83 protein-coding genes and 3 pseudogenes (2 of these 86 running past the window's edge) are annotated in these 94,345 nt (G+C 71.9%); 28 read left to right on the top strand and 58 right to left on the bottom strand.

All coding sequences use genetic code 11. The annotated features are described in order from the left end of the window. Nucleotides 1–242, bottom strand: a pseudogene (locus E6G06_08070) (ribonuclease HII); it reaches 431 nt to the left of the window's first position. A gap of 99 nt (nucleotides 243–341) precedes the next feature. Further along, the gene (gene selD / locus E6G06_08065) at nucleotides 342–1,403 is read right to left on the bottom strand and encodes a selenide, water dikinase SelD (GenBank protein TML92082.1); all 1,062 of its coding nucleotides are present in this window, start codon (nucleotides 1,401–1,403) and stop codon (nucleotides 342–344) included. Between selD and E6G06_08060 the strand changes: the two genes are divergently transcribed. Next, on the top strand, nucleotides 1,396–1,605 hold the full coding sequence (locus E6G06_08060; GenBank protein ID TML92081.1) for a hypothetical protein: 210 nt from the start codon (nucleotides 1,396–1,398) through the stop codon (nucleotides 1,603–1,605). The genes selD and E6G06_08060 overlap by 8 nt on opposite strands. Before the next feature lie 37 nt (nucleotides 1,606–1,642). Here the strand turns inward: E6G06_08060 and E6G06_08055 are convergent, their stop codons facing one another. Next, complete coding sequence (locus tag E6G06_08055) at nucleotides 1,643–1,939, bottom strand: GYD domain-containing protein (protein ID TML92080.1); 297 nt, start codon at nucleotides 1,937–1,939, stop codon at nucleotides 1,643–1,645. Between the two features lie 24 nt (nucleotides 1,940–1,963). After that, a complete protein-coding gene (locus E6G06_08050; GenBank protein ID TML92079.1) occupies nucleotides 1,964–2,290 on the bottom strand; it encodes an RpiB/LacA/LacB family sugar-phosphate isomerase in 327 nt (108 codons plus the stop codon). A 68-nt stretch (nucleotides 2,291–2,358) separates the two neighbouring features. Here E6G06_08050 and E6G06_08045 point away from each other — a divergent pair, with 68 nt between their 5' ends. The 4 genes and pseudogenes from E6G06_08045 (at nucleotide 2,359) to E6G06_08030 (ending at nucleotide 7,297) form a co-directional block, all read left to right on the top strand. Next, complete coding sequence (locus tag E6G06_08045; GenBank protein TML92078.1) at nucleotides 2,359–3,663, top strand: alpha-glucosidase/alpha-galactosidase; 1,305 nt, start codon at nucleotides 2,359–2,361, stop codon at nucleotides 3,661–3,663. A 27-nt stretch (nucleotides 3,664–3,690) separates the two neighbouring features. Then, nucleotides 3,691–4,173 (top strand): annotated as a pseudogene (locus E6G06_08040) (ATP-binding protein). A gap of 25 nt (nucleotides 4,174–4,198) precedes the next feature. Next, a complete protein-coding gene (locus E6G06_08035) occupies nucleotides 4,199–4,576 on the top strand; it encodes a response regulator (protein TML92077.1) in 378 nt (125 codons plus the stop codon). Between the two features lie 48 nt (nucleotides 4,577–4,624). Continuing rightward, nucleotides 4,625–7,297, top strand: a complete 2,673-nt coding sequence (locus E6G06_08030) for an alpha-mannosidase (GenBank protein ID TML92076.1) — start codon at nucleotides 4,625–4,627, stop codon at nucleotides 7,295–7,297. Between the two features lie 20 nt (nucleotides 7,298–7,317). Here E6G06_08030 and E6G06_08025 read toward each other — a convergent pair whose 3' ends face one another. Further along, on the bottom strand, nucleotides 7,318–8,397 hold the full coding sequence (locus tag E6G06_08025; GenBank protein TML92075.1) for an adenylate/guanylate cyclase domain-containing protein: 1,080 nt from the start codon (nucleotides 8,395–8,397) through the stop codon (nucleotides 7,318–7,320). Between the two features lie 48 nt (nucleotides 8,398–8,445). Next, the gene (locus E6G06_08020) at nucleotides 8,446–10,803 is read right to left on the bottom strand and encodes a hypothetical protein (GenBank protein ID TML92074.1); all 2,358 of its coding nucleotides are present in this window, start codon (nucleotides 10,801–10,803) and stop codon (nucleotides 8,446–8,448) included. Between the two features lie 44 nt (nucleotides 10,804–10,847). Here E6G06_08020 and E6G06_08015 point away from each other — a divergent pair, with 44 nt between their 5' ends. The 4 genes from E6G06_08015 to E6G06_08000 are packed head-to-tail and all read left to right on the top strand — an operon-like array spanning nucleotide 10,848 to nucleotide 13,361. Next, entirely contained in the window at nucleotides 10,848–11,702 is an 855-nt protein-coding gene (locus E6G06_08015; GenBank protein ID TML92073.1) for a metallophosphoesterase, read from the top strand. Then, a complete protein-coding gene (locus E6G06_08010) occupies nucleotides 11,699–12,013 on the top strand; it encodes a hypothetical protein (GenBank protein ID TML92072.1) in 315 nt (104 codons plus the stop codon). Before E6G06_08015 ends, E6G06_08010 begins: the two co-directional genes overlap by 4 nt. Then, a complete protein-coding gene (gene cofC, locus E6G06_08005; protein TML92071.1) occupies nucleotides 12,010–12,621 on the top strand; it encodes a 2-phospho-L-lactate guanylyltransferase in 612 nt (203 codons plus the stop codon). The genes E6G06_08010 and cofC overlap by 4 nt, the downstream gene beginning before the upstream one ends. An 8-nt stretch (nucleotides 12,622–12,629) precedes the next feature. After that, nucleotides 12,630–13,361, top strand: a complete 732-nt coding sequence (locus E6G06_08000; GenBank protein TML92097.1) for a PIG-L family deacetylase — start codon at nucleotides 12,630–12,632, stop codon at nucleotides 13,359–13,361. A gap of 75 nt (nucleotides 13,362–13,436) precedes the next feature. On the opposite strand, the gene E6G06_07995 is transcribed toward E6G06_08000, so the two are convergent. After that, nucleotides 13,437–13,772 carry a hypothetical protein gene (locus tag E6G06_07995; GenBank protein ID TML92070.1) on the bottom strand — a complete coding sequence of 112 codons (336 nt, stop codon included), beginning with the start codon at nucleotides 13,770–13,772 and terminating at the stop codon, nucleotides 13,437–13,439. A gap of 20 nt (nucleotides 13,773–13,792) precedes the next feature. Further along, nucleotides 13,793–14,167, bottom strand: coding sequence for an HU family DNA-binding protein (locus tag E6G06_07990; protein ID TML92069.1), 375 nt, complete (start codon nucleotides 14,165–14,167; stop codon nucleotides 13,793–13,795). Nucleotides 14,168–14,303: 136 nt separating this feature from the next. Here E6G06_07990 and E6G06_07985 point away from each other — a divergent pair, with 136 nt between their 5' ends. Genes E6G06_07985 through E6G06_07975 form a run of 3 tightly spaced genes read left to right on the top strand, consistent with a single transcriptional unit; the run spans nucleotide 14,304 to nucleotide 16,474 of the window. Beyond that, complete coding sequence (locus E6G06_07985) at nucleotides 14,304–15,842, top strand: long-chain fatty acid--CoA ligase (protein ID TML92068.1); 1,539 nt, start codon at nucleotides 14,304–14,306, stop codon at nucleotides 15,840–15,842. Nucleotides 15,843–15,845: 3 nt separating this feature from the next. After that, nucleotides 15,846–16,064: a hypothetical protein gene (locus E6G06_07980; protein ID TML92067.1), complete on the top strand. Its 219-nt coding sequence runs from the start codon at nucleotides 15,846–15,848 to the stop codon at nucleotides 16,062–16,064. Beyond that, nucleotides 16,061–16,474, top strand: coding sequence for a hypothetical protein (locus E6G06_07975; protein ID TML92066.1), 414 nt, complete (start codon nucleotides 16,061–16,063; stop codon nucleotides 16,472–16,474). The genes E6G06_07980 and E6G06_07975 overlap by 4 nt, the downstream gene beginning before the upstream one ends. On the opposite strand, the gene E6G06_07970 is transcribed toward E6G06_07975, so the two are convergent. Genes E6G06_07970 through E6G06_07950 form a run of 5 tightly spaced genes read right to left on the bottom strand, consistent with a single transcriptional unit; the run spans nucleotide 16,459 to nucleotide 23,279 of the window. Beyond that, nucleotides 16,459–17,232: an HAD-IIA family hydrolase gene (locus E6G06_07970; GenBank protein TML92065.1), complete on the bottom strand. Its 774-nt coding sequence runs from the start codon at nucleotides 17,230–17,232 to the stop codon at nucleotides 16,459–16,461. The two genes, E6G06_07975 and E6G06_07970, sit on opposite strands and share 16 nt — an antisense overlap. Beyond that, entirely contained in the window at nucleotides 17,229–17,939 is a 711-nt protein-coding gene (locus E6G06_07965) for a DNA alkylation repair protein (protein TML92064.1), read from the bottom strand. Before E6G06_07965 ends, E6G06_07970 begins: the two co-directional genes overlap by 4 nt. Nucleotides 17,940–17,976: 37 nt before the next feature. Continuing rightward, entirely contained in the window at nucleotides 17,977–20,253 is a 2,277-nt protein-coding gene (locus E6G06_07960) for an SMC family ATPase (protein ID TML92063.1), read from the bottom strand. Nucleotide 20,254: 1 nt separating this feature from the next. After that, nucleotides 20,255–21,838, bottom strand: a complete 1,584-nt coding sequence (locus E6G06_07955; GenBank protein ID TML92062.1) for a hypothetical protein — start codon at nucleotides 21,836–21,838, stop codon at nucleotides 20,255–20,257. After that, nucleotides 21,375–23,279: an ATP-binding protein gene (locus E6G06_07950; GenBank protein ID TML92061.1), complete on the bottom strand. Its 1,905-nt coding sequence runs from the start codon at nucleotides 23,277–23,279 to the stop codon at nucleotides 21,375–21,377. The genes E6G06_07955 and E6G06_07950 overlap by 464 nt, the downstream gene beginning before the upstream one ends. 850 nt (nucleotides 23,280–24,129) lie before the next feature. Between E6G06_07950 and E6G06_07945 the strand changes: the two genes are divergently transcribed. Continuing rightward, nucleotides 24,130–25,182 (top strand): radical SAM protein, encoded by a 1,053-nt coding sequence (locus E6G06_07945; protein ID TML92060.1) that lies wholly within the window; start codon nucleotides 24,130–24,132, stop codon nucleotides 25,180–25,182. A gap of 12 nt (nucleotides 25,183–25,194) precedes the next feature. Here the strand turns inward: E6G06_07945 and E6G06_07940 are convergent, their stop codons facing one another. Then, nucleotides 25,195–25,977, bottom strand: coding sequence for a glucosamine-6-phosphate deaminase (locus E6G06_07940; GenBank protein TML92059.1), 783 nt, complete (start codon nucleotides 25,975–25,977; stop codon nucleotides 25,195–25,197). Here E6G06_07940 and E6G06_07935 point away from each other — a divergent pair. Both E6G06_07935 and E6G06_07930 read left to right on the top strand, forming a co-directional pair. Continuing rightward, nucleotides 25,846–26,697, top strand: coding sequence for a ThuA domain-containing protein (locus E6G06_07935; protein TML92058.1), 852 nt, complete (start codon nucleotides 25,846–25,848; stop codon nucleotides 26,695–26,697). The two genes, E6G06_07940 and E6G06_07935, sit on opposite strands and share 132 nt — an antisense overlap. Continuing rightward, nucleotides 26,594–27,718: a hypothetical protein gene (locus tag E6G06_07930; GenBank protein TML92057.1), complete on the top strand. Its 1,125-nt coding sequence runs from the start codon at nucleotides 26,594–26,596 to the stop codon at nucleotides 27,716–27,718. Before E6G06_07935 ends, E6G06_07930 begins: the two co-directional genes overlap by 104 nt. 17 nt (nucleotides 27,719–27,735) lie before the next feature. On the opposite strand, the gene E6G06_07925 is transcribed toward E6G06_07930, so the two are convergent. Then, complete coding sequence (locus tag E6G06_07925) at nucleotides 27,736–28,506, bottom strand: crotonase/enoyl-CoA hydratase family protein (protein ID TML92056.1); 771 nt, start codon at nucleotides 28,504–28,506, stop codon at nucleotides 27,736–27,738. Nucleotides 28,507–28,621: 115 nt separating this feature from the next. Between E6G06_07925 and E6G06_07920 the strand changes: the two genes are divergently transcribed. Continuing rightward, entirely contained in the window at nucleotides 28,622–29,929 is a 1,308-nt protein-coding gene (locus tag E6G06_07920) for an NAD(P)/FAD-dependent oxidoreductase (GenBank protein ID TML92055.1), read from the top strand. Here the strand turns inward: E6G06_07920 and E6G06_07915 are convergent. The 3 genes from E6G06_07915 to E6G06_07905 all read right to left on the bottom strand — a co-directional run bounded on the left by E6G06_07915 (nucleotide 29,924) and on the right by E6G06_07905 (nucleotide 33,070). Next, the gene (locus E6G06_07915) at nucleotides 29,924–30,226 is read right to left on the bottom strand and encodes a WhiB family transcriptional regulator (GenBank protein ID TML92054.1); all 303 of its coding nucleotides are present in this window, start codon (nucleotides 30,224–30,226) and stop codon (nucleotides 29,924–29,926) included. The two genes, E6G06_07920 and E6G06_07915, sit on opposite strands and share 6 nt — an antisense overlap. Nucleotides 30,227–30,698: 472 nt before the next feature. Beyond that, nucleotides 30,699–32,198 carry an ATP-grasp domain-containing protein gene (locus E6G06_07910; GenBank protein ID TML92053.1) on the bottom strand — a complete coding sequence of 500 codons (1,500 nt, stop codon included), beginning with the start codon at nucleotides 32,196–32,198 and terminating at the stop codon, nucleotides 30,699–30,701. After that, nucleotides 32,195–33,070, bottom strand: a complete 876-nt coding sequence (locus tag E6G06_07905) for a hypothetical protein (protein ID TML92052.1) — start codon at nucleotides 33,068–33,070, stop codon at nucleotides 32,195–32,197. Before E6G06_07905 ends, E6G06_07910 begins: the two co-directional genes overlap by 4 nt. 106 nt (nucleotides 33,071–33,176) lie before the next feature. Here E6G06_07905 and E6G06_07900 point away from each other — a divergent pair, with 106 nt between their 5' ends. After that, nucleotides 33,177–33,632 (top strand): hypothetical protein, encoded by a 456-nt coding sequence (locus E6G06_07900; GenBank protein ID TML92051.1) that lies wholly within the window; start codon nucleotides 33,177–33,179, stop codon nucleotides 33,630–33,632. Nucleotides 33,633–33,649: 17 nt separating this feature from the next. Here E6G06_07900 and E6G06_07895 read toward each other — a convergent pair whose 3' ends face one another. From E6G06_07895 to E6G06_07870, 6 genes are all read right to left on the bottom strand, one after another. Continuing rightward, nucleotides 33,650–35,269, bottom strand: a complete 1,620-nt coding sequence (locus tag E6G06_07895) for an acyl--CoA ligase (protein TML92050.1) — start codon at nucleotides 35,267–35,269, stop codon at nucleotides 33,650–33,652. After that, complete coding sequence (locus E6G06_07890) at nucleotides 35,266–36,447, bottom strand: acyl dehydratase (protein ID TML92049.1); 1,182 nt, start codon at nucleotides 36,445–36,447, stop codon at nucleotides 35,266–35,268. Before E6G06_07890 ends, E6G06_07895 begins: the two co-directional genes overlap by 4 nt. Before the next feature lie 83 nt (nucleotides 36,448–36,530). Continuing rightward, entirely contained in the window at nucleotides 36,531–36,938 is a 408-nt protein-coding gene (locus E6G06_07885) for a hypothetical protein (protein ID TML92048.1), read from the bottom strand. A 48-nt stretch (nucleotides 36,939–36,986) separates the two neighbouring features. Beyond that, the gene (locus E6G06_07880; protein TML92047.1) at nucleotides 36,987–38,069 is read right to left on the bottom strand and encodes a zinc-binding dehydrogenase; all 1,083 of its coding nucleotides are present in this window, start codon (nucleotides 38,067–38,069) and stop codon (nucleotides 36,987–36,989) included. Between the two features lie 32 nt (nucleotides 38,070–38,101). Then, a complete protein-coding gene (locus E6G06_07875) occupies nucleotides 38,102–38,509 on the bottom strand; it encodes a metal-binding protein (protein ID TML92046.1) in 408 nt (135 codons plus the stop codon). 55 nt (nucleotides 38,510–38,564) lie between these two features. Beyond that, nucleotides 38,565–40,796: an EAL domain-containing protein gene (locus E6G06_07870; protein ID TML92045.1), complete on the bottom strand. Its 2,232-nt coding sequence runs from the start codon at nucleotides 40,794–40,796 to the stop codon at nucleotides 38,565–38,567. A gap of 77 nt (nucleotides 40,797–40,873) precedes the next feature. On the opposite strand from E6G06_07870, the gene E6G06_07865 reads away from it, so the two are divergent. Both E6G06_07865 and E6G06_07860 read left to right on the top strand, forming a co-directional pair. Beyond that, nucleotides 40,874–42,394: a GGDEF domain-containing protein gene (locus tag E6G06_07865; GenBank protein ID TML92044.1), complete on the top strand. Its 1,521-nt coding sequence runs from the start codon at nucleotides 40,874–40,876 to the stop codon at nucleotides 42,392–42,394. Between the two features lie 53 nt (nucleotides 42,395–42,447). Beyond that, nucleotides 42,448–42,918, top strand: coding sequence for a hypothetical protein (locus E6G06_07860; protein TML92043.1), 471 nt, complete (start codon nucleotides 42,448–42,450; stop codon nucleotides 42,916–42,918). A 261-nt stretch (nucleotides 42,919–43,179) separates the two neighbouring features. Here E6G06_07860 and E6G06_07855 read toward each other — a convergent pair whose 3' ends face one another. From E6G06_07855 to E6G06_07835, 5 genes are all read right to left on the bottom strand, one after another. Next, complete coding sequence (locus E6G06_07855; protein ID TML92042.1) at nucleotides 43,180–43,896, bottom strand: ABC transporter ATP-binding protein; 717 nt, start codon at nucleotides 43,894–43,896, stop codon at nucleotides 43,180–43,182. Nucleotides 43,897–43,978: 82 nt separating this feature from the next. Next, entirely contained in the window at nucleotides 43,979–44,800 is an 822-nt protein-coding gene (locus E6G06_07850) for an ABC transporter ATP-binding protein (protein ID TML92041.1), read from the bottom strand. After that, complete coding sequence (locus E6G06_07845) at nucleotides 44,787–45,887, bottom strand: branched-chain amino acid ABC transporter permease (protein TML92040.1); 1,101 nt, start codon at nucleotides 45,885–45,887, stop codon at nucleotides 44,787–44,789. Before E6G06_07845 ends, E6G06_07850 begins: the two co-directional genes overlap by 14 nt. Beyond that, a complete protein-coding gene (locus E6G06_07840; GenBank protein ID TML92039.1) occupies nucleotides 45,887–46,780 on the bottom strand; it encodes a branched-chain amino acid ABC transporter permease in 894 nt (297 codons plus the stop codon). Before E6G06_07840 ends, E6G06_07845 begins: the two co-directional genes overlap by 1 nt. Before the next feature lie 4 nt (nucleotides 46,781–46,784). Next, on the bottom strand, nucleotides 46,785–48,401 hold the full coding sequence (locus E6G06_07835; GenBank protein TML92038.1) for a hypothetical protein: 1,617 nt from the start codon (nucleotides 48,399–48,401) through the stop codon (nucleotides 46,785–46,787). A 63-nt stretch (nucleotides 48,402–48,464) separates the two neighbouring features. Between E6G06_07835 and E6G06_07830 the strand changes: the two genes are divergently transcribed. After that, the gene (locus E6G06_07830) at nucleotides 48,465–51,848 is read left to right on the top strand and encodes a zinc-ribbon domain-containing protein (protein TML92037.1); all 3,384 of its coding nucleotides are present in this window, start codon (nucleotides 48,465–48,467) and stop codon (nucleotides 51,846–51,848) included. Continuing rightward, complete coding sequence (locus E6G06_07825; protein ID TML92096.1) at nucleotides 51,808–52,290, top strand: inorganic diphosphatase; 483 nt, start codon at nucleotides 51,808–51,810, stop codon at nucleotides 52,288–52,290. Before E6G06_07830 ends, E6G06_07825 begins: the two co-directional genes overlap by 41 nt. Here E6G06_07825 and E6G06_07820 read toward each other — a convergent pair. The 3 genes from E6G06_07820 to E6G06_07810 are packed head-to-tail and all read right to left on the bottom strand — an operon-like array spanning nucleotide 52,274 to nucleotide 54,606. Further along, nucleotides 52,274–53,074 carry a maleylpyruvate isomerase family mycothiol-dependent enzyme gene (locus tag E6G06_07820; GenBank protein ID TML92036.1) on the bottom strand — a complete coding sequence of 267 codons (801 nt, stop codon included), beginning with the start codon at nucleotides 53,072–53,074 and terminating at the stop codon, nucleotides 52,274–52,276. The genes E6G06_07825 and E6G06_07820 overlap by 17 nt on opposite strands. Nucleotides 53,075–53,101: 27 nt before the next feature. Next, a complete protein-coding gene (locus E6G06_07815; GenBank protein TML92035.1) occupies nucleotides 53,102–54,007 on the bottom strand; it encodes an alpha/beta fold hydrolase in 906 nt (301 codons plus the stop codon). Further along, on the bottom strand, nucleotides 54,004–54,606 hold the full coding sequence (locus tag E6G06_07810) for a TetR/AcrR family transcriptional regulator (protein ID TML92034.1): 603 nt from the start codon (nucleotides 54,604–54,606) through the stop codon (nucleotides 54,004–54,006). The genes E6G06_07815 and E6G06_07810 overlap by 4 nt, the downstream gene beginning before the upstream one ends. Before the next feature lie 80 nt (nucleotides 54,607–54,686). Between E6G06_07810 and E6G06_07805 the strand changes: the two genes are divergently transcribed. Continuing rightward, nucleotides 54,687–56,048, top strand: coding sequence for an NAD(P)/FAD-dependent oxidoreductase (locus tag E6G06_07805; protein ID TML92033.1), 1,362 nt, complete (start codon nucleotides 54,687–54,689; stop codon nucleotides 56,046–56,048). A gap of 87 nt (nucleotides 56,049–56,135) precedes the next feature. Here the strand turns inward: E6G06_07805 and E6G06_07800 are convergent, their stop codons facing one another. After that, the gene (locus tag E6G06_07800; protein ID TML92032.1) at nucleotides 56,136–57,095 is read right to left on the bottom strand and encodes a phytanoyl-CoA dioxygenase family protein; all 960 of its coding nucleotides are present in this window, start codon (nucleotides 57,093–57,095) and stop codon (nucleotides 56,136–56,138) included. After that, nucleotides 56,963–59,434 carry a beta-glucosidase gene (locus E6G06_07795; GenBank protein ID TML92031.1) on the bottom strand — a complete coding sequence of 824 codons (2,472 nt, stop codon included), beginning with the start codon at nucleotides 59,432–59,434 and terminating at the stop codon, nucleotides 56,963–56,965. Before E6G06_07795 ends, E6G06_07800 begins: the two co-directional genes overlap by 133 nt. On the opposite strand from E6G06_07795, the gene E6G06_07790 reads away from it, so the two are divergent. Next, nucleotides 59,283–60,398 (top strand): ketol-acid reductoisomerase, encoded by a 1,116-nt coding sequence (locus E6G06_07790; protein ID TML92030.1) that lies wholly within the window; start codon nucleotides 59,283–59,285, stop codon nucleotides 60,396–60,398. The two genes, E6G06_07795 and E6G06_07790, sit on opposite strands and share 152 nt — an antisense overlap. A gap of 7 nt (nucleotides 60,399–60,405) precedes the next feature. Here E6G06_07790 and E6G06_07785 read toward each other — a convergent pair whose 3' ends face one another. From E6G06_07785 to E6G06_07755, 7 genes are all read right to left on the bottom strand, one after another. After that, on the bottom strand, nucleotides 60,406–62,079 hold the full coding sequence (locus E6G06_07785; GenBank protein TML92029.1) for an amino acid ABC transporter substrate-binding protein: 1,674 nt from the start codon (nucleotides 62,077–62,079) through the stop codon (nucleotides 60,406–60,408). Nucleotides 62,080–62,105: 26 nt separating this feature from the next. Continuing rightward, nucleotides 62,106–65,354, bottom strand: a complete 3,249-nt coding sequence (locus tag E6G06_07780) for an MFS transporter (GenBank protein ID TML92028.1) — start codon at nucleotides 65,352–65,354, stop codon at nucleotides 62,106–62,108. Further along, nucleotides 65,117–67,234 (bottom strand): hypothetical protein, encoded by a 2,118-nt coding sequence (locus E6G06_07775; protein TML92027.1) that lies wholly within the window; start codon nucleotides 67,232–67,234, stop codon nucleotides 65,117–65,119. Before E6G06_07775 ends, E6G06_07780 begins: the two co-directional genes overlap by 238 nt. A gap of 182 nt (nucleotides 67,235–67,416) precedes the next feature. Continuing rightward, complete coding sequence (locus E6G06_07770; protein ID TML92026.1) at nucleotides 67,417–67,890, bottom strand: hypothetical protein; 474 nt, start codon at nucleotides 67,888–67,890, stop codon at nucleotides 67,417–67,419. Between the two features lie 7 nt (nucleotides 67,891–67,897). Next, nucleotides 67,898–69,463 (bottom strand): GGDEF domain-containing protein, encoded by a 1,566-nt coding sequence (locus E6G06_07765; GenBank protein ID TML92025.1) that lies wholly within the window; start codon nucleotides 69,461–69,463, stop codon nucleotides 67,898–67,900. A gap of 33 nt (nucleotides 69,464–69,496) precedes the next feature. After that, a complete protein-coding gene (locus E6G06_07760; protein TML92024.1) occupies nucleotides 69,497–71,218 on the bottom strand; it encodes a hypothetical protein in 1,722 nt (573 codons plus the stop codon). 138 nt (nucleotides 71,219–71,356) lie between these two features. Further along, nucleotides 71,357–72,202, bottom strand: coding sequence for an enoyl-CoA hydratase/isomerase family protein (locus E6G06_07755; protein TML92023.1), 846 nt, complete (start codon nucleotides 72,200–72,202; stop codon nucleotides 71,357–71,359). 105 nt (nucleotides 72,203–72,307) lie between these two features. Here E6G06_07755 and E6G06_07750 point away from each other — a divergent pair, with 105 nt between their 5' ends. The 4 genes from E6G06_07750 (at nucleotide 72,308) to E6G06_07735 (ending at nucleotide 76,063) form a co-directional block, all read left to right on the top strand. Further along, entirely contained in the window at nucleotides 72,308–73,867 is a 1,560-nt protein-coding gene (locus E6G06_07750) for a gamma-glutamyltranspeptidase (GenBank protein TML92022.1), read from the top strand. 151 nt (nucleotides 73,868–74,018) lie between these two features. After that, nucleotides 74,019–74,969 carry a VWA domain-containing protein gene (locus E6G06_07745; GenBank protein TML92021.1) on the top strand — a complete coding sequence of 317 codons (951 nt, stop codon included), beginning with the start codon at nucleotides 74,019–74,021 and terminating at the stop codon, nucleotides 74,967–74,969. A gap of 135 nt (nucleotides 74,970–75,104) precedes the next feature. Continuing rightward, the gene (locus tag E6G06_07740) at nucleotides 75,105–75,755 is read left to right on the top strand and encodes an AzlC family ABC transporter permease (GenBank protein ID TML92095.1); all 651 of its coding nucleotides are present in this window, start codon (nucleotides 75,105–75,107) and stop codon (nucleotides 75,753–75,755) included. Between the two features lie 47 nt (nucleotides 75,756–75,802). Further along, entirely contained in the window at nucleotides 75,803–76,063 is a 261-nt protein-coding gene (locus E6G06_07735; GenBank protein ID TML92094.1) for an AzlD domain-containing protein, read from the top strand. A 40-nt stretch (nucleotides 76,064–76,103) separates the two neighbouring features. Here E6G06_07735 and E6G06_07730 read toward each other — a convergent pair whose 3' ends face one another. From E6G06_07730 to E6G06_07715, 4 genes are all read right to left on the bottom strand, one after another. Then, on the bottom strand, nucleotides 76,104–77,297 hold the full coding sequence (locus E6G06_07730) for an acyl-CoA dehydrogenase (GenBank protein ID TML92020.1): 1,194 nt from the start codon (nucleotides 77,295–77,297) through the stop codon (nucleotides 76,104–76,106). Between the two features lie 76 nt (nucleotides 77,298–77,373). Beyond that, a complete protein-coding gene (locus E6G06_07725; GenBank protein ID TML92019.1) occupies nucleotides 77,374–80,640 on the bottom strand; it encodes a hypothetical protein in 3,267 nt (1,088 codons plus the stop codon). A 23-nt stretch (nucleotides 80,641–80,663) separates the two neighbouring features. Then, the gene (locus tag E6G06_07720; protein TML92018.1) at nucleotides 80,664–80,921 is read right to left on the bottom strand and encodes a DUF4242 domain-containing protein; all 258 of its coding nucleotides are present in this window, start codon (nucleotides 80,919–80,921) and stop codon (nucleotides 80,664–80,666) included. Nucleotides 80,922–80,930: 9 nt separating this feature from the next. Next, a complete protein-coding gene (locus E6G06_07715; GenBank protein ID TML92017.1) occupies nucleotides 80,931–81,620 on the bottom strand; it encodes a Crp/Fnr family transcriptional regulator in 690 nt (229 codons plus the stop codon). Between the two features lie 192 nt (nucleotides 81,621–81,812). On the opposite strand from E6G06_07715, the gene E6G06_07710 reads away from it, so the two are divergent. Continuing rightward, nucleotides 81,813–83,525: a hypothetical protein gene (locus E6G06_07710; GenBank protein ID TML92016.1), complete on the top strand. Its 1,713-nt coding sequence runs from the start codon at nucleotides 81,813–81,815 to the stop codon at nucleotides 83,523–83,525. On the opposite strand, the gene E6G06_07705 is transcribed toward E6G06_07710, so the two are convergent. From E6G06_07705 to E6G06_07645, 13 genes and pseudogenes are all read right to left on the bottom strand, one after another. Next, the gene (locus E6G06_07705; GenBank protein TML92015.1) at nucleotides 83,497–83,961 is read right to left on the bottom strand and encodes a RidA family protein; all 465 of its coding nucleotides are present in this window, start codon (nucleotides 83,959–83,961) and stop codon (nucleotides 83,497–83,499) included. The genes E6G06_07710 and E6G06_07705 overlap by 29 nt on opposite strands. Further along, the gene (locus tag E6G06_07700; protein TML92014.1) at nucleotides 83,958–85,007 is read right to left on the bottom strand and encodes an ATP-dependent DNA ligase; all 1,050 of its coding nucleotides are present in this window, start codon (nucleotides 85,005–85,007) and stop codon (nucleotides 83,958–83,960) included. The genes E6G06_07705 and E6G06_07700 overlap by 4 nt, the downstream gene beginning before the upstream one ends. Then, nucleotides 85,004–85,912: a TIGR01777 family protein gene (locus E6G06_07695; protein TML92013.1), complete on the bottom strand. Its 909-nt coding sequence runs from the start codon at nucleotides 85,910–85,912 to the stop codon at nucleotides 85,004–85,006. The genes E6G06_07700 and E6G06_07695 overlap by 4 nt, the downstream gene beginning before the upstream one ends. Before the next feature lie 9 nt (nucleotides 85,913–85,921). Next, on the bottom strand, nucleotides 85,922–86,782 hold the full coding sequence (locus tag E6G06_07690) for a hypothetical protein (protein ID TML92012.1): 861 nt from the start codon (nucleotides 86,780–86,782) through the stop codon (nucleotides 85,922–85,924). Continuing rightward, nucleotides 86,779–87,942, bottom strand: coding sequence for a DegT/DnrJ/EryC1/StrS family aminotransferase (locus E6G06_07685; GenBank protein TML92011.1), 1,164 nt, complete (start codon nucleotides 87,940–87,942; stop codon nucleotides 86,779–86,781). The genes E6G06_07690 and E6G06_07685 overlap by 4 nt, the downstream gene beginning before the upstream one ends. Further along, nucleotides 87,939–88,952, bottom strand: a complete 1,014-nt coding sequence (locus E6G06_07680) for an undecaprenyl/decaprenyl-phosphate alpha-N-acetylglucosaminyl 1-phosphate transferase (protein ID TML92010.1) — start codon at nucleotides 88,950–88,952, stop codon at nucleotides 87,939–87,941. The genes E6G06_07685 and E6G06_07680 overlap by 4 nt, the downstream gene beginning before the upstream one ends. Further along, complete coding sequence (locus tag E6G06_07675; protein ID TML92009.1) at nucleotides 88,880–89,458, bottom strand: GNAT family N-acetyltransferase; 579 nt, start codon at nucleotides 89,456–89,458, stop codon at nucleotides 88,880–88,882. The genes E6G06_07680 and E6G06_07675 overlap by 73 nt, the downstream gene beginning before the upstream one ends. Further along, complete coding sequence (locus E6G06_07670) at nucleotides 89,455–90,579, bottom strand: glycosyltransferase family 4 protein (protein TML92093.1); 1,125 nt, start codon at nucleotides 90,577–90,579, stop codon at nucleotides 89,455–89,457. The genes E6G06_07675 and E6G06_07670 overlap by 4 nt, the downstream gene beginning before the upstream one ends. 36 nt (nucleotides 90,580–90,615) lie before the next feature. Further along, complete coding sequence (locus tag E6G06_07665) at nucleotides 90,616–91,434, bottom strand: polysaccharide deacetylase family protein (protein ID TML92008.1); 819 nt, start codon at nucleotides 91,432–91,434, stop codon at nucleotides 90,616–90,618. Nucleotides 91,435–91,472: 38 nt separating this feature from the next. After that, nucleotides 91,473–91,937: a hypothetical protein gene (locus E6G06_07660; GenBank protein ID TML92007.1), complete on the bottom strand. Its 465-nt coding sequence runs from the start codon at nucleotides 91,935–91,937 to the stop codon at nucleotides 91,473–91,475. A gap of 131 nt (nucleotides 91,938–92,068) precedes the next feature. Then, a complete protein-coding gene (locus E6G06_07655) occupies nucleotides 92,069–93,142 on the bottom strand; it encodes a glycosyltransferase family 4 protein (GenBank protein TML92006.1) in 1,074 nt (357 codons plus the stop codon). 117 nt (nucleotides 93,143–93,259) lie between these two features. Then, entirely contained in the window at nucleotides 93,260–94,126 is an 867-nt protein-coding gene (locus tag E6G06_07650) for a hypothetical protein (protein TML92005.1), read from the bottom strand. Continuing rightward, nucleotides 94,123–94,345 (bottom strand): annotated as a pseudogene (locus tag E6G06_07645) (hypothetical protein) (it continues 563 nt past the right edge of the window). Before E6G06_07645 ends, E6G06_07650 begins: the two are co-directional and overlap by 4 nt.

Genomic DNA, 94,345 nt, shown 5'->3' with positions numbered 1-94,345 from the left:
TCGAACAGGCGCTCGCGCTCCGCCTCGTCGAGCATCTTGGAGTCGCGCACGCGGTAGACGCGTCGGTCGCAGGGCAGCACCGCGGCCCCCACGCTGATCGGCCCCGCCCAGGCCCCCCGGCCCACCTCGTCGATGCCGGCGACGATGTCATGGCCGTCGGCCCACAGGGCACGCTCGTTCGTCAGGCTCGGTACCGTCCGCCGGGCGGGGGGCCGGGAGCGCGACCCCGGGGGCTGGCCCATCGTCCGACCATAACGCCGCCGCCGTCGCCGGCGGCAGCAATCCTCTGCAACTCGTCGCGCCCGACCACCGTGACGGTGGTCGGGCGCGACAAGAAGCACTCAGGCCAGGTGCACCGAGGCGGGACCGTCGACCACCTCGCCGACAGGAACGAACCCGGCCTCGACCAGCCGGGGATCGCGCGCCGCGGCCGGGGTCAGCGCGGCGAGCAGGCCGCCCGACGTCTGGGGGTCGAAGGCGAGCGCCTCCAGGGCGGCGGGCGCGCTCGAGACCACGTGACCGTCGAGGTGGGTGCGGTTGCGCGGGTCGCCGCCCGTGCGCACACCGGCCTCGGCCGCGGCCAGGGCGCCGGCGTACAGGGGCAGCGCCCCGGTGTCGACACGGAGCGTGGCTCCGGAGCGCTCTGCCATCTCCCACGCGTGGCCCAGGAGCCCGAAGCCGGTGACGTCGGTGACCGCGTGCGGGGCCTCGGCGAGACCGGAGAGCGCCTCGGCCGCGTGGCGGTTGAGCGTGCGCATGCGCGCGATGGCCGCGGTCTTGTCGTCGTCGCCACCCCCCGCGAGCAGGATGCCGGTGCCGATGGGCTTGGACAGCACGAGGGTGTCTCCGGCGCGGGCGCCGGCCTTGGTCCAGACCCGGTCGGGGTGCACCAGGCCCTGCACGGCCAGGCCGAAGATCGGCTCCTCCGAGCGGATGGTGTGGCCCCCCGCCACCACGCCTCCGGCCTCCGCGACCACTGCGGCGGCGGCGCTGAGGATGGCCCCCACCACCTCGACCGGTAGGCGCTCCGGGAAGGCCGAGATGTTCAGCGCGAGCACCACCCGTCCGCCCATGGCGAAGACGTCGCTGCACGCATTGGCCGCGGCGATGGCGCCGAAGTCCGACGGGTCGTCGACCAGCGGGGGGAAGAAGTCGGTCGTCGACACCATCGCGGTGTCGGCGCTCAAGCGGTAGACCGCGGCGTCGTCGAACGGTGCCAGGCCGACCAGGAGCGCGTGGTCGGCCGACCCCGCGAGCGCCTTGACGAGTCCGTCGAGCGGGGATGCGCCCCACTTCGCGGCGCACCCGCCACACGTCGTCCATTCGGTGAGCTTGATGTTCACGCGAGCAGTATCCCGCGCTTGATCGGTGATGCTCGTGCGCTCACAATGAGCCGTGATCATCGGAGAGGCCTTGGATCCGGGCACCAAAGTCGAGGTTCGGAGCCGGTTCGACCAGTCGTGGGCGAGGGGTTTCGAGGTGGCCGACCACACGGAGTACGGCTACCGGATCAAGCGGCTGTCCGACGGAATCGTGCTCCCCACCGAGTTCAGCGACGACGACGTGCGCCAGGAGAAGCACCGCCGGAACCTCTGGTGGTACTGAGTCTCTGGCGGTACTGAGTCTCCGGCGGTACTGAGCCCTACTGCTTCGCGTTGCCGACCGCGGCGATGAAGTCGTCGATCGAGAGCGCCGGCATCGTGCGCGTCTTGAGCGTGCCGCGCGCTCCCAGCTCGACCGCGAGCCGGGCCATCACCTTCTCGTCGGGCGCCTCGATGATGTTGAGGAAGTCGTAGTCGCCCAAAAGGGCGTATTGCGCGACGACCTTCACACCCATGGCCTCGACCTCGGCCGTGACCGCCCGGATCCGGTCGGGGTTGTCGCGCAGCGTGGCGGCACCGTCGGGCCCCAGCGTGGAGAGCATGATGAACGTCGGCATGGGCGTCGACGCTAATCGACCGCGCTAACCGACGCGAGCGATCGTTTGCGCCTCGCCCTCGTCGGGGTCGGTGGTGAGGAAGGCGTCGAGCACCTCGGCCGCGTCGGTGCACAGCGCGGCGCGCACGCCGGCGACCTTGTTGGCCGCGATCGACACGCCGGTGCCCGTCCAGCAGCACACCACCCCGCGCTCTGCGTCGCCGCCGCTCACGGCCTCGCCCACCCGGCGACCCACGTCGGGCCAGGGCTCGTCCTCGAGCCGCAGCACGACCTCGTGGCCCGTCCGTTCGAGCGTCGCCACCATCTCGTCGGTGACCGCGGTGCGCTCGTCGGTGCCGAAGGCGATGCGCATGACGCCCAGTATCCCCGACCCCGCGCAGAACGTCTCCCCGGCGGCATCTTGCGCGGGAAGATCGGGGGGTGGGAGCCAAGATCACCTTCATCGGGGCCGGCAGCACCGTGTTCGCCAAGAACCTGCTGGTCGACATCCTCGGCTACCAGGAGCTGGCGTCGTCCACGATCACGCTGTTCGACATCGACGAGGCGCGGCTGGGCACCTCGGAGCTGGTCGCCCGGCGGGTGGCGGACGCCCTGGGCGTGAGCGCGACCGTCACCATCGAGGCCACGACCGACCGGCGCAAGGCGCTCGACGGCACGGACTACGCGCTGAACATGATCCAGGTCGGGGGCTACGAGCCGTGCACGGTGACGGACTTCGAGGTGCCGAAACGCTTCGGCCTGCGGCAGACCATCGGCGACACGTTGGGCATCGGCGGGATCATGCGGGGACTGCGCACCATCCCGGTCCTCCTGTCGATGTGCCGCGACATGGAGGAGCTGTGCCCCGACGTCACCTTCCTCAACTACGTGAACCCCATGGCCATGAACTGCTGGGCCATCGCCCGCGCCAGCCGCATCCGCACGGTGGGGCTGTGCCACAGCGTTCAGCTCACGGCCTGGCAGCTGGCCCAGGACATCGGCGTGCCCTACCGCGACATCACCTACCTCGCCGCAGGCATCAACCACATGGCGTTCTACCTCCGGTTCGAGCGCGACGGCGAGGACCTCTATCCGCTCTTGCGCCGGGTGGTCGACGAGGCGCGGGTGCCGGCCGGCAACCGCGTGCGCTACGAGATGCTGCGGCGGTTGGGCTACTTCGTCACCGAGTCGAGCGAGCACTTCGCCGAGTACGTGCCGTGGTTCATCAAGCGCGACCGGCCCGACCTCGTCACCCGCTTCGACGTGCCGCTCGACGAGTACCCACGTCGGTGCGAGGCGCAGATCGCCATGTGGGACGACCTGCGCCGGCAGCTGGAGAGCGATGCCCGCGTCGACGTCACCCGCAGCGCCGAGTACGGAGCGAGGATCATCCACAGCATGGAGACCTATCGGCCCCGCGTCGTGTACGGCAACGTGCCCAACCACGGGCTCATCGACAACCTGCCCGAGGGTTGCATCGTCGAGGTGCCGTGCCTCGTCGACCGCAACGGTTGCCAACCGACGCGCATCGGCGCGCTGCCACCGCAACTTGCCGCGCTGATCCAGACGAACGTCAACGTGCAGGCGCTCACGGTGGAAGCCGCGCTGTCCGGCCGCCGGGAGCACGTGTACCACGCGGCCATGCTCGACCCCCACACCGCGGCCGAGCTCGATCTCGATCAGGTCTGGGCCCTGGTCGACGACCTCTTGCACGCGCACGCAGGCTGGGTGCCGACGCTGAGCTGATCGGCGAAGAAGATCGGTCCAGCCGTGATGCCTGCGTGCCGATCACACCGTGAGCAGCGGGTGTCGTTCCACTCGCGAGCGGCAGCACGACTCCTCATGGAGGATCCAATGCTGGAGCTGACGAACACCATCAACGCCATGGTCGACCAGCTCAACGGGTTCATCTCCGAGGTGACACGGGTTGCCCGCGTCGAGCACGTCATGACGAACTTCTCCGCCGCGCTCAGGTTCACGCCGAACGGCGGCGACGTCACGGTCGCCGTCCGCGGCGGCGACGACCACGACACGGTCGACGTCAGCGTGGCGGACACCCGCATGGGCATCCACCCGACCGACATCGACAGCATCTTCGGTCGCTTCTACCGGACGAGGATCGCAGTCGACACCGCCATCAAGGGCAGCGGGCTCGGCCTCGCGATCGCGAAGCGGATGATCGAGGCGCAGAACGGCAAGATCCGGGTGACGAGCCGGCTGGGACACGGTTCGACGTTCACGGTGACGTTGCGGTCGCGAATCGCGAGCTCCAGGCCGTCTGATGGGCGACAACGGTTCCCAGACGGTTCTGGTCGCCGACGACGACCCCGATCTCGTCGCGCTGGTGGCGCGCCGGCTGGTCAGGGCCGGTTACGAGGTGATCACCGCGTCCGACGGAGAGCAGGCGCTCCAGCTCGTCGAGCAGTTCCTGCCGGAGCTGGCGGTATTGGACGTGATGATGCCCAAGCTCACCGGCATCGACGTGGTCGGGCGGCTCCGGGCCCACGCCGCGACGCGCGACGTTCGCATCATCCTCATCAGCGCCGGCTTCTCGGACAACGTCGCCAGTCGGGGCCCGCCGGGCGCCGACGACTCCATCAAGAAGCCGTTCGGCGTGCTCGAGATACCTGATCGGGTGCAGGCCGTCCTCGCCCGCTGACCTCGGGGCACGACCTCGAGGCGCGGCTCGCAACCTACGCTCGTGTGCATGGCTCAGAAGCCCCGCCGACGGGTCGCGATCGTCCCTCACACCCACTGGGACCGCGAGTGGTACCAGCCGTACCAGACGTTCCGCCTGCGCCTCGTCGACCTGCTCGACGAGTTCCTGCCCCGCCTCGATCGCGATCCGGCCTATGCCCGCTTCATGCTCGACGGGCAGATGGCCGTGGTCGACGACTACCTCGAGGTGCGACCCGAGGCCGAGCCCGTGCTCCGGCGCCTGGCCGGGAGCGGACGGCTGTCGATGGGACCGTGGTACATCCTCATGGACGAGTTCCTCGTCTCGGGCGAGACGATCGTGCGCGACCTGCAGCTCGGCCTCGAGCGAGCCGCGGCCTTCGGGGGGGCCATGCCCGTGGGCTACCTGCCCGACATGTTCGGCCACGTCGCCCAGATGCCCCAGCTGCTGCGCCAGGCGGGTCTGGAGCACGCGGTGGTGTGGCGGGGCGTGCCCGCGGCCGTCGACCGCACGGGCTTCTGGTGGACCGCTCCCGACGGCTCCACGGTTCGCGCCGAGTACCTCTGGGTGGGCTACGGCAACGGCGCCGCGGTCCCCGACGACGCCAAGGCCCTCGTCGCCCGGATACGCGCCCACGTCGACGAGCTCGGCGACGCCCTTCCCGCGGGCGCCCCGCTCCTCTGGATGAACGGCACCGACCACCAGGTGCCCCAGCCGTGGCTGGGCCGGGTGGTGGCCGAGGTCAACGAGATCCAGGACGACTACAAGCTCGTCGTGACGTCGCTCGCCGAGTACCTGCCGACGGCCCCGGTCGAGGGCCTGCCCGAGTGGACGGGCGAGCTGCGCTCGGGCGCGCGGGCCAACCTGTTGATGGGTGTGGCGTCCAACCGCGTCGACGTGAAGCAGGCCGCGGCGCGCGCCGAGCTCGCCCTCGAGCGCCGGGCCGAACCGCTCTCGGCGCTGTTCCTGCCGGCCGAGCAGTGGCCGGGGCGACTCCTCGATCTGGCCTGGCGTGAGGTCATCCGCAACGCGGCCCACGACTCCATCTGCGCGTGCTCGGTCGACGAGGTGGGCGCCGCGGTGCTGCACCGGTTCGCCGAGGCCACCCAGATCGCGACGGGCCTGGCCCGCCGGGCCGTCCGCGCCCTCGGTCGGTCGATGACCGATCCCGGCACCGTCGTCGTGAACGCCTCCGCACGCACGCGCGGCGGCCTGGTCGAGCTCGTGCTCCCCGCCGCCGCGCCGGCGGATGACACGCCGTCCGGTGCTTCGCCGTCGGGCTACACGCCGCTGCAGGTGCTCGCCCGAGGCGTGCCCGCGACCGAGACCCGGACGATGGCGGCACGCGCGTTCAACCCCTTCATCGGCGACCTGGTGAACCGGGCCGCACTCGACCGCACCACCGTCACGCGCGTCGAGTGGGGCGACGACGACACGGTGGTGCTGCGCGTGGGTGCCGGGGGGATCGGACGCGACACCGGCTCCCGGCTGGCCGAGCTCTTCGCACGCGCTGGAGCGATGCACGACGAACCGCTTCGGGTCGAGGTGCGGCACGAGGGCTGGCGGCGCGTGCTGGCTCGGGTCGACGACGTGCCCGGCCTCGGGTGGGCGACCTGGACGGGCGAGGCCCGAGCGCTCGACCCGGTGCGCGCCGAGCAGGCCACGGGCACGCTCGACAACGGGCTCGTGCGCATCGAGGTCGACCCGACCGACGGCACCTTCTCCATCGACGGTGTGGCCGGGTTGGGCCGTCTCGTCGACGACGGTGACGCAGGCGACACGTACAACTACTCCCCGCCCCCGGTCGACGCGGTGGTCGACTCGCCGTCGGCGGTGCGCATCGACGTCGAGGAGACCGGTCCCCTCCGGGCCCGTGTGCTCGTGACGCGGACGTTCACCTGGCCCGAGCGGGTGGAGGGCGGCTCGCGACAGGGAGAACGCGTGGTCGACGTCGCCACGCGCCTCGAGCTGCGGGCGGGTGAGCGTCTCCTGCGCGTCGAGACCAGCTTCGACAACCCATCGCGCGACCACCGACTCCGCGCCTGGTTCCCGCTGCCCACGCCGACCGACAGGTCGCGCGCCGAATGCGCGTTCGCCGTCGTCGAGCGGGGCCTCGAGGCCGAGGGCGGTGCGCACGAGCGACCGCTGCCCACGTTTCCCTCGCGCCGCTTCGTGCAGGCCGGTGGGCTCACGGTCGTGCACGAGGGCCTCCTCGAGTACGAGCTCGTGCAGGGTGGTCGCGCCCTCGCCGTCACCCTGCTGCGCGCCACCGGGGTCATCTCCGGCAACGGCGACATGGCCTACCGGCCCTGGCCGGCCGGTCCTCCCATGCCCGCCGGCGCGGCTCAGCTGATCGGGCCGGTACGCGTCCGCTACTGCTTGTACGTGGGCGACGCCGAGCCCTACGCGCTGGTCGACGACGCCTTCCTGCCCCTCGAGGTCGTGCAGGCGCCGGGCGGCGGCGACCGGCCCGGCCGCGGCGCGGCGCTCACCGTCGACGGTGCCGAGGTGTCGGCCGTCGTGCGCCGGGCGGGGGCGCTCGAGGTGCGCGTGTTCAACCCGAGCGCGGAAGCCACCACAGTCGACCTCGGCGGCCGCTCGGGCTGGCTCATGGACCTGCGCGGCCGTCCCCTCCAGCCCTTCGACGGTCGCTTCGCGCTGCGGCCGTGGGGCATCGCGACCGCCCGCATCACCGAATCCTGAATCGCGGATCCGAGTCGTGCTCAGTGCCCCCGGCGAGCCCGCATGCGCTCCACCACTGCGTCGGGGAACCGCCTCGCGGGCTGGTCGGGGCGACGCACGACCCAGAGCGGGGTGAGGCCGATGTCCTTGAGGCGGCGAGGGCGGGCGGCCCTCAGCACGAAGCGCTCGTCGTCGGCGAGGCGCGTCTGGATCTCCGCGCAGACGACCACCGACCCCGCGTAGGCGATGTTCACGATCCGGCTGGCCAGGTTGACGGTGGGCCCGAAGTAGTCGCCTTCGAGCCCGAGCACTGGGCCGTGGGCCAGCCCCACCCGCACGTCGGACACGGTTTCGTCCTCTCCGTAGGCCTCCGCGAGGAGGAGACCGGTCTCGACTGCGGCCGCGGGCTCCTCGTTGACGAACATGACCTCGTCGCCGATCATCTTGACGATGCGCCCGCCGTGGCCCGCGACGGCGTCGTAGGCCAGGGCCTCGAAACGCCCGACCACCTGGGCGAGCTCGCGCTCCTCGAGCTGCTGGCTCAGCGCGGTGAAGCCCACCATGTCGGCGAAGCCCACCGCGAGCGAGAGACCCGCGTCGCCCAACTGCCGCGTCATCACCACGCGCTGCGCGGCCGCCGCCAGGTGACGCCTCCACTGGTAGACGAGGAGACCCTCGATCGCAGGCAGCAACGCGGCCGATCGGGTCACGACCGCCGCGCTGATCTCCTCGTCGGTTCGCCCGTCGATCAGGCCCAGCGCCTCGAGCCGCTCCCGCACGGCGGCCACCTCCGCTTCCGCGACGCGGCTCATCGCCTGGCCCACAACGCGTGTGATCTGCAGGGCGACCTCCGGATCGACCATGTCGTCGTCCAGGAAGCGGTTGAACGACGTCAGCACCGCGACGTCGGTGTCGGTGAAGATGGCGTCGTCGTCAGGTGGGTCCGGGAAGCCCATCGCCCGCCAGAACCGCCGCGCCTCGTCGGGATCGATCCCCGCCCGGCGGGCGAGCTCGGCGCGCGTGTAGCGGTTCTCCCCGGGGACGAGCAACCGATCGACGGCATCGAGGATCGCCCGTTCGTCGCTCACCGGTTCACCGTCCTCGTTCCTCGGCCGGTGCACCGATCTGCCACATGGGAGCTGCGCTCCTCGCTGCGCTGCGGTGCTCGCTCATGACAATCGCTGTGCCTCGCGGCGCGGCCGGGGCGGGTCGAGTGGTTCCTCGCCCGTCCGCGCCGACGACGACCACGCGGGGTCGAGCCCCGGCGCGCAAATCCGCACCGGGCCGCCCGGCCCCTCGGCGTGCGGCGTGAGCTCCCACAGGAGCACCGGACGTTCGCCGTGCCAGCGCACGGCGAAGGACATGACGCCGTGGTGGGTCGGGGCGTCGTGCACCTCGATGCTCTGCCCGAGCCACGTTTCCGGGAGCATCGAGCAGAGGGCGAGGCCCGCGCCACCGTTGGTCGTCGCCACCTCGCGCACGAGCATGGTGCGCACGAACGAGAGGAGCTCGGCCGCGGCCCAGCCGTGGTGGCCGTCGCCCATGCACCCCCCGCCGAGCTGCGGGTGGATGGCCTCCGGCCAGGTCCAGGTGGGTGTGGCCGCGCCCAGCAGCCAGGCGAGGCGGTCGAGGGCGCGCCTGTCGCCGCCCCGCAGCTCGACCAGGGCCAGCTGCATCGTGAGGTAGGTGCCGAGCCCGGTGTGGCTGATGCCCTGGAAGAACGCGTCGCCGTGACAGAACCGGGTGCGGACGGTCTCCGCCGTCGCGACGATCCGCGGGTCGTCGACCGCGAACAGCTCGAGGGGGTGGCACGCCACCAGCGAGCCGATGATCGCGGGGTCGATGCGCCGGCGGGGGCCGGCCGGCATCGCCTGGGTGCCCAGGCGCGTGGCCGTCAGCCCGAGCGACGCATCGAGATCGGCGGCCATGCGTGCCGCCCACTGGCGCGCCTGGTCCCCGCCGAGCTCGTCTCCGGCTGCCGAAAGCAGGGCGGCACCGTCGCGGAGGCCGGCCAGCGCCCAGAAGTCGTCCCAGTAGAAGTAGTCGAACGGCCCGAGGTGCTCGGCGGAGATGCTGGCCGGGAGCAGGCCGCGCAGCTCGGGGTCGCGCCGGCGCCGGCGGGCGTGGCGCTTGCGCTCGATCCACCGCACGCCGCGGGCGACCGCAGGCGCGGTGAGCTCGAGGACGGCCCGGTCGCGCGTCAGCCGCCAGTGCTCCCCGAGCGTCCACAGCGCGGCCCCGTTGGCGTCCCACTCCTGGCGCTGGCTGAAGAAGAAGCCGTCGACGTGCTGGCGCCCCGGGTAGGAGGCCAGCACCTCGCTCACCTCGCGGTGGAAGCCGAAGTGGTCGAGGGCGGACAGGAGATAGGCGGCGTCACGGAACCAGAAGCGGTGGTAGGTGGCGGGTCCCGGAGTGATGCTGTCGCCGTCGTGGAGGAGGAGCAGGTAGCGCCGGTTGGCCTCGACCGCCTCGCTCAGCCGGGCGTCGGGCAGCTCGAGGCGCATTCCCCGACGCGTCTGGGCCTCCCAGCCGGTCGCGACCGCGGCCGCGGGCGGCAGCGTCTCGGGCAGCTCGGGGAGGCGCTCGACTCGGCGCCGCGCCAATCCCCGGCGGCGGGTGCGGCGAACGGGCACGATCGGCAACGCCACCCGCAGGGTGGCGCGATGGGCGACCGGAAAGAGGAAGGCCGCCTGGGCCAGGCCCGCCTCGCACTTCAGGCGCTTCGGGAACGCGGTGCCGGCCCGGCCGTCGATCACCGTGACGGCGGAGTCGCCGCCGTGGAAGGTCGAGGCGGCCAGGCGAGCAGGCGCCTTCGGGAACAACAGCGCGGGCCGGCCGTCGACCGTGACGGTGCGGTCCACCAGCCCGATGCGCTCCACCACCGCCAGGCCTTCGGGGTTGTACGGCCGCACCGCGAGGGCGGCGACGAACGGTAGAGGTGAGCGGTTCTCGATCTCGACCACCACCAGCTCGCCACCCTCGCCCCCCGCCTGGATGGCGTACGCCCGATGCACCGCATCACCGCTGGGCACGCGCATCGCCGTCTCGACGACCGGCGCGGCACCGACCAGCCGTTGACGGACCGCGATCTCACGCGACGGGAGATGCCAACGGTCGTCGGCTCCGATCCACCAGTCGAGCGACCAGCCGTCGAACCAGGGCGTCACCAGCCCGCGCGGGTCGACGATCGGCTCCCACGGCGAGCCCACGTTGCCGACCATCGTCCAATTGCGCTGGGTGAGGTTCACCAGGAACGGAAGGTGACCGCGCGGCACGAACGCGGGCGCGGCGGGATCGAGCTGGCGGTGCAGCCAGTACGGCCAGACCCAGTCGACGCCGAGCTGCGCAGCCGACCGCGTCCGCAGCGCACGCAGCAACGTGCGCGCGCCGACCGGCAACAGCTCACCCGGGAGCTGGACCTCGAAGTTCTCCCCCAGCCGTTGGAAGGTGGAGAGGTAGTTGACGATGTCGTCGGTGATGCGCAACCGGCCCATGACCCGCCGCAGCGCCCAGGCGCGCAAGCCCACGCGGCGAGCCTAGTGGTGGGAGCCTCCCGTAGACTGCCTGGTCAGTGGCCCGCGAGGCGTTCGTCATCGCCCAGCTCTCCGACCTGCACTGCGGCTCGCCCTCGTTCGACGCCGAGCTGCTGTCGGCGGGCGTGAAGGAGGTGATCGCGCTCGACCCCGACCTGGTCGTGGTGGGCGGCGACCTCACCGCCGAGGGTTACGCGCACGAGTTCCGCGACGCGCAGCGCCACCTCGAGCCCCTGTTCGAGGCGGGGCTCAACACGCTCGTCGTCCCGGGCAACCACGACTCGATGAACGTGGGCTACCTGCACTTCGCGGACACCTTCGGTGTCGGCGACACCGGCAAGGGTGATCGCGTCACCCGCGTGAACTTCACCGGTCACGGACGCGAGCGTCCGATGAGGGTCTCGGTGGTGGCCATCGACTCGTCGAAGCCCGACCTGGCCGAGGGCGAGGTGGGCCGCGAGCGCTACCCGTGGATCCGCGAGCAGTTCGCGGTCGACGCCGACGTTCGTGTCTTCGTGCTCCACCATCATCTCGTGGCGGTGCCGGGCACGGGCCGCGAGCGCAACACGGTGTGGGATGCAGGCGACGTGCTCGCGCTGCTCGCCGAGCTGCGCGTCGACATCGCGCTCTCCGGGCACAAGCACGTGCCCCACGTCTGGCTGCTCGACCACGTCCTCCTCGTCAACTCGGGCACGGTGTCGTCGCACCGCCTCCGCGGCTACACCCGGCCGTCCTACAACGTGATCGAGGTGACCGACACGACCGTGCGGGTGACGCTGAAGTACCCGGGCGCGGGCGAGCGGCTGGCGGGCGAGCTCGACCGGGGGCGGATGTCGCTCTTCACGAGCCCCGCACTGGCGGGCATGTTCTCGAAGAGCTCCTGGCGAGCGTGATGGCGACCCAGGTCGTCCGCCACTTCTCCAGCGCGGTCGATCCTTCCGACGTCGACCGCGTTCGGCGGCTCTTCCTCGAAGACGTGCGACCCGCGTTCGCCGGCCTCCCGGGGTGCCTCGGCATCGAGCTCCTCATCAACGTCACGAGCAACGCGGGCGGCCTCGTCGACGGGATGGCGATGTCGCGCTGGGAGTCGCGTGAGGCCATGGACGACGCACTCGCCTCGCGCGGGGTGCAGGAGGCGCTCGTCCGCATCACCCAGTTCCTGCGCCAGGAGCCCGTGACGCGCACCTTCGAGGTGACGGCATGAGCGAGCACCGCAGCGCAGCGAGGAGCGCAGCGGCGCGCATCGGCTCGGTCGCCGTGCTCGTGCCGGTGAAGGCGTTCGCCCAGGCGAAGGTGCGGCTGGCGCCGGCGCTGGCCCCCGACGCACGTGCTGCGCTGGCCCGCGCCATGGCCGAGCACGTGTTGGCGGCGTGCGCGCCGCTGCCCACCGCAGTGGTGTGCGACGACGCCGACGTGGCCGACTGGGCGCGCGCCCACGGTGCCCGCGTGGTGTGGGAGCCCGGACGCGGGCTCAACCGGGCGGTGCAGGAGGGAGTGGCCCAACTGCACGACGCGGGCGCCCGCCGCGTCATCGTGGCCCACGGCGACCTGCCCCTCGCAGGGGCGGTCGACTGGGTTGCCCGGTTCGCCGGTGTGACGCTCGTGCCCGACCGCTTCGACGACGGCACGAACGTCGTGTGCGTGCCGACCGACGCCGGTTTCCGCTTCACGTACGGGCCGGGGTCGTTCCGCCGTCACGGGGCGCAGGCCCGCCGCCTCGGTCTGGGGCTGCGTGTCGTGCGCGAGCCGTTGCTCGGCTACGACGTCGACTGGCCCGCCGACCTCCTCCCGGTCGAGGCGACGTCGAGTTGAGCCTCGACATCCGACGACCGGCGCGCGCGCTGGCCGTCGGCGCCCATCCCGACGACGTCGAGTTCGGATGCGGCGGCACGCTGGCCAAGTGGGCCGGTGACGGGACGACGATCATGCACGTCGTCTGCACCGACGGGTCGAAGGGCTCGTGGGACCCCGACGAGCCCGTTGCCGAGCTCGTCGCCACCCGCCAGGACGAGCAGCGCGCCGCGGCGCGCGCGCTCGGTGGCTCAGGCGACGACGTCGTGTTCCTCGGCTACACGGACGGTGAGCTGCAGGCGGGCATCGACGAGCGACGCGAGCTGGTGCGTTGGATCCGCCGTCTGCAACCCGACGTGGTGCTGGGTCACGACCCATGGCGGCGTTACCGCCTGCACCCCGACCACCGCCAGGCCGGCTTCCTCGTGACCGACGCCATCGTGGCGGCGCGCGACCCCCACTTCTTCCCCGACCTCGGTCCCGCGCCGCACCGGCCGAGCGCGCTGCTGCTGTGGGAGGCAGACGAGCCCAACCACACCGAGGACATCACCGCGTCGCTCGAGCGCAAGCTGCGCGCGCTCCTTGCCCATCGCAGCCAGTTCCGCTCGACCCATCACATCGACGACCCCGCGGACGAGGCGCAGGTGGAGCGGTTCAGAGCGCGTGTCGCGGCACGGGCCGCGGAGCACGCTGTCGATGCGCACAGGGCCGATGCGCGCGTCGAGCTGGGCGAGCGCTTCCGCATCATCACCGAGCTCTAGCGGCGCCCTGACGGCACGAACGCGAACGAGGGGCCCGTCGGGCCCCTCGTTCGCTTGTGACTTTGTACCCGCGGGTTACCGCTTCTTGGCTGCGGTCCTCCGCTTGCGGGTTTTGCGGGCCGGCGCCTTCTTCGCCGTGGACTTCTTGGCCGTCTTGCGCGCCGGTGACTTCCGGGCGGTCGACTTCCGCTTCGTCGCCGACGCCTTGCGGGCCGGGCTCTTGCGCTTCTTGGTGGCCTTGCGAGCCGTCTTGCGTGCCGGTGACTTCCGCTTGGTCGCCTTCTTGGCTGTCTTCCGTGCGGTCGTCTTCCGTGCAGTGGTCTTCCGGGCCGCCGTCTTCTTGGCAGGGGACTTCCTCTTGGTCGTCCGCTTCGCTGCCTTCCTAGCCGTCGATGCCTTCTTCAGTACCATGCGGATCTCCCGCCCTTTCGTCAGCGCTTTCTGGGGGACTTGCTGGTCTTCTTCGCCGACGCCCTCTTGGGCGCCGACTTCTTGGTGGCCTTCTTGGCCGCGCCCTTGGTGGCCGCGCCCTTCGAGTTGAGTGCGGTCTTCAGCGTCGAGCTGGCCGTGAACTTCATGGCCTTCGAAGCCTTGATCGCCACCGGTTGACCGGTGCGCGGGTTGCGACCCGTGCGCGCCGCCCGTTGCGACATGGAGAAGGAGCCGAACCCGGGCCACGCTACCTTGTCACCACGCTTCACCGAAGTGGTGATCGTGGTGAAGAAGGCGTCGAGCACCCCTTCGGCCTTGTTCTTCTCCACCCCGACCGCACCGGCAACCCGGTCGATCAGTTCGGCTTTGTTCACCAACACCTCCTGGCGTGTCGTGAAGTACGCGCATTATCCGACAGGAATGCAGCGCAAGAGTCAAGCACTTCCCGTTGTTCTACAACGGATTCGGCGTCAACATGCGGATGCAACCCCACTTTGCAAGGATGATCACATGGCACGGAACAACGGAATCGGCTACTGGTTGACGCGGCGCGCGGAGCTCTCGCCGGCGCGCACGGCGCTCGTCTTCGAGGGTCGATCATGGACATATCGCTCGCTCAACGAGCAGGTCGACCGGTGCGCGACGGCGCTGTCGGACCTCGGTGTGTGCCACGGCGATCGTGTCGCGGTGCTCACGATCAACGTCCCGGAGTTCCTCGAAGTGCTCTTCGCCTGCGGCAAGCTGGGCGCGGTCTTCGTGCCCTTGAACTTCCGCCTGGCCGGTCCCGAGCTCACCTTCATCGTCGACGACGCGGGGGTGCACACGATGGTGGTGGGTGCGGAGTTCATCGAGCTGGTCGATTCTGTGCGCGCCGACCTGAGCGTGCGCCATTTCCTGGCGCTGCAGGCGTCAGAGGGCGGCGACTGGCTCGTGTACGACGACGTGGTCTCCGGCGCAGCCGCGCTGGCGATCGACAACGAGGTGAACACCGACGAGGTGGCCATCATCATGTACACCTCGGGCACGACGGGGCGGCCCAAGGGCGCCATGCTCACCCACGGCAACATCCTGTGGAACAACATCAACGCCGCGCTGGCCTTCGACACGCTCGAGGACGACATCACCCTCGTGTGCGCCCCCCTCTTCCACATCGGTGGGCTCAACGTGACCACGCTCATCACGCTGCTCAAGGGGGGCACCGTGGTGCTCCTGCGGGCGTTCGATCCTGTGAAGGTGCTCGACCTCATCGAGGAGCACCACATCACGTCGATGTTCGGTGTCCCCGCCATGTTCCTCTTCATGAGCCAGGTGCCGGGCTTCGCAGATCGCGACCTGTCGTCGGTGCGCTCGTTCATCTGCGGGGGCGCCCCGGTGCCTGAGCCCCTCATCCGCCTCTACCAGGAACGCGGCATACCGTTCGTGCAGGGCTACGGCCTCACCGAGACCGCGCCGTTCGCGACCCTGCTGCCCAAGCAGGACTCGCTGCGCAAGGTCGGCTCCGCCGGCCTGCCACCGATGTTCACCGAGGTGCGGGTGGTCGACGACCGGATGGAGGATGTGAAGCCGGGCGAGATCGGCGAGGTCGTCGTCAAGGGCCCCAACGTGATGAAGGGCTACTGGAACCGGTTCGACGCCACCGCGGAGGCGATCACCCACGGCGGCTGGTTCCACTCGGGCGACCTCGGCGTCCTCGACGAGGAGGGTTACCTGTTCCTGAAGGACCGCATGAAGGACATGATCATCTCCGGTGGCGAGAACATCTACCCGGCCGAGGTCGAGTCGGTGCTGATCGACCACCCCTCGGTCTCCGATGTCGCGTTGATCGGCATGCCCGACGCGAAGTGGGGTGAGACGGTGGTCGCGGTCGTGGTCCGGGCGGAGGGCGTCGACCTCTCGCCGCAGGACGTGATCGACTTCGCCAACGGGCGCATGGCCCGCTACAAGCTCCCGCGCCGGGTGGTTTTCACCGATCTGCTGCCCCGCAACCCGGCGGGCAAGGTGCTCAAGCGCGAGCTGCGCGACCAGTTCGCGACGCCGGCCGAGGGCTGATCGGTGCTCGCCGACGGCACGTACGACGCGATCGTCGTCGATGCCGCCGATAGCGAGGGCACAGCGGTGCGCCTCGAGCTCACGATCGTCGCCGGCCCCCACAAGGGCGACGTGGTGGCCGTGCGCGCCGAGCACCTGACGATGACGGCGGTCGAGACGCTCGGCCTGCCCGCCCGGCTCGTTGTCATCGACCAGCGACCCGAGGTGGTGCTCGAACCGTGAGCCGCCGCGTCATCGTGCCTGCGCTGGTGACCGTGCTCGTTGTCGCAACCGCGGCATGTAGCCAGAAGAACACGAACGTCGTGCCGCCGTCCCCCGGTGTACCGGCGCGCACGACGCAGATCGCAGGCATCTACCGCACCGTCCACGGCTCGAGCCTGCAACTGCGCGACAGCGGCGACTTCTTCCTCCTGGCCGGCGCGGGGCCGGTCGGCGGCCGTTTCGAGTTGCGCGACGGCACGTTCACGGTGCGCGGCGGGAGCTGTGGGGCCCAGCCGGGCCGCTACACCGTGCGCGTCAGCGGCACGCCCGCGCCCAACAAGGCGCGGCTCGAGTTCACGGTCGTCGACGACACGTGCGCCGGCCGCCGCGCGCCCCTCACCGAGCAGCGCTGGGTCTACGTCGAAAGCTGACGCACGAGCGTCGCCAGGTCGTCGGCCACGAACGCGGGCGCCGGTGTCACCGGCAGGTCGGCCGCGGTGGTGACGCCAGTGAGCACCAGGGCGAACGGAAGCTGGAGCCGGGCAGCCATGAGGCCGTCGGTCGACACGCGGTCACCCACGAGGACGCCGCGCCCGGCTCCGTCCGACTGCGCCTCGTCGTGCGCGACGCGCTCGCGCACGAGCGCGGCCATCGGCGCGTACGGCTTGCCCGCGATCTCGGGCACCACGCCGGCGGCCGTGGCCACCGCGGCCAGGATCGACCCGCCTCCCGGCAGGAGACCGTCGGGCGTCGGGTAGGTCGCATCGTCGTTGGTGCCGATGAGCCGGGCGCCCGCGTGCACCGCGCGAAAGGCAGCCGTGAGCCGGCTGTAGTCGAAGTCGGTGTGCCAGCCCACCACGACCGCGTCGGCCCTGCCGTCGCGCACCGTCGCCACGCCGCGCGCCCGGAGCGCCTCGTCGACACCGGGGCCCGCGCACACGAGCGCGGTCGTGCCCGGTTCGAGCAGCCGGGCCGCGGACTGGGCGGAGGTGAGCACGTCGCGTGCGTCCGCGGAGATGCCCAGACCCTCCAGCTTGGCCACGTAGTCGCCGAGGGTCGCGGATGAGTTGTTGGTGAGGAAGACGACGCGTGCGCCCGCGGCGCGCAGTTGCCGGATCGCGTCGACCGCGCCGGGGATGGGCTCCGCGCCCAGCCAGACCACGCCGTCGAGGTCGAGGATCCAGGTCATGCCCCGACGCGACCCCGGCGGCGCAGCCACTTGAGCGCCTCGGTGCGCGACAACCCGGAGAGCTCGTCATGGTGCTCCCGCACGAACCGCTCGACGGCCTCGGCGTCGGTCTTCGAGTACTCGCGCAGGGCCCAGCCGATGGCCTTGCGGATGAAGAACTCGGGGTCCGCGGCACGCCTCAGGCAGTACCCGAACAGCACGTCGGGTTCGGTGCGCACCTTGGAGTGGTTCTGATGCAGGATCGCGGTGCGGGCCAACCAGAAGTCGTACGCATCGATCCACCGGTCGGTCGTCGCGCGCAGCTCGGGATGGGCGGCGACCAACGGTCCGACGACGCTCTGCGCGAGCTCGTCGACGGTGTCCCACCACGACTTCGTGGTGATCAGGCGCTCGGCGGTGTCGACGAACCCGGCCGAGCACCGGCCCACGTGCTTGCGCAGGTACCCGCACGCGGCGTACTGGTACTCGCGCTCGGCCCGCTTCCAGCAGGCGAGGGCGAACGCGACCAGGTCGCGTTCGCCGGGCGCCGGCAAGCCGGCCACGGCCTCGCGTTGAATGGCGACGCGTGCGGGCGTGGGGATGCCGACGAACGGGAACCGGTCGCGCATGTAGGCGGACATCGACCGGGCGCGCTCGTCGTCGCGGCTCGACTCGAACGCGGCGCTGAGCCGGGCGAGCAGCGTCGACGTCAGTGCTGAGGTGGGCATGCATGCAGTACCGTACGATGCCCGGCGACAGCCCGCGTCAGCCGCCGACCACCCGCGCGGTGGCGCGTCGGGGTGCCGTCTCCACCACCTCGATGGCGTTCGGCAGCTCCTCTTTCATGTCGGCGTCGTGGGTGACGACCAGCACCTGACGGAAGCGACCGCGCAGGCGTTCGAGGGCCATGAGCATGCGCGCCTTGCGATCGGGGTCGAGCGAGCCGAACACCTCGTCGAGCACGAGCAGGCCCACGGCGCCGCCCGACTGGAACCGCACGTGCTCACTGATGGCGACGCGCAGGGCCAGGTTGGCCAGATCGGTCTCGGAGCCGGAGAAGCGGTCCATGCCGTAGTCGATGCCGCGGTCGACGATGCGGATCTCGTAGGTCTCGGGGTCGACCTGCAGGTCGTCGTACTCGTGGTCGGTGAGCTCGGCGAACAGCTCGCCCGCCTGCGCGGACAGCCGGGGGCCGACCGCGCCGACCACCGTGTTGCGGAACGTGCCCATGAGCTCGGCCGTGCGGCCGAGATGACGAGCCTCCTCCCCCACCTCGGCGATGCGCTCGTGCTGGGCGCGCCCGTCGGAGAGCCGTTCGGCCGCGGCCTGTGCCTGCGCACGTGCCTGCGCGGCCTGCAGCTGCGCGCCCTGGGCACGGGACGACGCCGCCTCGACGGCGGCGGCCGCCTCGGTGCGCGCCGCGCGCGCGGCAGAGAGATCGTCAGGCTTGAACGCGAGCGCTCGCACCTTCTCACGCAGCGCCTCGAGGCGTCCGACCGCGCCGGCCAAACGGTCGCGCTCGGTCTCGAGCTCGTTCCGGGCGATCGATCGTCGCTCGAGCCGCCCTTCGAGGCGCCGGCACTCCTCCGCCGACCGGCGCCGGCGCGCGACCTCGGCCGCCAGCCCATCCGCCTCGCCGTCGCGGAGCGGCGGGTCGAGCTGCGCGAGCGCCTCGGCCCGCACCGCCTCGGCCTCGCCGTGCCGGTCGCGCACCTTCTCCCACGCGGCGCGCGCCTGCTGCGCGGCCTTCAGCTCGGTCGCCAGCGCGCGGACGCGCCCGTCGGCCGCCTCGGCCAACTCGGCCAGAGCGACGCGCTCGGACTGCAGCGCGCGCGCCCGCTCGTCGGCCTGGGCCACCTCCGCGGCGCGGTGCGCCTGCACCTGCTCGAAGGCGTCGCCCAACGCCTGGCCGCACAGGGGGCAGTCGGCCTCGCCCGACAGCTCGTGCGACCGGTCGACCGCCTCGCGCGCCCGGCTGGCGTCTGCCACCGCCGCGGACAGGCGGCCGCCCACGTCGGCGAGCGCGTCGCGCGCCGCGGCGGCCGCGGCGCGGGCGGCTTCGTGCCCGGCGTCGTCGGGGAGCGGCGGCTCGTCGCCGACCGCGAGCTCGGCCAGCTTCCGCTCCGCCTCGGACAGCGCCTCGACCAGCCGCAGGCGGATCTCGGCGGCGGGCAGGCCGGCGGCGTCGGGCTCGAGCTCGCGCAGGCGGGCCTCGCCGGCGTCGAGCGCGGCCAGCTCCTCTTCGAGCGCGGCCACCCGCTGGGCGGCGCGATCGTGCTCGGCGCGCACGCCCTTGCCCTCGGTGGTGACGTTCTCGTACTCGCGACCCACACCTTCGAGCTCGTCGAAGCGCTTCTGCGCCGCCTCGAGCTGCTTCCGGACGTCGACGAGCGCGTTCTCGAGCGGCGCGACGGCGGCTTCGGCGGTGAGCGCCTGTTGCTCGGCACCCGCGGCGGCGGCCTCCAGGCCGGTCAGGTCGGGGAGCAGGTCGCGTGTGCGCGTGAACTGCTCCTGGGTGAGGCGGGCCTCCCTGCGCACGAGGTCACGCGCGGCGTCGAGCGGGGTGATGCCCAGCAGCTGGAGCACGAGCTTCTTGCGCTCGTTGGGCGCCTGCAGGCTGAACGCGGTCAGCTGCTTCTGCTCGGCGAACACCGACGCCCGAAAAGCGGCGTCGTCCATACCGAGGATGGAGTGCACGTACGTACGGGTGTCGGTGATGCCCTCGGCCACCTGGAGGCGGTCGGCGTGGGCCTCCGCCTTCACCGTGCTGTTGACCCCGGTGATCGTGCGGCGCACGAGATAGAGGTGGCCCTCGTGCTCGAACTCGACCTCGGTGACGCACTCGGCGTTGACGCCCGACGTGCGCACGTCGCGCTTGTCGGTGCGCGATCGGCCGAAGAGCGTCCAGAGCACCGACTCGATGAGATACGACTTGCCCGTGCCGTTGGCGCCGTAGATGCCCACCAGGCCCGGCGGGAGCGGCAGGTCGAGCTCGTCCTCGTAGACGCGGTAGTTGCGCAGATAGAGACGCGTCAGCTGCATGTCAGCCCGTCGACTCCTCGACCGCGCGGGCCAGGTAGTCGCGGCCCAGGCCGGTGACGCGCTCACGATCGAAGCCGGTGAGGTCCTGCTCGCCGATGTAGCGCTCCCATTGGGCCGGCATCGACGCCAGCTCGGGCAGCTCGGTCATGTGCTGCACGTTGACGAAGCTCGGCTCGACCTTCAGGTGCAGGGCCGCCGCGCCCGCCTCGCGCACCGCCTCGAGGTCGAGCAGGCGGTAGGCGCCGGGATCGACCCCGTCGATGAACAGGCGCGCCACCGCGCCGGCCTCGACCGTTGCCACCCGCTCCATGACCTGCGCCTGCACCTCGGCCGGCGACAGGCCGAGCGCGTAGACCGACTCGAGCGTGACGAGCGGGCGCCGGCCCGCGATCGGCACGTGACGGCACTCGCCGGTGTCGGTGTCGAGCACGACGATGCCCTTGGGCGCCTCGGGGTTGTCGGCGAAGGTGAACGTGTCGGTCGACCCCGCGTACCAGATGCCCTTGGTGACCTCGACGTGGAAGTGGTAGTGGCCGAGGAGCACGAGGTCGGAGCGCAGCAGCGCGTCGTCGACCTCGATCTCGTTGATGTCGGCGTGCGCGGGCTCGACCGACTTGATGCGGGGATGGGTGAGGAGCAGGTTGGTGCGGTCGAGGCTGCGGGCGCGGTCGGCCTCGTCGAGCGCGTCGACCGTCGCCTCGACGGTGAGCATCTGCGGCACCGCGTGGACGACGAGCCCGGGTAGCTCGAAGCGCTCGTACCGCAGCCGGTGGGCGAAGTGCATCTCGGGGAACGTGTCGGACAGCGCCGAGTAGGGCGAGCCGGTGCCGGGGAGGCGCGGCGTGTCGTGGTTGCCGCTGATCACGACGACGGGCGCGCCGAGTTCGCGGATGCGCGTGAGCGCGCGCTGGACGATGCGGAACGACCGGTACGTCGGCCGCGGGTGGTCGAAGATGTCGCCCAGCCACACGACGACGTCGGGTGCCTCGGCCAGGGCGACGTCGACCGCGTCGGTGAACGCCTGCTCGAAGTCGACCTCACGCTGGTTCAACCCCTCGGCCGTGGTGACCGGCAGGTACGACCGCCCGAGATGCGCGTCGCCGATGGCCGCGACCCTCATGTCAGTCGACCAGGGCGGCGACGTTGGGCGCGGCGACCTGGCGCGGCGCGGGCGGAGCATCGGTGGCGCGCACGAGGTCGTCGTAGAGGTACACCTTGGCGGGCACCGCGAACGGCGCGTGGAGGTTGACGACGAGGCACTCGCCGGGCATGAGGGTCTGGATCTCGGGACCCAGCGCGCTGATGTCCTGCTTGGAGGAGCCGCGCAGGATGTTGCGATCCTTCTCGTCGGCCAGGCCGAGCACGAAGAACGTGTTGAACTGGCTGAGCAGCTCGTCGTCGAGCAGCTTGGGCTGTTGGGTGATGGCGCAGAGCCCCACCTTGAACTTGCGGCCCTCGCGCGCCACCCGCGGGAAGAGGTTGTACTCGCGGTCCTTGCCCGCCGACAGCACCCGCTGCGCCTCCTCGAGCACGACGGCCACGACGGGCATGCGCTCGTGCGCGTCGGGGTCGTTGAGGTACGCATCGGACCAGTGGTCGATCACCTTGCGCGTGAGGAACGAGGCGACGAGCACCTCCTCGGTGGAGCCGAGCCCGCTGACGTCGACGAGCACGACCTTGCCCTCGAGCAGGTCGGCCACGACCGCGGCGCCCACCGACACGTTGGGGTCGGCCGCGATGCAGTCGAGGCCCACGATGCGCCGGGCGCGACGGTGCAGCACCTGCAGGGTGTTGAGCGCGACGCGGTTGCTCAGCTCGACGTCGCGGAAGCCGGGCAGGTCGTCGACCTGGGAGAAGTCGAGCAGCCAGCTCAACCCTCCGGTGCCCGAGTAGTGGCGCTCGAGCTCGAACAGCGCCTCTTCCTGGGGGCGGCTCCACTCGTAGGCGGTGCGGAGGTCGTCGACCGTCAGCTCGGCCAGGCTCACGCGCAGGGTCGACGTGTTGGCCAGGCGCCGCGCCGCGTAAGTGCGCAGCCGGGTGGCCGCCCACGGGTGGCGCGCCAGCGCGGTGCGGTACTCGCCGTGGGGGTCGACGAGCAGCAGGCCGTAACGGCCCTGGGCGCGCATGGCCCCTGCCGCCAGCACCTGCATCAGGTTGGACTTGCCCATGCCCGTGGTGGCGAAGATGCCGACGTGGGTCGCCAGCGACGCGCCGGGGATGCCCACCTCGAAGTCGACCTCGGTCTCGCCGCTGCGCAGCCGGCCCACCGGCAGGTCGCCCATGCGCGTGCGCAGGAACTCGAAGTCGGACGCCTCGGGCGCGATGACGCGCGAGAACTGCGTCGGCAGGCTCTTCGGCTTGCGGAACTCGGTGCCGTCGGGCGTGAGGTAGCCGAGGCACCGACAGCTCGCCACCCGGTACGTGCGGCGCTCCTGCTCGTAGAGGGGGTGGGCGCCGCTGTCGCCGCGCGCGTCGTCGGCGAGGAGCGTGCCCGCCACCCGCTCGGCCCAGCCCGGCTCGCGATGCTCGGTGCCGTAGGTGACGTCGACGATGCGGAACAGGTAGCGCCGGCTCGTCGCGTCGTCGACCGCGACGAGCAGCTCGCCGAGGAACAGGTCTTCGTCGGGCGCGGCCCGGAACGCGCCCTCGAGCACGTTCTTGCCGAACAGCCGCCCGCGGCTGGTCGTGGTCATCGCCGCGCTCGCGCAGTGGCAGTAGGTCGCTCGTCGGCGGCTCGCGCGATATTTCTGGGTCGCTCGCTCACGCTCGCTCCATGAGGTCGTGGCGGTCGGCGAAGGCGCGCTCCCGCACCTCGAGGGGGACACCCGCGCGGTCGAAGAGGTCGTCGAGCTGCAGTCGTACCTCGTGGCGCAGCCAGCCGGGGCACGCGGCCAGACGGTCGGCCACGGTGAGCGGATAGGGGTAGCCGGGGAAGGCGGCGTCGTCGGACAGCGCGGCGAGCGCACCGAGCGCGGCCTCGGGGTCCGCGTCGGCCGGCAGGTCGACGCGGAACGCGAAGCGGGCATCGGGGTCGAGCCGGGCCACGACGACCTGCAGGCCCGCGCCCGACTCGGCGCGCACGTCGGCGCGTGTGCGCGCGACCGCCGCCCACCAGAGCGCCCGCGGCCCGAACCGGGTGGCCGCCTCGACCTCGAGCTGCCCCAGCAACGGCGCACCGCCGCGCGCCAGCGAGGAGCGCTTCGTGACGGCCGCGAGCAGCACGCGCTTCGCCGACGCCTCCGTGAGCAGGTCCGCGAGATAGGTCGACGGGATGCGCCAGTCGGGCTGGAGGTCGCCGTCGACGAGGACGAGGGCACCGGGCTCGGCGTCGAGCAGGCAGCGCTCGACCGCCTCCCACTCCCACCCGTCGCGCAGGAGGTTGACGTCGATCGAGGCGTCGGGCGGCACCGCGACGCCGAGCCCGGCCGCGGCCGCGCGACCCTCGCCGCCGCCGAGCAACGCGGCGCGGAGCTCACCTTCGTCCTCGAGGACGCAGCGACCGTCGCGGAAGCGCACCCGCGCGGCCCGGGTGACCAGCAGCTGCAGGCACCGGGCGTCGGCGACCAGCGCCTGCCCCCCGTCGACCGCCCACACGTCGGCCGGCGGCGCGGTGCGCGTGAGGGGCCGCAGCTCGACGACGGCCTCGTACTCCAGCCCTCCCGGCCCGTCGGCGCGATCGTCGACCGGGCCGCCCGACGCGGTGAGCAGCAGGGCCAGCCGGGTGGCGGCGGCCTCGAGGCTCGACCTCGCCGGGCTCGGTCTCGTGGCGCCCGCGCTGGCCGGGGTTGTCGTGAGGGTCGTGCTCATCTTCCTTAGGTTCCCAGAGGGGTGTGACAGTTGCCCGGATCGAACGTACGTTCGCTACACTAGTCGGCCATGCGCTGGCGTTCCGTCGAGGAGGACCACCCGTGCGGCGAGTCCGCCGGCCACCAGGGCGCGCGACAGGTCGTGCTGTTCGACGACGTGGTCGAGCGCCACGTCGGGCGGGGCGAGTTCCGCGGCATGGAGTTCCTGCACGTCAACGCCCGCCGCATCATCAACGAGGTGCCCAAGGGCACGCCCGTCCCGTTCCGCTACACGATCAACGCGTACCGGGGATGCAGCCACGCCTGCTCGTACTGCTTCGCCCGTCCGACGCACGAGTACCTCGACATGAACTCCGGAAGCGACTTCGAGCGGCGCATCGTCGTCAAGGTGAACGCGGTCGAGAGGGTGCGGGCCGAGCTGGTGCCGGCGCGCTGGGCCGGTCACCACATCGCCATGGGCACGAACACCGACCCCTATCAGCGGTGCGAGGGGAAGTACCGGCTCACGCGCGGCATCGTCGAGGCGCTGGCCCAGGCGCGCAACCCGTTCTCGATCCTCACCAAGTCGACGCTCATCCTGCGCGACATCGACGTCCTCGCGGAGGCGGCGACGCACGCCGACGTGCGCGCCGACCTCTCGATCGGCACGCTCGACGAGCACGCCTGGCGCACCACCGAGTCGGGCACGCCGCACCCGCTTCGTCGGGTCGAAGCGGTCGCGCGGCTCAACCAGGCCGGCATCCCCTGCGGGGTGCTCGTGGCGCCCGTGCTCCCCGGCATCTCCGACGCGCCGGAGCAGGTGGAGGCGGTGGTGAGGGCGTGCATCGACGCCGGCGCGGTGTCGGTCGCGGCGATGCTGTTGCACCTGCGGCCCGGCGTGCGCGAGCACTGGTTCGACTGGTTGCACCGCGAGCGGCCCGACCTGGTCGACGAGCACGAGCGCCTCTACACGCGCGCCTACGCGCCGAACGCCCGACAGCGGGCGCTCAGCGACCTCGTCGGTGGGCTGTTGCGGCGTCACGGCCGCGGGCCGACCTCGATGCCGCGGTCGCGCTACACGCGCGTGGCGACACCCGCCCCGCCACCGCCGCCCGCGGCACGACAGCTCCCCCTCGACCTCTGACCCGCATCGGGGTCAGCCCGGCGCGATCGCCTCGCGATCCGCCAGGCGCGACGCCGAGTCACGGTCGAGGTAGAGCCGGGCGTGGGAGCAGGTGCGCAGCACCGATGCGGGGCACGACGTCGACACCGGCCCTTCCAGCGCGGCCCGAACCGGAGCCGCCTTGCGCGCCTCGGGCACGTTGGCGATCACGCGGCGGGCGCGCAAGAACGCGGGGATGGTCACCGTGATGGCGTGGGTCGGCACCGCGTCGATCGACGCGAAGTGGCCCTCGTTCACCTGCTGGGCGCGACACGCGGCGTCGAGCTCCACCACCTTCACGTCGCGCCGGTCGTCGAAGTCGGCGACGGGTGGGTCGTTGAAGGCGAGGTGCCCGTTCTCGCCGATGCCGAGGCAGCAGAGGTCGAGCGGGTGCTCGCCGAGCAGGCGGGCGTAGCGCTCGCACTCGGCCTCGGGATCGCCTGTCCCCCGCAGGTAGTGCACCGTGCGCGGATGGACGCGATCGCCGATGCGCTCGCGGATGTAGCGCGCGAAGCCGGCCGGGTGGTCGGGCCCGACGCCGACGTACTCGTCCATGTGGAAGACGACGACCTTCGACCAGTCGACGTCACGCGTCACCAGCTCGTCGAGGAACCCGAGCTGGGAGTTGCCGGTGGCGAACATGGCGTGCGCCGCACCTCGCCCGACCACCGCGGCCTGCAGCACGGCGGTGGCGTCTGCTGCTGCGGCGACGGCGAGCTCGTGCGCGGACGGGAAGACCCGCACCCACAACCGGTCGACCCGGCGGTCGCTGATCACCGCGTCGGCTTAGCATGTCGGGCCGTGGCCGCGCCGACGCTGCTCTACGTCACCCAGTGCGCCCCGTACCGCGACGGCTTGGCCGGCGTGCACGGCGTGCTCGACCAGTCCGCCATCGCGCTGCACGAGATCGCGGACGCGACCGGCCTGGCCGACCGGCGGGTGGGCGACGTCACCGAGCTGACCGTCGACGAGCTGGCCGCGGCGCGCGTGGTGGCGTTGTTCACCATCGGCGAGACACCCTGGAGCCCCGACCAGCGCGCGACGCTCCTCTCCAACGTGCGCGCCGGGCACACCGCGATCGTCGCGATCCATGCCGCGACCGATTCCTGCTACGGCTGGAGCGACTACGGGCGGCTGGTGGGTGCGCGCTTCGACGGCCATCCGTGGACCCAGGAGATCGACCTCGAGGTGACCGGGCGCGACCATCCCGCGACCCGCCACCTCGGCGCCACCTGGCGGGTGCGGGACGAGGTGTACCAGTTCCGCGATCTCCGGCCCGACGCGCAGGTGCTGCTGCGCGTGCCCGTCGAGCAGCTCGACCTCGACGCGCCCGGCGCCCGACGACCCGACTTCGGCTTTCCCCTCTCGTGGTGCTTCACCGAACAGGGCGGGCGTGTGTTCTCGACGACGCTGGGGCACTTCGCCGCGGCGTGGGAGAGCCCGACCTATCTGCAGCACGTGGCGGGCGGACTGGCCTGGGCGTGCGGTGCCGACTAGCAGGAACTTCTCCCCCTGGCGCCACTTCCTCCACGAGCTCGCGGGCGTGCAGCCCGACGACCCCGTCCCCCTCGACGACGTCGCCGAGCTGCGCGCCTGGAAGGAGCGCTTCCCGACCCGGCTCGAGGCGTTGCTCGGGCCGCTCCCGTCGGCTGTGCCGCCCGAGGTCGAGGTCGTCTCCAGCGAGGACTGCGGTCGGTACCGGCGCGACAAGATCGTCTTCGACGTCGAGCACCACCTGAGCAGCCCCGCCTGGCTGCTCGTGCCCCACGACCGCGAGACACCGGGGGCCGCCGTGCTCGCCCAGCACGAGCACGGCCTCGGGCGGGGCAAGGACGAGGTGTGCGCCGTCGACGGTGGCGACGATGGCTTGCGCGAACACATCCGCACGCACCGCAGCGACTACGGCCACCAGCTCGCGGAGCGGGGCTACGTCGTCCTGGCGACCGACCTGCGCACGTTCGGCGAGCGCGCGGATTGGAACCCGCCCCACCTCTACGCGTGCGATCTCACCCACGTGCACGCGGCGATGCTCGGACGCAACCTGCTCGCGCTCGACCTCTGGGACCTCGCCCGCGCGCTCGACGTGCTCTGCGCCCATCCGCTCGTCGATCCGGCGCGGGTCGGCATGGTGGGCCTGTCCGTGGGCGGCACCGTCACTTTGTTCCTCGCCGCGTGGGACACGCGCGTCAAGGCCGCGGTGGTGAGCGGCTACTTCAGCTCGTGGGCGTCCAGCGCGGCGGTCGCGTGGAACATGTGTGGCTCACAGGTCCTCCACGGCATGCTCGGCCGGCTCGAGCACGTCGACCTGGCCGCAGCCATCGCGCCGCGACCGCTGCTCGTCGAGAGCGGCACGCGCGACGACCTCTTCCCGATCGACGTCGCTCGCGCGGAGATGGCGAAGCTGGCGCGCGTCTACGACCGGCTCGACGCAGCCGCGCACCTCGAGCACGACGTGTTCGACGACGGCCACCGTTGGAACGGCGAACGCGCGTACCCCTTCCTCGACCACTGGCTCTGAGTCAGAGCTGGGTTGCGTCAGAACTGCCCGTGACGCCCTTCGCCGGCGACGAATCGCGTCGCGCCCTCCAACGTCTCGCCCGAGCGGATGACCGCGAGACCCCGTCGCGTCTCGTTACCCAGGGCCTCGTCGCCGTCGAGCGCCCACTGCTCGTACGCCGACATGCGGTCGGAGCGCATGCACAGCTGGGGAAAGGCCGCGAGGCGGTGGGCGAGCGCGAGGGCTTCGTCGATCGCGTGCCCGGGGTCGGTGAGACGGTTGGCCAGGCCCATCGAGAGCGCCTCGTCGCCCGACACGCCCCGTCCGGTGAGGATGAGGTCGAGCGCGTGGCTCTGGCCGATCAGCCGCGGCAATCGCACGGTGCCCCCGTCGCAGAGCGGCACGCCCCAGCGCCGGCAGTAGACACCGAACACGGCGTCGCGCGCGGCCAGCCGCAGGTCACACCACAGGGCGAGCTCGAGGCCGCCGGCGACGGCATGGCCCTCCACCGCGGCCAGCACCGGCTTCGAGAGCAGCAGACGCGTCGGCCCCATCGGGCCGTCGCCGTGCGGCTCGACGCGGTTGCCCCGGCCCGCGCCCACGGCCTTCAGGTCGGCGCCCGCGCAGAAGGTGCCACCGGCGCCGGTGAGGATCGCGACAGCCCGGTCTCGATCCTCGTCGAAGGTGCGAAAGGCGTCGGCCAACGCCGCGGCGGTGGGCCCGTCGACGGCGTTGCGCACCTCGGGCCGGTCGATGGTCACGATCGCAACCGGCCCGTCGACCTCGGTGCGCACCGTCGGACCGCTCACGGGCCCTTCCGGTCCAGGCCGAGGATCGTCGCGTCGTCGCGCAGGTCGCTGTCCATCACGCGCGCTCGACGTTATCGGCGTTGTCCGCGCCGAATCTTGTGAATAGCCTCACAAGATGACGTCCACCGCCCCGCGCGTGGTGATCGTGGGCGCAGGGTTCGGCGGCCTGAGCGCGGCGCGTGCGCTCGCGGGCCGCGACGTCGACGTGGTGGTCGTCGACCAGCGCAACCACCACACCTTCCAACCTCTCCTCTACCAGGTCGCCACCGCCGGCCTCGACGCCGAGAGCATCGCCCACCCGGTACGGGCCATCTTCCACGGCCGGCCCAACGTGCACGCGCGGCTGGGCACCGTGTGCGGAGCCGACTGGTCGCGGCGCGAGCTGCTCACCGCGGAGGGCGACACCGTGCCCTTCGACCGGCTCGTGCTGGCGCCCGGTGCGGTGTCGAGCTCGTTCAACGTGCCGGGCGTAGACGAGCACGCGTTCCCGCTGAAGTCGATCACCGACGCCGTCGCCATCCGCGCGCACATCCTGAAGCAGTTCGAGGCCGCCGACGTCGACCCGCAGGTCCAACAGGTCGGGCGGCTGACCTTCGTCATCGTCGGCGGCGGTCCCACGGGCGTCGAGATGGCCGGCGCGCTCGTGGAGCTGTTCCGGATGGTGCTGGCCAAGGACTTTCCCCGCGTCGACCTCGGCGGGGCACGGGTCGTGCTGGTCGAGGCGCTCGACCGGCTCCTCACCGCCATGCATCCCTCGCTCGGCGAGCACGCGCGACGCACGCTCGAGGCGCGGGGCGTCGAGGTGCTCCTCGGGCGCATGGTCGAGGAGGTGGACGCCGAAGCGGTCCGTCTCGACGGCGGGACGGTGATCCCGACGCGCACCCTGGTGTGGGCGGCGGGTGTGCGGCCGCACCCGCTCGTCGCCGCCCTCGGGCTGCCCGTCGACTCGACCGGCCGGGCGCGCGTCGGTCCCGACCTGCGCGTCGAGGGCCGACCCGACGTGTTCGTCATCGGCGACGCCGCGGGAGCACACGACCGGAGGGGTCGCCCCTACCCGCAGCTCGCTCCCGTCGCGATGCAGCAGGGCCGCCACGTCGCCCGCGAGATCACCCGCAGCCTGCATGGGCGCCGGCCCCGCCGGTTCCGCTATTTCGACAAGGGCACCATGGCGACGATCGGGCGGAACGCCGCCGTCGCCGAGCTGCCGCTGGGACTGCGCTTCCGGGGCTTCGTCGCCTGGCTGATGTGGCTCGGCCTGCACCTCGTGTACCTCATCGGCTTCCGCAACCGCACGAGCGTGCTGCTCAGCTGGGCGTGGAACTACCTCACCTATGACCGCGGCTCCCGCTTGATCGTCGAGCCCCTGTCTCCGGAGGCACCGCCGGCCCGCCCGGGACCCTCCCGGGCGGGGCCGCCCCTATGAGGCGATCTGCGTGTCGGGGAGCGGGTGCTTCCGCGGCCGGCCCCTCGGACGCTTGTGCGCCAGCACCTTCCCGTTGAGGAACAGCTGGCCACCCCAGACGCCGAAGGGCTCGCGCCGGGCGAGCGCCCCTTCGAAGCACTCCACCCGTACCGCGCACTCGCCACAGATCCTCTTGGCGCGGGCGATGTCGTCGAGCTGCTCGGAGAAGAACAGGGCCACGAGCGACCCGGTGCCGTCGTTGCACGAGGCCTCGGCCCAGAACTGCTCCCGGTTGTCGTCCTGCCATGCGGCGAACATCGCCTTCTCCTGGTCTTCGTCGGGTTCCTGCTCTGATTCGGGGATACAAAAAGGCCGCCGGATGATCCGGCGGCCATGGGGCCCTTCAGAGGAGGGACCGGGGACACTTACCCGGTTGAACCTCCTGGGACCCTCGGCCGCCCGATCGTGTGGTCGTTGATGAGCGATCGGGTGGACTTGCTGCCCGGGGTGGCGGTCATGTGCATGAAGTTCGCCTGCGAGTCGCTCGCATGCACGGCCGGGACAGCGGTGAACGGCCGCGCGGCAACGCCAGTGCCCTCCGGGGGCAGTTCGGCGTACCACGGGCAACCCAACACTGATTCCTCCACTGTCTCTCTGGTGAAGCGGTCTCTCTGGTGAAGCTGTCTCTCTGGTGAGGCGGTTTCGAGCGGTGCTGCTCCCGACCCCACGCGTCGGGCGGTCAATCGCACCACGCCGGCCCGTCGGTCGTCAACCTCTTTTCTCGGCGGCTTCAGCCGTCGCCTGAAGCCGGAGGTGATCGGGGCGGCGCGGCGGGCTCTGAACCCTCCGGGGGCAGCTGCTCGACGGCCGCGTGCAGCCGGCGGTCGATCGCCTCCGCCTCCTCGGGTGTGCGCCCGATGCACACCGCGCCCATCTTCCCGTAGCGGGGCAGGGCGCCCAGCAGATGGAGCGTCACACCCGTGCCGGTGGCGGCGTCGAACCCCAGGCCGAGCCGCTCCACGGCGTCGATCACCTCGGCCGGGCGCCGGCCCACGAGCGCAGGTGACCTCAGGTTGTCGGTGGCGACGTACGCCCGCCGCGAGCCACCGACCATGAGCTCGCCTGCCTCCTCGTCGTACGTGCCCCCGGTGACCAGGCGCGCCATCCAGAAGGGGTGGGTCGTTCCACCGAGGCGCAGGTTGATCTCGCTCAGGTACGCGATGTGGGCGTCGCCGTCGGGCACGACGACGAAGTCGATGCCGAACGACCCGATGACGCCTTCAGCCGCCAGCACGTCGGCCACCCGCCGCGCCGCAACCGTGACCGCGGGCCGGTACGCGTCCCGGGCGGGGAAGCGGCAGCCCAGGTAGACCTGCGAGTCGCGACCGCCCAGTACCTGGTCGTGCGTCGAGAGGACCTCCGCCCTGCCGCCGGGCGCAATGCGGAGCTGCGCGCTGGGTGACGTCGCCCCGGGATGGCGCACGAGCTCTTCCACGATCGCTCCCTCGGCCGCGATCTTGGCGCCGAACGAGGGCCACGACTCGCCCTCGGCGCAGAAGTAGGTCGGTGACGCGTCGAGCGGCGACGTCAGGTCGGCGACGTCGATGATCGCGTTGCCCTGACCCGAGAAGCCGTTGTTCAGCTTGACCACGACGGCGCGCGCCTCGGGTTGCCGCTCGATCAGCTCGGTGACCGCGCGCTCCACCTCGTCGACCGAGCCGAGCCCTTCGGCGCCGTCGAGCACCGCGACCCCGGCGCGACGCGCCACCCGGCGCGAGCCCGTCTTCGACCCCAGCACGAACTGCTCCGGGGACGCGCCGAACACCGGCAGTCCCAGCGCGTCGCTCACCCGGCGTTCGAGCGGCGTGACGTTGAACGGCAGCACGCAGGCCGACGACGCGTCGCCCGCGCGGGCACGGATCTCGTCGAGCACGTCGGGTCGGGCCAGCAGCTTCTCGCTCAAGGCGCGCGGCTCGGGGTCGCCGACCGACACGAGGTGGAGCCGCCGCCGCGCGTCGTCCGGGTCGGGGAGATGACGGAGGAAGTACTCGGTCACCGCGCCGTCGACCGGCACCGCCGTGACGAACACGATGCGCAGCTCGGGGCGGCGCAACAGGAGCACGGTGAAGAGCATCCGCTCCTCGTAGTGCTCGATCCCGGTGATCTTGCGCAGCTCGACGCTCGGGAACGTGGTGGAAGGGATGACGACGAGCGTGCCCTGCTCGAGGGCGGTCAACGGGTGTCCGGCCAGACGCGTCGCGAGCGCGTGCTGCCGCTCGTCCCACGTCACGGGGCGCGGGTCGGTTCAGACGCCTCGGGATGCTCGACGTTGTCGATCGTCGCGAACTCCCGGCGTAGCTGCGCGAGCGCGTCCTCGTCGTCGGGATAGGTGAGCGCGACGACGCGCAGCCCGCCGGCGTCGAGCGCGATGCCCCGCCCACCGAGGAACTCGGCCATCCGATCCGCCAGACGCGCAGCAAACACGCGCGCGCCCTCGGGGCCGGTCTCGGGGAGGATCGCGGCCAGACGGTGGTGCGCGTTGCCGCGACCGTGCGCCATCCGGTCGACCTCCCGCACGCTTCCGCCCAGCAGGCGGCCCAGCTCGCGGAGGAGCCGGACGTACGCTCGCCGCGGAAGGCGCTCGAGCGACGCGTCGGGGATGTCCACCACGACGACCGCGAAGATCGACTGGTAGCGGCGAGCTCGGGCCATCTCGAAGTCGGTTCCGAGGATGAAGGCGCGGGCGTTGAACAGCCCGGTGAGATCGTCGATCTGGTCGTAGAGGTCGAGCTTCGTCAGCGACGCACGCAGGTAGGCGTTGGCCCATCCCCCCAGCGCGCCGAAGACGAAGTACCCGATGGCGCGGGCCACGATCAGCCCGGTGAAGCGACTCGCGCCCACCGCATCGATCGCGGAGGCGCGCATCGCGATGTACGCGACGCTGGCGACGGCTGCGGCCGCCAAGCCCCCCGCGAGGTCCCAGCGCAGGAGCGCGAGGAACACGGGTACGAAGAGAAGGACGGCGACCACCTCGACCGCCTCCACCCGCCGGGCGAACATCACGAGCGCGAGCACGCCGAGGACACCGACGCCGACCGCCACGAGCAGTCGGCGGGCCTGGGTGTAGCTCATGCCCCGCAGGGGACTTCTCGTGGGGTCCACGGGCCCCTCATGGTAAGACAGCGGCCCGCGCGCCCCGGCGATGTCGGCGGTGGCGGGCGGAGGTGGGATCGTTGACCCGACCACCGCGTCTGCCGACACTGAGGCAGTGCCGACCGTCCTCCGTTCGCGACTGGCCCTGCTGGGGTTGTTCGGGATCTTCCTCATCCCCGTCGGCCTTTCTTCGCTCGACGGGCTCACCCACGTCATCACCTGCCGCGCAGGCACGCGCGCGCCGTTCACCCTCGAGGTACCCGCGCGGGGCGCTCCCCTCGTGACCAGCGCGGCGACGCTGACACCCGAGGAGGCGAACGGCCAGTGCGGTGGGCTCGTGCTCGACATGGCCGTGGGCGCCGACCGCCCGGGTCATGTGCGCGTCACCCTGCCCATCACCAACAACACCCGCTACACCTGGCGGGGCTCGGTGAGGCTGGTGGTGCGGGGCACGTCGGTGCCCGTGAGCATCGGTGAGATCGAGCCGGGCCGGACGAGGGCCGAGAGCGTCTCGGTGAAGATCGGGCCCGGCAGCCACGCGGTCAGGGGCACGCTGCTCATCGGACCCTGAGGGGCTGCACGCGTCGGTCAGCGCTCGTCGAGCAACCGCGACGCGAGCGCCCGCAGCTCATCGGTGCGGATCTTCGCATTGCCGGTGCGGGTGAGGTCCGACTCGTCCACGAGCACCACCCGCCGCGGGATCTTGTAGGACGCGATGCGCCCGCGCAGGAACGCACGCACGTCCTCCTCGTCGACGGTGTGGCCGTGATGGGCCACCGCGCACACCACGACGATCTCGCCGAGCGTCGGGTGCGGCAGGCCCACCGCCAGCGCCGCGGTCAGGCCCGGGTGCCTCAGCAACGTCTCCTCGATCTCGACCGGTGACACGTTGGCGCCGCCCGTCTTGATGAGGTCGCTCGTGCGGCCCGTCCAGTGCAGTCGGTCGCGCTCGTCGACGAAGCCCGCGTCGCCCGTGTGGAAGAAGCCGTCCTCGTCGAAGCACGCTTCGGGGAGCACCTTGACGTAGCCCTTCATCAACGTCGGGCCCTTCACCGCGATCTCGCCGCTCTGCCCGGCTTCCAACGCGTCGCCCGTCGTCGGGTCGAGGATGCGCAGCGCGTTGCCGGGCAGGACCGCGCCGTGGTTGTCGGCCCGCTCGCCGGCGGGCGCGTCCGCGGGCAAGGCGCAAACGATCGTCGCCGTCTCGGTGGCGCCGTACGCGGCGCGCGGACTCCACGCGTCGTCGACGTGCACGGTCTTGTGGCGACCGAAGCTGGTGAACGCCTCGACGTGCCTCAGCGCCGACAGGTCGCGCGTCTCCCAGTCGGGATGGTCCTCGAGCTGCGCGAGCTGGTGGGGCCACGCGTGCGGCGACGTCACCCGTTCGGACTCGAGCAGTCGAAGGGCCTCACCCGGCTCGAAGGTCTCCTGCAGCACGAGACAACCGCCACCCGCGAGGGTGGCGCCCATGACCATGTTGAAGCCTGCGGACCAGAAGAAGGGGAACGCGCTCCACGTGCGCACGTCGGGCTCGAGGCGCAGGAGCCGCGCGAAGCGCCACGCCTGCAACGTCGGCGCGCGGTGCGCGTGGAGCACTCCCTTCGGACGAGCCGTGGTGCCCGACGTGTACACGACGAGCGCGTCGTCGGCGGGCGCGACCTCCGCCGCGGCGGCGTCGAGCCGCGCGTCCCTCACGTCGTCGCCCGCAGCGAGGAGCTCGTCCCACTCGTCGCCGAGGCAGACCACGCGACGGAGGAACGGGAGCTCCGGCCCTCCCGCGGGCGCCAGCCGCTCGAGGTAGTCGTGCGTCAGCAGCCGGCGCTGCACGAGCAGGAGCGCGGCGTCGGAGTGCCGGAGGACGTAGGCGAGCTCGGGCGCCTCGTACCACGTGTTGAGCGGGACGAGCACCGCCCCGGCGAGGGCCACGCCGTAGGCCGTCGCCACCCACTCGGGCCGGTTGCCCATCAGCAGCGCGACGCGCGTGCCCTTCCCCACCCCGGCCGCCAGCAGCGCCTTTGCGATCCGCGTCGCGTCGTCGGCCAGGCCCGCGTAGCTCCAACGCAGGACGGGGCCGGCGATCCCGTCGGGATGGAAGGCGATCGCCTCGCGGTCGGCGTGGCGGGTGGCCACCTCGCGCAGGAAGCCGCCGAGGGTGAGCGAGCCGATGCCCGGCTCGCTCGACAGCGGCGGCCCCCGGAAGGTGGTCACGCCGCGAGCTGGATCTCCACCTTGCCCTTGGCCATCACCGACCCGTCCTGGTTCGTCATCACCAGGTCGACCTCCACCAGGCCGGCGCCGACGGTGGCGTCGAAGCGCTTGGCCGCGACGACGCCGTCGACGAACGTCACGTCGCCCTCGAACGGCGGGAAGCGGTACTGGATGTCGGAGTGGCGGACGAACCCGAGGTCGCCCGCCCAGTGGCCCGCGTAGTCGAGCGCCCACGCGCCCATGGAGGCGCCGTAGCCGTAGGCGCGTGGGAGGCCGATGAGCTCGGCGTGCTCCTCGTCGGTGTGGCCGCGCGACGGTCCCTTGTAGAGACCGTCGGCCAGGCTCGGGTCTTCCTGGGCGGCCTCGAGGTTGCGCGACATCTCGGGCAACCAGCCCGCGTCCTCGATGTGGTCGGGGCCCTCGTGCCGGCTCGAGCCCCACGCGGCGAAGATGAACGCCCGCCACTCGGTCGTGAACGTGGCGATCGTGTGGGGCCCGATCGGACGGGTCACCATCGCGTCGCCGACCGAGACGTCATCGAAGCGGCGACCGCGCTCTCCGGCCCGAGCGCGGATCCACGTCGATCGTTGACGGTCGATCTCGGCCAGCCGTTCGGGGGTCCACGTCGGGCGGGGCGCGGCCTGGTGGAAGAACCCGCGCCGCCTGGCCTCCTCGGCCAGGTAGCGCACCGCGGTGCTGCGCTGCTTGGCCACGAGCTCCCCCCGCACGTTGGTGTGCACGGTGTCGCCCCGGCTGAACATGGTCGGCCCCGCGAACTTGGTGTCGGCGATCTTGTAGTCGACGAACCACCGCCGCTGGCGCAGGTGGTCGCCGGGGTACACCCGGACGCCGCTGAACCACCACTCGTCGCCGCCGAAGATCATGTGCGTGCCGGGGATCGTGCCCACGATGGCGGGCGTGGCGCCGTGGCCGACGTCGCAGCACACCAGGAAGGACTGCGGCGCGACCAGTCGCCCGACCGGGCTGCGGGCCGCGTGCTCCTCGTCGTAGTGCAGCGGGTTGGGGTACTGCATCCCCTGCACCCAGCGGCGGATGTCGGTGGCCGACACCGGCTCCTTGAGCTGGCCCCCGCCGAGCTCCCGCCCGATCTGGCGGTCGACATCGGTGGTGTCGAGCGTGACGCGCTCGCCGGCCTGGGCCCCATCGACCTGAGTCATGCCTCACCCCGTCTCTGCTCGTGCCCCTGACTCGTGCCCCTGACGTCGGTGTCCCTGACGTCGGTGTCAGGAGCGTACCGCCACTAGATGAGGCCGAGCTCGGCGCGGACCTCGCGGTAGAGGTTCACGAGGCGTCCCGCGTCGGAGCCCGCGATCAGCGTGTGCACCCGCACGTTGTCGGTCGCCGCGCTGGCCCGCAGCATCTGGCGCACGAACGCCTCGTCGCGTCGGAGGTCGTCGAGCTTCGCCCGCTGACCCTCCACCAGGAAGAAGCCGCTCACGTCGCCGAGCTGGCCGTCGGCGAAGAAGAAGGGCTGGAACTCGGCGATGACGCCGTCGGTGAGCAGCTGGCCGAGGTACCGGGACAGCTCCAGGAAGGTCTCGACGGCCAGCGCCTCGCGACCGGTCTGCACCGCGCCGAACGAGATCATCACCGCGCCGTCGATGTGGGTGTGGGGCTCGACGATGGTCGGCTCGAGGTCTTCGCTCACGGTTGCGTCGTACCACGGACCGCGCCGGGCGTGCACCCCCCCGGTGGTTCACGGTACGACCACGGCGTGGACCGGGCGCGGCTCGTCGCGCTCTCCCGCGAGGGTCTGCAACAGGGCTTCGACCCCCTCGAGCCCCGTCACCCGCCGGGGCAGGTCGACGAACGGATAGCGCCCCGAGGCGAGCAGGTCGAGGGCGGCGCGGTACGCCGTCGTGTCGACGCCCAGCACGCCGAGGATGCGCAGCTCCTTGTACACGATGAGATCCGGCCAGAAGCCGGGCGCCTCCGCCGAGCCGCGCGTGCCCGCCACCACGACGGTGCCGCCCGGTCGGGCCAGCGCCAGCGCCTGGGCCAGCGCGGCGGGCGCCTTGGCGGTGACGTCGACGACGACGTCGGCGAGGCCGCCGGTGGCGTCCTTCAGCGCGGCGACGGGATCGTCGACCGCGCTGTCGACAGTGAGGTCCGCGCCGAACGCGTGCCCGATCTCGAGCCGCTCGCGGTCGCGCGGGCCATGCCCGGTGAGCAGCACGAAGCCGGCGCGGGCCTCGCGTGCGGCCGCGACTACGGACAGGCCGCGTATCCCCGGCCCGAGCACGGCAACGACGTCGCCCTCGGACGTGCCGGGCACGGTGACGCCCCACCGGATGCCCGCGCCCAGCGGGTTGAACGCGGTGGCGACGACGGGGTCGAGCGACGCCGGCACGCGCAGCACCCGGGAGTCCGGCGCGAGGTACTGGTGGTCCGCGTATCCGCCCCACAGGCCGGGTGGCTTGTCGACCGGGATGAAGCCGTACATGTCGCCGATGCCGTGCCGGCGGCAGTGCCGGTACTCCCCCGCGACACATGGCGCGCACGCACCGCACGACTGGAAGACCTCGACCGCGACGCGGTCGCCCACCGCGACGTCCCACCGCGCCGCCGCGGCCGCGCCGAGCGCCTCGACGACCCCGACCACCTCGTGGCCGGGCACGAACGCGAAGCCACCGCGCAGGACGCCGGAGTACTGCTCGTGATCGGTGCCGCAGAGACCGCAGGCTTCGACGCGCAGGAGCCCGTCGTCTTCGCCGACCGCGGGGCGGGGCAGGTCGTGCGCCCGCAGCCACCTCGGCTCCTCCAGCACGAGCGCCCTCACGGTCTCCCCGCCCCCGGCTCCGGAGGGACGGATCAGGCCGTCACCTCGATGCTGCCCTTCATGAAGTTGTGGATCTGGCAGTGGTACTTGACCGTCGCGGCCTTGGTGGGGAGCGTGATCTTGCCCGACGTGCCGTTGGCGACCTCACCGGAGTCGAAGCTCTTGTCGTCGGCCGTCACGGTGTGGGTCGTGGTGTCGTCGTTCTTGATCGTGATCGTGGCCCCCGCCGGTGCCTTGAGCGGGTCGGGGGAGAACTTGAAGTCCTTGATCGTGATCACCGTGCCCGACGTGGCGCCGCCCGAGGTGGTCTTCCCCCCGGTGCCGGCACTGGTCTTCTTGTCGCTGCCGCAGGCGGTGGAGCCGAGCGCGACGGCTGCGACCGCGAGCACGGCGAGGGAGCGGGCGATTCGGGGATGACGGCGCGGGGGTTCGTTGGTCATGCGCCCATCTTCGCCCGTCAGGGGTGCGACCGCCCGTCGGCTCGACCGTGCGCCGTCAGCGGCTGGCGATGGCCTCGATGCCGCCTTCGGCGAGCCGGTGCTGGTCCCACAGCCAGTCCATGAGCTCAGCGCTCGCCACGGGCGGCCCGAGGTAGTAGCCCTGACCGATGTCACAGCCGAGGGCGCGCAGCTGCTCGCACACGACCTTGCTCTCGATGCCTTCCGCGACCACGCGGAGGCCGAGGCTGTGGGCGAGCTCGATCGTCGACCGCACGATGATCGCGTCGTCGGCGTTGGCTGCCATCGTGGTGACGAACGACTTGTCGATCTTGATCTCCGAGACGAGCAGACGGCGCAGGTGCGCCAATGACGAGTAGCCGGTACCGAAATCGTCGATCGCGATGCGGACCCCGAGCGCGCTGAGCCGCCGCACGACGTCTGCCGCGCGAAGCGGGTCGGCGAGCAGCGCGCTCTCGGTGATCTCGAGGTCGAGCGAGGCCGGTGCGATCTCGGCCTCGGCGAGCAAGAGGCGCACGTCGTCGGGCAGCGACACGTCGACCAGGTTGCGCGTCGACAGGTTGACCGCAACGCCCATGTCGAACCCCGCCTCGCGCCAGCGCCGGCACTCGCCGAGGGCGGCGGCCAGGACGTAGCGACTGAGCGCGTCGATCAGCCCGGTCTGCTCCGCCACCGGCACGAACTTGTCCGGAAGAACGAGGCCGTGGCGCGGATGCTGCCAGCGCACGAGCGCCTCGGCCCCGATGACCCGGCCGGTGGCGAGCTCGACCTTGGGCTGGTAGTGCACGATCAGCTCGCGACCGTCGAGCGCCCGCCGCAGCTCGCCGGCCATCGCCGTGCGGCCGACGCTCGACTGGTCGCGGTTCATGTCGTAGAGCTCACAGCCGCTGTGCGTCGTCTTCGCCACGTACATGGCGACGTCGGCCCGCGCCAGGAGGTCGTCGAGGTCGTCGTCATTGTCGGAGACGAAGACGACGCCGATGCTCGCGTCGACGCACAGGGTCATGCCCTCGACGGCGACCGGCCGGCGCAACTCGTCGAGAACCCGAGCCGCGAACGCCAGCACCCCGGCCTCGTCCTCCACCTCCCACAACACCGCGAACTCGTCGCCACCCAGCCGCGCCACGACATCGCGTTCCCCGAGCATCCCGCTGACCCGCGCGCCGATCTCGCGCAGGAGCTTGTCGCCGTTGTGGTGCCCGAAGGTGTCGTTCACCTCGCGGAAGCGGTCGACGTCGAGGAGCAGCAGCGCCCACTGCGCGTCGCGCGCTCGTCCCCAGGCGATCGACTGCCGCAGCCGTTCGGCGAGCGACGCCCGGTTGGGAAGCCCGGTGAGCATGTCGTGCAGCGCCTGGTGGCGCCGGTCGGTCACGTCGTGGAGGTTGACGACGATGCCTCCCACCGCGGGCTCGTCGAGCAGGTTGACGAGGCTCGCCTCCATCCAGCGCCAGCTGCCGTCGTGATGCTGGACGCGCAGCTCCGTCCGCACCTGACGGCCCGGGTGCTCGATCGCCTCGAGCATCACTTCGCGCGTGGTGTCGAGGTCGTCCGGGTGGATCATCTCCACGTGGTCCGGGCCGAGGTAGGACTCGGCCGGCGCCCCGAGGATGCGCTCGATCGCGGGGCTGACGTAGACGAACGAACGGTCGCGGTCGAGCACGATGATGATGTCGGAGGCGTTCTGGACGAGCGCGCTCATGCGCCGCTCGCTGCGCACCACGGTCTGGCGCGCGTGCTCCTTCTCCTCCGTGGCCCGTCCGAACATCCGCACGGCGAACGCCAACCCGAGCGCGCCGAGGGACGCCAGCCCGTGCACCCGCGGGGCGGCGATGAACGATGGCGCGATGTTGGCGGCGATGGCGAGCTGCCCCAGGGCGATGCCGGTGAGCGCGCACACGAGAACGATCCGCCAGGCGCGGGCGCCGACGTCGCCGACGACGTCGTGCACGAGGAACATGTAGCCGACCGCCAGCACCGGCCCCCAGCCGGTCGCGTACATCACGATCGTGATGAGCGCCGTCTCGGACGCGATGCGGATCAGGGCGCGGGCGTAGGAGGCGCGGGCGCGACACCAGACGGCCACGAACTTGGTGAAGAGGTTCCCGCCGCCGAACAGCACGACCAGCTGGAGCGGCGACAGCGGGTTGACCAGGTCCCACCGGCCGAGGCACCAGAAGGCGGCCGCGGTGATTATGGCGGCCACGTACCCGGCCCGCGCCCTCGGACCCGTCACCACGTCCCAGCGGCTCGTCGTGGGTGCCAGCACCATCCACCGCGTATCGGCGCCCTTCGGCCCGCGGTGTAGGGGCGCTCCAGTCCTGACGCCGTACGTCCGATGTCTTCACAATGGACTGGGCGACAGGAGGGGAGGCGAGGCCATCGAGCACAGGGGCCCGTCAGGCCGCCTGGCTCTTCGTCGCCGCGGGCACCCTGACGAGCATCCTGAGCTACGTGCCATCGCAGGCGACAGTGAGCCGGGCCGTCGCCACCACGCTCGGGCTGGCGGCGGTGCTCACGGGGATCGTCGTGTGGGTCCTCCCCTGGCCGAGATGGCATCCACGGGCCACGCTCGTCCTCCTCCCCGTCGCCTTCGCCCTCATCGTCATCGGGAACCGCTTCGGCACGACGTCGCCGTACACCTACGGCGTCTACTACGTCGTGGTGTTCTGCTGGGTCGGCCTCGCCCATCCGCGGTGGACCTCGTTGCGCATGGCACCGCTCGCCGGGATCGCGTATCTGATGCCGGCCCTCCTCGCACGGCACCACAACCCCGAAGCGGTGCTCTCCGTGCTGTCGACCATCCCCGTGTGCCTCCTCGTGGGCGAGACCGTGGCCTGGGCCATGTCGGAGCTGGCCGAGGCGCGCGAGGTGTCCGAGCACCGTGCCCACCTTCTCAGCGCGGTCGCAAGAGCGGCAGGCTCGATCAGCGCGCTCGACTCCGATGCCGTGCTCGCAGGTGTCGTGGACACGCTCGTCGGGCTCGGCTTCGAGGCAGCCAACCTGTGCGTCTTCGACGACGCGACCGACACCTACACCGTGGCCCAGCCCCGCGGCCTGCCCGAGAGCTACCTCACCGGCCCGCAGCCCGCCTCGCGCGGCATGCCCTCGCTCGTCCGCCAGCGCCGGAGCCTGGTGACCCTCGAGAACTACAGCGAGCACCCGCTCGCGGTGCCCGATCTCGTCGCCCTCGGGATCCGTACCGCGGTCGCCGCGCCGGTGTGGGTGCAGGGACGGCTGGCCGCCGCGCTCGTGGCCGGCAGCACCCGGGTCATCCCCGCACGGTCCGAGGACATGGAGGCGTTCGAGCTGCTGGCCGGCCAGGCGGGGCGGGCGCTCGAGAACGCGCAACGCTACGAGGAGGAGCGCCGCGCCCGCGAGGTGCTGACCGAGGTGTCGATGCGTGACGAGCTGACCGGGGTGGGCAACCGGCGCCACGCGGTCGGTCTGCTCGACTCCCTCCAGGCCGGTGATGCGGTCGTGCTCATCGACCTCGACAACTTCAAGGACGTCAATGACACCGACGGCCACGCCGCGGGCGACGCCGTGCTCGTCGCCCTCGCCCACCACCTTCGTTCCTGCGTCCGCGACGCCGACCTCATCGCCCGCTACGGCGGTGAGGAGTTCGTGGTGGTGCTGCGCGAGGCGGGCACCCACGCCCTGCACACGACCGAACGGCTCCTCGAGGAGTGGCGTCGCGGCCGGCCTCGTACGACCTACAGCGCGGGCGTCGCCGTGCACGGGCCGGAGACCAAACCCTCGCTCACGCTCGCGCGGGCGGATGCCGCGCTCTACGCGGCCAAGCGCATGGGACGCGACCGCGTCGCCGAGTTCGGGTTCGACGAAGAGGCCCTGGCCGCCGGCGCCTGAGCCCGAGTCACCGTCGGAGGATCGCGCCGGCCCGCATTGCTACGATCCCCGTCATGCGCCGCACATGGGGGAACCTCGGTGGGCAGCTGGGCCTGGGCTGCATCGCCGTCGGCATCCTGATCATCGGCCTCGCGTGGAACGGCGCCGCCGGCGTCGACTTCGTGCAGGGCCAGGTTCCGTACCTGCTCTCGGGTGGCTTCCTCGGGCTCGCGCTGGTCGTCTTCGGCGCCGCTCTGGTCGTCGTGCAGAGCAACCGACGCGACCGCAGCGTGCTCGAGGCCCAGCTCCGCGAGCTCAACACGGCCATCGCGCGCCTCGCCAACGCGGTCGGCAGCTCGGCGGCAGCCACCAACGGCAACCCCGGGGCGAACCCCGACCGCGTGGTGATCGGCTCGTCGTCCTACCACCGTCCCGACTGCCCGCTGGTCGCCGACAAGGGCCTGCCCTCCACCACGCTCGAGGCCGCCCGCTCCGAGGGCCTCACCCCCTGCCGGGTCTGCCAACCCGCCCCCGTCACCGCCTGACCCACCCTTTCCTCATCGTCACCGGGATCGGGTTCCGTTCGGGGGCTCCGGTCCCGCCCGCGGGAGGAACGACGGGCGGATGGCGTTCCGTACCGACCGCAGGGAGGGACGGCGGACGGGTGGCCCGTAGGGAGGGCCCCGGATGGGAGGGGCCCCCGAAGGGGGAGGGGCCCCCGAAGGGGGAGGGGCCCATTCGGGACGGACCCTGAGGGACAGGCCCCGCCCGTCGTTCCGGGTACCGTCCCGAGCGCCGTCCCGCGCCTACGACGCCGCGCCGAGATACGTCTTGCGCAGCTCGTCGCCCTTCCGCAGCTCGTCACCCGAGCCCGAGTAGACGATCGCCCCCTTCTCCATCACGAGCGCGGAGTCGGCATGGCGCAGCACGCCGACGTTCTGCTCCACGATGATCACGGTGACACCGTCGTCGTTGATGCGGTCGACGATCTCGAACACCGTCTTCGCGAGCTTGGGCGAGAGCCCCAGCGACGCCTCGTCGATGAGGATGAGCTTGGGCAGGCTCATCAGGCCCCGCCCGATCGCGAGCATCTGCTGCTGGCCGCCCGACAGCGTGCCCGCGAGCTGGTCGCGCCGCTCGGCGAGGATCGGGAAGTAGTCGTACACGCGCTCCTCCGCCGTCTTCAGCTCGGCGCGGCGTGAGCGCGACGTCCATGAGCCGAGGCGCAGGTTCTGGGCCAGCGTGAGCGCGGGGAACACCCGTCGACCTTCCGGCACGAGCGAGATGCCGCGCTGGACGAGGCCGGCGGGATCCTGGCCGTCGATACGCTCGCCGTCGAAGGTGATCGTGCCCCCCGTGGGCTTCAGCAGACCCGCGATGCTCGCGACCGTGGTGGTCTTGCCCGCGCCGTTCAGCCCGAGCAGCACCGTCGTCTGGCCCGCCTGCACGTCGAAGTCGATGCCCTGCAACACCGGGATCGACCCGTACCCGACACGCAGCGACCGAACTTCGAGATAGCTCATCGGTTCACCGTGCCTCGTACCTCGGCCGGTGCACCGACCTGCCACATGGGAGCTGCGCTCCTCGCTGCGCTGCGGTGCTCGCTCACTGGTTGACCCCCTCGCGGCCGGTCTCGAGGCGCTCGGCCTCGGCCTCCGCCTCCGGCGCCTCCTCACCGAGGTAGGCGGCCACCACCTCGGGGTGGCGCTGCACCTCCTCGGGGCGGCCCTCGGTGAGCAGCTGGCCGAAGTTGAGGACGTAGACGTAGTCGCACACGCGGACGACCAGCGGAACGTGGTGCTCGATCATGCAGATCGACAGCTCGAAGTCGTGCCGCAGCTCGAGCAGCTCGTCGCCCAACTGATGCGCCTCCTGCGGCCCCATGCCCGACGACGGCTCGTCGAGGAGCAGGAGGTCGGGGTCGGTCGCGAGCGCGGTCGCGATCTCGACCTTCTTGAGCGTGCCGTACGAGAGGCCCTGCACCGGGGTGTCGCGCAGGTGGCCGAGCGAGAGGATCTCGAGGATGGCATCGGAGCGGCGGCGCAGCGTGTGCTCGCTCGCGATGCTGGCCGGGCTGCCCAGCATGCCCGACACCGCGCCGTAGGGCACGTTGCTGTGCTGCGCGGTCAACATGTTCTCGAGCACCGTCGCCTCCTTGCGGAGCCCGACGTTCTGGAAGGTACGGCCCATGCCGAGCGCGCTGCGCGTGTGGGGTGGCAGCTCCGAGACGTCGTGGTCCTGGAACTCCACGCGTCCCGATTGCGGCCGGTAGAAACCGGTGATGCAGTTGAAGATCGTCGTCTTGCCCGCGCCGTTCGGGCCGATGAGCCCGACGATCTCGAACTCGCCGACGCGCAGGCTGACATCCTGCAGCGCCTGGAGGCCGCCGAAGCGGATCGAGACCCCGGTGGTCTCAAGGACGGACATCGACGCCCTCCGCTCCCCCGCCCTCGCCACCACCGCGCCGGAAGGGCTCGCCCTTCAACCACCTCCCGATGGGCGCGGTCACCGTCCCCAGGCCGTCGGGCTGGAAGATGAGCGTGAGGACGGCCAGCACGCCCGTGAACGCCTGGATGAAGAGCCCGGCGCGCTCCTGGATGTAGGTGACCCCGAGGTTCTTGGCGAGCTCGGGCAGCCAGTCGCCTGCCAGCACGAACAGCAGGGCGAAGACCACGATGCCCCCGCGCCGGCGCAGGCCGCCGACGATCGCGACGATGAGGTAGGGCAGGGCGATCTGGGCGAAGGTGAAGTCCGCGGCCACCACGTTGAGGCGCCGCGACCCGAACAGGGCGCCGGCGACTCCCGCGTAGAACCCGGCGACCGCGAAGGCGAGCAGCGTGTAGGCGCGCACGTTGACGCCGTAGTTGGCGGCGACCTGCGGGCTCTCGCGCAGCGCCTGCATGGCGCGGCCCGCCTTGGTGGCGACGAGCCGCCAGTCGATCAACAGGATGACCGCGAGCACGATGGCGCAGAGACCGAGATAGGCGCGGTCGGTGGTGAAGCCACCGGGGCGGGGCGCGTCCTGCCCCGCGCCCCCACCCGTGAAGCTCTCGAGCCGGAAGATCGAGTTCTCGCCCACGAACCCCCACACGAGCGTGACCAGCGCGAAGTAGAGGCCGCGCACCCGCAGCGCCACCAGTCCCAGCAGGACGGCCTGTGCGATCCCGACGACCGCGCCTGCCGCCAGCCCCGCGTAGAAGCTCTGGTGGGACTGGCTGATCACGTACGCCGACGTGAAGGCTCCGATGCCGATGAACGCCTGGTGGCCCAGCGAGATCTGGCCCGAGTAACCCACGAGCACGTTGAGGCTGAGCGCGCCGATGCCGACGATGACGCCGGTGGCCAGCACGTCACTGTGGGCAGGCTCGAAGTGAAGGACGTAGTAGAGGCTGACGGCGCCGACGACCACGACGAAGGCGGCGCGACCGAGCCATCCGAGCGCGGTCGGCGCGACGCGCGGGTGCTCTTCCGGGAAGACGTCTCCGGCGATCGCGGGCTCGAGGTCGATCGCCACTAGGCCTCCTTGCCCAGCAGGCCGGTCGGCCGGACGAGCAGGACCGCGAGCAGCATCACCAGGGTGGCCACGCTGTTGGCTCCGGGCAGCGTCTTGGAGCTGATGTTGATCTGGGCGAACGCCTGCACCAGGCCGACGAGCAGGCCACCGACGAACGCGCCCGGCACCGACGTCATGCCGCCCACGACCGCGGCGGTGAAGGCGGCGATGAGGACGGTGGTCGTGCCGTAGCCGGCCTGGAACTGTGACGTCACCGGCGCCAGCAGCACACCGGCGACCGCCCCGAGCAACCCGGCCAGGCCCCAGGTGAGGAGGGTGATGCGATTGAGGCGGATGCCGACCAACCGGCTCGCGGTCGGCTCCTGGCTCGTCGCCAGCACGGCCAGGCCCAGGTCGGTGCGCCCGAAGAACCAGGCCAGCCCCACGCCGGCGGCCGCGAGCGTGCAGACGATGATCAACTGCTGCCAGCTCATGTAGACGTCGGCGACCGGCACCTTGAAGCCGAGTCCGCCGACGATCGGCCGGGCGCCAAAGAACTTCGCGCCTCCGATGATGATCTCCACCGGGATGAGGAGACTCGCCAGGGCCGCGGTGGCGACGAGGATGGTGACGCGGGGTCGGTTGGCGAGGGGCCGGATCACCAGGCGCTCCGTGACGAGCCCGGCCATGAGCCCGAACAGCAGGCCGAGGGCGATGGCGAGCGGGTACGGAAGCTTGAGCACCTTGTCGCCGACGTAGGTGCCGAAGGCGCCCAGCGTGACGAACTCACCGGCGACGAAGTTGAACACCCGGCTGCTCTTGTAGATGAGCACCAGCCCGATAGCCACCAGCCCGATGGCCGCGCCGTTGCTGATCCCGAGCACGAGCGGTTGAGCGACCGAGAACGCGAGCATCGGGTCAGAACGACGTCTTGAACGAGGACTCGGTGACGTACTCGGGGGGCTTCTTGGTGCAGTCCGCCTTCAGCACCTGCACCCCCGTCCCGCCGAAGTGCGACTTCGAGTAGTCGACGTCGGGGTACGCCTTGGTCGAGAACGTCTTGCCGTTGACCGCGTTCACGAAGTGCTGGCGGGTGAGGTCGCGGCCCGCGGCCTGCAGCATCGCCCCGAGCAGCTTCTCGGCCCCCCAGAGGCCCCATGCGATGTCGTCTCCCCTGCCTCCGTTCACCTTGGCCCAGGTCTGTTGGTACGCAGGATCGACGGTGTCGGCGTCCGCGATGCCGGTAAAGGGCGAGAAGAAGCTCGCGCCGCCGGGGATGGCGTTCCCGCCGCACAGCGCGGCGGCGACGATGTTGAGGCCGATGGTGACGCCGACACCCGCCCATCGCACGGTGCAGTTCTGCGAGCGCACCGCGGCCGCGAACTGGAGGAAGAGCACCGGCGCCATGAGCGGGTAGACGACCTCCGGCTTCGTGCCGCCGCAGAGCTTGACCGCCGCGCTCTGCAGCTCGGCTCCGGCCGCGTCCTTGGGAATGGTGACGTCCTGGACGAGATCGAGCTTCTGCGTCTTGACCCCCGCGAGGAAGCCGGTGTGCGCGTCCACGAAGTTGTCGGTGTCGGCGCGCACCATCGCCACCTTGGTGCCGTGGACGACGTTCTTGATGTACTGCGCCAGCAGCACGCCCTGCTGCTGGTAGGTCATCGACAGCGCGAAGTACGAACGGAGCTTGTCGAGGCCGGCCTGACCCACGCCCTCCGCCAGGTAGGGCACGCCGACGCCGTTCGCGTACTTGGCGCATGCCGCGATCTGGTCGGCGCCCCCGCCCCCGACGAGGAGGAACACCTTGTCCTGCTCGACCATCTTCTTGCACGCTTCGACGGCCGAGCTCGGGTTGTACTTGTCGTCCTCGAAGAACACCTTGACCGTGCGTCCGTTGATCTGCCCGACGGACTGGAAGTAGAGGTCCTTGCCCTGCTCGAAGCTGGGGGCGTTGGCGCCGGCGCCGGTGAGCGGCGCGTGCACGCCGATGCGGATCTCGGTGTCGGTGACGCCGTCGGTGTCGCCGGGTCCCTTCGGCACTGTCTCGACCGACGTGTTGCCCGCGGTCGTCGCCGGCCCCGCCGCCGCGCCGCCGGACGGCGCGCCGCCGGCGGTCGCGACGTGCACACCGTCCTTCTGGCCGCACGCGGCCGCGACGAGAAGGGTGAGGACGACGAGGGTGGAGATGCGGCGGCTCACGAGTTGTCCTCCGGGGGCGAGTTGGGATCGGACCGGCGTTCGAGGGCTTTCAGCACGCTGCCCTGGCGTGGCGGCTGAGGATCGCCCTGGGCTCCGAGCGCGACCGCCCCGGCCACGATGAGGGCCACCACCCCGGCAGCCGTGAACCAGAAGGCGGGGGGCGGTGCGCGGTGGTGGGTCGTCGCGACGGCGCGGCTCGACGACGTCGCGGCCGGGCCGACCGCGGCGGAGGCAGGGCCGGCGAGAACGGCGATGGGAACGACGAGGAGCACCCAGAGCAGAGACAACAACACGCTCGCACGCCGGAGCTTTTGACCGATCGTCGTCGCCCCCCACCTCTCGTCATGGGTCAGCCGTCGGGGTCAGCCAGCCGAGCGACAATAGCAAGGGCGCGCCCCGGTGACCCAGGTCACGGGAGCCGAGGGCGATCGCATGGGCGAGAATGGGCGCATGCCGTCGTGCCCCTCGTGCGGAGCCGAGAACCTCGACACATCGCGCTTCTGCGGCGCGTGCGGGATCCCGCTCCTCGCCGTCTCGTGCGCGTCGTGCGGAGCCGCCAACCCCGCCGAGCACCGGTTCTGCGGGCAGTGCGGCGCGGCTCTCTCGGCGGCTGCGGCACCCGCGGCCGAGCCCGCTCGCCCCGCAGCCGACGAGCGCAAGCTCGCCACGGTGCTGTTCGCCGACGTCGTCGGCTTCACGTCGCGGAGCGAGCGCAGCGATCCCGAGGCGGTGGCGCGCACGGTCGACGCCGCCTTCCGGCGCATGGCCGAGGAGGTCGACGAGCACGGCGGCCTCGTCGACAAGTACACAGGCGACTCGCTCATGGCCGTCTTCGGCGTGCCGCAGGCGCACGAGGACGACGCGGAGCGCGCCGTCACCGCCGCGTTGAGCATGCGTCAGCTCGGGGGCGACCTCGCCGTCTCCATCGGCGTGAACAGCGGTCCGGTGATGGTCACCTCGGTCGGCCGCGACGGTGACCTCACGGTGATCGGCGACACCGTCAACGTCGCCGCCCGGCTCGAGAAGGCGGCCGCGCCCGGTGAGGTGCTGGTCGGACGGCTCACCGCCGAGCTCACCGGCGACCGCGTCGTGTACCGCGAGCGGCAGCCCGTGGTGCTGAAGGGCAAGCGTGATCCCGTCGAGGTGCGGGAAGCGACGTCGGTGCGCGTCTCGGGCGCGAGCGCGGCGAGGCCCGACCGTCCGCCGCTCGTCGGGCGCGACGACGAGCTGGCGTTCCTCCGCGCCCAGTGGCGCAACACCGTTCGCAACGGCCGCGCGTCGATCGTGCTCCTCTGCGGCGAAGCAGGCGTCGGCACCACCCGGCTCGTCGACGAGCTGGCCGAGGAGGTGGCCGACACGGCGATGGTGGTCCGGGCCGTGTACCCCGCCTACGGCAGGCTCGGCGGCTTGCGGGTGGCGGCCGAGATCGTCCGCCAGCTCGGCCCGATGGGCGACACCGAGGTCGACTCCCGCGTCCGTTCGATCGCGGGCGAGCTGCACCCGTCGTTGCGCGGCATCGACCCCGCGGCCTTCCAGAAGGAGCAGGCGTGGGCGTTCCGCCGCCTCGTGGAGGCCAAGGCGGCCGACCGGCCGCTGCTCGTCGTGATCGACGACATCCACCGGTCGGGCGACAAGGTGCTCGACCTGCTCGGCGAGATGTTCAAGCGCGGCATCGAGGTGCCGGTGCTGCTCGTGCTCGTGGGCCGGCCCGAGCCCAACGAATGGCTCGCGCGCTTCCCCGCCGCGACCACGGTGCGCCTCGGTCCCATCGCGCCATCCGATGCCATCGCCCTCGCCGACGCGCTCCTGCCCGACGCACCGCTCGATCGCGAGGCGGCGGCGTCGTTGGCGCGCCAGGCCGGAGGCAACCCGCTCGCCGTGCGCGAGCTCGTGCGCATGGTGAGCGACCAGGGCGGGCTGGTGAAGCGGGGGGAGGAGTACGGCCTCGTCGGCGGGCTCACCCTCCCACCGACGCTGCACGCGATCGTGGCCGCGCGTCTCGACGCGCTACCGACCACCCAGAAGATCGCACTGCAACAGGTCGCCGTGCTCGGCGACGCGGTGGGCGAGCAGGAGATGGCGGCGCTCTTCGAAGGCGACGCGTCCGAGGCGTTGCACGGCCTCGTCACCGCCGGTCTCGTACATCGGTCCCAACGCGACGGGCGCACCTGCTACGAGGTCGCCGACCCGCTCCTGCAGGAAGTCGCGTACGAGACCCTCCCCCGCCACGTGCGCGGCGAGAGCCACCGCCGCGCCGCCACCGTCTCGTCCGCGCCGATCGACCGCGCCCGGCACCTCGAGCGGGCCGCGGCGTATCTGCCCGATGACGACGCGCTGCGCGTCGAGGCCGCCGACGCGGCGGCCGCCGCCGGGCTCCAGCTGATCGACGCCTTCCGCCTCAACGACGGCGTGCAGCTCGTCCAACGGGCGATCGAGTTGGGGTACCGCGAGCCGCGCCACCTGCTGCGCCTGGCCCGCACCCTCAACGAGCAACAGCGCGTCGAGGAGCTGTGGGAGGTGCTCGAGCTCGTCCCCGACGACGCCGCCGATCCCCGGCTGGTGGCGGAGAAGATCCACATGGGCGCAGTCGCGTTGACCTTCCGCGACCCGGCGGCCGGGCTCCCGGGCCTGGAGGAGGCGGCTCGCCGGTGGTCGGCGCTGGGTGAGACCGCCAAGTACGGCTGGGCCCTCGCGAACCGCGGCGTCGCGCTCTTCTTCATGGGCCGCAACCACGAGTCGGACGCCTCGCTCCGCGAGAGCCTCGAGGTGTTCCGCGAGGCCGGTGAGCGGGACGGCCAGATGGCGGCCTACCGATTCCTCGCGCTCGTCTGCCCCGATGACCCGCACGCGCACGAATGGGTCACCGAGTCGTTGCAGCGCGCCGAGGAGGTGGGCGACCGCACCGCCCAGGTCAACTCGTACAACACACTGTCGTGGCACCACTTCATGCGGTCGCGGCTCGGAGGACCGGACGACACGGCCGAGCTGCGCTACTACCTCGACCGGCTGGTCGAGACCGCGCGCGACCTCGGCATGCACGAGCTCGAGACCCACGGGCTCGGGATGGGCGCCAACCTGGCTCGCCTCCAGGGCCGCGCCGACGACGCCTGCCGGCTCGCGACGGCGGCCCACTCGCTCACGGTCACCGAGCCTCCCTCGGCCGCGCTCGTGCAAGTGGCTGCGTTCTCGTCCGCACGCGCCCGCGGCGAACCCGGCGACGCGCCCGAGGTCGACGAACGATCCGTCGACCCGGTCTCGCAGATCTGCGCGTACCTGATCGGCGAGGAGCTCATCTTCGAGGGCCGGGAGGACGGCATCTCCCGGGCCATGCAGGCGGTCGAGCGCCGGGCCAGCCAGAGCGCGCTCGAGGGCCTGATCGGCGGGTTCGGCACCGCCCTCGCGCTGATCGTCCTGGGTCGCCACGCGGAGGCGCGGGCGAGCGCGCAGTGGGTCGTCTCCGCGGCCACGACACTGCACGCGCCGCTCGCGGAAGCCGCCGGCCGGGCCCTGCTGGCCGAGGTGGCGTTCGTCGTCGACGGCGACCGCGACGAAGCCGTGCGCCTGCTGGAGACCGCGCCCGCGGTGTCGGGCGGCCTCGCACACGTGCTCGTGCTCCGCGCGCGCGCCCGGCTCGGCAACGAGGCCGCCGCCCGCGCGCTGCAGGAAGCGGTCGCGTGCCGAGCCGGGGCTGAACGCCGTGAGCGAGCACCGAGGCGAAGCCGAGAGCACCGACTGGGATGTCGTGGTGGTGGAGATCCCCGCCGGGAGCCGCAACAAGTATGAGGCCGACCACGAGACCGGCGAGATCTTCCTCGACCGCCGACTCTTCACCGCCACCCGCTACCCCACCGACTACGGCTACTTCCCCAACACCCTGGCCGACGACGGCGACCCGCTCGACGCGCTCGTGCTGCTGACGGAGCCAACGTTCCCGGGGTGTCGCATCCGGGCCCGGGCCATCGGTGTGTTCTGGATGGAGGACGAGAAGGGCGACGACGCCAAGATCGTCTGCGTACCGGTGAACGACCCGACCTTCGGGTCGCTCGCGTCGATCGACGGGCTCGATCCCGCGTTGCGGTTCGAGATCGAGCACTTCTTCGCGATCTACAAGGACCTCGAGCCGGGCGGTCGCTCGGTGACGCGAGGTTGGGGTGGCGTCGACGACGCCCGGCGTGCGATCGCCGAGGCCCGCCGTCAGTTCGGCGAGGTCAGACCATCACCGTGAGGTTGTCGACGATGGCCCGGCCCAGCAACTGGTCACCGATGATCTCGATGTGCTCGTCGAGCCCCGCGTCGGACGCGTCCACGCGGCCGTTGACGAGCGCGGCGAACGTGGCGACGTCGGTCCGCACGGTGACGTCGGGATCGGGCGGGACCGTGTCCGTGCGGCGCGCCCGCCGGTCGACCACCTCGATCGCGATCGGGTCGTGGCCCGCGATCTCGACGACGACGCGGGCGCCGTCGGGCGCGCCGGCCCGCTTGCCGACCAGATAGGGCAGGAAGCCGGTGAAGTGGGCGAGCGACTGGTCGACGACGGGCCCCTCGAGGTGGCCGGGACGTCGGAGCGCGGTGCGGATGTCCTGCTCGTGCGTCCACGTGTCCATCACCCGCAGCGTGAGCATGTCGGCCACCGTGCCCGGCCCGGCCGGGGTGTCGACCGGTCGGGCCATGTCGTCGTCGGTGAGTGACCGCAGTTGGGCGAGGCGGGCGGTTGTCACCTCGCGGAACTCGGCGAGCACCTGCTCGCCCGTCCACCGCCGGCGGTAGTCGACACCGACCTCGTTCGACCGCCCGATGGCGTTGCGGGTGTGGCCGAGGTCGGGCGGCGTGTGGTCGGGCCCCGGTCGACCGAGGGCGCGCGACTCGTAATCGACGAGGTGCGAGAGGTTGTCCTGCACGCTCCACCCGGGAAGCGCGGTCGGTCGCTTCCACTGCTCCTCGGACAGCGACGCGCAGAGCGCTTCGATCGACGTCCACGTGCGTCCCAGGTTCTCCACGGAGTCGTGCACGGCCGCACCGTAGCGGTTGCCCTCGGGTCAGGCCGTGACGAAGTCGACGACGACGCGGGCGAGCTCCTCGCCCTTGTCCTCCTGCAGGAAGTGGCCGGCGCCCTCGATGACGGTGTGGCGCTGGCCCGCGGCTCCCGGCACCGCGCCGCGCAGCACGCGGTCGAAGCCGGCGGTGACGGGATCCCTGTCGGAGAACGCGGTGAGCAGCGGCTTCTCCCACGCGGTGAGCGCGGTCCACGCCTCGCGGTTGGCCTGCGCCGCGGGGTCGTCGGGCGAGGTCGGCACGAGCATCGGAAAGCGGCGCGCACCCGCGGTGAACGAGTCGTCGGGGAAGGGCGCGTCGTACGCCGCGACCACCTCTGGCGTCAGTTTGGTCGTGCAGCCCCCCTTCACGATGCCGCCGACGTGGAACACCGGTGTCTCCTGCGAGTACCGCTGCCACGCGAGAAAGGCATCGCTCATCTTCTGGTCGCCCGTGGGCAGCCCGGTGTTCGCGGCGACCACCCGCGCGAAGCGATCGGGGTTCTCGGCCACCAGTCGCAGCCCGATGAGGCCGCCCCAGTCCTGCCCGACGAGGGTGAGGTCGCGCAGGTCGAGCTGGTCGAACAGGGCCGCGCGCATCCACTCGACGTGCCGGGCATAGGTGTAGTCGTCCTGCGCGTCGGGCTTGTCGGAGCGACCGAAGCCGACGAGGTCGGGGGCGACGGCGCGGAGGCCCGCGTCGACGAGCAGCGGGATCATCTTGCGGTAGAGGTAGCACCACGACGGCTCGCCGTGCATGAGCAGGACGGCGGGAGCGTCGGGCCGGCCCTCGTCGAGGTGGTGGACGCGGAGGCGCCCGCCTTCACCATCGTCGACCTCCACGTAGTGCGGGGCGAAGGGAAAATCGGGCAGCGCGGCGAAGCGCGCGTCGGGTGTGCGGAGTGCGTTCACGATTGCTCCTCGAGCAGGGCGGTGAGCATGCGCGTCAGCACCCGACGGGCCGCGCTGACAGAAAGACCTTGACGCCGGCGGAGCGCCTCCCACGCGGTCCACGACGCGGACACCTCGAGCGCCGCGAGCAGGTCGTGACCCTCGCGGGCGACCTCGGGCGCGAACGTCGCGGCCAGCTGGCGGCGCAACGTCGCCCGTCCCTCCTCGAGCCACGCGCGGATCACGGGCGAGTCGTGCTCGACGAGCAGGGCCGCGCGCCGCGCGGGCGCGATGCGCTCGAACAGCGTCGACCGCTGGGCCACGACCTGCGCGACCCGCTCGCCGACCGGCAGCTCGGGCGCGACCGGCTGCACGAGGTGCCAGTGGCGCTGCGCCTGCAGTCGGGCCGCCGCCGCCAGCACCGACTCGACGTCGTCGAAGTAGTGGAAGACGGATCGCAGGGCCACGCCGGCGCGTTCGGCGACGCGCTTCGCGGTGGGCCGCGGGTCGCCCTCCTCGATGAGGGCGAGCATGGCCTCGACCACGGCGTGCCGGTTCCGCGCGCCGCGCAGGACCCGCCCGTCCTGGGTCGACCGGGTCGGGAGCGTCGAGGTGGCCACGCGGGGCAGCCTAAGGTAGTTGCCTTCTCAGTGCAACTAGTTTCGCGGGCACGCACCGGCTCCCAGTAGGTTCCGCGGTCATGAGCGAGCGCGCGGACGTCGTCGTCATAGGCATGGGGCCGGGGGGCGAGTCGGTGGCGGGGCGACTCGCCGAGGCCGGGCTCGACGTGGTCGGCGTCGACTCGGGGCTCGTGGGTGGCGAGTGCCCCTACTGGGGGTGCATCCCCTCCAAGATGATGATCCGGGCCGCCAACCTGGTGGCCGAGACCCGCCGCGTGCCCGGCATGGCCGGGACATCGACGGTGCAACCTTCGTGGGAACCCGTGGCCCGCCGCATCCGAGACGAGGCCACCGACGACTGGGACGACCGGGTCGCAGTCGAGCGCTTCGAGGGCAAGGGTGGCCGCTTCCTGCGCGGTGCCGGGCGGGTCGTGGGGCCGGGGCGGGTCGAGGTCGGCGACGTCGTCGTGGAGGCCGGCCGCGCGATCGTCCTCGCCACCGGGACGGACGCGTCCATCCCACCGGTCGACGGTCTACGCGACGTGCCCTACTGGACGAACCACGAGGCCATCGAGGTCGCGGAGCTGCCGGCGTCGATCGTGGTGCTCGGCGGCGGCGCCGTCGGCGTCGAGCTCGGGCAGGTCTTCAACCGCTTCGGCGTCGAGGTCACCGTCGTCGAGGCGCTCGACCGTCTGCTCGCCGGCGAGGAGCCGGAGGCCGGCGCGCTGATCGCCGAGATGCTCGAACGCGAGGGCGTGTCGGTGCGCACGTCGGCCAAGGTGACGCGTGTGCGCGAGGACGGCGCCACGATCGCGGTCGAGCTGGAAGGGGGGTCGCGCGCCGCGGGCGAGCGTCTGCTGGTGGCCACGGGACGCACGGCCGACGTACGCGCACTCGGCGTCGACAGCATCGGTGTGGACCCCGCGGCCCGCTGGCTCCCGGTCGACGACCACCTGCGCGTCGCACCCGGCGTGTGGGCGGTGGGCGACATCACCGGAAAGGGCGCGTTCACCCACGTGGCCATGTACCAGGCCGGCATCGTGGTCGACGACGTCCTGGGCCGCGACGTCGCGCCGGCGGACTACAAGGCGCTGCCCCGCGTCACCTTCACCGATCCCGAGGTGGGCGCGGTCGGCCTCAGTGAGGCCCAGGCGCGCGAGCGTGGTCTCGACGTGCGTGTCGGCGTGGCCAAGGTGCCGTCGACGGCCCGGGGCTGGATCCACAAGGCCGGCAACGAGGGCTTCATCAAGCTGGTCGAGGACGCGCGCCGCGGCGTGCTCGTCGGGGCCACGTCGGCCGGGCCGGCAGGGGGCGATGTGCTCGGCCTGCTCGCGCTGGCCGTGCACGCGGAGGTGCCGACCGCGCACCTGCGCCGCATGATCTTCGCCTACCCCACCTTCCACCGGGGCGTGGAGGACGCGCTGCGCCACATGGCCCATTGAGCCGCGGCGCGGGCCGCCCTTCGTTCTTGTCGCGCTCAACCACCACCACGGTGGTTGAGCGCGACAAGAACGGGATCGGGGCGGGGCTCAGACGGGCGCGCCGTTGCGCAGCACCGGGAACTGGCGCTCGGGGACGTCGGCGGTCACCTCGCCCGTCGGCGGACCGGCCGTGGGGTCGCCCTGCTGCAGCCGTGCGCCCGGCGGCGCGTACTGCACGATGTACGCCTTGCGCACCGCGTCGGTCGTGTTCGGCCCCGTCAGGTGCGGGGTGAGCGACGAGAACACGACGATGCTCCCCGCGGTGACCGGCGCCGCCACCCGGTGAGAGGGCTCAGAGAAGCACTCGTAGCCGAGGGGCTCGATGTAGGTGTGCTTCAAGGTGCCGTAGCGGTGCAGACCGGGAGCGACCCACGGGCAGCCGTTCTGCTCGGTCGCGTCGGTGAGCGCGACCCAGCACGTGAGGTACTGCTGCGGCACGACGAACGTGTAGCCGTTGTCCTGGTGCCAGGGGAAGCGCCGGGGCTTCTCGGGCTTCTTGTAGACGCCCTGGTCCCAGTAGAGGTTGGCGTCGGGCCCGATGATGTCGGCGCACAGCGCGGTGAACACGGGATGACCGACGAAGCGCCGCAGCCGCTCGGAGCGCACCACCGCGTGCGTGCTGAAGGTGATCGCCCCCGCCTCCGCGATCATCATGCGCTCGTCGGCCTGGGAGCGGAGGAACTGCTCCACCCGGGCCTCGATCGCGTCGAGCTCGCTCACCACCTCCGCGCTCTCGTCGGCGGAGAACGCCGCCTCCAGCACGACGTACCCCTCGGTGTCGAACTGCGTGGCCTGCGCGGGCGTGAGCACCTGCTTGGGACCGTGGCTGAACGCCCACTCGAACTCGGTGTTCCACGGGTGCCGTTCCAGCGCGGTCACGACGGCGCGGCGCGGGTGCAGGTGGCGCGCGCCCGGATGTCCGCGGACGAGGCCCCGACGAGGAGCTCGAACTCGCCCGGCTCGACCCGCCAACCGCCGGACGTCCCATCCCCCGACGGCGGGTCCCAGAACGCGAACGCGCGATCGTCGAGCGTGAACCGGACCCGCTCGGTGCGGCCCGGCTCGATCACCACCTTGGCGAAGCCCTTCAGCTCCTTCTCCGGACGGCGAACGCTCGCCTCGACGTCACGCACGTACAGCTGCACCACCTCGGCTCCCGCCCGCTCGCCGGTGTTGGTGACGTCCACCGCGATCTCATCACCCTCGACTGTGAGCTCGCCGTAGGCGAACGTCGTGTAGGACAGCCCGTGACCGAACGCGAACCGGGGCTCGATCCGCCGCGCGTCGTAGAACCGGTAGCCGACGAAGATGCCTTCGCCGTACATCACGTGCCCGGCCTCGCCCGGGTCGTTGAGGAACGCGGGGGTGTCCTCCAGCCGCTTCGGGAAGGTGAGCGGCAGGCGGCCCGAGGGGTTGACGTCGCCGAACAGCACGTCGGCGAGCGCGTCGCCGCCCTCCTGGCCCGGGTACCAGAGCTGCACGACCGCAAGCACCCGGTCGGCCCAGTCCATGGCGACCGGCGCGCCGGCGTTGACGACGACCACCGTGCGCGGGTTGACCGCGGCCACCCGGTCGACCAGCTGCGCCTGGCCGCCCGGCAGCGACAGGTCGGCGCAGTCGCGACCCTCCGTCTCCCACTCGTCGTCGAGCCCGACGACGACAACGGTCACGTCCGCTGCGGCCGCCGCGGCCACGGCCCGCTCGAGCATGTCGTCGGGCCACGGCGGCGCGACGCGCACCTCGGCGCCATGGAAGCCTCCGGCCGAGAGGCCGAGCTCCAGACGCAGCTCGTGCGGGCGGTCCTCGACCAGGGGATGCGTGGCGGTCACCGAGTAGGCGTCGGACCCGTCGACCACCAGCCGGTCGTCGACGAAGAGGCGGGCCCGCCCGTCGCCGCGAACCTTGAACGTGTGCTCCCCCAACCGGTCCGGCACGTACGCGGCGGTGATGCGTGCCGCCCACGCGGCTCCCGCGAGCGCCGGGTGGGGCGGCTCGGTCCAACGGAACGCGGAGCGCCGGTGCTCGGTGGCGTGGACCGGCGCGCCCGAGCAGTCGGGGCCCGCGAAGTACTCGATCGTCCACACGGTGCGGGTGTCGAGCAGCGGCACCGCGCGGCTGGTGACACACCCGGGCTCGTGGTCGACCACCACGCCCTCGGGCACGCGACCGCGGAGCCCGTCGAGGGGCGTCACCGCATGCGCGGGAAAGACGCCCGCGCTGCCACCCCCCTGCATGCGCGCCACGGCGGCGTTGGGGCCGACGACGGCGATGCGCCTGAGCGCGCTCGCGTCGATCGGCAACACGTCGCGCTCGTTGCGGAGGAGGACGATGGCGGCGGCCGCGGCGCGACGGATGACGGCGCGTCGTGCGGGCCCGGCGTCGAACGTCTCCGCCACCGGTTCGGCCCGGTCGAGAGCGCCGGCCCGCTCGAGCAGGGCGAGCAGGCGCCGCACCTTGTCGTCGAGCGTCTTCTCCGCCACCTCGCCGGCGCGCACGGCTTCGAGCAGCTGCTCGCCCATGTGGACGGGCGGCCCTGGCATCTCGAGATCGAGACCGGCGTTGGCCGCGGCGACCGTGCTGCGCGTGCCGAACCAGTCCGACACCACCGCGCCGTCCCAACCCCACTCGTCGCGCAGGATCGTCGTGAGCAGCTGGGGGTGCTCGGCGCAGTAGGTGCCGTTGAGCCGGTTGTACGCGGCCATGAGCATCCAACTGCCGGCCTCGGTCGTCGCCGCCTCGAACGGAGGAAGGTAGATCTCGCGGAGCGCCCGCTCGGGCACGTCGGAGCTGATCGTCATGCGCTCGAACTCCGAGTCGTTGCACACGAAGTGCTTGACCGCCGTGCCCACGCCCCGGCTCTGGACGCCGCCGATAAACGCCACCGCGATGCGCGCGGCCAGGTACGGGTCCTCGGCGTAGCACTCGAACGTGCGCCCCGCGAGGGGTGTTCGGTGGATGTTGACGGTTGGCGCCAGCAGCACGTGGGCGCCTTTGCTGCGTGTCTCGTCGCCCAGCTCGACGCCGACGTCGCGCACGAGGTCGGTGTCCCACGTCGCGGCCAGCGCCGTGCCACACGGGAAGCACGCCGAGCTCGGCCCACCCGTCCACTCCTCGCCGCGCGCCCCGTTGGGCCCGTCGGTCACCTTCAAGGCGGGGATCCCCACACGAGGCACCGCCGGTGTGTGCCAGAAGTCGATGCCGGCGACGAGGCTCACCTTCTCCTCCAGCGACAGCTGCCCGAGGAGCTGCTCGACGCGATCGCCCACCGCAGGCACCCTAACCCGGCGTCCCGATAGCGTCTCGGTCGACGGGCACGACGAGGAGAGAGGCGCGGCAGTGACCACCATCTGGTACGAGCGGGACGCGGATCCGGGCGCGCTCGAAGGCGCGCGCACGGCGGTCGTGGGCTACGGCAACCAGGGTCGGTCGTGGGCCCTGAACCTGCGCGACTCGGGGCTCGACGTGCAGGTCTGCGTGCGCGCCGACGCCACGCGCGACGCGGCCCGGGCCGACGGCTTCGAGACGAGCGAAGTCGCGGAAGCGAACGCGGCCGACGTGATCTGCCTGCTCGTGCCCGACGACGTGATCCCGATGCTCGACGTGAAGCCGAAGCCGGACTCGCTCGTGGTCGTCGCCAGCGGCTACACGCTCGCCTTCGACCGCATCGACCCGCCGGGCGACGCGGTCATGGTCGCGCCCCGCATGCTCGGGCCCGAAGTGCGCCGCTGCTACGAGGAGGGCATCGGCTTCATCACCGCGATCGGCGTGCACCGCGATGCCACGGGAAACGCGCAGCGCGGCGCGCTCGCCGTCGCCCACGCCATCGGCGGCCTGCGCCAGGGCGCCATCGAGCTCAGCCCGCGCCACGAGGCGATCCTCGACCTCGCCACCGAGCAGGCGCTCGCGCCCGCGCTGAGCCACGTCAACCGCGCCTACGTGCAGGTGATGCTCGAGCACGGTGTGCCGCTCGAGGCGATCGTCACCGAGCTGATCCTCTCGGGCGAGTTCGAGCGCACCTACCGGCTCGTCCGGCTCGAGGGCGCCGCGGTCCAGATGGAGCACCACTCGCCCACCAGCCAGTACGGCCAGCTGTCGCGCGCGGGCCGCTTCGACGGCTTCGACGTGGCGGCCACGATGCGCACGATCGTGGACGGCATCGCCGACGGGCGCTTCGCCGACGAATGGGAGGCCGAGCGCGACGCGGGCTACCCGCGGTTGCACGAGTTGAAGGCAGCTGCATGCTCACCAGAGATCATCGGGTTCGAGCGCGACCTGCGCGCCAAGCTGGGCGAGCTCGTTCCGCGAACGTGAGGTCGCGTCACCTCCTCGGGCTCGGCGGCGGGTAGTCCGGGGGACGCTCGGCTGCGGGGATGTCGGGGTAGAGCGCGACCGCGCCCGCCCGGTCGAACATCTTGGGCGCCGCCCTCGGGAACTGGCCGAGCAGGTAGCGCTTCCCGCCGTCGACGTACTGGTACAAGCCTTTGCCCGGCTTGCGGATCTCGTCGGGGCCCTCGGCCTGCGGGTCCCACCACAGCAACGTGAAGTCGTCGACGCCGTTGTAATCGACCTTCGGCCAGATGCCGTGGCGACCCCACGACACGGACACCTGGGTGATCGCGTGCTGCGTGGGACGCCCCGCGAAGAGGCCGTCACGGAACGTCTGGAGCGCGGCATAGAACACCGCGGGCTGGAACCACAACACTAAGTACGTGTCCTTCGCGGCCGGCGGCTTGCCGTGGTACCACTCGTGCAGCTTCCAGATCTGGCCGCCGTTCTCGTCGCGGACCCGCGCCGCGCCCGCGGTGATGCCGAAGGCGTGCGCCCACTGGCGCTGGTCGTAGGTGCGCCCGAAGGCGGCGACGTCGGTGAGGATCGAGCCGTTGATCACCCATTCGGGGAAGTACTCCTGGCGGGTCGCCTCCTCGGTGAACGTGCGGGGGGCGATGGGATCGCCCGTGAAGAACACCGTCGTCACGCCGGCCGCCTTGAGCCGGCCGATCATCGCCGCCCCCTGCTCCTGCAGCCGGGCCGGGTCGATCGTGTACGGGATCTGCTCGGCCAGCTGCACGCCCTTGGCGGCCAGCGTGTCCTTGAACAGACCGGCCAGCCTGGCGGACTCCGCACCGGACTCGGCGTAGACCGCGCCGAACTTTCGGTCGCGCGCCTGGAACGCACGGTCACCGGCAAACACCGCCTTGCGCCCCGCCAGCTGCTTCTCGACGAACTCGGAGAGGATGAGCGCGACCTGCTCGCCGCTCGGGATCACGCTGATCGCGTATGGATCGCGCTGCTCCCACCAGTCGTTGAACGCGCCCCCCGTGCAGCTCAGGCAGATGACCTTGTTGGCGGCCAGCTCGTCGGCCCACGCCGAGGTGCCGGCGGGCCCGCCCCACACGATGAACGGCCTCTTCGCGATCGCTCGCTGGGCGTCGGCCCGCGCCGCCACCTCGTCGACGATGGTGCCCGTGCCCTGGACGAACTCGATCTGGACCTTGCGCCCGTAGGTCTGATAGAGGCTGCCGAAGATCGCGTCGTAGCCGAGGTAGGTCTCCTTGACCTGCTCGGTCGTGTCGTTGTTCTTGATGGCGGCGGTGATGAAGTCGATGATCGGGTCGTGTTCCTCGCCGAGGTACACGACCACCTTGATCGTGTCCTTGGTGACTCCCTGCGCGGTGGCACCGCCGTTGTCCTTCACGTTGGCGTAGCACTCGGGCCGGAAGAAGTACGGCATCGCGATGCGACCGGTCGATTTGTCGCACCACTTCGAGAACTCGACGTCGAGCCCCTTCTTCTTGGCCTGCGAGAAGCTGATGGCACCGGTCGGTGCGTTCCCTTCGCCGCCTGCGACCGTCTGCTTCTTGTTGTCGCCGCCACTCGTGAGCAGCACGACCGCCCCCACCACGGCCGCGATCACGACGATGGCGACGAGGGGCCCGTAGCGCCGGAGCTGGCGGCTCCTTCCTCCGTCGGGCCGATCAGTGCTGGGCTCCATCGCAGTTCCTTTCTCTGTTGATCACGTCACGTGCGCAGTCCCGATCGGGCGATGACCTGCTCGGCCCGGCCGAGGTACGAGGCGATGACACCGGGGTCGTGCAGCACGTCGTCCGGTGCGCCCGCGGCGATGACCCCACCCTGGTCCATCGCCACGATCCGCTCGGAGACGAACGACACAAGGGCCATGTCGTGCTCGATCACGAGCAGGCTCGCGCCCAGGCTCTCGCGCACGCGCAGCAGCAACGGCCCGAGCGCCTCGGTCTCGCGCTGCGCGATGCCGCTCGACGGCTCGTCGAGCAGGACCACGACCGGGCGCTGCGCGAGGATGCGGGCCAGGTCCACGATGCGACGCGTCCCCGTCGACAGCTCGTGGACGAACTTGGTGCGGAACGCCTCCAGCCCCAGCAGGTCGATGAGCTCGTCGACCCTCGCGCGCACCTTCTCCTCCGCATCGAACACACCCGGCAGGTGGAGGGCGGCGGACACGGGGTTGCGCACCTCGATCCAGCGCTCGAGCGAGACGGCGATCGCCTCTTCCACGGTGAGGGCGGGGAAGAGCCGCGCGTCCTGGAACGAGCGCCCGAGGCCGCGGCGGGCACGGGCGTCGGGGGTGAGCGAGCTCACGTCGACGCCACCGAGTTCCACCGCGCCGGAGTCGCACGAGGTGAAGCCGCAGAGCACGTCGAAGAGAGTCGTCTTCCCCGCGCCGTTGGGCCCGATCACGCCGACCACCTCGCCCGGCGCGATCGCGAGCGACACGCCGTTGACGGCGCGGATGCCGCCGAAGCTGCGGGTGACATCGACCGCCACCAGCGCGGCCGTCGTGTCGAGCTTGGCGCCCTCCGTCGTCGTCCGAACCGCGCGAACCGGGGCCGCCGCTGTGCTCATTGGCCGCCCTCCCGGGGCGGCTGTGCTCATTGGCCGCCCTCCCGGGGCGGCTGTGCTCATTGGCCGCCCTCCCGGGGCGGCTGTGCTCGCGCCTTCCAGGAAGACCGAGCGGAGGACGTCGGGCCGGTCGAGCAGCTCCTCGGTCGGCCCGTGGAAGCGGATCTCACCCTTCTCCATGAAGTAGGCGGTCTCCGCGAGCGTGAGCGCCAGGTTCACCGACTGCTCGACGAGGATGACCGTGGTGCCCTGGTCGCGCATGGCGCGGACGATCGGCAGCAGCTGCTCGACGACCACCGGGGCCAGCCCGAGCGACAGCTCGTCGATCATCAGCAGGCGGGGGCGGGACAGGAACGCCATGCCGAGCGCGAGCATCTGCTGCTGGCCGCCCGAGAGATCGGCTGCGGAATCGGTGAGGCGCTGACCCAGCACCGGGAACAAGGCCAGCACCCGTTCGACGCCCTCGCCTACCGCGTCACGATCATGTCGGTGCAACCAACCGGCGACGCGCAGGTTCTCGGCGACGCTCAGCGAGGGGAAGACACCGCCGCCTCCGGGCACCTGCACCACACCGCGCCCGGCGATCTCATTGGCCGGCGCGTGGGTCATCTCGCGCCCGTCGAAGATGACCGCGCCGTGATCGGCCTCGACCACTCCGGAGATGGCCTTCAGCAACGTCGACTTGCCCGCCCCGTTCGTGCCGAGGAGCGCGACGATCTCGCCCTCGTCCACCTCGAAGTCCACACCGAAGAGCACCTGCACCCCGTCGTAGGCGACGTCGAGGCCGCGCACGAGCAGGAGCTTCGCCCGCCCGCGCCGCCGTTCATAGGCCACCTCCGAGCGTGCCGCGGCGGTCGCCCAGACCTGCTTGATGTCCCGCCCGATCACGTTGCCCGCGCTCGAGATGATGAGCGCACCGATGAGGAAGACCGGCGTCATCAGCAGCATGCCCTGGCGCACGCCCCACTTGTCGCCGATGGCGCCGATGATCGGCAGGATGGCCAGGCCGGGGATCACCCACAACGACGCCACGGAGAACCCGACCGACCGGGCGCGCGGGGGGATGGCGAGCGAGAGGGCAGCCAGGATCCCCGGGCCGAGCACCGCCAGGCTGGCGGTGATGACGGCGTTGGCGATCACCGCGACGACGATGTTGGGCGCGAGGGCGAAGAGCACCGCGAAGGCGGAGGTCACCGCACCCACCACCGCGAGGAAACGCAGCACCAGTCCGGGATCGCGGGCCATCAGACGGGTGCCCACCCTGGCCCCGATGACGAGGCCGACGAGCTGCACGGGCTCGACGCCGGCGGCGATGAAGCCCCGGTGCACCTCGTCGAGCTTGAACACCTCGTCGTAGAGGACCGACGCGAGGGAGACGAAACCGATGAGCGACGCGGCGAGAAACGGCAGCGAGTACCAGATGCGCCGGAGGCTCTCGATCTTCCAGACGATGCGCCAGGCCTCCGCGAACGAAGGCGGCTCCTCCTCGGTCATGATGGCCTCGGCCGAGGCCCCCATGGCCCGGCGCTCCTGGGCCCCACGCACCGGCTCGCGCAGGCGGAACGCGAGGACGACGAAGACGAACGTCGGCACCGCGAACACGAAGAACGGCGTCCGCCACCCGAAGAAGTGCGCGAGGACGCCCGCCGTCAACGGCCCGATGAAGCTGCCCACCGCGTTGGCGGCGCGGTGCAACGAGTAGACGCGCGTCCTGACATCGACCGCGTAGTAGTCGGCGATGAGCGAGTTGTGGGTGGGGTCGACGACGGCCTTGCCGATGCCCGAGCCGGAACGCACGAGCGCGAGCATCACCACCGTCGTCGCCATGCCCGTCAAGAGGGAGAACAGCCCCCACGCGGTCGCGCCGACGATCGCGATGCGCACCCGGTTGCTGCGATCCGCGTACCAGGCGATCGGCACCTGGAGCGCGAGTGCGCCCAGGCTCACCACCGCGATGAGCGTGAGGGCGCCCTGCAGACCGAGGTGGAACGCGTCGCGGATCTCGGGCAGCAGGATGCCGAAAGCCGTGCGGTCGAGCTCGTCCACCGCGTTGAGCCCGAACAGCACGACGATGGCGTAGACGGGGCCGTTGCCGGTGAGCGTCCGCAACCACCCACCCGGGTGGCGCACCGCAGTCAGGAAGGGCGCCGTCACGGCGCGGTCCCGGCGGGCACAGGCGCCCGTGGCCGCGGCTCCACGGGCTCGGGCGGCGGCGCGGTGTCGGCCAGCAGGCTGGGGACGATGATGTGGCGTCGTCGGGCGACCGACCGCAGCCAGAGGTCGCGCAACTCGTACAACAGCCCGCCGAGCCCGCTCGGGAGCACCAGCAGCACGAGCACGACGCCGCCACCCGACACCAGCAGCTGCCAGGTCGTGGGGAGGAACCACTGCGACGACCGGAGGAACGCGGCGCCCAGCAGCGCGCCGGGCACCGAGGCGATCCCGCCGATCACCACCATGGTGAACACCGAGAAGTTCTCACCTGCGAAGTACGGCCCCTCGCCGAACGCCTGCTGGTGGAGCACGAAGATGCAGCCCGCGTAGCTCGCGATCGCGCCCGAGATGGCGAAGGCGGTGAGCTTGGCGCGCACGGCGTTGACGCCCACGGCCATCGTGGTGCGCTCGTTCTCGCGCAGGGCGATGAGCACCCGACCCGTGCGGCTGTGCCGTACGCCGCGTAAGGCGGCGATCGCGAGCAGGAGCCCGACCAGGGCCACGTAGTAGATGCCCGTGGGCGAGTCGATGTGGATGCGTCCGAGCAGGGGCCGTCGCTCGACGCGGTTCGTCGGGATCCAAGCGAAGAAGCGGCGATTGAGGAGGTACGACGTGGTGGCCAGGGAGAAGGCGAAAGTGGTCACGGCGAGGTAGAGGCCGCGCACGCGCAGCGCGGGCAGCCCGACCACCACCGCGGCGGCGGCGCCCGCGGCGGCGGCCGCGACGAGCGCGATCGTCAGATCGAGGTGCCAGTCGCCGACCAGCTTCGCCCCGACGACGGCGCCGATGGCGAAGAACGCGACCTGGCCGATCGACACCTGGCCCGCCCAGCCCGTGAGCACGACGAGAGACAGACCCAGGATCCCGTAGATGAGGACCGCGGACGCCTTCAGCGACTTGTCCGGCGGCAAGAGGTGGGGCAACCCGACCGCCGCGCTGAGGATCGTCAGCCCGACGAGCAGGCGGACCACGCGCACCTCCCGCACACCCGACAGCTCGCGCGGGATCGGCCGGACCTCCTCTGCCGCCTGCCAGGTCGACGTCTCGGAGTCCTCCGCGCGTGACGAGCTCCGCCGTCGCGCGAGCAGGGCGACGACGATCACCACTGCGAGGATGGGGTCGATGAGGAGTGGGCTCGACGCGTTCCACGCCACGCCGGTCTCGAGCACACCGAGCGCGACGGCGCTGCTGCCGATCGCGCCCAGGTTGGTCAGGCGCCCGAGCATGAGCGCGGCCAGCGAGCGCAGCAGGATGCCCAGGCTGAGGGCGCTGGTCACCGGGAGCCCGAGGATGCCGGCGCGCAGGAACAGGGCGATGAAGGCCAGCAGTCCGGCGAGCGACCAGACGACCGTCTGCAGGCGCTTCACGGGCACCCCGAGCAGGCTGGCGCGGTCGACGTTGTCGGCGCCGGCGCGAATGGCGATCCCGACCGCGGAGTAGCGGAGGAACAGCGCCAGCGCGACCATCGCCAGCGGCACCACGACCACGGCCAGGAGGTCGTTGCCGTTGAAGATGATGGGCGAGACCTCGAAGCGCAGGTCGAACGGCGGCGCGATGCGCGGCGCGAGCAGGCGTTCGCCGCCCCACGCCCGCGGCAGCAGGATCGCGGTGAGCGCGAGCAGCTGGGTCAACCCGATCGTGACGACGGTGAGGATCAAGCGCGGCGCCCGGAAGAAGCGACGGATGACCGCGAGCTCGACGAGCGCGCCGAGCACGACCGAGGCGGCCAGCCCGGCGGCAAGGGCGAGGAAGTAGTTGACGCCCGATGCGGTGATCAACATGTAGACGATCACGGCCGGCGGCCCGCCGAGGTCGGCCTGCGCGAAGTTCAGGATGCGGTTCGACCGGTAGATCAGCGCCATGCCGAGCGCGACCAGAGCGGTCAGGCCTCCGATGATCACCCCCCGCAGGAAGACGCCCGCCGGCATGGGGAACAGCACCAGCTGCACGACGAGGACACCGGCGGCGGGCCCAACCGTCGGTGCCAGCCGCCGGGCCCGCGCCACCGCGTCGATCTCGACACGACGGTGACGCGCCGGCGGGGCTTGCATCATCCGCCCCGTGCCGGTCCCGCTGACACCCAACCCACCTCCCGCTCGTGGTGGGGGAATCTGTAGCAGACGGCCCGGAGTCGTGCTCCGCCTCTCACGGTCCTCTTAGAGGCCGATCCCCGGCCAACTCGTCGCGCTCGACCACCGTCACGGTGGTTCAGCGCGACAAGAAGCGACCGGGGCGACTACGCGGACGCGCGCGCGATCCCGGCCTTGGAGAGCACGGACGGGGGGACACCGGCCTCACGCCAGGTCGCGTACGCGATGCCCTTGCGCTCGCTGTAGCCACGGGCCGCCTTGACGAACTCGCGCTCCGCGGCGGCGAGGTCGACCTTGCCGTTGCGCCGTGCGAGTGCCGCGCGCAGATCCGACCGCTTCTGCAGGAGCAACAGCCGGTCGAGCCCCCGCGCTTGTCGCAACCGGGTCTCCGCCTGCTTGAGCTGCGTCTGCATGGACTGGGTCGTCCGTTGACGCCCGGGCCGCGGCCGCTCCGCTTCGAGCGCCTCCAGATAGCGGCTCACCGCTCGACTGTCGTCTCGACCTCGGGCCAGGGCCTGCTTGTGGGCGCGGGTCATGCCGGTGCGCTTGCGTGCCGGTTGCTTCTTCTTCGTGACCCTGGTCTTGGTGGCCTTCTTCGTGCTCGTCTTCTTCGGAGGCATCGGAGCACTATCGCGACTCGTGGCTGAATTCGCCAGTCGCGCTGTCCACGTCCTCGAGCGCGTACTCGCACACGCGATCGCGGCCCGTGCGCTTGGCAGCATAGAGGGCGGCGTCGGCATGGCCGAGCGTGGCCGCCGCGGACTGCTCCGCTCGATGCACCGAGACGCCCATGCTGATGGTCACCCCGGGCTGGCGTGCCCGCCAGCCCTCGACCAGTCGCTCGGCCGTCTCGAGGGCCCGATCGGGGATCTGGCGCAGCAGGACGAGGAACTCCTCGCCGCCGTAGCGCGCCGCGCTGTCCTCGTAGCGGAGGTGCTCGCGCAGGTAGTCGCCCATCGTCACGAGCACCGCGTCGCCCGCGGCATGCCCGTCACGATCGTTGACCGCCTTGAAGTGGTCGAGGTCGAGCAGTCCCACTGCGTCACCCGGCAACAGGCTCTCCAGCATCGCCGCAGCATGACGACGGTTGCCGATACCGGTCAGCTCGTCGCGCAAGGTGGCCGCGGCCAGGGCCTGGCTGGTGCGGCGCTCGTGCTCATGGGTCTGCGCGTTCGCCAGCGCCCGTCCGGCTTGGGCAGCCAGCAGCTCCACGCTCTCCACGGTGTCGCCCCCCAGCGCCATGGGCTGGAACGCGGCGGCGATGAGCACCGCGGGGATCGTGTCGTCCATGCGCACGGGCGTGAGCACGGCAGCGCGTACACCGGCCTCGACGATGGCGGGGATGGCGAGCGTGTGGGCGGGATAGTCCTCGACGATGATCGTGCGCCCGTCGGCGCGACAGCGCGGGGCGAGGCCCTCGGTGGTGGGCAGGGCGCGGAGCGCGAGCGTGTCGGGCAGGCCGCGCAGGTGCCCGACGCGATAGGTGGCCGCCTCGTCGTCGAAGAAGCAGAACGCGGCGGCGTCGAGGCCCAGGTCGAGCACCGAGTCCACCACCGCCCCCAGCACCTGCTCGCGCTGGAGGCTGGCTATTGCGCCACCGGCGCGGGCCACCGTGGCCAGCAGGTCGGCCCGGTGCTGCGACTCGGCCTGGGCGAGCTCGAGGGCCCGGTTGGCGAGGTCCAGCGCGGTCAACGTCTGGCGCAGGCGCCGGGCCATCCACGCCACCGCCTCACCGACGAAGACGCACACGGGCAGGGCGAAGACCGCGGAGCTGAGCGCCTCTGCGCTGGGATCGGCGACGACAAGCGGCATCAGATAGGCGGCGCCGGCCAGCGGCAGGAACTTCAGCGACGTGCGCGGCGGATGGGACGCACCCAGCCAGGCGAAGGTGACGAAGAAGAACACCGGGTAGCGGTAGCCCTCGTTTCCCGCGCAGAAGTTGTGCAGGGCGATGAGGCTGAACGCGACGGGCACGAGCCACAGGGTGGCGGCCTGCGACCAACGGTCCCAGGGCATCTCCCAGATGAGGGCTCCCGTCGCCACCGCGATCAGGGCCAGTGCGACCAACGCGGGGCGGTTCGCCGACGGTGGCGCAGGCATGATGGGCGCGGTCATCCCCACCAGCGCGCCGCACGAGACGAAGAGCGCTCCCGCCAGGCGTCCCGCGATCCGCGGGCTGATCGATCCGTCCATCAGAGGTGTTGTCGGCTCGACCGGCGATGATCTTCACCCCGTGCCTGTCGCCTCGGGCAGCGCCGGCCCGACGCCCGGGAGCAGGTCCCTCGGGACCTCGCTTGGCCGAAAGGCGACAACGGCACAACGGCAATGACCCGAACGAGACACCCGCGCGTTCAGCCTCACCGCCCGGTTGACGTCGTTCTGGTCGATGCCCCTCACACCGGCGACGAACAGGCCCAGAAGCGGTGAATCGACATATGACGCGACATCGACGCGCCCGGCTCTGCGCAGTTGAGCCCCGAGCCTGCGCTGCAGGTTCGTCAGGTTCGCCTCTTCGCTCGGCGACAGCGGCGTGGTGCGTGCGAGCACGCTCGCGCCGGGCCGCGCGGTGATGAAGCTCACGAAGCGTCCGGATTGGGTGACATACCAAACCTGCGAGACCCCGCGAGTCGTCGAGACGCGGTGCGTTCCGAAGATGTGACCGGCCGGCTCGTCCACCCGTACCGGCACCCCTCGGCGGTCGAGCTCGTTGACGAGGGCGTACTCGACCCCGCTCGTGCTCTCCGGATCTCGCAGGAGAACGGGGCGCCCGGGAAGACCGGCCCGTTCCAGCTGATGAACCAGACTCTGAACGTCGCGCTCGAACGGGCCGAACGCCCGCTTCTCGCCGACGACCTCCACGGTGAGCGTCAGCGATCGCACGATCAGCAGAGCCAAGAGCGCAAACCCGCAGACCCTCGTCACCACGAGGTATCGGGAGAGGCCGAGCCATCGGGCGAGCGCCCAACCCGTCGCCGCGAAGGTGAACGGCGGAAGGATCCGTCGCCACAGGAAGAGCCACGGCTTGAGCTCCGGGGCCTGTGCGATCGCAATCACTCCGGTGATCAGCAGGAGCCCGATCAGGACGATCACTCGTCGATCGGCACGAGAACGGCTTCGGTGAGTCGCCACGAGCCCGAGCGCGACAACCAGCGCGGGGACGAGCAGCCAGGTGAGCGGGGCCGGGTACACCGCCGAGTTGAACGGGTTGGCGTGCTCGTGGCCACCGAGCCAGGGCGGCGGTATGCGGAACTCCGCAGCCAGGAGCCCGGCACCCACGCGCAGACCCGCCGTCGGTTCACTCGCACTGAAGAAGTAGCGGGCCATACGGGTGAGGTTCCCGGGTGACCCGGTGAACTGCTCGATCGCCGTCGGAACCCACAGCACGGTTGCGAATGCGACGCTGTGTTTGACGGCCCGGCTCCACTCCTGCCGGACTCGCCGACCGCCTCGAGTCGTTCTCACGCGCACCAGTGCTGCCCACACCGCGGAGACGACGACGAGCGGAAAGTACCCGAAGTGGGTTTGCACGAGGAACGTCCCGACGATGGTTGCCGGGACGAGCGCACGAACCTCCCCGTCCGCGACGGACCAGATCTCTAGCAGGTAGAGGGTGAAGAAAGGAAAGGCGACGTCGGGGTTCCAGGCACTCAGGAACACCCCGTGCTTCGCGTAGCTGAGGCTCATGGCCGTGAGCACCACCAGGGCGAGAGGGAGTCCTCCACGCCGCAGGGCGAGGCGAGCGCTGGCGACGATGGCGACGCCTTGCAGGATGGCCCCACCGACGAGCGTGGCCCACGGAGCCTGCCCGGCCAATCCGGAGGGGATGGCGAGGAGCCAGAGCAGGAGCGGGCCCGGGTGGTTCCATCCCCGGCTGTACGCCCCGACGAGAGGAATGTGCGACGACCACACGTCTCGCACCCGCAAGTCGATCGGGGCGATGTCCGACACCGGCGTGTAAGAGCGTCCCGTCCTCGTCACCAGCACAACGAGCACCGGAAGAACGGCAATGATCGTCAGCCCGAGTGCGGCCCATCCCCGCCAGTTACGGCGAGAGCGCGCGCTCTCCGGTCCGGCCGGAGGCACCGCCTAGCGGATGCGCGGTCGGGCCCGGTCGCCGGCCGCGAAGGCCTGCTGCCCCGCGTACAGCGAGGCAGGGTCGCTGCCGAGCCTGATGATCACCTTGCCCATGTCGAGCGCCTGGGCCCTCGAGAGCTCCCGGGCCGCCCACAGCGAGCGGACCGTGCCCTGCACCGCCACCGGTGGGGCCGAGGCGATCGTCTGGCCCAACCACGCCGCAGCCTCGTGGAGCTCGGCGAGCGGCACGACCTCGGTGACGAAGCCGATCTGGTGCGCGCGTTGCGCGGACATGCGCTCGTTCGCGCCCAGTAGCGCGATCCGCATGATCTCGTGGAACGGCATCTTCTGCAGCATGTGCATCGACTCGAAGCACGCCGTCATCCCGAACGTCGTGTGCGGGTCGAAGAAGGTCGCATGCTCGGCGGCGACCACGATGTCGACCTCGCCGAGGATGTAGAACGCGCCTCCGCACGCCATCCCGTTGATCGCGGCGACCACGGGCTTCCACAGGTCGTTGGTCTTCGGCCCGATGTTCTCGCCCGGGTCGTCGAAGTGCCAAGGGGTCGACGACGCACCTCCGACACCGGTCGCGCCGGCGGCGGCCGCCCGAACGTCGTCGAGGGTCTCCCAATGGCCCATCGTCTCTGATCGGTCGATGCCCGAGCAGAACGCGCGATCTCCGGCACCGGTGAGCACCACGCAACGCACGTCGTCGTTCCGGCGCAAGCCCCGCCAGAGGGTCTTGAGCTCCTGTTGCATCTGCACGTTGAACGCGTTGTGCACCTCGGGTCGGTTGAGCGTGACCCAGGCCACGCCGTCGGTCTCGTCGTAGAGCAGCGTCTCGAGCTCGGGCATGCGCCGGATCCTACCGACCCGGCCTGCAGCGCCTACATGGCTCCGCAGGTGACCCGCGGCGAACGCTCCGGACGGAACGCGGGGCACGAACCGTACGATGCGTGCGTGGACGTCACCCGCTACGCGCCCTCCGGCATGGTGTGCACCGTCGACCATCTCGCCAGCGGCGCCGGCGTGGCGATGCTGCGCGCCGGCGGCAGCGCGGCCGACGCGGCCGTCGCGGCCAGCGCCGTGCTGGCGGTGACGACGCAGCACATGTGCGGCATGGGCGGCGACCTCTTCGCGATCGTGCACCACGAACGCGGCGCGCCCGCGGTCCTCAACGCCTCCGGGCGCGCCGGCTCGGGGGCCGACCCGCAACGCATGCGAGCCGAGGGCCTCACGGCCATGCCGATGACCGGCGACATCCGCAGCGTGCCGGTCCCCGGCTGTGTCGACGGCTGGCTCGCCCTGCACGAGCGGTTCGGGCGGCTCCCGTTGGCCGACGTGCTCCACCCCGCGCAGCGCTACGCGTCCGAGGGCTTCGCCGCCGCGCCCATCCACGCCTGGGCGACGACCGCGGTGCTCGAGCTGCCCGGCGCCGACGACTACCGCAAGCCGGGTCCGGTTCGGGCCGGAACGGTCATCCGCCGGCCCGGGGTGGCGCGGGCGCTGGCGGCCGTGGTGACCGGCGGGCGCGACGGCTTCTACGGCGGCGAGTTCGGCGCGGGCCTCCTCGCGCTCGGTGGAGGCGAGTACGTCCCCGACGACCTGGCGGCGACGAGCGCCGAATGGGTCGAGCCGCTGGGCATCGACGCGTGGGGCCACCGGGTGTGGACCGCCCCCCCGAACTCGCAGGGTTACCTCACGCTCGCGGCCGCGGGCATCCTGCAGGGACTCGACCTGCCGACCGATCCTGCGGACCCGGCGTGGGCCCACCTGCTGGTGGAGGCCGCCCGACAGGCGGGCCACGACCGCCTGCGCGTGCTCTTCGACGGAGCGGACGGCCGGGCTCTCCTCGCGCCGGAGCGTCTGGCCGCGCGCCGCGCCTCGATCGATCCCGATCGGGCGGCGGTCATGACCGACCCTCCCGAGCGGGCAGGGGGGACGATCTTCCTCGCCGCCGTCGACCGCGAACGCATGGGGGTGTCGCTCATCCAGTCGAACGCGTCGGGATGGGGCGCGCACATCGTCGAGCCCGCGACCCGCATCTTCCTCCAGGACCGGGGCATCGGGTTCACGCTCGAGCCCGGTCATCCCGCGGAGTACGGCCCCCGCCGGCGCCCGCCCCACACGCTCTCGCCAGCGCTCGTCACCACCGCGGACGGCAAGCTCCGAATGGTGCTCGGGACGATGGGCGGCGACAGCCAACCTCAGATCCTGCTGCAGCTGCTGGCGCGCATGCTCCATGGGGGTGAGACCCCGGGGGCCGCGATCGCCGCGCCCCGGTGGGTGCTCGGGAACGTCGGCGGCGGAGACTTCGGCACGTGGCGCTCCGGCGGCGCGGTGGAGGTCCAGCTCGAAGCGGGCACGCCGCCGGCATGGCGCACGGGCCTGGAGCGACGGGGCCACCCGACGGGATCGCCGTTCCACGTCGGCCACGCCCACGCGATCGCGGTCGATGCGGACCACCTCGCCGGCGCGTCCGACCCGCGAGCGCTGGCGGAGGCGGCCGCCGGGCTCTGATGTCCGCCCCCGGCTGATGACGGGTCGACGGGGATCGGCCCACAGTGCACTCTCAGGGTCTTCCCAGGTCGCCCGGGTGTACTGCTGACGTGTCGAACGTGGCCGTGCAGTCGGTGACGGCGCCGTCGGTGAGCGCGTCGCCGGTGACCGCGTGAGCTTCAACGCCCCGGGCCGGCTCTGGCTGCTGGTGGGGGTGGTGGCACTGATGAGCGCGTACCTCCTCATGCAGCGCCGGCGGCGGCACTACGCGGTGCGCTTCACCAACGTCGCCGTCCTCGCGGCCGTCGCCCCTCGACACCCCGGTTGGCGCCGGCACCTGCCTGCGACGGCGATGATCCTCGCCGTCGCGACCATGGTTTTCGGGTTCGCGCAACCCACGCGGCGGACGAATGTCACGCGCGACAGCGCCACCGTCATGCTGGCGATCGACGTCTCCGACTCGATGAGGGCCACCGACGTCAAGCCCGACCGCATCACGGTCGCGCGGAACGCGGCCAAGGAGTTCGTCCAGAAGCTTCCCCGCCAGTTCAAGCTCGGCCTCATCTCGTTCGCGGCGGCCGCCGAGGTGCTCGTGACACCTACCACCGACCGTGCCCCGGCGCTGCGGCAGCTCGACGACCTGAAGCTCGCGCCCAACACCGCTATCGGCGAGGCCATCTTCGCCGCGCTGGAGTCGATCAACGCGACGCATCCGCCGCCGGCGAGAGGGAAGCAACCCGCAGCCCTCATCGTGGTCATGTCCGACGGCAACACCACCATCGGCCGGTCCACCGAGGCCGCGGCCGCGGCTGCCGCTCGCGCGCGCATTCCCGTGTCGACGATCGCGTACGGCACCGACGCCGGCACCGTGATTGCTGATGGGCGGGTCCTCCGGGTGCCCGTGGATCGGCAAGCGCTGCGTGCCGCGGCCGAGACCACCGGCGGCAAGTACTTCGAGGCGGCCACGAGCTCACAGCTGAAGCAGGTGTACGACAACATCGGCACCCAGGTCGACCTGGTCCGCGAGCAGCGCGAGCTGACGCCGTGGTTCGCCGCAGTGGCACTTGCGTTCGCGTTCGTGGCCGCCGCGTTCGCGCTCGTCTGGGCGCCGCGCCTGCCCTAGGTCCCGCGACGCGGGCCCTCGGTATGCTCGCCCGGTGTCGACGCGCGACCGGCACCGGGTGACCCGCGGTACCCGGGTCGGATCGTGAAGCGCTTCTCACCCGAGCTGCGCGCCGGTGCTGTCGCGGTCGCGCCGATGTTGGTCGGCGTGATCCCGTTCGGCCTGATCGCCGGGGCCACGCCGGTCACCGACCGCTTCGGCGGGGCGGCCGCGGTCGGGTTCTCGACCATCGTGTTCGCCGGCGCGTCGCAGCTCGCGGCCCTCGACGCCCTCGCCCACGGCGGCTCCGTGGTGGTCGCGGTGCTCGCCGCCTGCACGATCAACCTGCGGATGTTGCTGTACTCGGCGTCGATCTCGCCGTACCTCACCGACGAACCGCTCCCCCGCCGGCTCGCGGTCGCCTACCTGCTGACCGACCAGGCCTACGCGGTCTCCATCACCCAGTGGTCCGCGGACGCCGACTCCCGACCGAGGCTCCCGTACTTCCTCGGCGCGGGCCTGCTCCTCTGGATCTCGTGGCAGGTGAGCACCATCGTCGGCGTGCTCGTGGGCTCCGCGGTTCCCGCGGACGTGCCGCTCGACTTCGCGGTGCCGCTCGTGTTCCTCGTCCTGCTCGTTCCCACGCTCACGTCTCGACCCGCGCTGATCGCCGGCGCGGTGGGGGGCGGCGCCGCGGTCGCTGCAGCCGAGGCCGGCGCGGGGCCGTTGTACGTCATCGTCGGCGCGCTGTCGGGCATCGCCGCCGGTGCCGTGGCGGACGTGCTCGAGGACCGGGGGCGACGCTGAGCCGTGTCTGGGCGGTGATCGTCCTCGCCGGCACGGGGACGTTCGCGATGCGAGCGTCGTTCCTCGTCGCCGCCAATCGAGTGGCGAACGTCCCCCCCGGGATCCAACGGGTCCTGCGTCAGATCCCGCCCGCGGCGCTCGCAGCACTCGTCGTCCCCGCGCTGGTCCGACCCCATGGCTCGTTCGACCTGGCGCAGGGCCGGCTGGTCGCAGGCGTGCTCGCCGCGCTGGTGGCGTGGCGCACACGCAGTGTCGCGCTGACCCTGGTGGTCGGCCTCGGCGCGCTGATCGTCATCCAGGCGCTCTGAGTCGCGCCCATCGTCGGGCGCGACTCGGAGCGGTCGGCGATCAGCCCCAGCGCTGCGGGTCGTCGGGGTTGATGCCGAGCGAGAGCTTGCCCACCAGCTCGTGGGCGAGCATCTCGTTGGCCGGGTGGATGCGCCCGAGCCGGCTGTCTCGGAACAGCTGCTCGATCCGCGTGCGCTTGAAGATCCCCGCGCCGCCTGACAGGTCGAGGGCGCGGTCGACGACCTCGAAGGCGCGGTGCACGACGGTGTACTTGGTGGCGATGATCTTCACCGGCCAGTCCATCCCGTAGTCGACCCCCGCCGCCCAGTCCGCGGCCGTGCGCTCGAGGTACGCGTCGATCAGCTCGAGGTTCATCCGCATCTCGGCCACGTAGTGCTGGACCTCGGGATGATGCGCCATCGAGCGGGTGAGGGCGATCGACGTGCGGTCGGGCATCTTGTCCACGGTCAGGTCGTACGCCCGTCGGGCGATGCCCGCGTAGACGGCGCCGAAGCCGAGGAGCGCCCACGCGAACAGGCTGAGCTGGAACGGTCCCGCACCGGCGAACCCGGCCGGGCACACGAGCGGCGTGTGCTCGTCGGCGATGAACGTGTGGTCGAGGATCGTGTCGTGGCTCTCGGTGGCCCGCATCCCCAACACGTCCCAGGTCTTCTCGATGCGGTAGCCCGGTGTGTCACGCGGGAGGAACGCGTGGACGACCTTCGGCTGCGTCGGGTCGCTCGTGTCCATGGCGTGCACACCGAGGTAGTCCCAGACCGGCGACAGGCTGCCGAAGATCTTGTGGCCGGTGATCTCCCAACCACCGTCGACCCGCTCGGCCTTGCTCGACGACAGGAAGACGGGGATGTCGTTGCCGCTCTCACCGTGGCCGGCGGCGAAGATCTTGCCCGCCGCCGCCTCACGCAGCATCCACTCGCAGCTCGTGTCGCCGAGGCGGTACAGGTCGGCGGCGATGCCGGTCCAGTAGATGTGCATGTTCACCGCGACCGCGGTGGCGGGCGCGACGGAGGCCAACCGGCGCTGCAGCTTCACCACGTCGTCGATGCCGAGCCCCAACCCACCGAGCTCGCGCGGGACCGCCACGGTGAGGTACCCGGACGCGCGCAGCTCCTCGAAGTCCTCCTGGAAGAAGCGGTTCTCGCGGTCGTACACCGGCGCGCGCTCGTCGAAGCGAGCGAGCATGTCGTCGGTGAGCACGCTGTCGATCGTTGGCGAAACTGCGGTTGCCGTCATGGCATGGCCTCCAAGGGCGGGGGTTTGTCTCATCGCACTGTAGGGATGAGCGCCGGGACCGTCTGCCGCAGATCCGTCAGTCGACCCCGGCCGGCCCGAGCGCGTCGAGGCGGCGGCCCACGGCTGCCAACCCGTGCCGCTCGGCCAGGATCCGCGCGCCGACGCCGCGCTCGCGCGCCGTGTCGATGTCGCCCCGTGCCCAACCGAGCGCGGCCAGGTCGACGAGCGAGTGTGCCTCCCAGATCACGGCCCCCAGGCGACGGTTGAAGTCGAGGGCCGTCATGAGCCGGTGCTCGGCCTCGTCGAGTCGTCCGTCGCGCCACGCCAGCAGCCCGAGGTAGCGGTCGACCGCACCGAGGTGCCCGACCAGGTGCCCGGTCATCGCCCCGCTCCCGGCCCACGGCTCGAGCAGGGTCTCGACCGCGCGGCCGGACTCCGCGTCCGCCAGGTGGAAGGCGGCTTCGGCCATGAAGCAGAGCGCGGCGGGGAAGAGGTTGTCGCGCGGGAGCGCGCGGAAGTCGTCGGCCGCCAGCTCGTGGAGCAGCCGCCCGGCGTCGTCGGCCATCCCCACCTCGACGAGGAGCATCACGAGGCCGGGGCGCCACATCGCCGTCGGCGGGTTCAGCTCGAGGATCATGCGGACGACCGGTAGGAGCTCGACCAACCGGTCCTGCTCCCGCCGGATCAGGAACAGCTGGACGCCGTGCACGCCGGACACGTCCTCGCCGAGCTGTCGCCCGAACTCGAGGTTGGCCCCGGCCTGTCGCTCGGCCTCCGCCAGGTCACCGTCGAGGAACGTCACGACCTGGATCTTGCAGAGGAGCACGAACCGCGAGAAGCGCGAGCCGAGCCGCTCGGTCGCCTCGCGGAGGCGCTCCAGCCATCGGAGCGCACCATCGCGGTCCGCGCGGCTCAGACAGGCGACGCTCGCGTACTCGGCGGCGGTGGCGATCAGGTCCGGGTCGTCGACCTGGTCGCGCAGCCGCCACACCTCCTCGGCCCGGTCGATCACGATGTCGAGGTCGGCAACCCGCATCGGCACGCGGATCTGGCCGGAGGCGGTGAGCGCGAAGGCGAGGACAGCCGGATCGCCGAGGTCGCGGGCGGCGGCGACCGCCTCCTCCGCGACGCGGACAGCTGATTCGGCACGGCCCGCGTAGTGGAGCGCACGACCGAGTGACGCGCGCACCATGATCGCTCGACGCGGCGGGAGGACATCTGCGTGGGCGTCGGCCTCGTGCAGCAGCTCCACCGCATCGTGGCCGAGCAGGCCCGGACGCCAACTCGCCTCTTCGAAGGCGATGGCGATTCGGGCGAGCGCATCCCAGTCGCGCTCCTCACGAGCCAGCTCGGCTGCCTTCCTGAAGGTGCCGAGGGCCGCCCCGTGGGCCGCGGCGAGGCGCTCGGCCTCACCCTGGGCGATCAGCAGCTCGAACCGGTCGCGCAGGGGCCGGTCACCGATCCGTTCGATCAGGTCGAGGGCGATGCGGTAGTCGTCGACCGCGCCATCGAACGCGAGGAGCTCGAGCGCCCGCCGCGCCGATCGCACCGCGTAATCGAGCGCCTTCTCCAGCGCAGGCCGCTCGTCGCCCGCGCTCGCGTAGTGACGGGCCAGCGCGGGGAGGTGCTCGTCGAGGCCGCCCACATAGCGCGTCTCGATCGACGCCGCGACCGCCGCGTGGAGATGGGCCTGCCGAGAGGCGGAGAGCTCTCCCACCAAGGCGTCGCGCACGAGCGCGTGGGTGAAGCGGAAGCGGTCCACGGAGATCTCGTGGACCAGCCCGGCCCCGACCGCCTCCTCGACACGCGTCAGGCTCTCGGTCTCGGCCAGACCGGCCGCGTCGGCCGCGACGCGCAGGCGGAACTCGAGCCCCACGAGCGACGCGACCTGGAGCAGCTCCTGCACCGGCTCGGGCAGCCGGCGCACGCGGCGCCGCACGGCCGCTCCGACATCCGCGGGCAGCTCCCCTGCCGACGCGCTGCTGAGCTCGCCACGCGCGAGGCCGGCGAGAACGGCGCCGACGAAGAGCGGGTTTCCGGCCGTCTCCTCGGCGATGCGCTCGGCCAGCCGACCCCAGCCGGCGTCACCCGGCTCCGCCGCATGCACGAGCGCGACGACATCCTCGTTGCTCAGCCCATGGAGACGGATCGCCTGGCTCCGGCGCGTCGGTTGCAACTCGTCGATCAGGTTCGTCAACGGGTCGCTGACATCGGGCCTGGTGTCGCGTGCGGTGCCGATCACCAGGAGGCGCGCGGGTTGCGCGGCGCGCAGCACATGGGCGAGCAAGGCGATGGTTGGGCGGTCGGCCCAGTGCGCGTCGTCGACGACGAACACGACCGGCCGCGTCGCCGCACTCGTGCTCAACCACGAGCGGACCGCCTCGAACAGGCGGTACTGCTCGGACTCGGTGGTCGGGGCGACAGCCGCGCTGATCCCGGGCAGACGCGCCCGGATCTCGGGCGCGAGGCGGGCCAGCGCTTCGGGATCGACGCCGAGGGCAGCCGCGAGCTGATCATCCTCGAGGTTGCCGACGTGCCACCGGAGCGCCTGGATGACGGGCTGGAACGGAGCGGACACGAGCTCGTCGCAGCGCCCGAACACCACGAGCGCGCCGGCCGCGTGGGCCTGCGCCGCCACTTCCGTCGCCAGTCGCGTCTTCCCGATGCCCGGTTCTCCCAGCACCCACAACGCGTGCGCCTGCTCGACCTCGGTGGAGAGCGCGATCGCGTTCTGCACCTCGTCGTCGCGCCCGATGAAGCGCATGCCTCCGGTGGTCGAGAGCTCGGGCGGGAGCGGGAAGCTCGACGCGCCGGCGTCGATCGCCCGCTCCCATCGAACCGAGCACGCGGGCAGGGGCTCGGGCAGGCCCTTGAGCTCGAGCATCCCGATCAGCTCGAACTCGTGCCCGCCGCGTCCGCGCGCCAGCATCCTCACCATCTCCGAGCACAGGATCTGACCCGGGTCGGCGGCGCCCTCGAGTCGAGCAGCCTCCACCACCGGCGTGCCGAAGATGTCGCCGCCCTGATGCACGACGTCGCCCGCGGCGATCCCGATGCGGACCGACATCGGTGCGGGGGCCCCCGGCGACCGCGAGTACCCGTCGAAACGCTGCTGGACGGAGACGGCGGCGTCGAGCGCCATCGTGGCGGAATGGAACGTGGCGAGGACGCCGTCGCCCGATCCCTTCACCACCGTGCCCTCGTGCTGAGCGATGCTCTCGCGCAACAGCCGGTCGTGGACCCGCTGGAGCTCGTCGGCCCGCTCCTCACCGAGGCGGCTGCGCGTGCCCGTCGAGTCGACCCAGTCGGTCACGACGATGGTGACGAGGTCGGTGTCGGCCATGGGCCCGGGTCAGCTGCGCAGGATCAGGCGAACTGCTCGGGCCGCAACTCGGAGACCTCGGTGACGACGTCGGCGGGGATCCCGGCCCGGCGCGCCGCCTCGACGATCGCCTCCGTGCTCGGCGCCTCGTAGAGGCAGTAGGTCTTCTTCTTGTCCGCGCTCAGGAACGAGAACAACCACGAGACACCGACGTCGTCGTTGATCGCCCTCACCTCGGCGGCGGAGTCGTTGGTCATGTCGAGCTGCTCGGCGAAGTTGCGCTCGATGACGAACAGCGGCATTGCTGCAGCCTACCCGGCCGCCCGGCGCGTGATCGCGTCGAGGTCACGGATGAGCACCCGCTGCCGGCCGGTGTCCAACCAGCCCAACCGGCGCAGCTCGCCGAGGGCGCGGACCACGCCGTCGCGCGAGATGCCCGACCAATCGGCGAGGTCCTGCTGCGAGATCGCGCCGCGTACGAGCACGCCGCCGTTCATGGGAACGCCGTGCGAGGCGGCCAGCTCCGCGAGGCGACGACACACCCGACCGACCACGTCGGCGGTGCCCAGCTCGAGCTGACGGCCCGCCGCCTCTCGAAGCCGGGCGACCTCGGTGACCAGGAGCTGGTGCGCGAGGCCGCCCCGCTCGCGGAGGAGCGCGTTGAACACGTCGGCGGGCACCACGAGCGCCTCGACCTCGCCGAGCGCCACCGCGCTCGCCGACCGGGTCTGACCGTCGATCGCACCCAGCTCGCCGACGACCTCGCCGGCGCCGCGCAGCTCGAGCACTGCCTCCCGCCCGCTGGTGGCCGTCTTCGTGAGCTTCACGGTGCCCGTGAGGATGGCGAGCACCGCCCGGGACGCGTCGCCCTCACGCAGGACCAGCTCGCCCGACCGGTAGCGGCGGACCCGGCTGGCGGCGCGCAGGGCCTCGAGGTCGGCCACCCCGAGCCCACCGAGGAAGGACGCGGCGGGGAACGCCGTCGGGCTCACGTGCGACACCGTAGGCGAGCTTCATGACGCGGCCCCGGCTGGGGCACGCGAGGCACGAGTGCGCCCGATCCGAGTCCCGCGAAAGGTGTAGATCGGCCTAAACCCCCTCAAGCCCCAAGAACGGAAGGTCGACACTCTCCGTGTTCAAACATGTCCATCCGTTGTCTCCTGCGCACGGCGGCATCGACAGGAGTGGTCCTCATGCGAACCCTGGCACTCGAGTTGCGTTCGAAGGCGCTCACGCGGCGTGGTCGATGGCTCATCCTCCTGGTGGCGGTGGCGGTCGCCTTCGCCGGGCAGCTCATGCCCGAGATCACCAAGGCGGCGACGGTCGTCGACGTACCCGAGTCGGCGGTGGTGGCGAGGTGCGACCCGGCGGCCAAGGTGGACCAGACGCCGGCCTTCCTCGCCTGGCTGAAGACGCACAACGCCCCGGGCACCACCATCCGCTTCAAGGCGGGTGGGTGCTACTGGATGAACAACATCATCGACATCCACGACCAGCACGACCTGACCTTCGACGGCAACGGGGCGGTCTTCAAGACGTACTCGGCCGGCTTCGACATGCTGCCGTCCGACCAGCGCTTCAACATCGTGTGGCCGCGGCTGCGGTCGATGTGGCGGCTCGAGGGTGGCTACGACCTCGTGCTCAAGAACATGACCATCGTCGGTTCGAACGGTGGTCCCAACCCCGGAATCGACCCGCGCACGGGCAAGCTGTTCCGGTGGGACTACTACTGCCCTGACGTCGACCAGCCCGACACGTTCTGCCTCGAGGGCCAGGCCGGCATCACCCTGTTCGGCGTCAACGCCGACAACCTCGGTGTCTGGGGCGCGAAGGTCGAAAACGTGACGGTGAAGTACGTCTTCGGCGACGGCATCAACCTCCACGGCTGGGGAGACCACAAGCCCAACCGCAAGATCGAGGTGCGTGACTCGCTGTTCCAGCGGGCCGGTCGCATCGGCGCGGTGGCACAGGTGGTCAACGGCGCCCTCTTCCAGAACAACATCTTCCTCACGCCGCGGCGGAGCATGACGGTCATCGAGCCGTGGGCCCCCAACATGGGCTCGTACAACGTGACCTTCGACCACAACCAGTTCATCGACGAGGACGACCCCACCGACGCCAAGACCGGGCACGCGTACATGTTCGCCGACGGTGGCAACACCGACGCCCACGTCGAGAACATCACGTATTCGAACAACACGCTGATCAACCAGCAGGTGACGACCTACATCAACCTGGGCCCCGACCTGACGCGCCGGCACACGACCCGCAAGAACATCAAGATCATCAACAACAAGAGCAACATCACCGTCGGCTCGCCGTTCGCCGACCAGGCGCCGATTCGGGCGGCAGGCATCGTCGGGTTCGAGGTGCGGGGCAACACGCAGCCGATCCAACCCAACCAGCGGAACTTCGGCGTGTCGGTGTACGGCGCGGGCGACGGGCCGAGCAGCGGCATCGTGGTCAAGGACAACACCTTCGCCAATGCCCTCGGCGCGCTCTACACCGACCCGGCGATCCCCGATGCGACGGTCTGCAACAACCTCGTCGGGCTCGACTCCTCGCTGGACCGAGCGTGCGTGGCGCCTCTGGCGAAGATCGACAACACGCCGCCCACGATCCTGGTTCCCGCCGCCGGCAGCACGGTCTCGGGGAACACCATCCTGTCGGCACGCGCGGCTGCCTCGTCGCGTCGCGTGGAGTACCTGATCAGTGGTTGGCCCGTCTTCTACCTCGCCCACCTGGGTGACGCGACGCAGAGCCCGTACGGCTGGGTGTACAGCTGGGCCTCGCAGAGGTTCCCGGACGGCACGTACTACCTGAAGGCCCGCGCCTTCGACCGCCTCGGCAACCACGTCGACGGCCCGCAGATAACGGTCACGGTGCGGAACGCCACGGGCGTCTAGCGCGCGAGGCCTCGGGGTCGCGGTCCCGCGACACCACCGCCTCGGCCTCGATCTCCACCCGCCAGCGCGCATCGAGCAGCGCGGCCACGACCACCATGGTGGCGACGGGCCGGACCCCGCCGAACACCTGCGCGTGGGCGCGGCCCACGGCGTCCCCGTCGCCTGCATCGACGAGGAACATGCGGGTGCGGACGACGTCGTACAGGGACGCGCCCGCCTCGGCGAGTGCGGTGTCGATGATCTGCAGGCACCGCTCGGCCTGCTTTCCCGCGTCGGGGTCACACGAGCCGTCGGGCCACACGGGCGCGGTGCCCGCGACGAGCACGCGATCGCCGACGCGCACCGCCCGGCTGAACCCGATCACTCGCTCGAAGGGCGAGCCCGACGACACGTTGCGTCGCCCGCGCCTTCCCTCGTCGCTCCGATCGTCGCTCACGTCCTCACCTCGACCCACGCGTCTGAGGTGGTGCCCGGCTCGTAGGTGCTGTCGAGCCGCTTGGCGACGATGCCGCGGAGGCCCTGGGCGCGCGCCGCGTCCAACAGCGCCTCGCCGGCGCCCGCATGGGCCGCGGGTGTCTGCCACGCGGGGCCCGCGAGCGCCAGCGTCTCGAGCGCGTCACGTCGCTCGCGATACGGCCGAGCGGTCAGGGGATGGCCGTCGAGATGGAGCACGTCGACGAGCATGAGCACCACCGGAGGCCGGCCCGCGCCCTCCATGCGTCGGGCGACGAGGTCGCGCCGGGGCCGGCCATCCTCGCCCAGCGCGACGATCACGCCGTCGAGCAGCGCGGGGCGGGCACCGAGGGCACGACCGAGGGGACGTACCTCGGGGAACCGGTCGGTGACATCGCCCGGATCACCGCCGTCGGCGGTCAGACGGGGACGCCCGCCGTCGACCGCCGCCAGCACGCGTGCGCCCGGCCACGCGATCTCGAAGCTCCAGCCGGCGACGTCGTCCGGCAGCTCGCCGCGGCGTGCGTGCATCGGCGTCCATCCGGCGGGCAGCGGCTCGAAGCCGGGGTCCTGCGGGGGGTCCATGCGGTGGATCATCCACTGCCGCTCGCCCGTACGGAACAGGACGTGGCGGCCCTGCACGCGTTCACCGTGGAGCGTCACCATCACCTCGCGGTCGCTCCACTTGATGGTGTCGTAGGTGCCCCGGTCCCAGAGGTGCACCTCTCCGGCCCCGTAGTTGCCGCGAGGGATCTCGCCCTCGAAGTCGATGTAGGAGAGCGGGTGGTCCTCGGTGGGGACCGCGAGGTGGTTGACGCCGGGGTCCGGCGGCACGCCTTTGGGGAGCGCCCACGAGACGAGCACGCCGTCGCGCTCGAGGCGGAAGTCCCAGTGCAGCGCGCGCGCGTGGTGCTCCTGCACCACGAAGCGCGCCTGCTCGCCGGGATGCGTGGCGTCGGTATCGCCCGCGGGCTCGGGCGTCACGCCGAAGTCGCGCTTTGCCCGGTAGCGATCGAGGGGGGCGCTCACCGCGCCAGCATCGCTCGCAGGGCTTCGTCGACGCGAGGGAAGCCGAAGCGGAAGCCCGACGCCTCCAGCGCCCGGGGAAGCACGCGCTGGCCCGCCAGCAGCATCTCGTCCGCCATCTGGCGGCCGAACACCGCCTCGAGCGCGAACCGCGGAACCGTCGCGACCGTGGGCCGGCGGAGGACGGCGCCCAGCGCCGCGGTGTACTCCGCGTTGGTGACCGGGTTGGGGGCGGTCGCGTTGACCGGCCCGCGCAGCGTCTCGCGCCGGATGAGATGCAGGATCGCGGCGATCTCGTCGTCGAGCGCGATCCAGCTGAGCCACTGCTTGCCCGAACCCAGCTTGCCGCCGGCGCCGAGCTTGAACGGGAGCAGCTGCTTCTTGAGCGCGCCGCCCTTGCGACTGAGGACCACGCCCGACCGCAGCCGCACGACCCGGATGCCGGCGTCGCTCGCCGCCTCGGTCGCCGCCTCCCAGTCCTTCACCACCGACGCGAGGAAGCCGCGGCCCGGTCCGCTCGCCTCGCTGAGCTCCTCGTCGCCGCGGTCGCCATACCAGCCGATCGCGGATCCCGACACGAGCACACGCGGCGGGCGCTCGAGCTTGGCGAGCGTCTCGCAGAGCAGCGCGGTGCCACGCGTGCGGCTGTCGCGGACCTCACGTTTGTACGCGTCGCTCCATCGATGGTCGCCGAGGCCCGCGCCTGCGAGGTGCACGGCCGCGTCGTGCCCTTCGAGGGCAGCGGCGTCGATGGTGGACGCGTTGATGTCCCACGCGGCGTCGCCCGGCCCGGCCAGCGAGCGCACCACACGGGTGACCGTGTCGCCCGCCCGTTGGAGCGTGGTGGCCAGCTCGGACCCGATGAGCCCGTGCGACCCCGTCACGATCACCTTGAGCCCTTCGCTCATCCCGCAATTCTACGGACGCCGTCGCGCCGTCCCCCAAACCGCGACGCCGACCACCAGCTCGAGCAGGACGACGGTTACCGCCGCGTGCACGGTCGTGCGCAGGCCGGCGACGCGCGCACTGACCAGCACGAGCAGCGCGTGCGCGGCAACGACCACCGGAGCCGCGACGCCGGAGGTCCGCCGGCTCACCGGCCCCACCACGAACAGCCCGAGGCACCCGACCGCCCCCACGATCGACGACGGCCGGCCCACGCCGCCGACCGCGGCCGTCCACGCGAGCACCGCCACCGACGCCGCCGACCCGGCCGGTCCGAGCGTCCCTCGTCGCAGCGGCCAGCCGAGCAGCGCGACGGGCGCCGCCACGCCGATCAGCACGAGCGCCTGCTCGGTGTCGGGCACGGTGGCGTAGACCCCGCCGACCGAGACCGCGAAGAGGAGGGGACCGAGGCCCCGGCGGGCGGTGCGGCGGTCGAGGTCCGCGACCAGCGCGCTGCCGGCGACGATCGTCGCGAACACCAGGACGCGCACCCACGATCGCCCGGGGATCGCGCCGTGGGCGGCCACCAGCCAGGCTCCGGGGACGACCGCGGCGAGCCGGAACGCGAGGGGGAGCCGGGCGGCGACCCCGGCGGCGACCGCGACCAGCGCGGCGCCGCCCACGAGCCCACCCGGCGCCCCGTGCGTGCGGTCGAGTCCCACGAGCGCGGCGCCGGCGAACAGCAGGCCCGCGCTCCCCCACCTCAGGGCGGGACGGGCGAGCACGCGGGGGGCCGCCGACACGAGCACGCCGATCGCGAGCGCGATGCTGCCGGCGGCGAGGCCGTTGAGGAACTCGGTGCGGTCGAGCGGGATGGTGACGGCCGGTATCACCCGGCGATCGCCTCTCGCACCTCCTCGGCATGCTCGTGGACCCCGGCGAGGATGGCGACGACGTCGTCGACGGCGTCGAGGGCGAGGCCGGGGAAGATCGGCAGGCTGACGACGTGCCCGGCGAGGTCGTCGGTGACCGGCAAGGGGCCTGCCATCACCGCGCGGTACGCGTCCTGGCGGTGCACCGGCGGCGAGAAGTAGCAGCGGGTGTCGACCCCCCGCGACCGGAGCGCTGCGACGACGCCATCGCGCGAAAGGCCGAACACCGCCTCGTCGACGCGGACGGTGAAGTCCTTGTAGGTGGACTCGTCGGCGGGCTCGACAACCTGCACGTCGACGCCGGGAACCATCTGCAGCCCGTCGACGTAGCGCGCCGCAACCGATCGCCGGCGGGCGAGGTTGTCGTCGAGCTGGGCGAGCGACTCGAGCGCGGTCGCCGCGTGCAGCTCCGAGAGGCGGGCGTTCAAGCCGACGAACTTCGTGTTGTAGTCGCCCGGGTTCCCGTAGTCGCGTCCGATGCGGACGGCCGCGGCGACGTCGGACCGGTTGGTGGCGACCAGGCCGCCCTCACCCGCGATCACCAACTTGGTCGGCGTCATGCTGAACACCTCCGCGTCGCCGAGGCCACCGACGGGATGACCGCGGCGCCGCGCGCCGTGGGCGTGGGCGGCGTCGAACACCACCGGGATGCCATGGACGCGGCCCAGCTCCTCCAGCTGCTCGGCCGCGCACGGCGCGCCGAACACGTGCGTCGCCAGCAGCGCGGCGGCGCCGTCGAGCCGCGCCGCGGCATCGGCGGGATCGAGCTGGAACGACGTCGCATCGCATTCGGCGAACACCGGGCGCAGGCCGTTCCACGCCGCCGCGTGGGCGGTGGCCGAGAACGTGAAGCTCGGCATCACCACCGTGCCCTCGAGCTCGAGGGCGCGCAGCACGAGCATGAGCCCCGCCGTGCACGTCGACACCGCCACCACGTGCTCGACCCCCAGCTGGGCGGCCACCTGCTCCTCGAGCTCGCGTCCCAGCGGCCCCTCGGTGAGCACCCCGCGCTCGTAGCTCGGGGCCAGCCGCGCCATCACCCGCTCGAGCGGCGGTGTCGCGGGCCGCACGAACGGCAGCCCGCCCGGGAACGACGGCAGCGCATCGAGGGCGCGGCTCATCGAGCGCTCCGCGGGAAGGTGGACGAGAGGAAGCCGCCGGCCCCCGCGCCCGCGAGGAGCGCGAGCGCAGTCGCGATCACGATCGCGACGGACGCCGCCGGCTCGGTGTGAGTGGCCAGCAGACCGAGCGCGACGAGCGCCGCCTGGACGCCGGCGCACACGAGGCTCGTCGCTCCCGTCGACAGGCCCCGCTGGGCCAGCTGGTCGTAGAGGTGGCCGCGGTCGCCCGCGAAGAGCGGAGCGCGCGCGCGGGCACGGCGCACCACCGCGAACGCCACCTCCGCGACCGGGAAGGCGACGAACAGCACGGCACCGAGCGACAGCGCCAAGTCGCGCTCGGGGCGCCACGCCCCCACCAGCAGGACCGCGAGCGCGGTGCCCAACACATAGGAGCCGCCGTCGCCGAGGTAGATGCGCGCGGGTGGGCGGTTGTAGACGAGGAAGCCCGCCAGCGCGCCGGCGAGCGCGAGCGCGACCGTGCGGTCGTCGCCGTCGAGCGCGATGGCGAAGCCGACCGCGGAGACGAGGCTCACCCCGGCCGCCAGCGCATCGAGGCCGTCGATGAGGTTCACCGCGTTGATGAGCACGACGACGACGACGGCGGTGGCGAGCGCAGCCCACGGCTGGGCCACCCCCGTGGGGACGAGCGCGCCGGCAACGAGCCCGACGACCACCTCGCCCGCCAGCCGCACGCGCGGCGGAAGCGCGCGCGCGTCGTCGAGCGTGCCCAGGACGAGCGCGAGCGCGAGCGGCACCGACCAGGCCGGGCGCCCGACGGCGAGGCCCACCGCGGCCGCGGCGAGAACTGCGAGCCCGCCGAGGTAGGGCACCGGCTTCGTCTGGACCTTCAGCGGTCCGGGGTGATCGAGCAGGCCGGCGCGGCGCGCCAGCTCCGACGCCGCGGGCGTGGCCACGAGCGCCAGCGCGACCGCGGCGATCACGACCACGTCAGCACCTCGGAGGATGTGCCGCGGTGGACCTGCACCGTCGCCGCGGTTCGGAAGCCGCACGCGCGGTAGAGGCCCAGGGCGGCCTCGTTGTCGGCGCCCGCGACGACGCGCGCAGCCGTGACCCCGCGCCGGGCGAACTCCGCCGTGACCGCGTCGACGAGCGCCCGCCCGAGGCCGCGACCCCGCGCCTCGCGCCCGACGGCGATGGCGATGAGCTCGGCAGGCGGCAGGTCGGCGCCTTCGCGCGCCGGGTAGCGCAGCGTCTCCACCACCCGCCGCCACGAGCCCGCGATCCGAGGCCCGGCTGCGACCAAAGCGGCCGCGCCGTCGTGCAGGAGGAAGGAGCGGTAGAGCCCACGGAGGCTCTCGGTGCCGGCCGCGAAGCCGAGCACTCCCCCACCATCGTCGGCGACGAACGCGAACGACGTGGGCGAGCGCACCACCCGCCGGTAGAGGTGGTCGAGGAAGCGGGGCCCCAGCGTCGGGAGGAAGCCCTCGTCGATCTCGGTGACGTGCAGCCGCGCCATCGCGGGCGCGTCAGATGCATCGGCGACGCGGATCGTCATGCGACCAGGGCCCGTCGCGCGAGCAGGCTCTCGTACACCGCGAGGGTCGTGCCGATCACGTGCTGCTGGTCGAACTCGCGCCGCGCCTTCGCGCGGGCGGCCTCGCCGAGGCTCCGGCGGAGCTCGGCGTCGGTCGCCAGCTCGGCGATGGCGCCGGCGAGCGCGTCAATGTCGCCCACGGGGACGAGGCGCCCGGTGCGCCCGTCGTCGACCACCTGCCGGCAGCCGCGGATGCGTGTGGCCACGACGGGGACGCCCATGGCGGCGGCCTCCATGGCCGAACGGGGAAAGCCTTCGCGGTGCGACGCGAGCACGTAGATGTCCATCGCGGTGTAGAGCGCCTCGACATCGTGGCGCAGTCCGAGGAACGTGACGCCGTCGCGCCGTGCCCGCTCGACGTCGGCGTCACCGATGGCGTCGGGCTTGTCGGCGTCGCGGGGCCCGATCACCACGATCCGCAGGTGGGGCGCGGTGCCGCGCAGGCGGGCGGCGGCGGCGAAGACCTCGCGGTAACCCTTCTCCCACACCAACCGGCCCACCAGCCCGCACACCACGTCGTCGGGCCCCGCCCCCATCTCCGCCCGCAGCGCCGCCGTGCGCTCACGCGCGACGCTCGACGGGTCGAAGCGCGCGAGATCGATGCCGTTTCCCAACAGGTGGAGCTTCGAACGTGGGATGCCCAGGCGGGCCAGCACCTCGACGTCCTCCGGGTTCTGCACGAGCTCGGCGTGCGAGCAGCTCGCGGCCAGACGCTCGAGCGTGTAGACAACTGCTCGCCGGGCCCACCTGTCGTCGGGCGTCGCGTAGAGACCGTGCACGGTGTTGACGATCACCGGCACGCGCGCGGCACGCGCCGCGAGGCGCCCGTACACGCCCGGCTTGGGGTTGTGCGTGTGGACGATGTCGGGGCGCAGGGCGCGGAACAACCCGCGCAGCTCGCCCAGCGCGCGGGCGTCGTGCGTCAGCGCGACCGCGCGTGTGGCGTGCCGCAGCGGGACGTGCCGGATGCCGTCGGCCTCGAGCTGCCCCACCCACTCGCCCGGCGCCGACATGCCGATCACGTCGTAGCCCGCAGCCGCGAAGGCCCGCAGCTGGGGCCCGAGGAGCAGCGCCAGGCTCATGTCGGTGGTGGTGACGTGGACGAGACGGGCCACGGCTCAGGTGGTGACGCCTGCGTAGCGCCGGCGGTTGGCGAGGGTGCGCAGCCGGTCCTCGAGACCCATGCCTCCGTCGAGCTTGCGCCGGAACCAGCTCATGCCGTCGGCGCGCTGGATCGGCGAGCGGGCCAGGCGGTAGGGGTCGGTGCGGCCATAGGGGTTGGGACGGGTGCCCGCGAGCGCGGCGGACCGGAAGCGGGCGCGCACCGCCGCGTCGGCGGCGGCCGAGCCGGCCACGGCCTTGGGATACGCGAAGTGGGCGGGGACGGTGTTCAGCCGTTGTTCGATCAGCTGTCGCGACCGGTCGAGCTCGTGCTCCGCCTCCTGGGCCGGGACGCGGTCGAGCAGGGCGTGGTTGTGGGTGTGCGATCCCACGACGACGAGGCCGGTCGACTGCGCGTCACGCAACGCCCCCCACGACGCCGGCGCGCCGTCACCCGGGAACGGGCGGCCCTCCTCGACGAAGGCGGTGGCGACGTAGAGCGTGACCGGCAGGCCGTGGCGCTCGAGGCGGGGCAGGGCGAGGTCGACGAAATCGGCCGTGCCGTCGTCGAACGTGATCGCGATGGGGTCGGTGGGTTCGGTCGGCTCGGGCGACGCGATGGCGTCGAGGCACACGTCGAGTGGCGCGACCCGACCGGTCGCAGCCAGCGCGTCGAGCTGCGCGTCGAAGAGGTCGATGGGAAGGTCGACCTCGGACGCGGTGCGACGCCCCACCCGGTGATAGAGGAGCACGACGAGACCGCGGCGGGGCGGGCGCACGACGTCGGCCGCCGCCGCCGCGCCCTTGACCACGCGCTGCAGCGTCGAACGCGCCATGCGCTTTTCTAACACCCCGTCCGCGGACGGTGACCCGCTCAGGCGGGGTCAGTCGTCTGGTCCGCCGGGGGTGGGTCGCGGTAACGCTCCGCCTCCTCCTCCAGCGCGCGCTTGCGGCTCAGGCCCTTGCGGCGAATGACCTCGCCCATCCCCACCGCGGTGCCCCCGAGGACCGCGAGGTGGCCGAGCTCGGCGCCGGTGAGGGCCAGGTTGCTGCCGGGCGGCTCCTCCTGGACACCCTTCACTTCCAGCTCGGGTGCGACGACGGGCGGCGTGAGCTGATTGGGGAGCACGGTGGGAGTGGTGCTCGAGGGTGGCGGGCTGCCCGCGGCCGCCTGGGCGCCGACGCTGCGGATCCGGGGTGTCGACCACACGAGTGCGCCGGCGGCGACACCGGTCTGGCCGGCGCGGCGGATGAAGGTGCGCCGATCGAGGTCGGCGGCGCGACACCCGTGCTGCATGCCGGCTGACCGGCTCGGCCGGTCGGGCTCGCCCCCTCCCATCTGGCACCCCTCCCCCAGGCTTCACCACGTATCGTGGCGACTGTGACAGATCGCGGCCTCGCTGTCTGTAGCGCGGCCGGACTATCTGTGACTCGCCTTCCCCTCAAGCTACAGCCCCCTGACCTGGGCTGTCACCCTGTCTGCAACCGAAGCAGGAGGTCGTCCCACCGCGCCGCGATCGCGGCCATCTCGAACCGGGCGAGACACCGCTCGCGCCCCGCGACCCCCATTTCGTGGCCGTTGGCCAAGGCCCGGCGCAGTGCGCCCACGAGGGCGGTCGCGTCCCCGGGCGCGACCAGCAGGCCCGTCTCGCCAGGCACCACGACCTCGCGCACCCCGCCGACGTCGGTGGCGACGACCGGCAGCCCGCTGAGACCCGCCTCGATGAGGACGGCGGGGATGCCCTCGGTGCGGCTCGGCAGCACGAGGACGTCGGCGGCGGCCAGCGTCAGCGCGGGGTCGGCGACCGGTCCGAGGAAGTCGACCCGGCCGGGCGCGAGCCCCCGGGCCGCGGCGGCGACCGCGGCCCGCTCCGGCCCGTCGCCCGCGATGGCCAGCCGCACGCCTGGCAGGGCGGCCACCGCGACGACGGCCGCGCCGACGTCCTTCTCACCGCTCAGGGCGCCGATGTAGGCCACGACCCGGTCGTCGTCGTCGTAGCCCAGTCGCCGCCGCGCCACACCTCGCCGGTGCTCGTCGACGAGCGGGAATTGTGCCGCCGGGACACCGGTGGGGATCACGCAGATGCGCGAGGCAGGGATCCCGTGCCGCTCCGTGATGGCGTCGGCCGAAGCCGCGTCGAGCACGACGACGGCCTGGGCGCGCCGGAGGAAGAGGCTCACGCGGAAGCGGCGGGCCGACCCGCCCGCCCAGTAACGCGGGTCACCGATGTTGCGATAGACGAGCGGCTGGCCGCGACCAGCGGCGAGCGTGCACGCGGGCAGTGCCCGCGAACCGTGCGCGACGACGACCGCCGCGTCGCGGCTCGCCCGCCGGAGCGACAGCAGGGTGCGCACCGCGAGCGTGCTCGGCCCGAGGGTCGGCACCGGGAGCGCATCCTCGCCGTTGTCGCCTGCCAGCGCGACGGTGCGTACCGAGCGACCGCGCGCCTCAAGCGCGGTGCCGAGGCCGACGGCGAAGGTCTCGGCCCCACGACGATCGGTGCTCGTGATGACCGACAGCACGTCGTCGCGCCGCCCGCTCACCACCTCGTCCGCATCGCTCGCATCCGACCCAGCCAGCGCCGTGACGTCCGGGCCGCCGGGCGCGCATGCGGATCGGCCCGGGCAGGGTCGGCAGGCGCCGCGGCGGGCGGCGACGGGTCACGGAACGGTGGCTCGCGCCGGGCCCGGGTTGCGAGGAAGTGCGCGAGCCGGCGGTCGAGGATGAAGCGGCCCTCCTCGATGCCGCGCCGGCGGGCCCGGTCGTCGGGCACCTGGGCGTCGTACCACTCGCGTAGGCCGCCGCGGGCGTGCAGGTCGTGGAGGCTCCGCCACGCATCGCCGACGGTGGCGGGCAGCTCCCGGTTGCGCGCGTATGCCGCGCCACCCTTCACCATCTTGTTCTCCAGCTGTGACCACGAGCGCAGCGGCGCATGGAAGATCACGATCGGGTGCAACCCCGGCGCCGGCGTCAGCGCCGAGACGCGCAGCTCGTGGTTCCCCTGCTCCACCACCACGTCGGGCTCGCCTCGATGGCACACCTTGGGCGGCAGCGGCGCGCCCAGGCTGTTGCGCGACGTCGTCTCGCGCAGCGCCATGCGCTCGTACCACGGCTGCGCGTCGCCCGACGGCGGGTCGCGGGTCGAGCGGCGGCACCAGGTTCACGCGCGGGGCCGTCACGATTCCGTAGCGGGCAGGGACGGCCTCGAGGACCGACCGCAGGTCGCCGCTCTTGGGCCACCAGAGCTCGTCGGCGTCGGAGTTGATCACCCAATCGGCTCCGTGCTCGATCGCAGCCCGCCGGGCCATGCGGGTCACCCAACGCCACTGGTCGTAGGTGTCGTCGGGCTCGTCGATCACCTCGACGTAGCCCAGCCGTTGAAAGCGATCGAGGACGTCGCGCGTGCCGTCGACCGATTTGTTGTCGGTCGCCACGACGAAGTCGACTCCCTGGTTGAGGTGGTACACGAGGTGGTCCTCGACGATGTCCTCCTCGTCGCGCACGAGCAGCGTCATCACGAGCTTCACGCGAGCGGCTCGCCGTCGAGGCGGAAGAACGCCAGCGGCACCTCCAGCACGCGCGGGTGGTTCACGCCGTGCCCCCAGTAGCCGTCCTCACCGAAGCACTCGCCGTGATCGGCGCACAGGATCACGATCGTGTCGCCGGGCAGGTCGGAGAACAGACGGGGCAGGCGGCTGTCGAGGAACGCCGCCGCCTCCATCTGGTGACGGTAGGCCTCGTTGTCG

The organism is Actinomycetota bacterium (assembly GCA_005888325.1).
Lineage (GTDB): Bacteria > Actinomycetota > Acidimicrobiia > Acidimicrobiales > AC-14 > AC-14.
Note: the sequence above shows the minus strand (reverse complement) of the source record. Positions and strands in the feature narration are given on the sequence as shown.

Bases quoted from the DNA above. Each gene is read 5' to 3' on its own strand.
- E6G06_07860 (TML92043.1), top strand. From the start codon at position 42,448: ATGCGCCGCACATGGGGGAACCTCGGTGGGCAGCTGGGCCTGGGCTGC.
- E6G06_07660 (TML92007.1), bottom strand. From the start codon at position 91,937: ATGGGAGGGGGCGAGCCCGACCGGCCGAGCCGGTCAGCCGGCATGCAG.
- E6G06_07725 (TML92019.1), bottom strand. From the start codon at position 80,640: ATGGCCGACACCGACCTCGTCACCATCGTCGTGACCGACTGGGTCGAC.
- E6G06_07920 (TML92055.1), top strand. From the start codon at position 28,622: ATGACGTCCACCGCCCCGCGCGTGGTGATCGTGGGCGCAGGGTTCGGC.
- E6G06_07915 (TML92054.1), bottom strand. From the start codon at position 30,226: ATGTTCGCCGCATGGCAGGACGACAACCGGGAGCAGTTCTGGGCCGAG.
- E6G06_07855 (TML92042.1), bottom strand. From the start codon at position 43,896: ATGAGCTATCTCGAAGTTCGGTCGCTGCGTGTCGGGTACGGGTCGATC.
- E6G06_07685 (TML92011.1), bottom strand. From the start codon at position 87,942: ATGAGCCGCGCCCTCGATGCGCTGCCGTCGTTCCCGGGCGGGCTGCCG.
- E6G06_07965 (TML92064.1), bottom strand. From the start codon at position 17,939: ATGCCCACCTCAGCACTGACGTCGACGCTGCTCGCCCGGCTCAGCGCC.
- E6G06_07755 (TML92023.1), bottom strand. From the start codon at position 72,202: ATGCCCGAGCTCGAGACGCTGCTCTACGACGAGACCGACGGCGTGGCC.
- E6G06_08055 (TML92080.1), bottom strand. From the start codon at position 1,939: ATGCCGACGTTCATCATGCTCTCCACGCTGGGGCCCGACGGTGCCGCC.
- E6G06_07795 (TML92031.1), bottom strand. From the start codon at position 59,434: ATGGTGGTCACTGCCGCGCCTCTCTCCTCGTCGTGCCCGTCGACCGAG.
- E6G06_07805 (TML92033.1), top strand. From the start codon at position 54,687: ATGAGCGAGCGCGCGGACGTCGTCGTCATAGGCATGGGGCCGGGGGGC.
- E6G06_07960 (TML92063.1), bottom strand. From the start codon at position 20,253: ATGCAGCTGACGCGTCTCTATCTGCGCAACTACCGCGTCTACGAGGAC.
- E6G06_07950 (TML92061.1), bottom strand. From the start codon at position 23,279: ATGCCCGCTTCGCGTTCCGCGTCGACCTGCCGGCCGACGCGGACCCCG.
- E6G06_07675 (TML92009.1), bottom strand. From the start codon at position 89,458: ATGACGATCCGCGTCGCCGATGCATCTGACGCGCCCGCGATGGCGCGG.
- E6G06_08035 (TML92077.1), top strand. From the start codon at position 4,199: ATGGGCGACAACGGTTCCCAGACGGTTCTGGTCGCCGACGACGACCCC.
- E6G06_07670 (TML92093.1), bottom strand. From the start codon at position 90,579: ATGAGCCTGGCGCTGCTCCTCGGGCCCCAGCTGCGGGCCTTCGCGGCT.
- E6G06_07770 (TML92026.1), bottom strand. From the start codon at position 67,890: ATGCCTCCGAAGAAGACGAGCACGAAGAAGGCCACCAAGACCAGGGTC.
- E6G06_07850 (TML92041.1), bottom strand. From the start codon at position 44,800: ATGTCCGTCCTTGAGACCACCGGGGTCTCGATCCGCTTCGGCGGCCTC.
- E6G06_07970 (TML92065.1), bottom strand. From the start codon at position 17,232: ATGACCTGGATCCTCGACCTCGACGGCGTGGTCTGGCTGGGCGCGGAG.
- E6G06_07870 (TML92045.1), bottom strand. From the start codon at position 40,796: ATGGTGCTGGCACCCACGACGAGCCGCTGGGACGTGGTGACGGGTCCG.
- E6G06_07955 (TML92062.1), bottom strand. From the start codon at position 21,838: ATGCGTACCTCAACGACCCCGACGCGCACGAGCGCATGCCCGTCGTGG.
- E6G06_07995 (TML92070.1), bottom strand. From the start codon at position 13,772: ATGGTACTGAAGAAGGCATCGACGGCTAGGAAGGCAGCGAAGCGGACG.
- E6G06_07865 (TML92044.1), top strand. From the start codon at position 40,874: ATGGACTGGGCGACAGGAGGGGAGGCGAGGCCATCGAGCACAGGGGCC.
- E6G06_07890 (TML92049.1), bottom strand. From the start codon at position 36,447: ATGACTCAGGTCGATGGGGCCCAGGCCGGCGAGCGCGTCACGCTCGAC.
- E6G06_07765 (TML92025.1), bottom strand. From the start codon at position 69,463: ATGGACGGATCGATCAGCCCGCGGATCGCGGGACGCCTGGCGGGAGCG.
- E6G06_07785 (TML92029.1), bottom strand. From the start codon at position 62,079: ATGGAGCCCAGCACTGATCGGCCCGACGGAGGAAGGAGCCGCCAGCTC.
- E6G06_07710 (TML92016.1), top strand. From the start codon at position 81,813: ATGCGAACCCTGGCACTCGAGTTGCGTTCGAAGGCGCTCACGCGGCGT.
- E6G06_07735 (TML92094.1), top strand. From the start codon at position 75,803: ATGCGAGCGTCGTTCCTCGTCGCCGCCAATCGAGTGGCGAACGTCCCC.
- E6G06_07695 (TML92013.1), bottom strand. From the start codon at position 85,912: ATGAGCGAAGGGCTCAAGGTGATCGTGACGGGGTCGCACGGGCTCATC.
- cofC (TML92071.1), top strand. From the start codon at position 12,010: ATGAGCGAGCACCGCAGCGCAGCGAGGAGCGCAGCGGCGCGCATCGGC.
- selD (TML92082.1), bottom strand. From the start codon at position 1,403: ATGATCACGGCTCATTGTGAGCGCACGAGCATCACCGATCAAGCGCGG.
- E6G06_07790 (TML92030.1), top strand. From the start codon at position 59,283: ATGCCGGCGACGAGGCTCACCTTCTCCTCCAGCGACAGCTGCCCGAGG.
- E6G06_07665 (TML92008.1), bottom strand. From the start codon at position 91,434: ATGGCGCGTTCGACGCTGCAGCGCGTGGTCAAGGGCGCGGCGGCGGCG.
- E6G06_07840 (TML92039.1), bottom strand. From the start codon at position 46,780: ATGCTCGCGTTCTCGGTCGCTCAACCGCTCGTGCTCGGGATCAGCAAC.
- E6G06_07730 (TML92020.1), bottom strand. From the start codon at position 77,297: ATGACGGCAACCGCAGTTTCGCCAACGATCGACAGCGTGCTCACCGAC.
- E6G06_07945 (TML92060.1), top strand. From the start codon at position 24,130: ATGCGCTGGCGTTCCGTCGAGGAGGACCACCCGTGCGGCGAGTCCGCC.
- E6G06_08030 (TML92076.1), top strand. From the start codon at position 4,625: ATGGCTCAGAAGCCCCGCCGACGGGTCGCGATCGTCCCTCACACCCAC.
- E6G06_07985 (TML92068.1), top strand. From the start codon at position 14,304: ATGGCACGGAACAACGGAATCGGCTACTGGTTGACGCGGCGCGCGGAG.
- E6G06_07775 (TML92027.1), bottom strand. From the start codon at position 67,234: ATGATGCAAGCCCCGCCGGCGCGTCACCGTCGTGTCGAGATCGACGCG.
- E6G06_07875 (TML92046.1), bottom strand. From the start codon at position 38,509: ATGACCAACGAACCCCCGCGCCGTCATCCCCGAATCGCCCGCTCCCTC.
- E6G06_08050 (TML92079.1), bottom strand. From the start codon at position 2,290: ATGCGCATCGCCTTCGGCACCGACGAGCGCACCGCGGTCACCGACGAG.
- E6G06_07720 (TML92018.1), bottom strand. From the start codon at position 80,921: ATGCCGCTGTTCGTCATCGAGCGCAACTTCGCCGAGCAGCTCGACATG.
- E6G06_07740 (TML92095.1), top strand. From the start codon at position 75,105: ATGTTGGTCGGCGTGATCCCGTTCGGCCTGATCGCCGGGGCCACGCCG.